The sequence below is a fragment of the Pseudomonas putida genome (assembly GCF_002906855.1).
GTDB classification, from domain to species: domain Bacteria; phylum Pseudomonadota; class Gammaproteobacteria; order Pseudomonadales; family Pseudomonadaceae; genus Aquipseudomonas; species Aquipseudomonas putida_N.
The window spans coordinates 499,894-614,964 of record NZ_MINI01000048.1 but is presented as its reverse complement, the minus strand read 5'-3'; the positions used below and the strand labels follow the sequence as shown (position 1 = coordinate 614,964).

Below are 115,071 nucleotides of genomic sequence, written 5' to 3'. Positions count from 1 at the left end.
GGTTGGTCGCGCATACAGCCAGCGGTGCGCCAGGGCAAAGCTCGGCGCCGGTACCACGCAGCCCACCAGTTCGGCGAATTCTCCCCTTAGTTGCTCGATCACTTCCTCCTTGGCCAAGTCGATGTGCTGCTTGCTCCAGTCGGACGTGGCGTGCAGTACCCAGGTATCGAGGTGTTCTTCACGGCCGGGTTTGCTGCGGTTACGGGCCAGCCAGCCGAGCGCGTTGTCTTGCACGAAGCAGCCTTGCATCGGCGTGTCCAGTGGTGCCTGGAAGGCCAGGGCGACGGCCCAGGTCGGCTCCATCTGCACACCGGCCGCCACGGCAGCGAGCTTGGGCGTGGCGGCCAGCAACTGGGTGGCCTGGGGCGCGGGCACGGCGATCACCACGCGGCTGAACGGGCCATGGCTGCAACCTTCGGTGTCCTGCAGGTGCCAGAATTGCTTGCCGCGGAACACCTCGGCGATACGGCAGCCGAAGTTCACCGTGACGTCCTTGAGCAGGCCGCGGGTGATGGCGCTCATGCGTGGCACGCCGACCCAGCGGGTTTGTTCGTCGGGGGAGGGGGTGAGTTCGCCATCGCGGTAGTTGTACAGCTGCGGCTTCCACTGCTCCGCCCAGCCGGCGGCGACCCACTGCTGCACCTGTTCGACGAAGCGCCGGTCACGAGCAGTGAAGTACTGCGCGCCAAGGTCGAGGGCGCCGGCTTCGCTGCGCTTGCTGGCCATGCGCCCGCCACTGCCGTGGCCCTTGTCGAACAAATGGACCGATTGCCCGGCCTTTTGCAGCGCCTGGGCGGCAGACAAACCGGCGATACCGGCACCGATGATGGCAATAGGTACTGTCATGATGGCCTCTTCGAACCTTGCTGTAGGCAGACTACGCTGTCAGTAAAACCTGTACAATAAAAAATCTTTGTATAAGATTATTCCGCTTCATAGGCATGTTGGCCTATGGTTATCCGATAGCGATGGGTCTGGAAAAGTGCCTTGTTGTTAAAAATAGACCATGGCAGCACGCTGCGAGGACACAGTCATGCATATATTGCTGACAGGTGGTACAGGGTTGATCGGCCAGCACCTTTGCCAGTACTGGCTTGGCAATGGCCATCGTCTGACCGTGTGGAGCCGGCGCCCTGATCAAGTGCCGCGATTGTGTGGCAGCGGGGTGCGGGGCATTGGTCGGTTGGAAGACCTGAGCGCCGATGAGCAAGTGGACGCAGTGGTCAATCTGGCCGGTGCGCCGATCGCTGATCGGCCCTGGTCGGCAGCGCGTCGCAACCTGTTGTGGGCCAGCCGCATCACGCTCACCGAGCAACTGTTGGCCTGGCTGGGCAGCCGTGAACAGCGCCCAGAAGTGCTGATTTCCGGTTCTGCCGTGGGCTGGTACGGCGATGGCGGTGAGCGCGAACTGACCGAAGCCTCGCCGCCGGTTCGCGAAGACTTCGCCAGTCAGCTGTGCATCGCCTGGGAAGAAACCGCCCAGCGTGCGCAGCACCTTGGTATTCGCGTGGTGCTGGTGCGTACCGGGTTGGTACTGGCGAGTGACGGCGGCTTCTTGTCGCGCCTGCGCCTGCCGTTCAAGCTGGGGCTGGGCGGGCCGTTGGGTGATGGCCGGCAATGGATGCCGTGGGTGCACATCGACGACCAGATCGGCCTGATTGATTTTCTCTTGCAGCACAAGGATGCCAGCGGTCCTTATAATGCCTGCGCGCCAGAGCCGGTACGCAACCGCGACTTCGCCAGGCAGCTGGGGCGTGCCCTGCACCGGCCAGCATTCGTACCCATGCCCGGCCTGCTGCTCAAGGCCGGCCTCGGCGAGTTGTCGACCTTGCTGCTTGGCGGCCAGCGAGCACGCCCGGTGCGCTTGCTGGCGGCAGGCTTCGCTTTCCGCTTCAACGATTTGCAATCGGCTCTGGGCAACCTGTCCAGCCGCCTCTGACATAGGACGCTGCATGACCGATCACGCTCTGCTGCTGGTCAATCTGGGTTCCCCGGCCTCCACCTCGGTGGCCGATGTGCGCCGCTACCTCAACCAGTTCCTCATGGACCCTTATGTGATCGACCTGCCATGGCCGGTGCGGCGTCTGTTGGTGTCGCTGATCCTGGTCAAACGGCCGGAGCAGTCGGCGCATGCCTACGCCTCGATCTGGTGGGATGAAGGCTCGCCGCTGGTAGTGCTGACCCGGCGCCTGCAGGCGGCGATGGTCGAGCACTGGCCACACGGGCCGGTGGAAGTTGCCATGCGCTACGGTGAGCCAGCGTTGCCCGAAGTGCTGGCGCGCCTGGCTGCACAAGGTGTGCGCAAGGTGACCCTGGCTCCGCTTTATCCACAGTTTGCCGACAGCACGGTGACCACGGTGGTGGCGCAGGCAAAACAGACTGTTGCCGAGCGGCACTTGCCGTTGGAGCTGCGGGTGCTGCAACCGTTCTACGATCATGCGGCGTATATCGATGCCCTGGTCGCCAGCGCCAAACCGTATCTGCAGCAGGATTACGACCACCTGCTGCTGAGCTTCCATGGCCTGCCTGAGCGCCATCTGAAGAAGCTCGACCCGACCGGCAAGCATGACTTCCAGGCGGCAGACTGCTGCAAGGATGCCAGCGCCGAGATGCGCGCGGTGTGCTACCGCGGGCAATGCCTGGCGACGGCCAAGGCCTTTGCGAGGAAGATGGGCATTGCGGACGGCAAGTTGTCGGTGTCGTTCCAGTCGCGACTGGGGCGGGCCAAATGGATCGAACCCTACACCGAGACGCGCCTGGATGAGCTGGCCAAGGCAGGGGTGAAGAAACTGCTGGTGATGTGCCCGGCGTTCGTTGCCGATTGCATCGAGACGCTGGAAGAGATCGGCATGCGTGGCAGCGAGCAGTTTGTCGAGGCGGGCGGCAAGGAGTTGGTGCTGGTGCCGTGCCTGAATGATCACCCCGAGTGGGTGAAGGTGCTGGCGGGGATGTGCGAGAAGGTCTGAATTGAGGGGGCCGCTTTGCGGCCCCTTCGCGACATAAGGCCGCTCCTACACATCCAGCTTCTTGTGCTTCCAGCCGTCATTGCCTGGCAGGATCAGGTTCAAGGCAATGGCCACGATGGCGCACAGGGCAATACCCTTCAGGCCCCAGTCGTCCGGGCCGTCGCCGCTACCGATCAGCACACCGCCGATACCGAACACCAGGGTCACCGAGACGATCACCAGGTTGCGCGCTTCGGCCAGGTCGATCTTGTGGCGGATCATGGTGTTCATGCCCACCGCCGCGATCGAACCGAACAGCAGGCACAGGATGCCCCCCATCACCGGTACCGGGATGCTCTGCAGCAGCGCGCCGAACTTGCCGATGAAGGCCAGGGTGATGGCAAAGACTGCCGCCCAGGTCATGATCTTCGGGTTGTAGTTCTTGGTCAGCATCACCGCGCCGGTCACTTCGGCGTAGGTGGTGTTGGGCGGGCCGCCGAACAGGCCGGCTGCGGTGGTGGCCAGGCCGTCACCCAGCAAGGTGCGGTGCAGGCCGGGCTTCTTCAGGTAGTCGCGGCCGGTCACGCTGCCGACTGCAATCACCCCGCCAATGTGCTCGATCGCTGGCGCCAGGGCGACCGGGACGATGAACAGGATGGCCTGCCAGTTGAAGGCCGGCGCGGTGAAGTTGGGGATTTCCAGCCACGGTGCGGCGGCGATCTTGGCGGTGTCGACCACGCCAAAGGCGAACGACAGGGCAAAGCCTACCAGCACGCCCGAGATGATCGGTACCAGGCGGAAAATACCTTTGCCGAACACGGCAACGATCAATGTCGTCAGCAGGGCCGGCATGGAGATCAGCATCGCAGTCTTGTATGGCATCAGCGCAGTGCCATCACCGGCCTTGCCCATCGCCATGTTGGCGGCGATCGGGGCCATGGCCAGGCCGATGGAAATGATCACCGGGCCGATCACCACGGGTGGCAGCATGCGGTCGATGAAGCCGGTCCCCTTGATCTTCACCATCAGGCCCATGAAGGTATACACGAAGCCTGCGGCCATTACGCCGCCCATGGTCTCGGCCAGGCCGAACTGGCCCTTGGCGAGGATGATCGGGGTGATGAAGGCAAAGCTCGAAGCCAGGAATACCGGAACCTGACGGCCGGTGACCAGCTGGAACAGCAGGGTGCCGATGCCGGCGGTGAACAGCGCCACGTTCGGGTCGAGGCCGGTGATCAGCGGCATCAGCACCAGCGCGCCGAATGCCACGAAGAGCATCTGCGCGCCCGAGACGACCTGGCGCCAGAGCGGGTCGTTGAAGCCGTCCTGCATGGTCAGGCGTCCTTCTGCTTGGTGCCGAAGATCTTGTCACCGGCATCGCCCAGGCCTGGGACGATGTAACCATGCTCGTTCAGGCGCTGGTCGATCGACGCGGTGTAGATCTGGACGTCCGGGTGGGCTTTTTCCACCACCTCGATGCCTTCTGGTGCGGCGACCAGCACCATGGCGCGGATCTCCTTGCAACCGGCCTTCTTCAGCAGGTCGATGGTGGCGACCATCGAGCCGCCGGTGGCGAGCATAGGGTCGATGATCAGGGCCAGGCGCTGGTTGATGTCCGGTGCGAGCTTTTCCAGGTAGGTGTGCGCTTCGAGGGTTTCCTCGTTGCGGGCAACGCCGACAGCGCTGACCTTGGCGCCCGGGATCAGGCTGAGCACGCCGTCGAGCATGCCGATACCGGCGCGCAGGATCGGGACCACGGTGATCTTCTTGCCGGCGATTTTTTCAACTTGCACCTTGCCGCACCAACCGTCGATCTCGTAGGTTTCGAGGGGCAGGTCCTGGGTGGCTTCGTAGGTCAGTAGCGCGCCGACTTCCTGGGCGAGTTCGCGAAAATTCTTGGTGCTGATGTCGGCACGGCGCATCAGGCCGAGCTTGTGGCGGATCAGCGGGTGGCGGATCTCACGAGTAGGCATAGGGGGCTCCGAAAGGCGGGCAAAAAAACCGCGCTAGATTAATCTATTCAGCCTTTGCTGTCGTGCAGTCCTTTTGCACGTTAGTCCATAAATGCTTGATCTGTGACGAGCGGATGCGTACCTTTGCCCGCTTTTCCAAAATGCCCCCTGGAGAGCGCCATGTCCGCCGATCTCGAGCACATCCGTCAAGTCATGCGCGAGGCAGACTGCCTATACAACGAAGCCGAAGTCGAAGCGGCCATCGCCAAGGTCGGCGAACAGATCTGCAAGGACCTGCACGACACCAACCCAGTGGTGTTCTGCGTGATGAACGGCGGCCTGATCTTTGCCGGCAAACTGCTGACCCACCTGCAGTTCCCGCTGGAGGTCTCGTACATTCATGCCACCCGTTATCGCAACCAGACCAGTGGTGGCGAGTTGTTCTGGAAGGCCAAGCCGGAAGTGTCGTTCATCGACCGCGACGTATTGATCGTCGATGACATCCTCGACGAAGGCCACACCCTCAGCGCCATCATCGAGTTCTGCAAGCATGCCGGCGCACGCGCTGTGCACACTGCCGTGCTGATCGACAAGGACCACGACCGCAAGGCCAGCCCAGGCCTGAAGGCCAGCTATGCCGGCCTGCCGTGCATTGATCGCTATATCTTTGGTTACGGAATGGACTATAAAGGCTACTGGCGTAACGCAAACGGCATCTTCGCAGTCAAGGGACTGTAACCATGATCCAGCCTGAGTTCATCGATCAAACGCTGTTTTCCGGGCTGGCAAAAAAAGCCGCCGACGCGCCGCGTTTGCGGCACCATCACAACTTCCATGACATGGAAGACCCTTGCCACCGCCTGGCGATCGGCATGCAGCCCTCGACCTATATCGCACCGCACCGGCACCTGAGTGACGACAAGGCCGAAACCTTGCTGGTGCTCAAGGGCCGCCTCGGCCTGTTGCTGTTCGATGAGCATGGCGCGTTGACCAGCACGCGTATCCTCGAAGCCGGTGGCGAGTGCATGGGCGTGGACCTGCCGCCGGGCGTCTACCATGGCCTGGTGGCGCTCGACGCCAACACCATCATGTTCGAGTGCAAGGCCGGCCCTTATCGCCAGTTGGTCGAGGGTGAGCATGCGACCTGGGCGCCACGCGAAGGTGAACCCGGCGTGGCTGAGTACCAAGCCTGGATGCTCGCTCAGTTCGATTGAAGCCTGCCGTTGCCTGCATGCTAGAGTGCTCCTTCATGCCAAGGAGCCTCACATGCGTGCGATTCTTCCCCTGCTGCTGGCGATGAGCCTGCCTCTCGCCGCCGCGCCGCTGCACAGCCAGTTCCTCCCGCCCGATGACCAGTCCCTGCGCCAGGACGCGCCGACCGGCCAGCAGTTGCTGCAAGTAACCGACTACTCGGTGGTGGTGGGAGCCCAGCGCCAGTCCGACCAGCAGCCGATTCCGATCACTGCTTCGCTGCAGATGCGCCTGAAGGGCAAGCCGCTGAGCAAGGGGGCGACAATCAGCCAAGTGTTGCTGAATTTCGACGGTGAGGCCGGCAAAAGCCTCAAGAAGCCGGTGTACGATGACAAGACCCGCACTCTGAGCCTCAATTACCCCGTCAGCGACTACCGGGTGATCATGGACCTGTTGCGCAACGAGACGGTCTATGTGCAGTTCCTGACCTACGCCAATGGCCACATCTGGGCCGACCTACACACCGGCACCGTACGTTCGCGTTGAGGCGTGCCGCCTGTGGGGGGTAAACTGCCGGCCTTCGAAATTCCATGATGGTCAGTTGGAGCCGGCAATGCGCAAAGACAAGAAGCAGGTGATTGGTGACGAAATCAGTGACGACTACATCAAGTCGTTCCTCCAGTTTGAGCCAGCCGATGGCGTGACCTCGCCTTCGCACCACAAGCTGATCAAAGGCTACCGCGGCCTGCGCATCGATGACTTCGAGCGCTTCGTGGGCTTCTTCGTCGAGGCTGGCCTGGACCTGGATGGCAAGGACGAGCACGGCAAGACCTTCGTCGAAGTCATCGCCGACCAGCGTAACGCGCCGGAGTACGTCGAGATCATCGCCAAGGCCCGCGGCTGATAAAGCCCAGGCACAAAAAAACGCCCCGAGGGGCGTTTTTTCGTTTCAGGCTGGCTCAGGCGTAGTGCTTGGCCGGGCTGTTTTCCACCAGTTCCAGTGCCACATCGTTGTCGGCACTGATCTTGCGGTACAGCGCTGCATCGGCGGCCAGGGCCTTCTCGCGGGCCGGGAAGATTTCCTTGAGCTTGGCAGCCCAGGCACCTTTGGCCTGCTCGGGGAAGCAGCGCTCGATCAGTTCAAGCATGATCGACACGGTTACCGAAGCACCTGGCGAGGCGCCGAGCAGTGCTGCCAGGCTGCCGTCCTGTGCCGAGACCAGCTCGGTACCGAACTGCAGGATGCCGCCTTTCTTCGGGTCCTTCTTGATGATCTGCACGCGTTGGCCAGCCACTTCCAGGCGCCAGTCTTCAGCTTTGGCCTGTGGGTAGAAGCGGCGCAAGGACTCCAGGCGCTGTTCCATCGACTGCATCACTTCGCTGACCAGGTACTTGGTCAGGTCCATGTTGTCGCGGGCCACAGCCAGCATCGGGCCGATATTGCCCATGCGCACCGACAGCGGCAGGTCCATCAGCGAGCCGTGCTTGAGGAACTTGGTGGTGAAACCGGCGTATGGGCCGAACAGCAACGAAGTCTTGCCGTCCACCACGCGGGTGTCCAGGTGAGGCACCGACATCGGCGGTGCGCCGACCGCAGCCTGGCTGTACACCTTGGCCTGGTGCTGCTTGACGATTTCCGGGTTGTCGCAACGCAGCCACTGGCCGCTCACAGGGAAGCCGCCGAAGCCTTTGCTTTCCGGGATGCCGGACAGTTGCAGCAGCGGCAGGGCCGCGCCGCCGGCGCCGAGGAACACGAAGCGGGCATCGACTTCGCGGGCGCCGCCGCTGTTGACGTCCTTGATGCTCACGGTCCAGCCGCTGCCGTTACGGCGCAGGCCGACGACTTTCTTGCTGTACTTGACCTGCGCGTCCGCGCTGTCGCCCAGCACCTTGAGCAGCTTGTTGGTCAGTGCCCCGAAGTTGACGTCGGTGCCTTTGGCCACACGTGTTGCGGCGATGTGCTGGTCGGCCGGGCGGCCTGGCATCATCAGCGGCATCCACTGGTTCATCACTGCCTTGTCTTCGGTGTATTCCATCTCGGCGAAGGCGTGATGCTGCTTGAGCATCTCGAAACGCTTCTTCAGGAAGGACACACCCTTGTCACCTTCGACGTAGCTCAGGTGCGGGACCGGGTTGATGAATGCACGTGCCGAGCCGAAGGTGCTCTTCTTGCTCAGGTAAGCCCAGAACTGGCGCGAGACCTCGAACTGGGTGTTGATGTGCACGGCCTTCTTGATGTCGATGCTGCCATCGGCGGCCTGGGGCGTGTAGTTAAGCTCGCATAGGCCGGCGTGGCCGGTGCCTGCGTTGTTCCAGGGGTTGGAGCTTTCCGCGGCTCCGGAGTCCATTGCCTCGACGACCTCAAGCTTCAGGGTCGGGTCAAGCTCCTTGAGCAGTACGGCCAGGGTGGCACTCATGATGCCCGCGCCTACCAATACCACATCAACCGATTCGTTCTGCGCCATTTAACGCGTCTCCACAATCTACAGCTACCTAATTGACAGCATAGGACCACTGGGGTTGCCAGGATCGCCATGTCCGACTCTTCGCAGTTCTTGCCACTTCCGCGGACACCGCCAATCAGTCTTTGGGTTGCGATATTGAACCCTGATTGCCACGGGTGCGGCAATTCGACTTATGGTCAAGGTGTCGTGCGTGCGCTATGGAACGACCTCAGGCACTCATCCGAAATGAGCGCATCAGCCGCCTGTTCAGGGCTGTTCGGGACACATCTGCCGCTTTTGCACATGCCAGACTGTTCATTTGCTCGCCACACTCTTGTGAAGTAGTGAAAACCGTTTTTTCACGCTCTTTTGGAGACGTGAACCTCAAAAGGGGACTGCGCGATGGCAACCCACAGGTTCATGCAGTGCGAAGGGCCGGAAAAGCAGGCACGACAGCCGATGCAAGACCTGAGTGGAAGGCTCTCTGTGGGCGAAGCGGGTGAAGGTGCCGGGGTCAATCGGCAAGTGCGGGGCCCGATCAGGAGACGTCCTTATAATCGGGGGGAGATTATAACGATGTCGCGGGCAGAAAGGTCGTAATTCGTGGTTTTTATTGCAGCGTTTGTCAGGCCGCGAGGATGCGCTGGTGCCAGCGGCGGCTTGCGCGGGCGCAAACCCGGGCTTCGGCGGGCAGTTCACGGCCCAGCCAGGCCAGCTGGATTTCGCCGATCTGCACCCATCCGCTACCGCTGGGTACCTGGCTGCATTGCTTGAAGGCCAGGCATTTGCCTTCGCCGTCGAGGCGAGCGTAGGCATTGTGGCGCGGGCGTTGGCAGAGCAGTGTCCAGAGCGAAGCCATGGCGGTGCGTCCTGTGCGTTTGGGCTTGGCGCAAGGATAAGGGCACGGCCATGAAACGATTGTGACAAGCGGGCGGGGCCGATGACTGGTCTGTGCCTGGCTGGGTATACTGTGGGCCTTTGCCGTATTTTCTGGAGAAACGCGCATGTTGCAACGTCTGTTGTTCGGTTTGATTGCCGTGGCCAGCCTCAGCCTGGTCGGTTGTGCCCACAGCCCGCAACAACTCAGCCCGCAACCCACGCTCAAGGCTCAGCTCGCACCGGTCGGCCACGGCCAGCCGGTAGTGGTCAAGGTGGTCGATGGGCGTGCTTCGCAGTCCCTGGGCACCCGTGGAGGCATGTACCCTGAAACCAGCACCATCAGCGTCAGTGGCAATGATGTCGTGCCCAAGCTGCAGGCCCAGGCCGAAGCCGCCGTGCGCCTGCTCGGCTTCACCCCGACGCCTAACGCCTACAACGCACCGCAGCTGACCGTGACCCTGGCTGAACTGAAATACCAGTCGCCGAAAGACAACCTGTACGTAACCGAGGCCACCATCGGCGCCACCTTCCGTGCCGATGTGCAGAATGCCAGCCGCCGTTACAGCGGCCGCTACGGTGCTTCGCTGGACCAACGCTTCGGCATGGCGCCGAATCAGGACACCAACACCCAGCTGGTGGGCGATGTACTGAGCGATGCGTTGACCCGCCTGTTCAAGGACCCGACTATCGGTCAGGTGCTGGGCGAGTAAGCCTCACGCTGCAAACGAAAAACCCGCTACCTGAGCGCCAGGCAGCGGGTTTTTTGTTGTCTGCACCCACCTAGGCGGCTTCGATGTGGAAATCCAGCAAGCTGACGCCGGTGCTTGCATCCACCTCGGGCAGATCCTCGTGCACATGTCCACCCAGCGCGCAGTAAACCAGCCACTGGCGGTCCTGGACATTGATGGCAAAACCATCGATCAACGCCTGCTGCTCATCGCTCTGAGCTACGAGATAGAGGCGGTCCTGGTTTTCGGCGTGCAGCATCAACAAGCTCCGGTACGGGAAAAGGCCGATAGAGTGGCCTGCCCTGATGACGAGCATGTTACAGATGAAATCAAGTGACACTTTGTCGCCCAGGCCGGGCGGACGGGTCGGACTCCGGTAGAATGCCGAGCTTCGCTGTGGCTATGACCGAGGTTGCGTGATGTCGTTGCAAGTGCTCTGGGGCTTTCTTTCCGCCCACCCTACCAAGCTGATCAATCTGCTGGCGCTGTTGCTGACCTGCCCTGGCGGGTTGCTGCTGCAGAATGCGCGGCGGCGTGAGGCGACCGGTCGGGAGAGCCTGGCAGTGGAAGAGGGGGCGGTGGATGCCTTCGACCAGCGAGTGCCGCGCTACTACTACATCCTCGGGTTTTCCTGCCTGGCCATGGCGTTGCTGCTGTCATGGTTCAGCACCTGGATCTGAAACGCTTGGGGCCGCATTGCGGCCCCAAGCGGATTGATCAGGCGACAGGCGCCTGCTGCTTGACCTGATACTGGTTGCGCACCGGCGTCGCATACTGCAACACCAGGTACGGCCGCTGTTCCTCGGGGCAGGCATCCAGGCGGCGCTGCCATTCTTCCCTGGCCTTGGCCAGCTCTTCGGCCGGGAACACCTTCTCGGCGCTAGGCACCTGCAGTGCCTCGTCCTTCTCGCTCCACATCGCATAGGCCAGGTAATGCACCGGGAACAGGCGGTAGCCGCCGAGGATCTGCCGGTCGGTTTCCTGTGCCAGCTGCTTGGTGTCCTCGTAGTACTCGGTCACTGGCGGGGCGAAGTTGATGTGCACCCGGCCTTTGTAGCCTGTGATGCCCTTGGCGATGCTGTTGTCGTCCTCGCCCGGTGCCTTCTTGTAGGTGCCGGTGGTGGCGCGGATATACAGCTCGCGGGCCTTGGCCTGGTCGCAGGGGTCGTATTCGTAGCTGATCGACACCGGGATCAGGTTCAGGCTCTGGATCACCGCGCCGAACGGCTCGTCCTTGCGGCTCATGTGGAACATCTTGAGGATTGCCGAGTCGGTACGGTCATCACCGTCCTTGGCGCGGCCTTCGGCCTGGGCGATCCAGATCGACGTGCCGTCATTGCGGATCGAGTGGTTGATGTAGGCCGAGAGCAACTGGTAGGCCGCGAGCTTTTCGCGGCGGCCGCTGATCGAGCGGTGCACGATGAAGCTTTTGTTCAGGCGCATCATGTCGCTGACGAACGGCTTCTGCAGCAGGTTGTCGCCGATGGCGATGCGCGGAGTCGGCAGGCCGGCGTGGTACACCGCGTAATTGACGAAGGCCGGGTCCATGACGATGTCGCGGTGGTTGGCCAGGAACAGATAGGCAGTGCCCGACTTGAGCTGTTCGACGCCGGAGTAGGTGACGCCGTCGGTGGCGCGCTCGATGGTCTGGTCGACGTAGTACTCGACTTTGTCCTGCAGGGTCGACACACAGGTGACACCGGCAAATTCCTTGCGCAGGCGCCGGGCGATCAGCGGCTTGAGCAGCCAGCCGAGGGCGCCGGCCGCGCGCGGGAACTTGAAGTGGGTGAGGATATCGAGGAATGCCGGGTCGCTGAGCAGGCGTGCCAGAACGGCAGGGACCTCAGCATCGTCGTACGGTCGGATGGCATCGAATTCGCCCATCATGCTCTCTTGTTGGAAACGGCTAGGGTAATAAGGTAAGGGGTGGGGCCCGAAAAACGGCTCGTGCACACGCAAGCCCTGTAAACAGACCGGCAATTATACGCACAAGTCACCTCGGAGGCCGCGATGCTCGAACAAGCGTTCTACGATTGCCCTTATTGTGGTGAAGAAGTTGAAACGACAGTGGACCTGTCCGGCGGCGACCAGGAGTACATCGAGGACTGCCAGGTGTGCTGCAAGCCTATTCGCTTCGTGCTGCAGGTTCATGGCGACGAATGGATGCTGGATGTCTACGGTGAGAACGACTGATGCGGCGGATCTACGAACCGGAAAACCTGCTGGAGGCCGAAATGCTGCTGGGCATGCTTGTCAGCGAGGGCATCGAAGTGCACCTGGTCGGCCGCGACCTGATCGGCGCTGCTGGTGAGTTGCCGTTGCAGGGGCTGCTCGGGCTGGCGGTGCCCGACCAACAGGCCGAATACGCACGGCAACTGATCGATGCGTACAATGGTGCCGAGCCGCTTGTCGGCGACGAGCCGGAGAGTCATCCCGGTACCTTGATCTGCTAGGTTCTGAAATCGCCCATGTGTGGACGTTACGCCCTGTTTCGCTGGCCCCAGGCGCTGGCCAGTCTGCCGGGCTTTCCTGCCGGCCAGCCAGCCCAATGGAATATCTCGCCCGGTGCTTCGGTGCTGATCCAGCGCCAGCTCGACGGCCAGCAGCAGCTGGCCAAGGCGCGTTGGGGGCTGACCCCCGCCTGGCTCACCGACCTTTCGCGCACTCCCGCCCATGCCCGGGCCGAGACCTTGGCCGAGCAGCCGATGTTCCGCGAAGCGTTTCGCCAGCGCCGTTGCCTGATGCCGGCCAACGGTTTCTATGAGTGGCGCGGCACGGTGCGTAAACGGCCTTACTGGCTGACGCCGGGGGAGGGCGCCTCGCTGTATTTTGCCGCCGTGTGGGAGGCCTACCCGGTGCAGGACCAGGTGTGGTTGAGCTGTGCAGTGGTGACCCAGGCCGCGATGAACCAGCGCCGGCCGCTGATTCTCGACGAAGCCGGCAAGGCCGCCTGGCTGGACCCAAGCACACCATTGCCGCGCTTGCACGAGTTGCTCGCCAGCCCGCCAGCGACGCTACGCGAGCGGGCCTTGGCGAACTTCGTCAATGACCCGAAACTGGACGCGCCAGAGTGCCTGACCCCCGTCTAGATAAAATCTTCCCTGCGGCTATGGCGGGTTACGGGCGACTCAGCCTAGGATACGGCGCATGTAAAAAGGGAGTGTTTTGATGCGTAAGTCTTTTGTTGTCAGCCTGTTGAGTGCTGGCATCCTGCTGGCCGGCTGCCAGGCGGTGAATACCACCAGTGGCGGTGCTGTCGGCGTCGAGCGCCAGCAGTACATGTTCAGCATGCTCTCGACCGACGAGGTCAACCAGATGTACGCCCAGTCGTACCAGCAGACCCTCGGCGAGGCGTCGAGCAAGGGCGTGCTGGACAAGTCCAGTGCCGATGCCAAGCGGGTGCAGGCCATCGCCAGCCGGCTGATCGCCCAGGCGCCCAAGTTCCGCCCTGATGCAGCGCAATGGAACTGGGAAGTCAACGTCATCAAGAGCGACGAGCTCAATGCCAACTGCGGGCCGGGTGGCAAGATCATCGTGTACACCGGGTTGATCGATCAGCTCAAGCTCACCGATGCGGAAATCGCCGCAGTGGTTGGCCACGAAATCGCCCACGCCTTGCGCGAGCACAGCCGTGAAGCCATGTCCAAGGCCTACGGCGTGCAGATGGCACGCCAGGGCGCAGGAGCATTGCTTGGCCTTGGCCAGGACAGCATGGCGCTGGCCGACGCCGTGGTGAACTACTCCATGACCCTGCCCAACAGCCGCGCCAACGAGAACGAAGCCGACTTGATTGGCCTGGAGCTTTCGGCGCGAGCCGGTTATGACCCGAATGCCGCGATCACCTTGTGGAACAAGATGAGCAAGGCTTCGGAAGGCGCACCGCCAGAGTTCATGAGCACTCACCCGGCGTCCAGCAGCCGGATCGCCTCGTTGCAGGCGGCGATTCCGAAGGTGATGCCGCTGTACGAAGCGGCCAAGCAGTAAAACCGATAGGGGGCCGCAAAGCGGCCCCAGCTTTTCAGGTCATCCCACCCAGCCACTGGTCTTCATCGCCGAGTACACGGCCACGATCGCCAGCACGAAGAACGCGGTCGCTGCCAGGCGACGAATCAGCGTCAGTGGCAGTTTCTCCGCGGCGAAGTTACCCGCCAGCACCACCGGCACGTTGGCAATCAGCATGCCCAAGGTAGTCCCGACGATGACCAGGATCAGGTGTGGATACTGGGCAGCCAACATCACCGTTGCGACCTGGGTCTTGTCACCGATTTCGGCCAGGAAGAAGGCGATCAGCGTGGTCAGGAACGGGCCGAAGCGGCGGGCCGGGTTCTCGTCATCGTCCATCTTGTCCGGTACCAGGGTCCACAGCGCGGTGGCGGTGAAGCTGGCGGCAAGAATCCAGTGCAACACCGACTCGGTGAAGAAGCTGCCGACCCAGGCACCCACGGCACCGGCCGCGGCATGGTTGGCCAAGGTGGCGGCAATGATGCCGGCGATGATTGGCCAAGGCTTGCGGAAGCGTGCGGCGAGGATGAGCGCGAGCAATTGCGTCTTGTCGCCGATTTCGGCCAAGGCAACGATTGCGGTGGGGACCAACAGAGATTCCAGCATCAGGATTCCTACGGGGGCGGGTCGACTCGGCTATGACACGTACAGCCTTCCCGCCCCGGGTAAGGTGTGCGTGTCATAGGTCTTGTCAAACCGAGGACCTGTCTGCGCAGGTCGCTGGGTCGCACGCGCCATGGCCTGTGGGCCAAGTATGTTGACGCGTACCGGGCGAGCAGGGCGCTCGCGGGAGACTACTCCCCTAGGACGGTGCGGATTCTGCCTAGCCGAAACCGTTTCGGCAAGCCCTGTTTTTATCCGCGTGTTGCGCGATAGATGCGGAAGCCATCGGCTTCGGCGCAGGTCTGGCAATTGCCCAGGGCACCTTCGATCAGTGGTTGATAGCGCAGGAAGCTATTCGCCACAAGGCGCATTTCGCCACCTTTTCGCAGATGTTGGCCGGATTTTTTCAGCAGGTTTTCCGATGCCTGGTAATTGGTGTGCACCCCGGTGTGGAACGGTGGGTTGCTCAGGATCAGGCTCAGGTCGGCGGGCGCGGCATCAATACCATCGCCGCTGATGACTTCGCCTTCCAGGCTGTTGGCTGCAAGGGTCAGGCGACTGGCTGCCACGGCGAAGGCATCGACATCCAGCAGGGTGACCCGGCTCTGTGGATAACGACGCTTGACCGTGGCACCGAGCACGCCAGCGCCGCAGCCGAAGTCAAGCACATGGCCGACCGGCAAGTTGTCCAGGTGCTTGAGCAGCAGGGCGGTGCCGCGGTCGAGGCGGCCATGGCTGAACACCCCCGGCAGGCTCACCACCTGCAGTGGGCCATCTTCGAGTTCGAGCGTGAAGCGCTCGGCCAGGCTATCCAGCGGTTTGGCTCGCGGGGCATTGTCCACGGTCACCTGCCACAGCTGGCAGTGCCGCGCGCTGTCGAGCTTGCGCGGCTTGCCGAAAGCTTGCAGCTGTTTGGCCGCGCCTTCGATGCCGCCACGCTTTTCGCCCACCAGGTACAGCTCGCGGCCCGCCAGGCCGGATGCCAGGGCATTGAGCAGGTAGGCCGCCAGCTCGCGGGACTTGGGCAGGAACAGCACGGCCGTCTCGAAATCGACCGGCGGTACATCGACGCCGTAGTGGCTGCGCCCGGTGAAGCGGCTGTCGAGCATGGCCTGGTCACCGGCATGCCAAGTCCAGCCATGGGCCTGGGGCAGTTGCCCGAGCAGGCCGTCGGCGGGGGCGCCGGCGAGCAGCAGCGGGCCCTGGAACAGCTCTGCCTGGCGGAGCAACACTTCACTGCGCGGGTCCATGGACGACGCCTCCTGAAAAAAGTGGCGCAGTGTAGCAGAGCCGGGCGCGCGACTGAGCGGGCGCTCAGCTGACCACGCGGCGTGGCTGGCCTTCGAAGAAGGCCTTGGCGTTTTCGCTGAGCTGGCCGACGATGCGTTGGCGCGATTCCACCGCGCCCCAGGCGCTATGTGGGGTGATCAGCAGCCGCGGGATGCCTTTTTCCAGCAGCGGGTTGCCATGGACCGGCGGCTCGACGCTCAACACATCGGTGGCCGCGCCGCCCAGGTGACCGCTGCGCAAGGCGTCGGCCAAGGCCTGTTCGTCGATCAGGCCGCCGCGGGCGGTGTTGACCACCAGTGCGCCTTTTTTCAGTAGTGCCAGTTCGTGGGCACCGATCATGTGCCGGGTATGCTCGTTGAGCGGGCAGTGCAGGGTCAGCGCGTCGACCTGCGGCAGCAGTTCATCCAGCGCCAGGCGATCGTCACGGGCCGGGCGGCCAGGGATCTGCCCGCTCAGCACGCGCATGCCGAAGGCTTCGGCCAGCCGTGCCACTGCACCACCCAGTTCGCCATGGCCGAGCAGGCCGAGGGTCTTGCCTTCCAGTTCGACGATCGGGAAATCCAGCAGGCAGAACTGGCTGGCCTTGGCCCACTCACCGTCTGCCACCGCCTGGTTGTAGTCGCACAGGCGCGTGGCCAGGGCCAGCAGCAGGGCGAGGGTGTGCTGGGCCACCGACGGCGTGCCATAGCCCTGGCAGTTGCAGACGGTGATGCCTTGGGCGCGGGCAGCGGCCAGGTCGACATTGTTGGTGCCGGTGGCGGCCACCAGGATCAATTTCAGCTGCGGGTTGGCGGCCAGCGCGGCGGCATCGAGCATGACCTTGTTGCTGACCACTGCGACAGCGCCCTGCAGGCGTTCGGCGACCTGTTCCGGGCGGGTGGCGGCAAACAGCTCGAATTCGTCGAACTGCTGCTGCAACGGCGACAGGTCAAGGTCGCCAAGGTCCAGGGATTGGTGGTCGAGAAACACGGCACGGCGCAAGCTGGGCATCAGGGAAGCTCCGGAGGCAGGGCAGGGGTTGATCCATCTCCCCGCACAATGCCACTCATACCTTGCGCCGCCAAATCATTCCTTCGGCTGATTTGACCGTCACATTGAGCTACTACAGTAGATCCAGACTTGTTCGGCATGCTTTTCAGAAAAGGGATCACCATGTTGCAGACCCGCATCATCAAGCCCGCCGAGGGCGCCTATAACTTCCCTCTGTTGATCAAGCGCCTGCTGATGTCTGGCAGCCGCTACGAAAAGACCCGCGAGATCGTCTATCGCGATCAGCTGCGCCTGACTTATCCACAGCTCGCCGAGCGTATCGCCCGCCTCGCCAACGTGCTGACCGCAGCCGGGGTCAAGGCCGGTGACACCGTGGCGGTGATGGACTGGGACAGCCACCGTTACCTGGAATGCATGTTCGCCATCCCGATGATCGGCGCGGTGGTGCACACCATCAACGTGCGCCTGTCGCCCGAGCAGATCCTCTACACCATGAACCACGCCGAAGACCGCTTCGTGCTGGTCAACAGTGATTTCGTCGGCCTCTATCAGGCCATCGCCGGGCAATTGACCACGGTCGACAAGACCCTGCTGATCACCGATGGCCCGGACAAGACCGCCGACCTGCCGAACCTGATCGGCGAATACGAGCAACTGCTCGCCGCCGCCAGCCCACGCTACGACTTCCCGGATTTCGACGAGAACTCAGTGGCCACCACCTTCTACACCACCGGCACCACGGGCAACCCCAAGGGCGTCTACTTCACCCACCGCCAGCTGGTGCTGCATACCCTGGCCGAAGCCGCAGTGACCGGCAGCATCGACAGCGTGCGCCTGCTCGGCAGCAACGACGTGTACATGCCCATCACGCCGATGTTCCACGTGCATGCCTGGGGCATCCCCTACGCGGCCACCATGCTCGGCATGAAGCAGGTCTACCCGGGCCGCTACGAGCCGGACATGCTGGTCAAGCTGTGGCGCGAAGAGAAGGTCACCTTCTCGCACTGTGTGCCGACCATCCTGCAGATGCTGCTCAACTGCCCGAATGCCCAGGGCCAGGACTTCGGCGGCTGGAAGATCATCATTGGCGGCAGTGCCTTGAACAGCTCGCTGTACAAGGCCGCGCTGGCCCGCGGCATCCAGTTGACCGCCGCCTACGGCATGTCCGAAACCTGCCCGCTGATTTCCGCCGCGCACCTGAATGACGAGCTGCAGGCCGGCAGCGAGGATGAGCGTGTTACCTACCGCATCAAGGCTGGCGTTCCGGTGCCATTGGTGGAAGCGGCGATCATCGATGGCGATGGCAACTTCCTCCCGGCCGATGGCGAGACCCAGGGCGAACTGGTGCTGCGTGCGCCGTGGCTGACCATGGGTTACTTCAAGGAGCCGGAAAAGAGCGAGGAGCTGTGGCACGGCGGCTGGCTGCACACCGGCGACGTCGCCACCCTCGACGGAATGGGTTACATCGATATCCGCGACCGTATCAAGGATGTGATCAAGACCGGCGGCGAGTGGATCTCCTCGCTCGACCTCGAGGACCTGATCAGCCGTCATCCGGCGGTGCGCGAAGTGGCGGTGGTCGGGGTGGCAGACCCGCAATGGGGCGAGCGCCCGTTCGCCTTGCTGGTGGTGCGTGAAGACAAGGCGATCGATGCCAAGGCGCTGAAGGAGCATCTCAAGCCTTTTGTCGAGGAAGGACACATCAACAAGTGGGCCATTCCCAGCCAGATTGCCGTTGTTACTGAAATTCCCAAGACCAGTGTCGGCAAGATCGACAAGAAGCGTATCCGCCAGGACATCGTCCAGTGGCAGGCCAGTAACAGCGCCTTCCTGTCTACGTTGTAACCCCGCTGCGGGGCGCGCACGACGGTGTGTGACCCGCATTCTAGACCGCTTTAGGCCTTGCCAAACGAAAAAAATCGGCCATGCTTCAGCACGGCCGATGCGCTACCCGGGAAACACCGGGGCGATTTGGCAGCGGGTGCGCAAATCACACTTTAGAGGGATCAAGCACCTGAGCCTGCTGGCTATAGTCGGGGCCAGGGGATCTTCAGGAATGGGGAGAGCGGTACGCGCAAGACGTGCCGCTGCAGGGCAAACCTGCACACCGGTCGCTCGGGCCGTTTCTGAAAGGACTCACTGCCATAACAATAAAGTACATGGAGTAGCGTCGATGAAATCTGCAAACCTGTTCTGGCGCCGGGCCAAGCTGCCCTTGGCCGTCAGCCTTGCTTCCACGCTCGCAAGTCCTGCTTTCGCTGTCAGTTTCAACATTGGTGAAATCGAAGGCCAGTTCGACTCGTCGCTCTCCGTCGGCGCCAGCTGGTCCACTGCCAACCCCAACCAGAACCTGATCGGGGTCAACAACGGTGGCAAGGGCCTGTCGCAAACCTCCGACGACGGCCACCTGAACTTCAAGAAGGGCGAGACCTTTTCGAAGATCTTCAAGGGTATCCACGACCTTGAGCTGAAGTACGGCGACACCGGGGTGTTCCTGCGTGGCAAGTACTGGTACGACTTCGAGCTGAAGGACGAAAGCCGCGAATTCAAGGACATCAGCGACTCGGGCCGCAAGGAAGGTGCCAAGTCGGCGGGTTCGCAACTGCTCGACGCCTTCGTCTACCACAACTACTCGATCGGTGATCAACCGGGGTCGGTACGTCTGGGCAAGCAGGTGGTGAGCTGGGGTGAGAGCACTTTCATCGGCGGCGGCATCAACTCGATCAACCCGATCGATGTGTCCGCGTTCCGTCGTCCGGGGGCGGAGATCAAGGAAGGCCTGATTCCGGTCAACATGTTCTACATCTCGCAGAGCCTGACCGACAACCTGTCGGCCGAGGCCTTCTACCAGATCGAGTGGGACCAGACCGTCGTCGACAACTGCGGCACTTTCTTCTCCCAGCCCGATATCATCGCCGACGGCTGCACCGACAACCTGCGCGTGCTCAACAGCAGCCGCACGGTGCCGGCTGCTGCCCAGCAATTCCTGGCCACTCAAGGCGTAAACATCAACCAGGAAGGTGTACTGGTAGCTCGCGGTGCCGACCGCGATGCGCGTGACAGTGGCCAGTTTGGCGTCGCCATGCGCTACATGTTCGAGCCGCTCGACACCGAGTTCGGCGCCTACTTCATGAATTACCACAGCCGCGCGCCGATTTTCAGCGCTACCGGCGCTTCGCCGTCGGTATTCGCCAACCTCAGCCGGTTGCCGGCGCAATTGCGTTCGCTGGCGCCGCTGATCGTGGCAGGCAATTCGAAGTACTTCGTCGAGTACCCCGAGGACATTCGCCTGTATGGCTTGAGCTTCTCCACCACACTGCCCACGGGTACCGCCTGGAGCGGTGAAGTCAGCTACCGGCCGAACGCACCGGTACAACTGAACACCACCGACATTCTGTTCTCTGGTGTACGCCCGATTGGTGGCGCGCTGAGCAATGCTTCCTTGCTCACCGGTACGCCAGGCGAAGACCTGCACGGCTATCGTCGCAAGGAAATCACCCAGTTCCAGACGACCCTGACGCACTTCTTCGACCAGGTGATGGGCGCCAGCCGCATGACCGTGGTCGGTGAACTGGGCGTCACCCATGTGGGTGGCCTGGAGAACGCGCACGATACCCGTTACGGTCGTGACCCGGTATTCGGCCCTGGCCCGCTGCCCGCAACCGGCGGCGCCGACACCTGCCAGGCGCTTAACGCCAGCACCATCGCTGGTGCCGGCGCCGGTGCTTCGACCGCCAACCTCAACCGCAAGTGCGAGAACGACGGCTACACCACCAGCACCTCCTGGGGTTACCGCGCCCGGGTCATCTGGGACTACAACGACGTGTTCGCCGGGGTCAACCTCAAGCCCAACGTGGCCTGGTCGCATGACGTCTCCGGTTACTCGCCGGGCCCTGGCGGCAACTTCGAGGAAGGGCGCAAGGCCGTCAGCCTGGGTCTGGATGCCGAGTATCAGAACACCTATACCGCCAGCCTGTCGTACACCAACTTCTTCGACGGCAAGTACAGCACCGTGGATGATCGCGACTTCGTCGCTCTCAGCTTCGGCGTGAACTTCTAAGAACACTGATCCAGGAAGACACAGATGAACAAGACCAGAAGTCTGCTGCAAGCCGGTGTACTGGGCCTGTCCCTGCTGGCGACCAGCGTCATGGCTGCGGTTTCCGCCGATGAAGCGGCAAAACTTGGCAGCACCCTGACCCCGATGGGCGCGGAAAAGGCCGGCAACGCCGATGGTTCGATCGGCCCCTGGGAGCCACTGTCGAAGACCGCAGGCAGCGTCGATGCCAAGGGCTTCCTTGCCGACCCCTATGGCAGTGACAAGCCGCTGTTGACCATCACCGCGCAGAACGCCGATCAGTACAAGGACAAGCTCTCGCCGGGCCAGCTGGCCATGCTCAAGCGCTACCCGGACACCTTCAAGATCCCGGTCTACAAGACCCACCGTGGCTCCACGGTGCCTGACGATGTGTTCGCCGCGATCAAGAAGAACGCCACCGCGACCACCTTGGTCGAAGGCGGCAACGGCCTGAACAACTTCCAGACTGCCGTGCCTTTCCCGATCCCGAAAAGCGGCCTGGAAGTGATCTGGAACCACATCACCCGCTACCGCGGCGGCAGCGTCACCCGCCTGGTTACCCAGGCCACGCCGCAGCAGAACGGGTCGTACAGCCTTGTGTACTTCCAGGACCAGTTCGTGTTCCGCGACCGGATGAAGGACTACGACCCGAACAACCCGGGCAACATCCTGTTCTACTTCAAGCAGGAGGTGACTGCTCCGGCTCGCCTGGCCGGTACCGTGCTGCTGGTGCACGAGACCCTCGACCAGGTCAAGGAACCGCGCAAGGCATGGATCTACAACGCCGGCCAGCGCCGTGTGCGCCAGGCCCCGCAGGTGTCGTACGACGGCCCGGGTACCGCAGCCGATGGCCTGCGCACTTCGGACAACCTGGATATGTACAACGGTGCGCCAGACCGCTACGACTGGAAGCTCGAAGGCAAGAAGGAGATGTACATCGCCTCCAACGCCTTCAAACTGGATGACCCCAAGCTCAAGTACGCCGACATCCTCAAGGCCGGGCACATCAACCAGGACCTGACCCGCTACGAGCTGCGCCGTGTCTGGCACGTGGTCGCGACGCTGAAGCCGGGCCAGCGGCATATCTACGCCAAGCGTGACTTCTACATCGACGAAGACACCTGGCAAGCTGCGGTGATCGACCAGTATGACGGCCGCGGCCAGCTGTGGCGCGTGTCCGAGGCCCATGCCCAGCCGTACTACAACGTGCAGGTGCCGTGGTACACCCTTGAAGCCATCTACGACCTGCAATCGGGCCGCTACCTGGCCCTGGGCATGAAGAACGAAGAGAAGCGTGCCTACGACTTCGGCTTCAGTGCCAGCAAGGCCGATTTCCAGCCAGCCGCCCTGCGCCAATCGGGTATCCGCTAAGCTGAAAACCTGCAACTCCGTGTGACCCTCCCAGAACGCCCCGGCTTGCCGGGGCGTTTCTGTCTGGCCTGCCGATAAGGCCGATGAATACCTCGCCAAAGCCCCGCATCAGCCGCTGTCCATCAGCCATGTTGCTTTTTGTCGCAGTCTTTTCCAGGCAAGTGGCGCCCATCATCTTCAAATGCGTTGCATTACCCGCTAGTCTCGCAAGCATCCGTACCGCCGTAGTCTTCCCAACAGAACGAGCCGGCCATGACAGATCTGTCCCGTACGCATGGATTCGCCAGCCAGGCCCTGGGCTTGCTGGACGGGCGCTTCTTCCGGCCGCCACAGCCGGAAGGCCACGTGCCGCGTGCTCATCTGTGTCAGCGACTGCAGAGTGGCCTTGGCGGGCGCCTGCTGTTGGTCAACGCCCCCGCAGGCTTTGGCAAAAGCTCCCTGGCCATCGAATTCTGCGAGTCGCTTCCGAGCCATTGGCGCAGCCTCTGGCTCGGCCTGAGCCAACGGGATGCCGACCCCGGCCGCTTCCTCGAACGCCTGCTCGAAGGGCTGCAGCAGTACTGCCCGGCTTTGGGGGGGCAAGCCATGGGCTTGCTGAAGATGCGCCAGCGCCATCAACCCTTTGCGTTCGAAGAGTGGATCGACAGCTTGCTCGACGAGTTGGCGCTCTACCTCCAGGCCGATACGCCTTTGCTGCTGGTGCTGGACGACTACCACTTGGCCCAGGGTCCGGTACTCGATCGCTGCCTGCAGTTCTTCCTCAATCACTTGCCCGCTGGCCTGGTACTGCTGGTGACCAGCCGCCAGCGCCCGGATTGGCACCTGGCGCGGCTGCGCCTGTCGCGCCAGTTGGTCGAGCTTGGCGAGCAGGATCTGCGCCTGACAGCGGACGAATCACTGGCGGTGATCGGCCGCCAGCCCACGGGGCTGCGCGGTCAGGCGCTGGATAACCTGATTCTACGCAGCGATGGCTGGGTGGCCGGGCTGCGCTTCTGGCAGTTGGCTGCCAGCGAATCCGGTGACGAGCATGCCTTGCCCCAGGCCCTGCACGGTGGTGAAGGGCTGATCCGTGATTACCTGCTGGAAGAAGTCATCGTGATGTTGCCGGCGGACGTGCAGGCGTTCCTGGTCGACACGGCTTGCCAGGAGCGCTTCTGCGCGGCGCTGTGCGATGCGTTGCGTGACCGTCACGACAGTGACGCGATCCTGCGTTACCTGCAGGCGCATCAGGTGTTTCTGGTGCCGCTGGACGAGCATGGCCACTGGTATCGCTACCATCACCTGTTTTCCGACTTGCTGCGCAGCCGCCAGTCCAGCGAACCGCTGGCGCGCCTGCACCTGCGTGCCTGCCGCTGGTTCCAGGCCCAGGGGTTGCTCGACGAGGCGGTGGAACAGGCGTTGCGTGCCGGCCATCTGGATGTTGCAGCCGACCTGGTGCAAAGCCTTTCCGAAGAACAACTGCTGGCTGAGCAGAACGTCGGCATGCTGTTGCGCTGGAAGATGGACCTGCCCGACAGCCTGCTGATCAGCACGCCGCGGTTGATCGTGCTGTACAGCTGGGCGTTGGGCCTGGCCTGCCAGCTGGATGCCGCAGAGGAGCTGGCCGGTTACCTCAGTCGTTTCTTGCCCGCCCCTTCAGCCACTGCCCAGAAGTCGATGCTGGCGCAGTGGCTGGCCCTGAGCGGGGTCATTGCCCGTGGCCGGGGCGACCGCGAACGGACCCTGGCCTATTGCGGCGAAGCGCTGCAGAGCCTGCCGAGCAAGCGCTATGGTCAACGCTTGGTGTGCCTGTCGACGCTGTCCAACCTGGCCATTGCCGACGGCGACTTCTGGCGTGCCCGTGGCTGGAACCGCGAAGCGCTGGAGTTGGCGCAACGTGTCGGCAACCCGTTGTTCGAGGCGCTGGCGCATTACGATCGTGCGCGGGTGCTGCATGCCCGCGGCGAGGTGTTGCGGGCGCTGGATGAAGTGCGCCAGGGGTTGCAACGCCTGCACGGGTTGTCGGCCCAGCGGCTGTACGCGGTGCGGGCTCGGCTGACCCTGTACGAGGGCTACCTGCTGGTGGCGCGCCTGCAACCCGCGCAAGGGCGCGCACGTTTGCGTGCAGGGCTGGGCGAGGCGCGCGCCTGTCGCGACATCAGCGTGCTGATCGGCCATTGCGTGATTGCTTCGCTCGATGGCCGTGAAGGCCAGTATGCCGAGGCGTTCGCCGAACTGGCCGAGGCGGAGCGGCTGATGCACATCTGGGATGTGCCACCGATCTTCTACCTGGCAATGATCACCCTGGTGAAGTGCGAGCTGTGGCTCGCGCAGGGACGTATCGACCTGGCCGAGTCCTGGTTGCTACGCCTGGGGCAGACCTACGGCGGCGAGCACCCTGCGGCGGCCCCAGAGTTTCACCCTTTGCTGCCGTTGCATATCGAGCTGCAGCAGGCCCTGCTTGAGCGTGTGCAGCAGCGCAGCGAAGACGCCGTGGCGCGTCTGTGCGCGTTGGCCGAACGCGGGCAGGCAAGTGGCGGCATGATGCTCACTCTGCACGCACTGTCGCAGTGGGTCGACCTGCTGTTGAGCGAGGGTCGTGAAACACAGGCAGCGCAGCTGTTACCCATGGCGTTGAGCGCAGCCCGGGGCGGGGTGGTGCAGCCTTTCCAGCGACTGATCGAATTGCACCCTTCGTGGTTGCGTGAGCAACTACTGGCGCAACCAGCCTGCCAGGCCCAGGCCGAACTGCTGGCGCGTCTGCCAGAGCCTGTGGCACTTACATGCAGTGCCACTGAAGCATTGAGTGGTCGCGAGCTGGCGGTGCTCGAGTTGATCGCCCAGGGCTGCTCCAACCAGCAGATCAGCGAGCGGCTGTTCATCTCCCTGCATACCGTCAAGACCCATGCCAGTCATATCAACAGCAAGCTGGGGGTGGAGCGTCGCACCCAGGCAGTGGCACGCGCCAAGTCGTTGGGCTTGCTGGCCTGAAGCTGGCCGCAAGGGGCATGGCACGGTAAAATGATGGCGCAAAGCCATGGTTCCGTTAGCGAGTGAGTGCGCTGCATTCTCCACCCTCATCTTTCCTGACCGGCTGCCGATACAAGTTTCGGCGGTATGCATCGCCTCGCGCCATCCACCCATCTTTCCAATACAGGTCGTGTTGATGCTGCAGTACGGGCAAAAGAGCTTTCTGATCGTCGACGACTTCACCGATTTTCGCACGTCGACCCGTTCCATGCTGCGCGAACTCGGCGTGCGCGATGTGGACACCGCAGACAGTGGCGAGCAGGCTTTGCGCATGTGCGGGCAGAAGCGCTACGACTATGTCCTCCAGGACTTCCACCTCGGCGACGGCAAGAAGAACGGCCAGCAGGTCCTTGAGGACCTGATCCTCGACAAGCTGATCAGCCATGAGTGCGTGTTCATCATGGTCACGGCCGAGAGCAGCCAGGCCATTGTGCTCAGTGCCCTTGAGCATGAGCCGGATGCCTACCTGACCAAGCCGTTCAACCGCGTGGGACTGGCCCAGCGCCTGGACAAACTGACCCAGCGCAAGACCCTGCTCAAGCCGATTCTGCAGGCACTCGACCGTGGTCGCCCGGCCGAAGTGCTGGCGGCGTGTGCCGAGCTGTGCAAGAAGGACCCGCGTTTCGCGCCGTTGTGCCTGCGCTATCGCGCCGACGCACTGCGTGACCTCAACCGCTTCGATGAGCTGGAAAAGTTTCTCAAGAGCATCCTCGCCAGTCGCCCGCAACCCTGGGTGTATTCGGCACTCGGCAGCCTGATGCACAAGCGCGGGCAGTACGCCCAGGCCCAGGGGGTCTACGAGCAGGCACTCAAGGCATTCCCGATCATGCCCGGGCTGTACGATGGCATGGCCGAAGTGCTGGTCGCTCAAGGCGAAACCAAGCGTGCGCAGGGCATGCTCGAAGAAGCGGTACGCTTGTCGCCCCTGGCAGTGCGCCGACAGGCCGCCCTGGGCAAGTTGGCGCTGGATAACGAAGACTTCGAAAGCGCCTCCAAGGCCTTCCGCCATGCGGTGAATCAGGGCCAGAGTTCGCGCTACAAGGATGCCGAAAGCAACCTTGGGCTGGTCCAGGCGTTGATGAGCAAGAACGCCGGCTTCGGCCTGGATGCCCGTGCCCGGGTCGAGATCAACACCGTGCTCAGCGAAGTGGCCAAAGACAACCTCGAAGACCAGGGCCTGCAAGTGCGTGCCCGGCTGATGAAGGCCGCCAGCCTGCAGCAGGCGGGCGACCCCGAAACCGCCGCCAAGCTCACCGAGCAGGCCATGCAGCGGCTGGAGAAGATGGACCAGTTTTTCTCGGTCGAAGCGGCCTTGACCGTGGCCAGGCAACTGCAATCGCTCGGCCAGGAAGCAGCTGGCGGCAGCATCCTCAAGGGCTGCGTGGAAACCTACGGCGACGACCCCAAGGTCATGCAGAGCGTGGCCAAGCTGACTAACGACCCAGCCGTACTGGGCGCGGTCACCGAAGCGGTCGACCTCAACCGCCAGGGTGTGCGCAGCTATCAGGCCGGGCAACTCAACGAGGCCTTGCAGATGTTCCGCAAGGCCCTGTCGCTGCAACCGAAAAACATCAGTATCGCGCTCAACACGGCGCAGGCCTTGCTGCGCATCGGTGGCGAGGTGACACCGCCGGCAATCCAGCAGGAATGCCGCGACTGCCTGGCCCGCGTAGCTGGCATCCCGGCCAGCGACAGCCGCTACGACCGCTACCGCAAACTGCACATCAAGGTCTTCGGCGCATGAGCCAGGATAACCAGGGGCTGGATTTTTCCACGGTGATCGCCTCCACCGTGCATGACCTGAAGAACTCGCTGTCGGCGCTGATCCAGTCCCATGACCAGTGGCTGGCACGGCTGCCTGAAGAGTGGCGTAGCGGTACTGAGCAGGGTGTGATCGAGCATGAGTTCCGTCATCTCAATGGCATGCTGGTGCAGTTGCTGGGGCTGTACAAACTGGGGGTGAACCAGTTGCCGGTATGCCCGGACTACCACGAGCTGGATGACTTCATCGAAGCGCAGCTGGCGGCCCACCAGGAAGTGCTGCAGCACAACGACATCCTCGCCACCTGGCGTGTCGAGACCGACAACCCGCTGGGCTTTTTCGACCGCGAACTGGTGGCCTCGGTGATCGCCAATGTGATCACCAACGCCACCCGCTATGCCGGCCATGCGCTGCTGGTCAGCATCGGCGAGAAAGACGAGCACCTGGTCATCAGCGTCAACGACGACGGCCCGGGTTACCCGGCGCGGATGCTCGAGCGCCAGCAGGATTACGTGCAGGGTATCGACTCGCAGAGCGGCAGCACCGGGCTCGGGCTGTATTTCGCGGCGCGGATTGCGGCATTGCATGAGCGAAACGGCGTGCGTGGGCGAATCGAGATTGCCAACGGTGGCGCGCTTGGGGGTGGGTTGTTCAGGTTGTATTTGCCATAGCATCAGGGCTGCAAGGTGCCTGCCACAACATCTGTAGCGCCTGTGAGCCCCCCCAAGACAGGCACCCCAGACCCACGCTACCATCCCGGCAGCCGCCAGGAGCCCCTCATGAACTCTGCCCCAACCACGCTGATCCGCGAAACTTTCCCCGTTGGCCCTTTGCAGTGCAACTGCACACTGATTGGCGACCCCGTCAGCAAGAAGGCCATTGTCGTCGACCCAGGCGGTGACCCGGACAAGATCCTCGCCCGCCTGCAGGCCCATGGCCTGACGCTGGTGAGCATCATCCACACCCACGCGCATTTCGACCATTTCCTCGCTTCGGGCAAGCTCAAGGAACTCACCGGCGCTACCTTGCACCTGCACAAGCAGGACCAGCCGCTGTGGGACAACCTGGAAATGCAATGCCAGATGTTCGGCGTGCCCTATACCCCAGTACCGTCGCCAGACCGTTGGCTGGGCGATGACGAGGAACTCGCCTGCGGTTGTGGCGTGGCCCTGCACACGCCTGGGCACACGCCAGGCTCGATGAGTTTCTGGTTCGCCGATGCCAAGCTGCTGATCGCCGGCGACACCCTGTTCCGTCGCGGCATCGGCCGTACCGACCTGTGGGGCGGTGACCAGCGCGCCATCGTTCGCTCGATCAAGGAGCGGCTGTATCGCCTGGACGAAGACGCTATCGTGGTCACCGGCCACGGGCCGGATACGCGCCTCGGCGACGAGATGCGCGAGAACCCCTTCGTACGGGTTTGAGCCTGGATGAAAAGCCTTTCATGGAATTTTTCCGTATCCTGGCGATCTATGCCTGGCATAGATCCCTTTGCGATCTGCCGAACACACGAATTTTTGTAGGAGCTTGTCCATGTTCACCATGCGTCGTCTGATTATCGTCGCAACCGTTGCAGCCCTGATGACTGGCTGCGCCGGGCAGAATCCTTATGACAGTCAAGGCCAGGCTCAGGGCGATTCCTCGGGCATGAGCAAGACCGCCAAGTACGGCGGCCTGGGCGCGCTGGCCGGTGCTGTTGCCGGTGCCGCCATCAACCACAACAACCGTGGCAAGGGCGCACTGATCGGCGCTGCCGCAGTCGGCGCCGCCGCTGCTGGTTACGGCTACTACGCCGACAAGCAGGAAGCCGAGCTGCGCGCGAAAATGGCCAACACGGGCGTCGAAGTTCAGCGCCAGGGCGACCAGATCAAGCTGATCATGCCGGGCAACATCACCTTCGCCACCGACTCGGCCAACATTTCGCCTAGCTTCTACAACCCGCTGAACAACCTGGCCAACTCGTTCAAGTCGTTCAACCAGAACACCATCGAAGTGGTGGGCTTCACCGACAGCACCGGCAGCCGCCAGCACAACATGGACCTGTCCCAGCGCCGTGCGCAGGCTGTCAGCACCTACCTGACCTCGCAGGGCGTGGATGCTTCGCGTGTAACGGTGCGCGGCATGGGCCCGGACCAGCCGATCGCCAGCAACGCCGACGCCAATGGTCGCGCACAGAACCGCCGCGTAGAGGTCAACCTGAAGCCTATTCCAGGTCAGCAGTATGACCAGCAGCAGGGTCAGGTTCAGCAGTACCCGTAAGCCGTTCAGTACGGCGCAATGAAAAAGGGCAGGCCGGTAACGGCCTGCCCTTTTTCATTTCAGCGGATGCTGCTGGCCTGAATCGCCGTCAAGGCGATGGTATGGACGATATCGTCCACCTGTGCCCCTCGCGGCAAGTCGTTCACCGGCTTGCGCAACCCCTGCAGCATCGGCCCCAGGCTGACCCCGTCGGTGCTGCGTTGCACCGCCTTGTGGGTGGTGTTGCCAGTGTTCAGGTCAGGGAACACGAACACCGTCGCCCGCCCGGCCACCTCGCTCTCAGGGGCCAGCTGGCGAGCGACCTGCGGGTTGGCAGCGGCGTCGTACTGCAGCGGCCCGTCGATCAGCAGCCCTTGCTCCGCCGCCTGTGCCAGGCGCGTGGCTTCGCGTACTTTCTCCACTTCCTCGTCACTGGCCGAATCGCTCGAGTAACTGATCATCGCCACCCGTGGTGCGATGCCGAAGGCCTGCGCCGACTCGGCGCTCTGCCGGGCGATCTCGGCCAGCTCGCTGGCGCTGGGGTGCGGGTTCATCACGCAGTCGCCGTACACCAGCACCTGCTCGGGGAACAGCATGAAGAACACCGACGACACCAGGCTGGCGCCGGGCGCGGTCTTGATCAGTTGCAGCGCCGGGCGGATGGTGTTGGCGGTGGAATGCACCAGGCCCGAGACCAGGCCATCGACCTCGTCCAGAGCCAGCATCATGGTGCCGATCACCACCGGGTCTTCCAGCTGCTGCTCGGCCATGGGCGCGTTGAGGTTCTTGCTCTTGCGCAGGTTGACCATCGGCTCGACATAGCGCCCGCGAATCAGTTCCGGGTCGAGGATCTCCAGGTCCGGCGGCAGGGTGATGCCCTGTGCACGGGCCACGGCTTCGACTGCCTCGGGCTTGGCCAACAGCACGCAACGGGCGATGCCACGCGCCTGGCAGATCGCTGCGGCCTGCACCAGCAGCGGCTCGGCACCTTCCGGCAGGACGATGCGCTTGTTGGCCTGTTGTGCCCGCTGGATCAGCTGGTAACGGAACACCGCCGGCGACAGGCGCATTTCCCGTGGCGTGCCGCAGCGCTGGTGCAACCAGGTGGCGTCCAGGTGGCTGGCGACGAAGTCGGTGATGAATTCGGCGCGGTCACGGTCATCCACCGGGATTTCGCGGTTCAGCGAGTTAAGCAGGTTGGCGGTGTCGTAGGAGCCGGTACTGACCGACAGAATCGGCAGGCCGGCCTGCAGGGCACCGCGGCACAGGCCGAGGATGCGAGCATCAGGCTTGCTGTCGCTGGTCAGCAGCAGGCCGGCCAGGGGCACGCCGTTGATTGCGGCCAGGCTCACGGCCAGGATGATGTCATCGCGATCGCCCGGGGTCACCACCAGGGTCCCCGGTGTCAGCAGCGGTACCGTATTGGCCACGGTGCGGGCGCAGATGATGATCTTGTTCATCCGCCGCTGCTCGTAGTCGCCGGCGTTGAGCACCTGGGCGCCGAGCAGTTCGGCCACGTCGCGGGTGCGCGGGGCGTTCAGCTCGGGCTGGTAGGGAATGCAGCCGAGCAGGCGGAAGTCGTTGCCGCGCAGCAGTGGCGAGTGCTCGCGCAGGCGGGTGGCGAAGTCGGCCATGCTCTCGTCGGTGCGCACCTTGTTGAGGATCACCCCCAGCACTTTCGGGTCGCGTGGGCCACCGAACAGCTGGGCCTGCAGTTCGACCCGCCCGGACAGCTCGCTGAGCACTTCGTTTTCCGGGGCGGAAACCAGGATCACTTCGGCATCCAGGCTTTTGGCCAGGTGCAGGTTGACCCGTGCGGCGTAACTGGCGTGGCGGGTCGGCACCATACCCTCGACCACCACCACGTCATTACCGACACAGGCTTGCTGGTACAGGCGGATGATTTCTTCGAGCAACTCGTCCAGCTGGCCATCGCCAAGCATGCGCTCGACTTGGGCCAGGCTCAGTGGCACCGGTGGCTTGATGCCGTGGGTGCGGGCGACCAGTTCGGTGGAACGCTCCGGGCCGGTGTCGCCGGGATGAGGCTGGGCGATCGGCTTGAAAAAACCGACCTTGAGCCCGGCGCGTTCCAGGGTGCGGAGCAGGCCCAGGCTGATGGAGGTCAGGCCGACACCAAAGTCGGTCGGCGCAATGAAAAATGTCTGCATGCGTGCTTCTCGAAATAAGCGGTGCAAGGAATCAACGGCCAAGGGTAGCGCTATCGGCCCCTTGTGCGCACCAGCCGCAAGCGAATGGCTGGCCGATGCGCTCGGCGCGCTGTTCGGCGTCGAGCACCCACGGGCGTGCCTGCCACGGTGGCTGGTGGCGCAGGTGCTGGGTGTGGCCGCAGGACAGCTCGACCACCCAGTGGCCTTCTTCGTCCTGCTGGAAGCCGGTGATCCGACTGATGGGTCGCCCCTCGTCCGCGCTGCGGTCGCATTCAGGCGATGCCTTGGTTACACTTGTCCGCTCTACATACTTTTGCAAAAGGTCTTGCCCCATGCTGATCGCCGCCAACAAGGCTGTCTCCATCGACTATACCCTGACCAACGACGCCGGGGAGACCATCGACAGCTCCGCCGGCGGTGCGCCGCTGGTTTACCTGCACGGTGCCGCCAACATCATCCCAGGCCTGGAAAAAGCCCTGGAAGGCAAGCAAGCCGGTGACGAGCTGGAAGTTGCCATCGAGCCGGAAGACGCCTACGGCGAATACCTGGCCGAGCTGGTCAGCACCCTGAATCGCAGCCTGTTCGAAGGCGTCGACCAACTGGAAGTCGGCATGCAGTTCCACGCATCGGCGCCAGACGGCCAGATGCAGATCGTCACCATCCGCGACATCGACGGCGACGACATCACCGTTGACGGCAACCACCCACTGGCTGGCCAGCGCCTGAACTTCAAGGTCAAGGTTGTCGACGTGCGTGACGCCAGCGAAGAAGAAATCGCTCACCGTCACATCCACGGTGAAGGCGGCCATCACCACTGATTTTCTGCGCTAAGCTCAGAAAGTCGCCAGGCGCTCGGACAAGCCGGCATGCCTCCCCAGCGGGAGGTGCGCGGCTTGGAAGAGCGCCTTTTTAGTGGGCGAAATTTGCCCCCTGCGGCAACCGGGAACCTGAGAGGGGATTCATCATGAGTGCATTTCATGACCTGACGTTGAAGGCGCTGAACGGCGAGGACCTGCCCCTGGCACCGTTCAAGGGCCAGGTGGTGCTGGTGGTCAATGTCGCCTCCAAGTGTGGCCTGACGCCGCAATACGCTTCGCTGGAAAAGCTCCATCAGCAATTCAAGGGCAAGGGCTTCAATGTTCTGGGCCTGCCCTGCAACCAGTTTGCCGGCCAGGAGCCGGGCAGCGAGAAGGAAATTCAGGAGTTCTGCCGCCTCAACTATGGCGTCAGCTTCCCGCTAGGGGCCAAGCTGGAGGTCAATGGCCATGAGCGTCACCAGCTGTACCGTCTGCTGGCGGGTGAGGGGGCGGAATTCCCTGGTGACATAACCTGGAACTTCGAAAAGTTCCTGGTGGGCAAGGACGGTCGGGTGCTGGCGCGCTTTGCCCCGCGTACCACTCCTGACGATCCAGTGGTGATCCAGGCCATCGAGAAAGCCCTGAATTGATCTTTTGCCGGGGCGCGAAGCGGCCCCGGCGATGTACCAGAATCACTCAAATCAATAATGCTGGGCCCAGCCTCTCGCACCCCCTAACCTCAGGCGCATTTCCTACCCCAGACGGAAGCGCCCCATGCCCAGCAACCCCCTGTTCCAGCCTTTCACCCTCGGCGCGCTCGAGCTGCCGACCCGCGTCGTCATGGCGCCCATGACCCGTACCTTCTGCCCGGGTGGCGTGCCACACGCCGGCGTGGTCGAGTACTACCGCCGCCGTGCTGCGGCAGGCGTGGGGCTGATCATCACCGAGGGCACCACGGTCGGGCACAAGGCAGCCAACGGCTACCCCAATGTGCCGCGCTTCCATGGTGAAGATGCCTTGGCTGGCTGGAAGCAGGTGGTCGACGCAGTGCATGCCGAAGGCGGCCGTATCGTGCCGCAGCTGTGGCACGTCGGCATGGTGCGCCGCCTGGGCACCGAGCCGGACGCCAGCGTGCCGGGTTACGGGCCGAGCGAGAAGGTCAAGGACGGCCAGGTGCTGGTGCATGGCATGACCCATGACGACATCCGCGACGTGATCGCCGCCTTTGCCCAAGCGGCCCGCGATGCCAAGGCCATCGGCATGGACGGCGTGGAGATCCATGGCGCCCACGGCTACCTGATCGACCAGTTCTTCTGGGAGGCCAGCAACCGTCGCAGCGACGAATATGGCGGTGACCTGGCCGGCCGCTCGCGCTTTGCCATCGAGCTGATCGAGGCCGTGCGCGCTGCCGTGGGGCCGGACTTCCCGATCATCTTCCGCTTCTCGCAGTGGAAGCAGCAGGACTACAGCGCACGTCTGGTGGAAACGCCGGAAGCACTGGCAGCTTTCCTCGAACCGCTGTCGGCGGCGGGTGTGGATATCTTCCACTGCTCGACCCGGCGCTTCTGGGAGCCTGAGTTCGAAGGTTGCGAGCTGAACCTGGCCGGCTGGACTCGCACACTCACCGGCAAGCCGACCATCACTGTCGGCAGCGTGGGGCTCGATGGCGAGTTCCTGCAGTTCATGGTCGCCACTGACAAGGTTGCCAAGCCGGCCAGCCTGGAAGGCTTGCTGCGCCGTCTGGGCGACGAAGAGTTCGACCTGGTGGCGGTTGGCCGTGCCCTGCTGGTGGACGCCGAGTGGGCGCAGAAGGTGCGCGAAGGGCGTGAAGCGGATGTGCTGCCGTTCAGCCGTGAGGCGTTGACGACTCTGGCTTGATCGCCAGCGCGGCGCCTGTCGGTTGGCTGCCGGCAGGTGCCGTGTGGCAAGCGTTGAACAAGTGCGACTCGAATTGCTCGACGATCGCCGGCCAGCCTTGGCGGCTGGCATGCTGGCGGGCGTTCAGGCGAACCCGGCGCAGGGTTTCGCTTTCTTCCAGCAGCCAGCAGGCGGCATCGATGAATGCGCACTGGTCGCCAGGCATCGCCAGCGCGCCGCTGTGGCCATGGCGGATGTGCTGGGCCGCGGCAGCTTCATCGTAGGCGACCACGGCCAGCCCCGAGGCCATGGCTTCGAGCACCACGTTGCCAAAGGTTTCGGTCAGGCTCGGGAACAGGAACAGGTCGCCGCTGGCGTAGTGTTCGGCCAGTGCTTCGCCGCGCTGGGCGCCGCAGAACACCGCATCCGGCATCTGCTGTTCGAGGGCTGCCCGCTGCGGGCCATCACCCACCACCACCAGGCGCAGGCGCCGCTGTGGATAAGTTTTCTGCAAGGCGTGCAGGCACGGCTGCAGCAGCGTCAGGTTCTTTTCCGCGGCCAGGCGCCCGACGTGGAGCACGGCGATGTCGTCTGCGCCGAGCCCCCAGCTTTCGCGTAACGCCTGGCTGCGTCGGGCCGGGTTGAACAGGCTGGCATCGACGCCCCTGGCCATCAAGGCCAGGCGCTCGAACCCGCGGCGTTCCAGTTCCAGGCGCTGGCTGACGCTGGGCACCAAGGTGGCGGCGGTGCGCCGATGGAACCAGCGCAGGTAATGGGTGAGCAGGCGTGCGAGCAAGCCGAGGCCGTACTGGCCGGAGTATTGCGGGAAATTGGTGTGAAAGCCGCTGACCACGGCCACCCCCAGGCGCCGGGCAGCGCGCAGGGCACTCAAGCCCAATGGCCCTTCGGTGGCGATATACAGCACGTCCGGGCGCTGCCGGCGCCAGCGGCGCAACAGCTTGTGCATCGACACCTCGCCCCACTGCAGGCCGGGGTAGCCGGGTAGTGCCCAGCCACGGCAGAGCAACAGGCCCTGGTCATCGTCCGCCGGTGCCTCGTTGGCTTGCCGTGGGCGAACGATTTCCACCTGGTGGCCACGCTGTCGCAAACCTTCGCTGAGGCGGCCAAGGGTATTGGCCACACCGTTTATTTCGGGTGGGAAGGTTTCGCTGACAAGGCAGATACGTAGGGCAGATGTATTCATGACAAAAAGTGTCCACCTGCCGCGTTGCGCTCACATGACAACCTTGTGACGCGCAAGTGACGCCTGATTTCCGGCAGTTTCGCCTGTGTGAATATTTCTTTGCAGGGTGCTCAAGCGGCACGCGGCGCAGCCGATGAAGATGCATTCGAATCGGTTTGATGCGCTCCGGGAGTGCGGTGATGTTCAACAGCAAGCTCAAGAAAGAAATCCAGCAACTGCGCGAAGAGCTGATGGCCGTCGAGCAGGTCAAGAGCAGCCTCGACAGCGAGATGCTGGTGCTGCAGCTCGACCCCCAGGGGCGCATCAAGCAGGTCAACGGCAATTTCGAGAGTGAAATGCTCTACCGCGCCGAGCAACTCATTGGCCGCAACATCGAAGAAATCGTGCCAGCGCATGTGAAGACGCTCGACTTCTACCAGCGCATGAAGAACGCCATCAGCCGTGGCGAGCACCTCAACGGTGCCTTCCGCCTGTTGCGCGGAAATGGCCAGGAGGCGTGGCTGCGTTCGATCCTCCAGCCGGTGAAGGGCGCGGATGGCCGGATCAGGCATTTTTCCATGCACTCCAGCGACCTGACCCGGACCATTGAAGCCTCGCGTGAGCACGAGAGCCTGATCAAGGCACTGATGCGCTCCACCGCCGTGATCGAATTCAGCCTCAACGGCGAGGTGCTGACTGCCAACGACCGCTTCCTGCAGACGGTGGGCTACAGCTTGGAACAGGTGCGTGGCAAGCATCACCGCATGTTCTGCGAACCGGAGGAAGCCAACTCGGCGGGTTACCAGGCATTCTGGGACAAACTGCGCCGTGGCGAGTACGTGGCCGATCGTTTCAAGCGAATCGACGCCCATGGGCGCACGATCTGGCTGGAGGCGTCCTACAACCCGATCTTCGATGCCCATGACGTGCTGTACAAGGTGGTCAAGTTCGCCACCGTGATCACCGACCAGGTCAATCAGGAGCAGGCGGTGGCGCAGGCTGCCGACATTGCCTACAACACCTCCCTGGAGACCGACAGCAGCGCTCGCAAGGCCACCGATGTGGTGACCCAGACCGTGGACGTGATGCGTGGGCTGGAAGGCTCCATGCAGGAGGCTGCCGAGGGTATCCAGGCGCTGGACAGGCAGTCCAAGGTGATTGGCGCAATCATCAAGACCATCAGCGACATCGCCGGGCAGACCAATCTGCTGGCGCTCAACGCCGCCATCGAAGCCGCCCGCGCCGGCGAGCAGGGGCGGGGCTTCGCCGTGGTCGCCGACGAAGTGCGGCAGCTGGCCTCGCGTACCAGCAGCGCCACCGAGGAGATTGCCAAGGTGGTGCAGCAGAACGAGCAGCTGGCCCAGGCGGCGGTGGACATCATCGACACCAGCAAGCGCCAGGCCGAACAAGGGCTGGCGCTGGCTGCGGATACCGGTGGGGTGATTGTCGAGATCCAGGAAGGGGCGAAGAAGGTGGTGGATGCGGTGGGGCAGTTTTCCAGCCAGTTGAGCCACTGATAACGGCTCAAGAGGGCAAAGGGCTCAGGCTGGCCCCTTTGCTCAGGGTGTAGGTCAATCGGCCTGTTCGGTTTGCTTGATGTGCCGGTAGACGGTCGAGACGGCGTCGTGAACAGCTGCCAGATCGACAGCTACATGAAACTCCTCCCCATTCACACCAAGAGCGGTGAAGATGCCTCCGGCTGGCCCGATAGTGGGGGCTTCACTTTGCAGTACTGCATCGACCAGCAACTCCACCAGGGGTTGGCTGTAGTTGACCGCGCCGCTGTTGGAGTCCCAGGTGGTGTAGTGCAAGCGCTCGATTGGCTCATGGATGTCATTGGCTTGCAGAGCCTCGTGCAGCCGCCACTTTACTCGCTGCTCGGCGATGACCTTGCCCTGAAGATGTTCTGGGATTCCCGCAAGCTCAATGAAGTCTTTCGATTTGACGTCTGTGAATTCCATCTTTGATCTCCAGTGGTTAGAAGGCCACGACGGTGCGGCCTTGAGCGCATTGAAGATCGAACAGAGCCGAGGCAGGTGCCACATATCTACTACGTGCGCTCACGCACCCAGAACAGCGTGGCCCCCGCCACTGCCGCCGGCATCATCAACACGTTCACGCCCGGAATGAGCAAGGCCAGGTAGGTAATCCCGCCAAACCCCATCGACTGCCAGCGCTTCTGCCGCAGCCAGGCGAGCATGTCTTGCCAGCTCATCTTGTTGTTGTCCGCCGGGTAGTCGATGTACTGGATGGCCATCATCCACACGCCGAACACCAACCACAGCGGTGCGGCGATCACGTTGACCACCGGGATCAGCGACAGGATGAACAGGCCGATGGCCCGTGGCAGGAAGTAGCCGAGCTTGCGCATCTCGCGGCTGAAGGTGCGTGGCACCATGGCCACCAGTTCGCCCCAGCTGAACGCCGGGAACGGGTCCTGGCCGCGTACCACCACTTCTACCTTTTCCGCGAGAAAGCCGTTGAACGGCGCGGCAATGACGTTGGCCACCAGGGTGAAGGTGAAGAACACCATCAGCACCAGCAAGGCGACGAACAGTGGCCAGAGAATGTAGGAAAGGAAGCTCAGCCAGCTGGGCAGGGTCGGCATCAGCGCGTCGAGCCACAGGCTGAACTCGTGGCCGGCGAAGTAGATCAGGCCGCCGAACAGCAGCAGGTTGATCGCCAGCGGCAACAGCACGAACATCCGCAGGTTGGGGCTCAGCACCAGTTTCAGGCCTTCGCGCAGGTACTGGGGGCCGGAGAGGACAGGGGCTTGCATCGGGACACTCCGCAGAGAAGGGAAAACGCGCTGACCTTACCGAGTTTGCCGCGCCGACGAAAGGCAGGCGGACATGAAGAAACCGGCTGTAACAAATGCGCCAGGGCCGTTTGCCCAGGTGAAATTCGCAGATAGAGGATGCCTATGAGGTGGATTGTCGAAGGATATTTCCTTAATCTCTGCCACCTCGCTACAGTGCGCTCAACTTTCCGCTTTCAGGGCCTGTGCGTTGTAGCACTTCCCCAAGTGCTGCGCAGGTCCTTTTTAATTTCCAGCTGGCGGCCCCGTTGGGCCCGCTCGACAGGAGTTCGACATGTCTGAAGTACGTCATTCGCGCGTCATCATCCTTGGTTCCGGCCCTGCCGGTTACAGCGCCGCGGTCTACGCCGCCCGCGCCAACCTCAAGCCACTGCTGATCACCGGCATGCAGGCGGGTGGCCAGCTGACCACCACCACCGAAGTCGACAACTGGCCGGGCGACCCCCACGGCTTGACCGGCCCGGCCCTGATGCAGCGCATGCAGGAGCACGCCGAGCGTTTCGAGACCGAAATCGTCTTCGACCACATCAATGCCGTCGACCTGGCCAACAAGCCGTTCACCCTGCAGGGTGACAGCGGCAAGTACACCTGCGACGCGCTGATCATCGCCACCGGCGCCAGCGCCCGTTACCTGGGCCTGCCGTCGGAAGAAGCGTTCATGGGCAAGGGCGTGTCGGCCTGCGCCACCTGCGACGGCTTCTTCTACCGCAACAAGCCGGTCGCCGTGGTCGGCGGCGGCAACACTGCCGTGGAAGAAGCGCTGTACCTGGCCAACATCGCCAGCAAGGTGACCCTGGTGCACCGCCGTGAAACCTTCCGCGCCGAGAAGATCCTGGTCGACAAGCTCAACGCCCGAGTTGCCGAAGGCAAGATCGAGCTCAAGCTCAACGCCACCCTGGACGAAGTGCTGGGTGACAACATGGGCGTGACCGGTGCGCGCCTGAAGAACAACGATGGCAGCAGCGACGAAATCAAGGTCGACGGCGTGTTCATCGCCATCGGCCACACCCCGAACACCTCGCTGTTCGAAGGCCAGCTGACCCTCAAGGACGGCTACCTGGTGGTTGCCGGCGGCCGTGAAGGCAACGCCACCGCCACCAACGTCGAAGGTGTGTTCGCTGCGGGCGATGTGGCTGACCACGTTTACCGTCAGGCCATCACCTCGGCCGGTGCCGGCTGCATGGCAGCACTGGACGTCGAGCGTTACCTGGACGGCCTGGCCAACGCCTCGTTCTGATTCAGGAAATAAAAAACCGGCCATCTGGCCGGTTTTTTCATGCCTGCGATTCGCTCACAGGCTCAGTCGCATCGACAGGTCCACGGCCTTCACATCCTTGGTCATGGCGCCAATCGAGATATAGTCGACGCCGGTCTCGGCAATCACGCGCAGGGTGGTTTCGTTGACCCCGCCACTGGCTTCCAGCTTGGCCTTGCCAGCGTTGATGCGCACCGCTTCGCGCATTTCATCCAGGGTCAGCTCGTCGAGCATGATGATGTCGGCGCCCGCATTTAGCGCCTGACGCAGTTCATCCAGGCTTTCCACTTCGATTTCCACCGGCTTGCCCGGGGCAATGCGGTGCGCAGCCGCCACGGCCTCGGCCACGCCACCGCTGGCGGCAATGTGGTTTTCCTTGATCAGGAAGGCGTCATACAGGCCGATGCGGTGGTTGTGGCAACCGCCGCAGGTGACTGCGTACTTCTGCGCCAGGCGCAGGCCCGGCAGGGTCTTGCGGGTGTCGAGCAGCTGCACCTGGGTGCCTTCGACCAGGTCGGCCAGGAAGCGCGCACGGGTGGCCACACCCGACAGCATCTGCAGGAAGTTCAGTGCGCTGCGCTCACCGCTGAGCAGCGAACGCGCCGGGCCTTCGAGGTGGAACAGCGGCTGATTGGCGGTGGCGCGCTCGCCATCGGCCACCTGCCAGTGCACGGCCACGCGCGGGTCAAGCTGACGGAACACGGCATCGACCCAGGCGGTGCCGGCAATCACGCAGTCTTCGCGGGTGATGATGGTGGCCTTGGCCAGGCGCTCGGCCGGGATCAGCTGCGCGGTGATGTCGCCGCTGCCGATGTCCTCCAGCAGTGCACGGCGCACATTGGCTTCGATCTCGGCGGTCAGGTCGGCAAGGCGTAGGTTCGGCATGGTCGGCTCCACAAGCTAGATGCCGGCGATTATAGGGCAGGGGGGCTACGCCGTGTACAGCTTGCCTTGCAGGTGACCACTGGTCAGATCAAATGAGCATTTTCCCGAAAACAGAGTCACTTGCCGGCCAGTGAAGAGTGCTGGCAGCTGTCGGCATTTTTACCGATAATGGCGCCTAACAATTGGCGTCATAGCTTTGACGATTTTTCGCGCTGTCGAATACATTACCCAGCAAGGAGTCCGGGATGCATAAAGAAGGCAAGGTGGTGCCCCTGGCGGCTGCCATCGATCGAGGCGCACGCACGCCCTTGCCTTGCCTCCCGGTGTTGCTTCTGCAAGTGCGTGACAAGGCTGCCCTGCAACTGCGCCAGGGCCTGCAGGCGCTGTTCGACAATGCCGACGACACGCTTTTCGAAATGGCCGATCGGGCAGCCGACCGCTTCGACCAGAACCTGTACTTCGAGGCCATGCGGGACCTGCGCCTGAAGCGCAAGCACATCGAACGCGGCTTTCTCGATATCTTCTACGACACCTTCGCCCGGATCGGCCAGTTCGACCCGCTGGGCCAGCAGGCGTCGAAAAATCAGGCGTACAGGGAGCGTGCCGTCGCCGTCGACGGCATGGTTGCCCGGGTGCTGTCGCGTGATGGCCTCGCCCTCGAGCAACTGGGCATGCGTTTGCAGTGCCTGCTTGCGCGCAGCTTCGACGAACTACAGAACCCGTTCGGGCCTGCTGCGCTGTGTGGCTATTTCCTCGATGCCGGGCGCAACCTGGGCGTGGGCCTGCGGGTCAAGCTGATCCTGCTCAAGCTGTTCGAGCGCTATGTGCTGCGTGACATCGACGTGCTTTATGCTGAAGCCAACCAGTTGCTGGCCGCTGCGGGCGTGATGCCGGAGCTGCAGCCAGCACCGCGTCGGCGCGCCGAAGACCGCCGCCTGAGTGCGCGGCGCGTGCCGGCCAACCGCGAGCCTGATGCCATGGGGGCAGACAGTGCCGGGCAGGCCTTCATGCGTTCGCTGGAAGGCCTGCTGGCGCCTTGCCGAGGGCACATCGCCCCGCGCCTGCAAGCCGCTGCCAGTGCAGAGCCGATCAGCACCGCCGACTTGCTGCGCCTGCTTACGCACCTGCAGCATTATGTGCCGGCCACGATTGACGATGACGACTTCGACCTGGGGCAGCAACTTGAACAACTGCTGCTGCGGGTCAGCGTGCGCAGCGGTACGCGCCGGCGCATCGCCTGTGCCGACGAGGACATGATCAACCTGGTCGGCCTGCTGTTCGCCTACATCGCCGCCGATGACAACCTGCCGCTGAGCCTGCGTGCCCTGATCGTTCGCCTGCACATTCCGCTGCTTAAGGTAGCGCTGCTGGACAAAGGCCTGTTCAGCCGTACCAGCCACCCGGCACGGCGCCTGCTCAATGAGATTGCCGCTGCCGCGATCGGCTGGGAAACCGGCAGCGAAGGCCTGCGCGACAGCCTGCATCTGCGCGTGGAGCGCATCGTCCAGCGGCTGCTCAACGATTTCACCGAAGATGCCTCGCTGTTCGCCGAACTGCTGGAGGAATTTCTCGCCTTCAGCCAGGACGAGCGCCGGCGCAACGAACTGCTGGAACAGCGTACGCGCGATGCCGAGGAAGGGCGTGCCCGTGCCTTGCAGGCCCGCCAGCAGGTGCAGCAGGCGCTCAACCAGCGCTTGCGTGGGCGCACCTTACCGCAGGCGGTCGTGCACATGCTGGTGCAGGCCTGGAGCCAGGTGCTGTTGCTGGCCTGGCTGAAGCAGGGCGAAGCGTCCCCAGCCTGGGAGCAGGCGCTGGCGACCATGGATACCTTGCTAGCCAGTGTCGCCCCGCATCAACCGCCGCAGGTGTTACTGCAACAAGTGCCAGGCCTGCTCAAGTCACTGCGTAACGGCCTGGCCAGTGTGGCGCTGGACTCGGCGGCCACCCGCGAATTCTTCCTGCAACTGGAACAACTGCACTTGCGTGCGTGTGCGGGGGCCGAACAGCCAGATGGCAGCCATGAACTGGTCGAAGTCCTGGTGGCCGAAGACATCGTGCTGGCCATCGCCGAAGAGTCCGCCTGCGCGCCACTGCGTCAATTCGATGAGCACGCGGCGGAGCTGCGCCAGGTGCAGCGCTTGCGGATCGGCACCTGGGTAGAAGTGCTCGATGACGACGAGCCGCTGCGCTGCAAGCTGGTCGCGCGCATCGACAGCAGCGATCGCCTGGTCTTCGCCAACCGTACCGGGATGAAGGTGCGCGAATGGAACTCGGCCGGTCTGGCGCAGGCCCTGCGCCGAGGCGAGGCGCGCTTGCTGGATGATGGCCTGCTGTTCGAGCGGGCACTGGAAGCCGTGCTCGGAGGCCTGCGCCAGCAACAGGTGCACTGAGCCGACGACATTACAATCATTCACATGCACTGCCGCCCGCGTGCAAGGCATACTGCAGCTCTGTACCGGTGTTTTTCAGGATCTGCCTCATGCAATTGGACCGTGCCACTGGCTGGTTCCACGGAAACGGAATCACCCACTGCCCCTCGCCGAACTTCAACGCCCGCCCGGAGGGTGAAGCGATTTCCCTGCTGGTGATCCACAACATCAGCCTGCCGCCGTCCTGCTTCGGCAACGGCAAGGTCCAGCAGTTCTTCCAGAACCGGCTGGACCCGAACGAACATCCTTACTTCGCCAGCATCAGCCACCTGACCGTCTCGGCGCATCTGTTCATCGAGCGTGACGGGGCGGTGACCCAGTTCGTGTCGTTGCTCGACCGTGCCTGGCATGCCGGCGTGTCTTGTTTCGACGGGCGTGAGGGTTGCAACGACTTTTCCATCGGGATCGAGCTGGAAGGCACCGACGATCTGCCCTATACCGATGTCCAGTACGCCGTGCTGGAGCAACTGACCCGGCAGATCCAGGCCGCCTGGCCGGTGATCGACCTTGACCGTATTCAGGGCCACAGCGACATTGCTCCGCTGCGCAAAACCGATCCCGGCCCGGCCTTCGACTGGGCGCGTTACCGCAAGGCCGTGAGGGACAACGAGGACAAAGCATGAGTTTTCTGGTGCTGTTACTGGCGCTGTGGGTAGAGAAGTTCTCTGCGCTGCGCCATCAGGTACAACGAGACGGCTTCTTCCTGGGCGAGCTGGTGCGACTGGAGCGCAGCGGCAAAGTGCATCCCTGGTGGACACTGGCGATCCTGGTGCTGGCGCCGGTGGCGGTACTGGTTTTGTTGCTGCACGTGCTGGACCCGGTGGCCTACGGTTTGCTGGCTCTGCCGGTGCACTTGCTGGTGCTGATCTACAGCTTGGGGCGCGGTGATGCCAAGGCTTCCCTCGGGCCATTCCGCGATGCCTGGCGGCGTGGCGACGACCAGGCCGCGCTGCATGTGGCCGAGCGCGACCTGGGCCTGGCGGCCGACGAGCCCCACAGCCTGCTGGTGCGTGTGCAAGGTTACCTGTTGTGGCAGGCCTACCAGAGCTTCTTCGCGGTGATCTTCTGGTACTTCGTGCTCGGCCCTGGCGCGGCGCTGGCCTACCGTCTGCTGGCACTGACGGGTGAGCATAGCCGCCAGCCTGCGCTCAAGGCCCGTGCCGAACAGCTGCGGCATGTCATGGACTGGCTGCCAGTGCGGATGCTCGCCCTGAGCTTCGCGCTGGTCGGCAATTTTGTCGCGGTGATGCGGGTGATGCTGCACGAGCTGCTCAACTGGCATATCAGCGCCGGGCACCTGGTGGCCAGGGTCGGGCGCATTGCCGATGATATCCCCGAGGAAGAAGACCCCCAGCGCGGGCTGGGGCGTCTGGACAGCCTGTGGGAGCTGCTGCTGCGTTGTGCGGTGTTGTGGTATGCAGGGTTTGCCCTGTGGACAGTGCTGGTGTGAGCGCCTTCGCGGGCAGCGGTTAACCTTAAGTTACAAACCTCCGATTCGATCTGCGTTATACAAGTGGCCTAGTGCTATCTCTGCATAACAACAAGAATCCATGGAGGTGCCCCGTGAAGCGTCTGCTCTACCCGGCCATCGCATTGATGAATCGGCTGAGCTTCGGCCAGAAGTTCAGCCTCGTCAGCGTCCTGTTCTTCCTGCCCATGCTGGCCACCAGTTTTTATCTGGTGCGCGATGCCTACCAGCAGTTCCATGCCACCCGCGCCGAGTTGCAGGGCATTGCCCCGCTGGCGGACAGCCTGACCCTGCGCGCCGACCTGGAGGCGCTTGGTAACCTGTTGCAGGTTAATGCCGTGCTTGGCCAGTCTGGCCAGGCGGGGGACCTTGAGACGCGTATCGCTGCCTTGCAGGACAAGGTCCAGGCGCAGTTGCGCACGCTGCAAGGGGATGAGGCGGTACCCCAAGGCAAACTCGAGGAATTGGCCACTGCATTTGCCAGTGCCCGGGCGGAATCCTCTCTGCAGAACAAGGCCGCGCTGTTCGACAAACTGCTGGCCCAGGCCCAGATACTGGGCAAGCAGGTGGTCAGCCAGTCCGGACTGAGCCAGGACCGCCAGGCTTCGGTGCGCCAGTTTAGCGAACTGCTCGGGGTTGCCACGGCGCAAGTCACCCAGGCTCTGGGTGAAGGCCGGGCCATGGGCGCCGTTGCTCTGGGGCGGGGGTTTATCGACTCTGCCGGCAGTGCCCGTTTCGAAGACCTGCTGCAACGCCTTGATCGCCTTGGCGCCGACTATGCCTTGCGGCTGGATGATGCCCTGGCCACGGACCGGACCGCCAAGACCAGTCTGGAGGCCGCGGCAGCAACCAGCCAGGCGACGGTCAGGCAGGCTGCGTCTTTGTTCGAGGAGCAGGTGGTGGTGGCGGATACGCTCGATACCCCTTGGCCGTCGTTCTATCAGCAGGTCAGCGAACTGATGGCGCAGACCTATCGCTTTAACGAGGCCGTGCTCGCGCACCTGCAGGGGCAGTTGCAGGAACGCCTGGCCGAGCAGCGCCTGCGCATGCTCGCCCTGGGCACGCTGCTGGCCGGTGTCTTCGTGCTGATCCTGTACTTGTATGGCGGCTTCTATGTCTCGACCCGGGCCACCTTGCGCCGGCTGGGCGGTGCCATGGACAAAGTGGCCGCAGGCGACATGACGGTCAGCTTCCAGGCCCATAGCCGTGATGAATTGGGTGAGCTGGGCCAGGGCTTCAGCGAAACCGTGCGCCGTATCCGCAGCCTGATCGACCAGGTCGGGCGCACCGTGGTCGCGGTCGAGGAGCAGGCCGGGCAGGTGCTGGCCGTGTCAGCGCGGAGCAATCAGGCGGTCAGTGGCCAGCGTGAGCAGATCGAGCAGGTGGCCACGGCGATGAACCAGATGAGTGCCACCGCGCAGGAGGTGGCGCGCAGTGCCGCGCTGGCGGCCAACGGTGCACAGCAGGTCAACCTGGAAAGCGCCAACGGCCGTACCCTGGTGGCCAGCCAGCAACACAGCATCGGTCGCCTCGCCGAGGAAATCGACCAGACCGTCGTGGCGATCAATCGGCTGGCCGATGACAGCCAGGCCATTGGCCAGGTGCTGGAGGTGATTCGCAGCATTGCCGAGCAGACCAATCTGCTGGCGTTGAATGCGGCCATCGAAGCGGCGCGGGCCGGTGAGCAGGGCCGAGGGTTTGCCGTGGTGGCCGATGAAGTGCGTACCCTGGCCCGGCGTACCCAGGACTCCACCGCGCAGATCGCGCAGATGATCCAGCGCCTGCGCGACGGCGTGGAGCAGGCGGTGCGGGCAATGGGCAGCAGCCATCAGATGGCCGCGGGCACTGTCGATGAAGCACGCCAGGTGCAGCAGGCGCTGGGCAATATCCTTGGCGCGGTGGCTGGCATCGTCGAGCAGAACCAGCAGATCGCCGCAGCGGTCGAGCAGCAGACGGCGGTGGCCCATGACATCGACCGCAATATCGTCGCGATCAACCGGGCGGCGCAGGATACGACCCAAGGCGCTTGCCAGACCGAGGATGCCAGCCGGGTGTTGTCGACGCAGGTGGTGGAGTTGAAGCGCTTGATCGGGGCGTTCAGAGTCTAATGCCGGCCTTGTGTAGCCTGTATCGGCCTCTTCGCGGGTACTACCAGCCAAAAAGCTCACAGGCATTACGGCTGCTGGCCTCAGCCAGTCTCTCAGCCTCGAGGCCCATCAGTTCCGCCAGCGCTGCGGCAATCTCCGGCAAATGCTCCGGGCTGTTGCGCTCCCCGGCAAACATCACCGGGGCCATGTCTGGCGAGTCGGTCTCCAGCACGATGCTTTCCAGTGGCAGGCGCGGCAGGGTCTTGCGCAGGCGCAACGCCTGCGGCCAGGTCGCTGCACCGCCCAGGCCGAGCCGGAAGCCCAGCTTGATGTACTCGCGCGCCTCTTCGTAACTGCCGGCAAAGGCATGGATCACCCCCGCCCGCGCCGGCTTGTAGCGCTTGAGCGTGGCAATCACCTGAGCGTGGCTGCGACGCACGTGCAACAGGGCAGGCAGCGCGAAGTCGCAGGCCATTTGCAGCTGTGCTTCGAACAATGCCTGCTGGCGTTGCTTGTCCAGCGTTTCGAGGTAGTAGTCCAGGCCGAACTCGCCCACCGCGCACAGCCGAGGGTCACCCTGCAGGCGCTCCAGCCAGTCGCGCAGTTGCGTCAGATGTTCCGGCCGGTGCTGCTCCAGGTAGATCGGGTGCAGCCCCAGCGCCGCATGCACGTTGCCTTCGGCGCAGGCGAGGTCCCACACCCGCTGGAAATTCGCCTGGTACACCCCCAGCACCACCAAGCGCTCCACCCCACGCGCCGCCGCGTTGGCCAGCAGGCGCGGGCGGTCGGCGTCGAAGTCGGGGAAGTCCAGGTGGGTGTGGGTGTCGATCAGGCGCATGGTCAGGCCGCGCTGATGCGTTGCTTGAAGGTCCGGCCAATGGCGTGCACGCCGGGCTCGTAGCGCTTTTCCTCGATGGCGGCGAGGGCCAGTTCCAGCGCGGTGGCGGCGATCAGGCCGTGCTGCTGGGCCATGGCGTTGACCGGCAGTGGCAGGAAGTCGAGCAGCTGGTTGTCACCGAAGGTACCCAGGTGCAGCTGACGCGAATCGGCCGGGCGCGCCTGCAAGGTATCGAATACCCCCTGCAGTAGCACGTAAGAGGTGGTCACCAGGGCATCTGGCAAGCCGCCTTGTTCGTCGATCAGCTGCTGCATCAGGCGTTGGCCGCATTCACGGCTGAAGCCTTCGCCCTGATAGCGGCGGACCACGCCGCCGAAACCTTGCATGGCTTCGTCGAAACCACCGGCGCGGGCCTGGCTGACCGACAGCTCCGGGCGGGCACCGATCAGCGCGATGCTGTTGGGCGCGGTGGCCAGCAGGCTGTGGGCCAGCTGGCGGCTGGCATCGCGGTCGTCACTGATCACCGAGCAGAAGTGTGCTGGGTCCAGGCGCCGGTCGATGGCGATCACCGGCAGGCCCTTGTCCTGCAGCTCACGGTAACTGTCGTCCTCCGGCGGCAGGCAGCTGGCGACGAACAGGGCATCGCAACGGCGGGCGCGGAACAGCTGCTGCAACTGGCGCTCACTGTCGGGCTGGTCGTCGCTGCTGGCGATCAGCAGTTGGTAGCCACGGGCGCGGGCGCCTTGCTCGAGCTGTTTGGCGATGCGGGCATAGCTGGGGTTCTCCAGATCCGGGAGAATGAAGCCCAAGGTGCGGGTGTGCCGGCTGCGCAGGCCGGCTGCTTGCGGGTTGGGGGTGAAGCCATGGGCCTCGACTACCGCGCGCACCCGCTCGACAGTGCTGTTGCTGATGCGCTGCTGTTCGGCCTTGCCATTGATGACATAACTGGCAGTGGTTACTGACACACCGGCCAGACGGGCGATATCGCTGAGTTTCACCGAATTTTCCTTGTTATTACCGGGACTGGCTACGGAACCAGGACCGGGTAGTTTGACCCGTGTTGGCCGCCACGCGCAGGCGACCATTGTCGCAATTGTCCGACAGGATGGGGCTTTTTCCTCGGAAGATTATCGAGTAACGTGGCCGCTTGGTCAGATTAAACGTTTCAGCTATAAATTTTTCTGCCTCGGCTGCCTGCCGTGCAAGGCTGTCGAACTGGCTGATTCTGTGAATATCACAACAATACCTCAGTACCCGGCATCAAAACCAAGCTGGGGCTGCAAAAGGAGAAGGTCATGCTCGAGCTCGCCAAAGAGCAGATAGCCATGGGCCAGACGGCCGCCGACAAGGCCGGGGCGTTGCGCCTGCTGGCGGATCAGCTGGTGGCCGACGGCCTGGTTGCCGAAGGTTATCTCGAAGGCCTGCAGGCGCGCGAAGCGCAAGGCTCGACGTTCCTTGGCCAGGGCATCGCCATCCCTCACGGCACCCCGCAGACCCGCGAGCTGGTATTCGCCACCGGCGTGCGCCTGCTGCAGTTCCCCGAAGGCGTGGACTGGGGCGATGGCCAGATCGTCTACCTGGCCATCGGCATCGCCGCCCGTTCCGACGAACACCTGCGCCTGCTGCAACTGCTGACCCGCGCCCTCGGCGAAACCGACCTGGCCGAGGCATTGCGCCGGGCCAGCTCAGCCGAGGCATTGCTCAAGCTGCTGCAAGGCGCGCCGCAGGAACTGGCGCTGGACGCGCAACTGGTCGGCCTGAACCTGCCAGCTGAAGATTTTGATGAGCTGGCCTGGCGGGGTGCGCGTCTGCTGCAGCGCGCCGGTTGCGTCGATAGCGGCTTCGCGGGCGTGTTGCAACAGGCCGACCCCCTGCCACTGGGCGAGGGCCTGTGGTGGCTGCACAGCGAGCGTCAGGTGCGCCAACCCGGCCTTGCCTTTATCACCCCGCAGCAGCCCCTGCGATATCGCGACCAGCCGCTCAATGGCCTGTTCTGCCTGGCCAGCCTCGGTGCAGCCCACCAGGCGCTGCTCGAGCGCCTGTGTGAAGTGCTGATCGAAGGCCGTGGGCAAACGCTCTACCAGGCCACCAGCAGTCGTGCGGTGCTCGAAGTGCTGGGCGGTGAGGCACCGCTTGACTGGCCCACTGCGCGTATCGTGCTGGCCAACCCGCATGGGCTGCATGCCCGGCCGGCGAAGGTGCTGGCGCAACTGGCCAAGGGTTTCGAGGGCGAAATTCGCCTGCGTGTGCTCGACAGCGCGCAGCCGGCGGTGTCGATCAAGAGCTTGAGCAAGTTGCTCAGCCTCGGCGCCCGCCGTGGTCAGGAGCTTGAGCTAAGCGCTGAACCGTCGATTGCCGGCGATGCCTTGCCCGTGCTGCTGGCCGCCATTGAGCAAGGCCTGGGCGAAGAGGTTGAGCCGCTGGTGCAAACCACCGCCTCGGTCGTTGCCAGCGCAGCCTCAACACTCCAGGCCCCAACTGCGGGCAGCCGCGTCCAGGGCGTCAGTGCCTCCCCCGGTATTGCCAGCGGCCCGGCGCATGTCTGCGTCGAGCGCGATATCGATTATCCACTGCGCGGCGACTCGCCCGCCCAGGAGCGCCTGAAGCTGCGCGACGCGCTTAATGCCGTGAATGGCGAACTGCAGGCGCTGGTGCAGCGCAGCGACAAGTCGATTGGCGAGATTTTCGTCACCCATCAGGAAATGCTCGCCGACCCGGCCCTGAGCGACGATGTCGACGCCCGCCTGGCCCAAGGCGAAAGTGCGGCGGCGGCCTGGATGGCGGTGATCGAAGCCGCAGCGCGCCAGCAGGAAGCCCTGCACGATGCCCTGCTGGCCGAGCGCGCTGCCGACCTGCGCGACATTGGTCGCCGGGTACTGGCCCAGTTGTGCGGCGTGCAGGCCCAGGCCGAGCCGGAACAACCCTATGTGCTGGTCATGGGCGAGGTCGGCCCTTCCGATGTCGCTCGTCTGGACCCGGCCCGAGTCGCCGGCATCGTCACCGCTCATGGCGGTGCCACCGCGCACAGCGCGATCGTCGCCCGTGCCCTGGGCATCCCGGCGGTGGTCGGTGCGGGCCCGGCGATCCTGCTGCTCGCTTCCGGCACGCCGCTGCTGCTCGACGGCCAGCGCGGCGTGGTCAGCGTCGCGCCGCCCGCCGAAGAGCTGCAACGCGCCCTGGCCGAGCGCGACCTGCGCGAACAACGCCTGCAAGCCGCCTGGGCCCAGCGCCATGAACCGGCAGTAACCCGCGATGGCCACGCCATCGAAGTGTTCGCCAACATCGGCGAGAGCAGCGGTATCGACAAGGTGGTGGAACAGGGGGCCGAAGGCGTTGGCCTGCTGCGCACCGAACTGATCTTCATGGCCCACGCCCAGGCGCCCGATGTCGCTACCCAGGAAGCGGAGTACCGCCGCGTACTCGACGGCCTGGGCGGCCGGCCACTGGTAGTGCGCACCCTCGATGTGGGGGGCGACAAGCCGTTGTCCTACTGGCCGATCGCCGCCGAAGAAAACCCGTTCCTTGGCGTGCGCGGTGTGCGCCTGACCCTGCAGCGCCCGCAGATCATGGAAGAGCAGCTGCGTGCCCTGCTGCGTGCCGCCGATCAGCGGCCCCTGCGCATCATGTTCCCCATGGTCGGGCAAATTCACGAATGGCGTGAGGCGCGGGCCATGGTCGAGCGCCTGCGCCTGGAAACCCCGGTCGCCGACCTGCAGGTCGGGATCATGGTCGAGGTGCCGTCCGCCGCCTTGCTGGCGCCGCAGCTGGCCCGCGAAGTGGACTTCTTTAGCATCGGTACCAACGACCTGACCCAGTACACCCTGGCCATCGACCGTGGTCACCCGAGCCTGTCTGCCCAGGCCGACGGCCTGCACCCGGCGGTGCTGAGCCTGATCGACATGACCGTGCGCGCGGCCCACGCCGAGGGCAAGTGGGTAGGCGTGTGCGGCGAACTGGCCGCCGACCCGCAGGCGGTGGCCGTGCTGCTAGGCCTGGATGTGGACGAGCTGAGCGTGGCCGCTCGCAGCATTGCCGAAGTCAAAGCCCTGGTGCGCCAGGCTGATCACCAAACGGCCCGCGCCCTGGCGCGCGAGGCCTTGCAACAGGACAGCGCTGCGGCGGTTCGCGCGTTGGTGGAGCGTTACTGAATGGCCAAGATCCTCACCCTGACCCTGAACCCGGCGCTGGACATCACCGTCAGCCTCGACGCCTTGCGCCCAGGGCACGTCAACCGTGCCCACGACCAGCAAAGCCACGCGGCGGGCAAAGGCCTGAACGTGGCCCAGGTGCTGGCCGACCTGGGCCACAGCGTCACTGTCGGGGGCTTCCTGGGCCGCGACAACCTGCAACCGTTTGAGGCGCTGATCGCCCGGCGCGGTTTTGCCGACTGCTTCGTGCGGGTGGCCGGTGAAACCCGCAGCAACCTCAAGCTGGTCGAGGCCGATGGTCGGGTCACCGACATCAACGGCTTGGGGCCAGAGGTCGACGCCGCCGCCTGCGCCGAGCTGCTGCACCGCCTGCAGCAAGTGGCGTCCGGGCACGACGCGGTGGTGGTCGCGGGCAGCCTGCCGCGTGGCATCAGCCCCGAATGGTTCCGCCAACTGCTCGAGCAGTTGCAGGCACACGGGCTCAAGGTGGCCCTCGACAGTAGCGGTGACGCGCTGCGTGCCGGCCTGCAGAGCGCCCCCTGGCTGGTCAAACCTAATACCGAAGAACTGGGCGAAGTGCTGGGCCTGGCCGTGCATACCGCCGCCGAGCAGCGCGCCGCTGCCGGGCAACTGCTGGCCAGTGGTGTCGAGCATGTGGTGGTGTCGGCGGGCGAGCAGGGTGTCAGCTGGTTTACCGCTGGCCTGGCGCTGCAGGCGCGCCCGCCCCAGGTGCGGGTGGCGAGTACCGTAGGCGCGGGTGATTCGCTGGTCGCCGGCATGGTCCACGGCCTGCTGGCAGCGGAATGCCCACAGCAGACCTTGCGCCGTGCCACGGCCATCGCCGCGCAGGCCGTGACCCAGGTCGGCTTCGGCATCTGCGACCGCGAGCAACTCGCGCAGCTGGAGGCCGCCGTGCAACTGACAGAACAACAAGAGGGTTGCCGATGAACATCGCCATTGTCACCGCTTGCCCCAACGGGCAGGTGTCCAGCGTGCTCAGCGCCCGCCTGCTGGCGGCTGCCGCCCAGCGCCGGGGCTGGAGCAGCAGTGTCGAGGTACAGGATGCCGAACATCCAGAGCGCCAGCTGACGCCTGCGCAGATCGCCGAGGCCGATTGGGTGCTGGTGGTCGCCACCGGGGCAGTGGACCTTGCGCGCTTCGCCGGCAAGCGCCTGTACCAGAGCACCCCGGCACAGGCCCTGGCCGACCGTGAGGGCTTCCTCGACGAGGCCGCGGGCAAGGCCGAAGTGCTGGTTGCCCAACCGGTCAGCGCGGTGCCTTCAGCGGCTGTACGGATTGTCGCGGTCACCGCCTGCCCAACGGGCGTGGCGCATACCTTCATGGCGGCCGAAGCCTTGCAACAGGCGGCGCAACAGCTGGATTACCAGCTCACCGTCGAGACCCAGGGCTCGGTCGGCGCGCGCAACCCGCTATCGGCCCAGGCCATTGCCGATGCCGATGTGGTGCTGCTGGCCGCTGACATCGAGGTGCCAACGGCTCGCTTTGCCGGCAAGCGTATCTACCGCTGCGGCACCGGTATCGCCCTCAAGCAGGCGCGTGCGACCCTGGAAAAGGCCCTGGCCGAGGGCAGGGTCGAAAGTGCCACGGATGCTGCATCGGCAGCATCTGCCAAGGCTGAGAAAACCGGCGTCTACAAGCATTTGCTGACCGGTGTTTCGTTCATGCTGCCGATGGTGGTGGCCGGCGGCTTGCTGATCGCCCTGTCGTTCGTCTTCGGCATCGAAGCCTACAAGGAGCCGGGCACCCTGCCCGCCGCGCTGATGCAGATCGGCGGCGAGGCGGCGTTCAAGCTGATGGTGCCGCTGCTCGCCGGTTACATCGCCTGGTCAATCGCCGACCGCCCGGGCCTGGCGCCGGGCATGATCGGCGGCCTGCTGGCCAGCACCTTGGGTGCCGGCTTCATCGGTGGCATCGTCGCCGGCTTTCTCGCTGGCTACAGCGCCAAGGCGATCGCCCGTTGGGCGCGCCTGCCGAGCAGCCTGGATGCGCTCAAGCCGATCCTGATCATCCCGCTGCTGGCCAGCCTGTTCACCGGCCTGGTGATGATCTACGTGGTCGGTCAGCCGGTGGCGGCCATGCTCGAAGGGCTGACGCACTTCCTCGACAGCATGGGCACCACCAACGCCATCCTGCTCGGGCTGCTGCTGGGCGGAATGATGTGTGTCGACCTCGGCGGGCCTATCAACAAGGCCGCCTATGCCTTCTCGGTGGGGCTGTTGGCGTCCTCCAGCTATGCGCCGATGGCGGCGACCATGGCTGCCGGCATGGTGCCGCCGATCGGCCTGGGCATCGCCACCTTCCTCGCCCGGCGCAAGTTCGCCCAGAGCGAGCGCGAGGCGGGCAAGGCGGCGCTGGCGCTGGGGTTGTGCTTCATTTCCGAAGGGGCGATCCCGTTCGCGGCCAAGGACCCCCTGCGAGTGATCCCGGCGAGCATTGCCGGTGGCGCCTTGACCGGTGCGCTGTCGATGTACTTTGGCTGCAAGCTGATGGCGCCCCATGGCGGGCTGTTCGTGTTGCTGATCCCCAATGCGATCAACCATGCGCTGTTGTATCTGCTGGCGATTGTCGCGGGAAGCCTGGTGACGGCAGTGGTGTATGCGGTGATCAAGAAGAGCGAGCGGGTGGAGTTGGCCGTTGTGCCTGTGAAAGGTTGAAGCCTTCTGTTGGCATTGCCGGCCCTTTCGCGGGACAAGCCCGCTCCTACAGGGATAGCATGATTGCTTGTAGGAGCGGGCTTGTCCCGTAAAAGGGCCGGTACAGCTTAGCGCCGGTGCTTCTGCCGCAACGGCACCAGCAGATCGCCAAGGCCGTTGTGGTCGACCTCGTGCATCAAGGCCAGTAACCCACCCAGTTCCCCCGCCGGAAACCCTTTGCGTGCGAACCAGGCCAGGTAATCCCCCGGCAGGTCGGCAATGATCCGCCCCTGGTATTTGCCAAAGGGCATGGTGCGGGTAACCAGCAGTTCGAGCATTTCCGGTTTCATCGACGAAGCCTGGCAGTGAATGAGCGGCGACCATACTGCAATCTGCACGAGCGCCCAAGCGGCAATCATGCATAACGCCGTTTTCAGGCTTCGCTTCATATAGCGTAACTTTATGATTTAAAAGGATTTATTTTTAGATCATGGCTTGGCACGAAGGCTGCTCCGGTACTGATGACTATCACCTGCGAAGGAGTTCGTACCATGAGCAACCCCAACAAAGACGTGATCGACGTACTTAACGACCTGGTCGAATACAGCAAGGATGGCGAAAAAGGCTTCAAGTCCTCGGCCGATGACGTGAAAAACCCCGAACTGAAAGCCTTCTTCGTCCAGCGTGCCGGTGAATGCGCCAGTGCGGCGGCTGAGCTGCAGAGCGAAGTGCGCCGCCTGGGCGGTGACCCGGAAACCTCCACCAGCATCAGCGGCGACCTGCACCGTGGTTGGGTCAACCTCAAGTCGATGGTCACCGGCAAGGATGAGGAAGCGGTGCTCAATGAAGTGGAGCGCGGTGAAGACCATGCTCTCAAGGCCTACAAGGAAGCACGCGAGAAACTGGTCAAGCTTGGCCGCATGGCCAGTGATCCGAGCTATGCGTTGGTAGAGAAGCAACTGCAGGGCGTACAGCGTAACCACGACCAGGTGAAAGCGCTGCGCAACGCCGCCCGCGCCCGTTCCTAGTCCAACGGCCCCTCGACCCGGTTGCGGCCATTGGCCTTGGCCCGGTAGAGCGCTTCGTCCGCGGCACCCAGCACTTGTGTGAGATCTTGCTGGGTGCCGGGGGTATAGACCCCGACGCCAATGCTCACCGTCACCGCGTGATGATCGTCAGCAAATGGCGCCAGTGATTCGACCTGCGCGCGGATGCGCTCAGCCAGTACCAATGCGCCGGCCAGCTCTGTCTCCGGCAAGAGCACCTGAAACTCTTCGCCGCCATACCGTGCAGCCAGGTCGGCCGGACGGCGAATGCAAAGTTGCAGCGTGCTGGCGACCTCACGCAACGCATGGTCACCCCCTGCATGGCCATGGCGCTGGTTGAATGCCCTGAAGTGATCCACATCCACCATCAGTACTGCCAACGGCTTGCGGTTGCGCTGCGCGCGCGACCATTCCTGGCGCAGTACCTGGTCCAGCCGGCGGCGGTTGGCCAGGCCGGTCAGGCTGTCGGTGGCGGCCAGGGTCGCCAGCCCTTGTTCGGCTTCGTGGCGGCGGCGCAGTTCGCGACTCAGCAGCAGGGTCAGCCAGAGAATGCCGATGCACAGCACCCCGGTTGCGACGCTGACGACGATGGCGGTACGTCGCCACGATTGGAAGACTTCCTCGGCCGAATGCGCCACGAGCACGATCAAGGGAAGGTCGGCAACCCGGGCAAAGGTATAGATACGCTGGGTGCCGTACACGCTGGATCTGGCGGTGAAGCTGCCGCTGCGTTCTCCCAGGATGCGTTTGAAGTTGGGCCGGTCGCCGAAGTTGGTGCCGATCAGCGGATCCTTGTCCCGGGTTGGCTGGCGGGCGAGCAACTGGCCGTCGGTATTGAGCAGGTTGATGCTGCTCTCATCACCGATGTCCAGGCGTTGGAACAGCTGATTGAAATAGGACAGGCGCAACGCGCCTGCGGCCAGCCCTGCAAAGGAGCCGTCAACTGCAGAGATGCGCCGGCTGAAACTGATGCACCAGTCGAGGTCGCCCAGCCTTGCCTTGAAGGGTGGGCTGATGAACAAGCCGAGGTGCGGGTTGTCGCGATGAGCCTGGAACGCCGGGGTGTCGGCGAAGTTGGCCTGGCGTGGTTTGATGCTGATCGAGTCACCGACCACATCGCCTTTGGCATTCAGCCAGAGGATGTCACCTCGCACCGGGGCGGCGAAGGTCTGATTGAACAGGATCTGTTGGCGCAGTTCGGGGGCAACCTTCAATACCTCCGGGTGCCGCACGGCCCAGATCAGTCCGCGCAGGGACTGATCGTAGAGTTCGACATTGCGCAGGATATCGCTTTCGATCAACTGCACGATGTTGCTGGAGGAGCGCATGGCCGATTGCTCGACGTTTTCGCGCTCGCGGGCCAGCAGGTAGCTGACGATGGCCACGATGGCGAGCACGGCAAGGCAACTGCCCAGGTTGAGGATCAGCTCGGGGTGCGACCTGTAGAGTGCGAAACGCGGTGATCGAGTGGGCATGCGCGCTACTGCTGAGGCAGGGCCATTTGCGGCGGGCGACATTCTAGGGAAGTGCGGATTGTCGGACAACATTTGTCCGACGGAAATGCGTGTGGGGCTGTTTTGCAGCCCAATCCGACCGGTCCGGCGCCCCGGCAAAGCCGCTCCTGCAGGATTTCTGTAGGGGCGGCCTTGTGTCGCGAAACGAGGGCAAAGCCCTCGCCAGCGGTCTCAGGTCAGAAGATGTTCAGTGGGTAATCGACGATCACCCGCACTTCATCGTTGTCGCTGTTGCTGTCGATCGAGGCATAGCCTTGGCTGCCACGGTGGGTGGCATAGCGCAGCTGCACCGCCAGATCCTTCAGGTCACCTTCCTGGAACACATACTTCACGTCCAGGTCCCGCTCCCAGTGCATGGCGTTCTTGCCATCGGCGCGGTAGTAGTCGTAGTGGCTGGTGTCCTGGGTGGCCTTGGTCAGATCCGCCTCACCGCGCGAGTACGACAGTGACGTGCTCAAGCCCGGGATGCCGATACCGGCGAAGTTGTAGTCGTACTGCAGCTTCCACGAACGCTCGTTCGGGGCGTTGAAGTCCGAGTACATGCGTGAGTTGTCCAGGTACACACTGTCGCCCAGGTTGATGTAGTCGAACGGCGTGTTGCCGTTGACCCGCTGGTAGGCGGCGGTGACGCTGTGGTAACCGGCGTTGACCGTGAAGTGCAGGCTGTAGGTGTTGTTGTCGATCTTGCCCAGCAGCGCCTGGCCGGTGTCCTGGGTGTGGTAGAAGTGCACGCCCGGGTTGAGGCTGACCAGGTCGTTGACCACGTAGGTGTAGTCGAAGTCAGCGTAGTACTGGTTCCAGATGTCCTTCAGCTCGGCGGCGTACAGGTTGGTGGTGATGTTCTCGGTACCGCTCCACGACGCGCCCGCCCAGTTCAGGTGCTTGCTCTTGTCGTGCTCATCCAGCGAACCGTAGTAGGTGTCGATACGACGGTGACCGCTCTGGTTGTACGGGTGGGTGAAGCTGACCTGGCCGCCTTCGAGCAGCAGGCCGTAGACGCTGTGGTTGGTCAGGCTCACACCGCGGAAGGTCTGCGGCAGCATGCGGGTTTCACCGCCAGCGATCACCGGGTTGGTGATGAACAGGTCACCGGCTTTCAACTCGGTGTCGAACGCCTTGAGCTTGACCGCTGCACCGGCCGTGGAGAACGAGTGCGGGGCGGCGCCCAGTTCACCGTTGTCCTTGATGTGCTCGGGCAGGATGCTGGTGCCGGCATGGCCGCCACCGCCGTCGAGCTTCAGGCCCAGCATGGCGTGGGCGTCGAGGCCGAAGCCGACCACACCCGGGGTGTAGCCGGATTCGAATCGGGCGACCGCACCCTGGCCCCACTCGCGGGTGTCGCGCACGCCGGCGTTGTGGTTGTCGCGGTTGAAGTAGGCATTACGAAAATGCAGGTTGAAGGACGAGCCTTCGATGAAGCCATCAGCCTTGTCTTCATCTGCCTGGGCGGCGAAGGGGATCGTTGCAGTCAACGCAATGAACAGCGGGGTAAAACGAAACGCGGAAGGCACCGGTACTAGCTCCTTTGGTCTGACGGTGGGGCAGTTTTTATTTTTGAATGTGCGTCTTTTTATAGGTGTACGTTACGGCGGGGCTGAGAGTTAGAGCACATAAAAAAAGCCGCTGATCGGCAGCGGCTTTAAAAGGCTAACATATCGGCACCAACGGTGCCCATGGCGTAGCCAAGGGAAAACAGGAGCGGGTGCGACGCGCGATCAGCTATCGGCATTGGCGTCGCTGGAAACTTTCGAAGCTGTCTGTTCTGCGTCTTTGCCGGCGTCAGCCTTGTGTGCCAGGGCTTCGCGGGAGTCTTGGTGAACAGCGGCAAGTTCTGCAGTACGCGCTACGAAAGCCGGGGATTCTTCGGCCATGGCCAGGGGCGACAACAACAGGGACGACAGAACGAAAACGCTGGCAATACCCATACTGTTGGACATGTTTAAAACTACCTTCTTGCGGGGCAAGTGCTATGAGGACGGGGGTAAAGTTAGTCCGTTTAATGCCCTGGAAACAGCGTCTTTAGTGATAAGCACTGTTGCGCAAAAGGTAATTATCGCTCGGAAAGCAATTGGACTTTAGCCTGAAAGCCCCGTGCTAGACAGCTTGTGCGGTCAATGATGGAAGCAGCCTTGCTCCACGGAACTATCATTTTTGCCAGGTGACATGTGGCGTGTCAGGTCAGATGCTTGTGGCATGGCTTCCGATCACTTCTCGAACCGCGAGGCAGGCACGACATGGCAGCGCGTTCGACCAGGCAAATGCGAGCACAGGCAGCTGCGCTGCATGCAGGCACGCCGACAGTCACCAGCCCTTTCCGTACATTGACGCTTTACCGTGCGGCGCGTACCCCGGGCGTTTTGCCGCGCCTGTTGATCGAACGTACAGTCAAGGATCCGTCAACCCGGGCAACACGGATATTCGGTGCGCGAGCCTTGCTCAACGAGGCGACCGCAAACGCCGACGCGGTTACGGTCACTGCCCTTGACGGTCGACCCTTGTCATTGCATACCGCAGACGGCGATCTCTCCCTGCGTTTACTGGACAGTGCCGGGCGCCCGTTCTGGTCGCTCAATGCTCAACAGACGGCGACTGCAATGACCTACGAAGCAGCCTCGCTCAGTGGGCGGCCACTGTCGTTGACGGAAACGGCTGCCGGTGCCGCAGGTCGTGTACGTGAACGCTATAGCTATGCACCTGCGGGAAAAGCGTACTGGAAGGCCCACAATCTCGCTGGACGTTTGTGGGAATCCTGCAACAACGCAGGCATCGACCGATCTCTCGGCCTGTCATTGACGGGCCAATCCTTGGCGTTCGAGCAATGCCTTTTGAAGGTTGCAATAGAACAGCCGGATTGGTCTCGTACCACAGAAGAAGATGTTGAGGCTCCCCTGAAAGTTTTGAATCAGCTCGACGCCACCGGCGCCCTGCTGAGTACCACTCATGCCGCCGGTGTCACTACCTTCGAGCGTTACGGCATCAGCGGCGCACGCGAGCAGACGCGGGTCCGTTACATGAAGGGTGGCAAGGTCGAGGAAGCCGTCACCTTGCGCGAGTCTCGTTATGCCGCGGATTCCAGATTGCTGGAGCAGATGACTGGTAACGGCGTCGTCGACCGATATGAATATGACGCTCGAATCCCTCGCCTCAAGCGACACCTGACCGCTCGCCCTGCAGGCCATCCTCTGGGTAGCCTGCTGATCAGTGATCTGCATTACGAACACGATCCAGCCGGCAATATCCTGAGCCTCGATGATCAGGGTGCGGATCCGGAATGGCATAACAATTTGGAGACCACGGGGCTTCGGCGATACGCCTATGACACGCTGAACCGTCTGGTTTTTGCATCGGGTCGAGAGCGGGTACCTGCGGCCCGGCATCATCCCTTATCAGGCGCCCGTGCTGACCCGAGCGCTGGCCAAGTTTGGGCGCCCTACACGGAAGAGTATTCCTATGATGACGGGAACAATCTCTGGCTGATTCGGCATAACGCAGGAGAAGGTCAGCGCACGGTCGAACTGGAAGTTGCCCGGAGCAGCAATCGTGCTGTTGTGAAAGGCCAAGGCTTGGCATTCGGGACGGGATTCTTGCCTGGAGGTCTGCAGAAACAGCTAGCCGATGGCAATACTCTGCACTGGCATACGGACAACCAACTCAAGGCTGTCAGCCTGGTCAGGCGCAAGTATGAAGATGATGACGGTGAACGCTATCACTACGCTGAGGGTGGGAGCCGGACTCGCAAAGTTCACTCGGTAAAAGTCGGTAACGGCAGGCAGACCAGCTTGACCACGTATTCCCACGCTTTCGAAGTGCGCCAGCGGTTGCTGGCCGGTGCGTCCGAACTCCAGCGTCATCTGGTCATCACAACGGTGGGTACCGCTCGTTTGGTGATGAACGAGCTCAAGAGTGAGGTGCAATTGCGCTTTGCCTTCAGCGATCACCTGAACAGTTCGGGCGGTGAGACGGACGCCGCTGGCAAGGTCATCGCTCGTGAGGAATATGCGCCTTATGGCGGGACTGTTGGCGCGGATGAACCTGCGACTGAAGTCGACAGCATGACGCAACGAGCGCTGCGCCATGCGGGCAAGGAACGGGATGCGACGGGGTTGTATTGCTACGGTTGGCGCTATTACCAACCGGAAATCGGACGTTGGTTGAGTGCTGATCCTGGAGGTACGCTGGATGGAATAAATTTGTTTCGAATGGCAAAGAACTCACCCGTGAGTTTCCTTGATGCCGATGGCCAGAACTCAATCGATCTCAATGAGCTTGTTGACCAGGAACTGCCTGGGTATCCGTCTACTCCTGATGTGGTCGCGCGCCTGAATGAGAGATCCGATAACGACGATGTGATGGATTCTGAAATTGACCATATTGTGCACGCTGAGAAGTACACAGTGCATTCTCAGTACAAGAATGTGGACGACTGGGTTGGGTTTCGAAATGAGTTCAGGCCTCATGTGTGGGTGTTTAGAAGTAACTTCAGAATGCCGGAGACACTCACGCACGCCTCAACAGTGGTCCTTGAGCAATACAGAAGAATATCAAAATTCCATGGTTTCTACGGACAGCTGCCAAAAACTTTGTTGCGGTGGGATGTGATCAATAAAGATGCGATTTCAGCTGTGACCCTTACTCCAGAGGAAGGGCTTTTATCACCTGAAGAGCGTAAGCGTATAATTACCGAGCGTTTTTTGGCAAGCCGTGGGAACGGCCGGCATACTCAAAGGATAGTGGAGGCACTTGGCATGGAAGTTACTGGCGTTGAGTTGCATTCAGTGTTGCACATGGAATTTTTGTACGACGTTGAAGTCATAGCCATTCACATCAAGCCGTCGGCGAATGATAACTTCAGAGCGGATTTGGAGAGGGGAGAGGAGCGAGACCATCGCCAGAGTAATAAAAATTGGTTTTCGAAAAAATACCATTTAATTCGTTACTATGTCAGTGACCGACTGCGGCAGTTGAGGGCGTGTGGGGGGAGAGCAGCGGCAATGTAGCTCAATCAAATTGTGCATCTGGTATGCCTGCCAGGCAGACGTATGCCAAAAGTGTTTGAACCCGCCACGCTACGCACAAAAACGTCCCCACCATGCATCAACGCGATCGCCTTGACGATTGCTAGACCCAAACCATGGTTACCGCCGCCACTGTTGCTGCGCGCCGCATCCACCCGGTAGAACCGCTCGAACAATAACGGCAGGTGCGCATCGTCGATGGCCGGCCCCGGGTTGCTCACGGCAATGCAGACCTGCTCCGGCCCCGCTTCAATCTGCACCTCGATCACCTGGTGCGGCGCCGTATGCTGCACGGCGTTGTTCAGCAGATTGATCAACGCCCGACGCAGCTGAGCTTTTTCGATGGGCGCCTGGGCATCGCCGCTGACGGTCACGCTGACCTGCGCGTCTTCGAGGATGTAGTCCAGGTAATCGAGGGTGGTGGCCACTTCCTCGGCCAGCGAGGCCTGGGTCAGGGCGGTGGCCTTGCTGCCCTGGTCGGCGCTGGCGAGGAACAGCATGTCGTTGATGATGCTGCGCAGGCGCTCCAGCTCTTCCAGGTTCGACTGCAGCACTTCGAAGTAATGCTCGGCGCTGCGCCCGCGGGTGAGGGCGACCTGGGTCTGGCCGATCAGGTTGGTCAGCGGCGAGCGCAGTTCGTGGGCAACGTCGGCGTTGAAGGCTTCGAGCTGCGAATAGGCCTGGCTGACCCGGTCCAGCGCGGCATTGAAGGCACCGGCGAACTGCGCCAGTTCCGGCGCCAGGTTCTGCGTCTGCAAGCGCCCATCCAGGCGCGGCGGTGCCAGGGCCTGGGCCTCGATGGACAGCGCCAGCAGCGGTCGCAGGCCGATGCGCGCCACCCAGTAACCCAGCACCGAAGCCAGCAGTACACCGAGTACCGCCAGGCCGACAATGGCCACCAGCAGGCTGTGCTGCGCCTGCCAGAAGGTCTCGGTGTCGATGCCGATCAGAAAGCGCAGCGGCGGGCGCTCGCCCAAAGCCGGCAGTTCGCTGACCAGCACCTTGTACGGGTAGAGGTGGTCGGGCAGGTGCAGGTCGCGCATGCCTTGCGGGCCCTCGGCGAAGGCGCGGACCAGCTCGCTGGGCTGGCCGTACTCGTAGGCGGGGTTGCTGCTGACCACCCAGAAGCGGATGCGCTTGTCTTCTTCGCTGAGCAGGTTGAGCTTGTTGTTGATCTTGGCCCAGTGCTCGGGTGTGCCGAAGCGGTTGAGGGTGGATTCGAGCACGCTGAAGCGCGCATCCAGTTCCGCCGCCGGCAACAGGTCGAGGCTGCGGTCGACCTGGCGGTACAGCGCCGAGCCGATCAGCACGAATACCCCCAGCGCCACCAGGATGAACAGTGCCGACAGGCGCAGGGCGATGGAGTTAAGCGGCGCGGTTTTCCAGGACATAGCCCATGCCTCGGATGGTGTGCAGCAACTTGTTGTCGAACGGCCCGTCGAGCTTGGCACGCAGGCGCTTGATGGCCACTTCGACGACATTGGCATCACTGTCGAAGTTGATGTCCCAGACCAGCTCGGCGATGGCGGTCTTGGAGAGGATTTCGCCCTGGCGCCGGGCCAGCACGCTGAGCAGCGAGAATTCCTTGGCGGTCAGCTCCAGGCGCTGGCCGGCGCGGCTGGCCTTGCGCGCCATCAGGTCGATCCACAGATCGCCGACCTGGATCTGCAACGGCTCGTGAGTGCTACTGCGGCGGGTCAGGGCCTGCAGCCGGGCGACCAGTTCGAGGAACGAGAACGGCTTGCCCAGGTAATCGTCGGCGCCTTCGCGCAGGCCGTGGATGCGGTCTTCGACGCGCTCGCGGGCGGTGAGCATGATCACCGGCGTCTGCTTGCGCGCGCGCAGTGCGCGCAGCACGCCGTAGCCGTCCAGGCCGGGCAGCATCACATCGAGCACGATCACTGCGTAGTCGCCCTCCAGGGCTAGGTGCAGGCCGTCGATGCCGTCCCGTGCAAGGTCGACGGTAAAGCCCTGCTCGGTCAGGCCGCGATGCAGGTAGTCGGCAGTTTTTTCTTCGTCTTCGATGATCAGCACACGCATGGTCTTGTCCTAGCTGGCACTTGGCGCCGCCGCACGGGCGGCCTGGCGGCGGTGGAACAGGCGCTCCAGGGCCAAGTATATGACCGGGGTGGTGAACAGCGTCAGCGCCTGGCTCACCAGTAGCCCGCCGACCACCGCAATGCCCAGCGGCTGGCGCAGCTCGGCGCCGGCACCAAAGCCGAACATCAGCGGCACCGCGCCCAGCAGGGCGGCAAGTGTGGTCATGATGATCGGCCGGAAGCGCGTCAGGCACGCCTGGTGAATCGCCTGCTCGGGTGTCATGCCGTGGTGGCGCTGGGCTTCCAGGGCGAAGTCGATGAGCAGAATGCCGTTCTTCTTGACGATGCCGATCAGCAGCACCACGCCGATCAGGCCCATGATGCTGAAGTCCTGGCCCATCGCCCAGAGCAAGATCAACGCACCCAGGCCGGCCGAGGGCAGGGTGGAAATGATGGTCAGTGGGTGGACGAAGCTCTCGTAGAGCACGCCGAGGATGATGTACACCGCCACCAGTGCGGCGAGGATCAGCCATGGCTGGCTCGACAGCGAACTCTGGAAGGCCTGGGCCGCCCCCTGGAAGTTGCCGCTGATCGAGTCGGGCATGCCCAGTTCACGCTGGGTGCGTTCGAGGATCTTCACCGCATCGCCCAGGGCCACGCCGGGGGCCAGGTTGAACGACAGGTTGGCCGCCGGGAACAGGCCGTCGTGGCTGATCGACAGTGGGCCGGTGCTCGGCGGCGCGACATGCGCCAGGGCCGACAGTGGCACCATCTCGTTGGTCAGCGGCGAGCGCAGGTAGAAGAAGTTCAGGCTCTCGGCCTTGCCGCGCTGCTTCGCGTCCAGCTCGAGGATTACCTTGTACTGGTTGGTCTCGGTCTGGAACTCGCTGATCTGCCGCTGGCCGAAGGCGTCGTACAGCGCCTGGTCGACATCGGTGGTGGTCAGGCCGAAGCGCGCCGCGGCCTGGCGGTCGATGTCGATGCGGGTAACGCTGGCGCCCAGTTGCAGGTCGTTGGACAGGTCGCGGAACACCGGGTGTTCCCGCAGGCGGTCGGTCAGGCGCTGGGTCCACAGGTTCAGCGCCACGCCGTCGTTGCTCTTGAGCACGTACTGGTACTGGGTGCGCGAGGGGCCGGAGCTGAGGTTGATGTCCTGGCCGGCACGCATGTACAGGACGATGCCCGGCACCTGGGCCAGCTTCGGTCGCAGCCGGTCGATCAGCTCGCTGGCCGACACGTCGCGCTCACCACGCGGCTTGAGGGCGATCCAGAAGCGGCCGTTGGCGATGGTCTGGTTGCTGCCGGTGACCCCCACCGAATGGGAGTAGGCCTGCACTGCCGGGTCTTCACCGATGACCTTCGCCAGCGCCAGATGCTTCTCGACCATCGACGGGTACGACACGTCCGCCGCCGCCTCGGTGGTGCCGAGGATGAAACCGGTGTCCTGCAGCGGGAAGAAGCCCTTGGGGATGCCGATGTAACCGACCACAGCCAGGGCCAGGGTCACGCCGAACACGCCGAGGGTCAGGCGTTGGTGGGCGAGGGCACGGTTCAGGCCTTTTTCGTACCACTTCACCAGGCGCTCGCCAAAGCCACCATGCTGCTCGCCGGGCGGGCGGCGCATGAACAATGCGCACAAGGTGGGTGCCAGGGTCAGCGACACCATCACCGAAATCAGGATGGTCGAGGTGGCGGTCAGGGCAAACTCCTTGAACAGCCGGCCGACCACCCCGCCCATGAACAGCAGCGGGATGAACGCGGCGATCAGCGAGAAACTGATCGACACCACGGTGAAGCCGATCTCGCCCGCGCCTTTGAGCGCCGCCGTACGGCTGTCGTCGCCGGCCTCCAGGTGACGGTGGATGTTCTCGACCACGACGATGGCGTCGTCGACCACGAAGCCCACCGAGATGACGATGGCCACCAATGTGAGGTTGTTCAGGCTGAAGCCCAATACATACATCAATGCGCAACTGGCGATCAGCGACACTCCGAGCACGCTGGACACCACCAGGGTCGCCGACCACTGGCGCAGGAACAGCGCCATCACCCCGATCACCAAGGCCACGGCGATCATCAGGGTCAGCTCCACTTCGTGCAAAGAGGCGCGGATGGTCTGGGTACGGTCCTGCAGTACCGACACTTCGATCGACGCCGGGAGCATTTCCTGCAGCTTGGGCAGGGCCGCCAGCACCCGGTCGACTGTGTCGACGATGTTCGCCCCGGGCTGGCGGAACACCACCAGGTTGAGCCCCGGTTGGTCGCCGGACCAGGCTTTGACGTAGGCGTTCTCGGCGCCGTTGATGACCTTGGCCACGTCCTTGAGGTGCACTGGCGCGCCGTTACGGTACGAGACGATCAGCTGGGCGTAGTCCTCGGGGTGGAACAGCTGGTCGTTGGCGGCGATGGTCGAGACGCTGTGTTCGCCGTACAGCGCGCCCTTGGCCAGGTTCAGGCTGGTCTGCTGAATGGCCTGGCGCACATCGGCCAGGGTCAGACCGATGGCGGCGAGCTTTTCCGGCTGGGCCTGCACGCGAATGGCCGGGCGCAGTTGGCCGGTGATGTTGATCAGGCCGACCCCTTCGATCTGGCTGAGCTGGCGCGCCAGCAAGGTCTCGGCGTAGTCGCTGAGGTCATTGCCGGGCATCTGTGCGGAGCTGACGGTGAGCACCAGCACCGGGCTGTCGGCCGGGTTGACCTTGCGCCAGGTCGGCGGGTTGGGCAGGTCCTGGGGCAGACGCGCAGTGGCGGTGTTGATCGCCGCCTGGACTTCCTGGGCGGCGGTGTCGATGTTCTTGTCGAGGGTGAATTGCAGGATCAGCGTGGTCGAGCCCAGCGCACTGCTGCTGGTCATCTGGGTCATGCCGGGGATGGCACTGAACTGCACCTCCAGCGGCGTGGCCACCGACGATGCCATGGTTTCCGGGCTGGCACCGGGCAGCTGGGTGGTGACCTGGATGGTCGGGAAATCCGCTTCGGGCAGCGGTGCCACCGGCAGCCGCGGGAAGGCGATGGCGCCCAGCAGCACCAGGGCGAAGGTCAGCAGCAGGGTGGCGATCGGGTGGTCGATGCACCAGGCCGAAACGCCGTTGCGGGTATTCATGGCTGGCTCCTGCGCTCAGCCATTTGCGCCGGCGGCGGGGCGTCCGGGGTGACCTCGACCCGCGAACCGGGCTTGAGCCGTGACTGGCCGTCGAGCACCAGGCGCTCGCCCGGCTTGACCCCGGCGATGATGTTCAGGCCACTGTCCTGATACAGCACCTTGACCGGCACGGCGGTGACCTTGTCACCGTCCAGGCGGTAGACGAAGTGCCCGTCGACACCCCGCTGCACCACCGGGGGCGGCACCACCAGTGCGTTCTCCTCGACCGCAGTACGCAGGCGGATGGTGACCAGCTGCCCCGGCCACAGGCGACCGTCTTTGTTGTCGAATTCGGCCTTGACCCTCACCGTGCCAGTATTGGCCGAGATCTGGTTGTCGATCAGCGCCAGATGCCCTTCGCCGAGCAGGTTGCGTTCGCCGTCGGCGTCCATGTACGCCTCGACCAGCGCCGGGGTTGGCGCCTTGAGCAGGGCCTGCAGGGTCGGCAGCATCTGTTGCGGCAGGGCGAACTCGACGGCGATCGGGTCGATCTGGGTGACGCTGAACAGGCCTTGGGTATCCGTGGTGCGCACCAGGTTGCCGGGGTCGACATTGCGGATGCCGACACGCCCGGTCACCGGCGAGCGGATCTGCGTGTACGACAGCTGCACCTCGGCATTGGCGATGGCTGCCTGGTTGCCCTTGACCGTGGCCTGCAGCTGGTTGACCAGCGCCTGCTGCTGGTCGAGGGTCTGCTTGGACACGCCATCGTCGGTGCTGAGCAGGCGGTAGCGCTTGAGGTCGACACCGGCCACCTGGATCTGTGCCTGGCTCTGGCCAAGCTGGGCGCGGGCCTGGTCGAGCGTGGCGCGGATTGCGCGGTCATCCAGGGTGGCGAGCAGGTCGCCTTCCTTCACCCACTGGCCTTCCTTGACCAGTACCTGGGTCAGCACGCCTTCGACCTGTGGTCGCACTTCGACGCTGTGCAGTGAAAGCACCGAGCCGATGGCGCTGGCGTAACGCGGCACGTCCTGCTGGGCGACGCTGACCACGCGCACCGGGATCGCCGCTTGCGCATGGGGCGCGGTGGCTTGCTGGCGTTGGCTATACCAGCTACCCAGGGCCACCACGGCGAGCAGCGCCAACGCGGCGAGAACAGCGGAACGGGAAGGACGTCGCATCGGCGCGGGCACCTTGGCCAAGGGGTGGGGAACGGAGGTGTGTATTGGAGTTTATAGCGCTGTGACCGGGTCGGCAGCGTGACAGCCGGCTGACAGCGGTGACAGGTTGGGGGAGGTTGGATTTTGGGGTGTCCGTCTTGAGTCTTGTGGTGATGCGCAAATCCCAGCTGCAGGGATATTCCGAATCTGAAACCAAATACTTCAAGAGCGCAGGGGTGACTAACTATCCTACGCGCTCTGTCGGATGGCGTCTGATAGGCGGGGAACTGCTTCAGCGATAACCGAAGAGGTCGAACTTGCTTACCTAGAACCCGATAAAGGCATAGTAGACCGGTGCTTCAGCAGTGGTCTGCAATCCTCGACCCTGCAACTCATTCACCAGTTCAGGCTGCTCCACATGCAGCATCCACTCAGCCCCGTTCCCTGAGGACGCCTGCGCTAGCGCCCCGGCAAAGGCCGCCATGTCCGGTAGCCAAGCGGTAAACCCATTGCCCTTGAGCGCGCTGGTGGTCATCCCCAGTGCCTCGCAGATAGCCACCTTGGCCGCGATGTCGTCGCGATCCGCCTGCCGCGAAGCCTGCACCAGCGCCAGCAGCGTCGGGTCCACCGGCAGTGTGCCGTGGATCAGCACGGGCCCTTGCTCCCAGGCCTCGGGAGGGCAATCCTTGTTCTCTGGCCGCAGCGGAATATGCGGATTGATCTCCACCGGGTAGATGCGACAGACCAGCGGTCGGTTTTCATAAATGGTGCACAGGTCATTGTCGTCGAGGTTGCGACAGCGCCCCGGGTTGAATGCGGCAAAGGTCACCGAAACGCGCACTTCGCTGCCGCCGCAAGGCACCGGATACGAGCGACGCAGCACATGCTCGCGCTGATCTACCGGCATCCCCGGCCCATCGGTCACGAAGCCTTCGATCAAGACCACCACCTGGCCACCGCCTGCAGTCCACTGACGCGCCTCGTCCAAGGTCAGCGGTACGTGGTGGCCGGTGCAGCACTTGCCACAACCGGTACAGGCAAAACGCAGGCTGTCGTTCACTTGTCGTCCGGGTTCCATTCGCTGATGTAGGCCTGCTGCTGCTTGCGGTCATACAGGCACAACTCGGTGCCGGTGCGTTGCTGCATATGGTTCTGTGGATAGACCCCTTCGATCAGCAGGGCGCTGAAACCAATCTGGTCATCGAACTCCGCTGGTTTGCCGCGGGCGTGGGCATCCTTGAACTGGCTGGCCTTGAGGCAGGCTTTGAGCATCTGCTGGCGTTGCTCGTTCCAGGCCTGGCTGCTGGAGGCCTGGGCAACACCGCTGAACAGGGCGCAGGCGATCAGGAGAGAGCTGAAAAACTTCATACGCGGTTCCGGGAGTTGATCCGAGGGGCGCGAATTATGCCCGAGTCACCCCTGGCGGCAAGCCTGGGAGTTTGTCGCTGAATATAACAACACGAGCTTCAGCGCTCGGCAAACACCACGGTCCGTGCCGCCGTCACCAGGCAGTCGGTCAGGTCGGGCGAAGAGAACTTGGTGAGGATGGCATTGGCCCCGGCCAGCTTGGCTTTCTCGCTGCTCATGGCGCTGTCCAGCGAGGTGTGCAGCAACACGTAGAGGTGCTGGAAGTCCGGGGTCTCGCGCAGGGTACGGGTGAAGGCGTAGCCATCCATCTCGGACATTTCGATGTCCGAGACGATGATGTTGATCTCTTGCGCGGTGCCTTGCAGCTCCAGCAGCACGTTCATCGCATCCTTGGCGCTGCGTGCGGTGTGGCAGTCGATGCCGAGGTTGCGCAGGGTGTGCACCGACTGTTGCAGCGCCACCTGGCTGTCGTCGACCACCAGGATGTTGGCGGCGGCCAGCAGGCTGGCGTCTTCCTCGCTCAATTCACCTGGCTGTGGCTCCGGCTCGGGCGGGGCGATGCCGTGGATGACCTTCTCGATGTCCAACACCTGAACGAGCGTGTTGTCGACCCGGGTCACGCCAGTGATGAACGATCGGTTGCCCGAGCCGAACGGCGGCGGCTTGATGTCGGTGCTCAGGCAATGGACGATGCGGCTCACCGCCTGCACGTGCAGGCCTTGGCGCGAGCGGCTGATCTCGGTGACGATCAGGCAGCCACCGTGCGGGTCGGCAAGCGGGCGTTCGCCGATGGCCCGGGACAGGTCGATCACCGACAGCGAGTTGCCGCGCAGGGTCGCCACGCCTTTCACGTGCGGGTGCGACTCGGGCAGCTTGGTCAGTGGCGGGCAGGGGATGATCTCGCTGACCTTGAGCAGGTTGATTGCCATCAGCTTCCCGCTGCGCAGGGTGAACAGCAGCAGCGACAGCGAGTCCGCGCGGGCATTTTGCGTGGCCATGGTGACCTTCGTGGGAGACAGGGGATACCGGGTTATCGGCCCAGGTCGTCCGGGCTTTAGTCCACCGTTCAGTTAACAGGGCCGAGATCTTGTAGGAGCGGGCTTGACCCGCGAAGCAAGCGACGCGGTGGATGGCACGGGCTTCGCCCGTGTTCGCGGGGCAAGCCCGCTCTTACAAGGGGCTGTGTTGCTTTGCGGTCAGCGTTCGCGCAGGGCCTCGCGGGCGCGGTTCAGTGGTTTGATCAGGTAATCGAGGATGGTCTTCTCGCCGGTACGGATATCCACCGTGGCAATCATCCCCGGCACGATCGCGAAGTGCTTGCCGGCCTTGTTGGTCAGGCTGTCCTGCTCGGTGCGGATGAACACCCGGTAGTAGTAGATCTCCGGTTTCACTTCGTCCTGCAGGGTGTCTGGCGATATCCCCACCACTTTGCCATCCAGCCCGCCATACACCGAGTAGTCATAGGCACTGATCTTGACCTTGGCCGCCTGGTCGGGGTGGATGAAGGCGATGTCCCGTGGGGCGATGCGCGTTTCGATCAGCAGGCGCTCGTCCATCGGCACGATCTTCATCACCTGCCCGCCAGGCTGCACCACGCCGCCCAAGGTGTTGACCTCGATGTCCTTGACGATGCCGCGTACCGGCGAACGCAGGGTCAGGCGGGTCAGCGAATCGCTGCGCCCGCGGATCACTTCCGACAGGCTGTCGGCTTCGGCACTGGCCTTGGCCAGCTCTTCACGCGCGCGCACCAGGTACTCGGAGCGGGCCTCATTGGCCTTGAGCTCCAGCTCCGAGCGCTGGCGGTTCAGGCGGATCACTTCGACCCGGCTGGAGGCGCCCATCTTGGCCAGGTTCTCGGTGATCTTCAGTTCCGCGCGCACCAGCCGCAGCGAATCCTCGATGCCGGCCAGGGTCTGCTCCAGGCCACGGCGGCGGGTTTCGTACAGCGCCGTCTCGGCATCGATCAGGTCGGGCGAATCGTGCAGGCTTTCAGGGAAGCTCAGCGGCTTGCCGGTGACCTCGGCTCGCAGGCGCGCCACGCTGGCCTTGGCCGCACGGTACTTGGCTTCGCTTTCGCCAACGCTGGACGCGGTCTTGGTCGGGTCAAGCTGGGCAAGCACCTGGCCGCGCTCGACCAGGTCACCTTCGGCCACGTTCATCTCGGCGACGATGCCGCCTTCGAACGACTGGATCACCTGCTCGCGTGAACTGGGGATCACCTTGCCGGTGCCGGTGGACACCTCGGTTACCTCGAACCAGGCGGCCCAGGCCAGGAACGCGGCGAGCATGATTGCGCAGATTGTGATGATGCGGCCGGCGCGCAGCACGGCCTGGTCGTCCTGGCCGTCCAGGTAGGAGGCGGGGAGTTCGTGGTTGCTCATGCCTGCGCTCCTTGCAGCTTGGCCAGGGCGGCGTCGCGTTTGTCGTCGATGACGATGCGCCCGCCGTCCAGCACGATGATGCGATCCACACGCTGTAGCACGCTGAGGCGGTGGGTAGCGATCACCAGAGTACGGCCCTGGCAGAAGCGATCGAGGTTATCCAGCAGCTTGCGCTCGGTGACGTCGTCGAGCGAGGCGGTGGGCTCGTCGAGCAGCAGCACCTGCGGTTGGCGAACCAGCAAACGTGCCAGCACCAAGGCCTGGCGCTGCCCGCCGGACAGGCCCACGCCGCCTTCGAGAATCAGATGGTCGAGGCCCTTGGGCAGGTGCCGGACGAAATCCAGAGCCCCGGTGGCGGCCAGCGCGGCTACCAGTTCCTGATCGCTGGCCTGGCCGGCGCCGAGGGTGAGGTTTTCCCGCAGGGTGCCGTGGAACAGCCGTGCGTACTGGGCCAGCAGGCCGACGTCACGGCGCAGGTCGGCCGGGTCGAGGTGGGCCATGGCAATGCCGTCGAGGCTGACTTCGCCCTGGCTCAGGTCCATGGCGCCGCCCAGTGCCTGCAGCAGGGTCGATTTGCCAGCACCGTTGCGCCCGAGCACAGCGATGCGCTCGCCGGGCTGGATGTCGAGCTGGCCGATGCTCAGCACCGGTTGCGCTTCCGGGCTGTAGCGGAAGTGGGCCTGGCGCAGCGCATATTCGCCACGGATCGCCGGCAGGTGCACGCGGGCCTCGCCTTCGGGGTGGTCGACCGGCGCCTGCATCAGTTTGTCCAGGCCTTGCAGGGCCACCTTGGCCTGCTGCCAGCGGGTCAGTACGTGGGTCAGTTGAGCCAGCGGTGCCATCATCCGTGACGACAGCATCGAGGCCGCCACCAGGCTACCGGTGGTGAGGTCGCCGGCAATCACCATCGGCGCGCCGATCACGATGACCACGGCAAACACCGCACCCTGCACGTTCTGGGTCCAGGTCACCAGGCCGTTGGTCAGGGTGCGCAGGCGCAGGCTGGTGTGCGCGCAGGCGGCGTTGTACTGGTTCCACTGGCGCTCGAAGCGCGCCTCGGCCTGCAGCGCCTTGATCTCGTCCAGGCCCTGGATGCTCTCCACCAGCATGGCGTTGCGCAGCGACGACTCGCGCATCGAGGCATTGGCCAGTGCCGCCAGACGTCGCTGCGCCAACAGCCCCGGGATGACCATGGCCAGCAGCGCCACCAGCGGGATGAACACCAGCACCCCGCCGATCAGCCAGAACACCAGCAGGAACAGCAGGAAAAACGGCAGGTCGGCTAAGGCCGTGGCGGTACTCGAAGTGATCAGGTCACGGATCGACTCCAGCTCGCGCAGCTGCGAAATGAACGACCCGGTGGATTTCGGCCGTGCCGAATTGCGCAGGCGCAGCGCGTGGCCGTAGACCAGGTCAGACACCCGCAGGTCGGCACGCTTGCCCAGCAGGTCGGTGACCTTCAGCCGCAGCAGGCGCATGCTGAAGTCGAACACCAGCGCCAGCACCACGCCGCCGAACAGCACGTACAGGGTCGGCAGGGACTCGGCGGGGATCACCCGGTCATACACCTGCATCGAAAACAGCACCCCGGCCAGGGCCAGCACGTTGGCCACCAAGGATGCGACCATCACCTGGCCATACGGGCGCAGGTCGCGCAGCACGATACGGGTGAACCAGTGGCGATCGTAGGGCGCGGTGTAGTCGTCGGTGCGCACATCGCGCAGCGGCCGTGCCGGGCGCATCAAGGCCACGCGGTTGATGCGCCCTTCGAGCGCTTCGCGAGGCAGGCGTGAGGTCAGGCGCTGGTCGCCGGCAAATACCACGGCCAGCTCGTTTTCCTCGGTCACCGCCTCGACGGTAGCCAACTGGCCATCGTCCAGTTCCAGCACCAGCGGCGTGCGCCACTGGCGCAGGGCCTTGGCGTCGTAGCGCACGAAGCGCAAGGTCAGCCCTGCCTGGCGCGCCATGTGCCGGAGGATTTCATCCAGCGGTCGCGCATCTTCGACTGCCGCCAGGCGAATGCGCTGGGGCGAAACATCCAGACGATAGTGGTGGGCGACCTGCAGCATCACTTCCAGCCAGGGGCCGAGATCAGGGCGGTGCACCACAGCCGGCTCCGGGTTCTGCGCCTGACCGGCCTGGGTCAGCTTGACGGTATCGTTCATGGCTCGATTTCCACCCCTTGCAGGTTGCGCCCTTCCAGCCCGAAGGCGGTACGCAGGGCGCCGGAGTTGTACAGGCAGTCGACATCCAGGCGCAGCAGGTCGGAGCGGGTGCCGGCGAGTTCGAAGCGTGACTGGTAGATCTCTTGCTCGGCGTTGAGCAGGTCGAGCAAGGGCCGGGTGCCCAGGTCCAGGTATTGCCTGCCATACAGTTCGCGGGCTTCCTGGATGCTGGCCTGGCGCGCTTCCAGCGAATTCAGGCGCCGGCCCAGCCCGGACGTCTGCGCCATGGCTTCGGCCAGGCCGCGGCGGGCCTGCAGGCGCGCGGCGTCTTCGGCGGAGTCGGCGGCGCTCAGTGCATGGCCGGCGGCGCGGCTGCGGGCGCTGATGGCGCCACCTTGGTAGATGGGCACCTCGACATTCAGATAGATGCCCGCCTGGGTACGGTCCAGGCTGCGGTTGTCGCGGTTGTAGTCGTTATCCAAGTAGTGATTGACCTGGGGTTGCAGCGACAGCGTGGGGTAGGCTTCGGCCTTGGCCTGGGCCAATTCGGCCTGAGACTGGGCGCGCAAGGCCAGGGCCATCAGCACGGCTGGCAAGCGGTCGCTGCCGCCTGAAGAGCGCTTGCACGCCTGGTTCAGCTCCGGTGGTGATGCCTCGGCCAGGGCCGGCGGTGCCACTCGGCCAAGCAGTTCGGCCAGGGTCGAACGCCAGCGTTCGTACTGCGACTGGTATTCCTCGAGGGTGGCGCGGGCGCCTTCCACCCGCGACTCGGCCTGGACCACATCGGAGCGGGTGCTGGCGCCCATGTCGCTGCGCTGGCGGGCCATGCCGGCGATGTCGCCGACGCCGCGGATCTGGTCGCGGGCGATGACCATCAGCTGTTCATAGCGACGGGTTTCGATCCAGGCGTAGGCGGTGTCGCGGGCGAGGTCGTCGACCACCAGCAGGATGTTGGCCTGGGCCCGGGTAGCGGCGGCCTGCGCGGCACTGACGGCATTGTCGACCTTGCCGAAGTCGTAGAGCATCTGCTTCAACGACAGATTCAGCGCCTGGCTGTTGCGGTCGCCGCCATAGCCGGTGTCATAACCGGTGCGCAGACCGCCGGAAATCTGTGGGTAGTAACCGGCACGGGCGACGTTGATGCCTTCGCCCTGCTTGTAGAGGTTGCCGACGGCTTCGGCGATGCTCGGGTGCCACTGCGCGGCGGTCAGCACCGCCTCGGCCAGCCCCAGGCGGTCGCCATTGTTGTTGGACTGCCCGGAAGGCGGGCGAGCGGGGATGGCGTCGGGCGCGTCGCGCATCAATGACGGCCCAATGGTGCGCAGTCTGGGGTCTATGTCATCGGCTGCCTGGGCAACCGGATTCAGGTTCAATACCAGGAGCCCGAAGGCTCCCAGCCACAGCGGTGACAGCGGACTGCTTCGCTTCACGAAATTCCCTTACTGCTGATCGTCCTTGCCGCCAGGCAGTGTGCCCGGCGGGTTGCAGCGGCCTCAGACGACATGGATGCTGTTCTGCACCCAGAGGTGGTGGCTTGGGTCTTCCTGGGCCGTGTACTGGTTATAGTCGATGCCGTCGACGCTCTGGTTCCCGACCAGGGTCCAGTTGTCCGTCATGTGCACCGAGTCTTTGTCATCCCCTTTGATGATCAGCGTGTCGTTGCCGGTTTCGGTGATCTTCACCACGTCCGCCAGGTTGAGGGTCAGTGCTACCGCACTGGTGTCGTTGAGGTCGATCACCTCGATATTGTGGATACGGTCAGCCAGGGTGCCCAGGTCGATGCTGGCATCGCCGCCGCCCCACAGCAGGGTGTCGGTACCGGTGCCGCCATTGACGCTGGCGAAGTTCTGGTCGACCACTTCGAGGGTGTCGTTGCCCGCGCCGCCTTCCAGGCTGATGTGCCCGCCCTGGCTGCCGATCAGGTGGTCGTTGCCGTCGGTGCCGGCGATAACCTCGCTGGAGGCTGAAGCTGCGACGCTGGCCACGGCCACGCTGTCGTCGCTGGTGTTGGCCACCAGCGCGGAGAAGGTGGTGAGGCCGGCGGCGTTATCCAGGTTGACGGTCAGCGTGGCGGTGTCGGTGGTGCCGTTAGGGTGGGTCAGCTCATAGGTGAAGGTATCGTGCTGGCCGATCACTGCCGAGGTCAGCCCGCTGTTGAGGGTGTAGGTGTAGCTGCCGTCTGCATGCACCAGCAGTGTGCCGTAGGTGCCGGCCACGCTGACCCCGTTGTGGCCGGGGATGGTGAAGGTGTTGGCGGCCGTCAGCACGCTCAGCACGGTCAATGCCGAACCCAAGGTGTCGGAGCCCGACGGGTCGGTGATCAGGTTGCCGCTGGCCACCGTGGCGCTGCTGACCACGTACTCGGTGAGGTACGTGGTGGTGGTGTTGAGGCTGGTGGTGATCGAGCTTGCCAGGCCGATGCCGCCGGCGCTGACCACGATGTGATAGGTGCCCGCGCCCTGATTCTGGAAGGTGTAGCCGGAGCCGCCACCGAGCAGGCTGACCAGCGAGCTGCCCGTGACCGACTGCACCAACACGTACTGGCCGGTGCTGGTGTTGAGCTTGAGCAGCTGGATGGTGGTGCCGTTGAGCAGGCTCAGCAGGTTGGCCGAGTTGACCACCACCTGCAGGTTGGCCGTGGTATCGGTGGCCACCGTGGTGGTGTAGGTGGCCGAGCGCGAGCCGATCAGCGGCAGGGTCAGCGAACCCAGGGTGGCGCTGCTGCTGTCGACCCGGTTGGCCAGGGTGATGTGGCTGCTGTCGATGTCGTTGACGGCATCCACCACCGTGGCCGGTGCGCTGAGGTTGCTGTCGTTCCAGACCTCCGTGGCCTGTGGGCTGTCGATGCGTACGTAGAGGTTGGCTGTGGCGGTCAGCCCGTTCGGGTGCACCAGCTCGTAGCTGAACACATCCACCTTGCCGACGCTCGACGGGCTGCCGCTTGGAGTGTAGGTGTAGCTGCCGTCGGCATGGATCACCAGGGTGCCGTACTGGCCCTGCACCGTGGTGCCCGGGCCACTGGCAGCGGTCACGTAGCTGCCGTTGACCAGTATCTTCAGCACGGCGCCGCTGTCCGGGCCGAGGGAGTCGACCACGCCATTGGTGCCGGGGTCGGTGATGACGTTGCCCGAGGCGGCAGTGCCGGTGCCGGTGAACTGGGTCAGGCTGGTGGCTTCGATGTCCAGGCTGGTGGTGACTTGGGTCACCAGGCCGATGCCGCCACTGGCCACGGTCAGGCGATAGTCACCGGCCTGCAGCTTGCCGATGTCCACCTGCAGCCCCAGCGGCAGCACGATCAGGTCGAGTAGCCCTTGGGTGTTGCCGGTGGCGATGGTAACCCAGGCGCCGGAGGCATCCTTCACCTGCAGGGTAAAGGTTGAGTTGTTAAGCAACGCCAGCACGCTGTTGGTAGTCAGCGTCAGGGTCGGGTCGACCGTGGTGCCAGGCGCCACCGTCCAGGTGTAGGTCTTGCTGAAGCCCGACAACAGGGTGGTGAAGCTGTCGGTGTAGGTGGTGCTGGCGGTGACCGGCGCCAGGTTGACGGTGGCGGTGGCCAGGTTGTTGCTGGCAATGACTGGGGCGTTGGCATCGACGTCGGGGGCGGTGATGTTGACGTTGCCGGAGACGTTGCTGCGTGGGTCGGTCAAGGTTACCGACAGCACCTGGCCGTTGTCCTGGGCCGGGCTCAGGGTGACGGTGAAGGTGCCATTGGGTTGCACGGTCGCGGTTTGCAGCACGGTGCCGCTGGCGCTGCGTACCGTGACCGTGGCGCCGGCCTCGCCGGTGCCGGTGAGGGTGGTACCGTCGGCGCTGATCACCAGGTTGGCCGCGTTGGCCGGAGGGGTGAGGTCCGGCGCGTTCAGCGCGGTGGCGGTGGAGGTGTTGCCGGCGGCATCAGTGAGAGTGACGCTCAATGCCTGGAAGTTGATTTGCGCCGCACTCAGGCTGACCACATATAGGCCGTTGCTGCCTACCGTGGCGGTGCCGAGCACGGTGCCCAGGCTGTTGCGCACGGTCACCGTGCTGCCGATTTCGCCAGAGCCGCTGACCGTGGTGCCGTTGGCGTTGATGTTGGCCACCGGCGCGGCAGGTGGGGTGGTGTCCGGGGCGGTGATGCCGGTACTGGCCGAAACATTGTTGCCGGCATCGGTCTGGCGCACCACCAGGGCCTGGCCGTTGTTCTGGGTGGCGGTCAGGTTGACGCTGAAGGTGCCGTTGGCCAGCACCACTGCCGTGCCGAGCGATGTGCCACCCGCGTTGGTCACGGTAACGGTCGCGCCCGGTTCGCCTACGCCGGTCAGTACCGTCCCGGCACCGTTGATCGCCAGGTTGGTCGGTGCCAGCGGGGCTTGAACGTCCGGTGCGGTGTAGCTGGTGGCGCCGGAAATGTTCAGGGCGGCGTCGGCCTGTGTCAGGCTCAGTACCTGGCCGTTGAGCTGAGCGCTGGCCAGGTTGATGCTGAATATCCCACCACCATTGACCAGGCCGGTGCCGAGCAGGTTGCCGCTGGCATCGCGCACGGTCACCGTGGCGCCGGCTTCACCGGTACCGGAGAGCACCAGGCCGTTGGCCGACAGCCCGGTGACCACCGGGTTGGCCGGTGGCGTGATGTCGGCTGCTGTCAGGAACACTGGCTGCGACTCACCGCCCAACAGCGAAACCGAGGTCACGGACAAGTGCTGGCCGTTGAGTTGGGCGGCGCTCAAGGTGATGCTGAAACCGCCGTTGCCAATGTTGGCCAAGCCACTGCCGATCAGGTTGCCGGCGGCGTCGTAGACGCGAATCGACGTGCCGCTGGCGGCGGTACCAGTGAGGGTCAGGCCGTTGGCGGCCAGCGCCACGTTGACGGGTGGCTCGGGTGGCGGAATCAGTGGCGTGATAAAGGTCGCCACCGCCGAGGTGTTGTTGGCAGCGTCGGTTTGCGTGACGGCCAGGGATGCGGCCGAACCCGGTGCTGGCGACAGGTTGATTGAGAAGTTGCCGCCACTGTCGACTCGGCCCGTGCCGATCACCACGCCGCCGAAGCTGACCGTCACGTTCGCGCCGGCTTCGCCGCGTCCGGTGAGGATGTTGTAGGTGTTGTTGACGGCGAGGTTGGTGACCGCCGTGGGTGGCACGGTGTCGATGGTCTGATAGGTGGCCGGCAGCGAGGCGTTGCCAGCGGCATCGGTCGACACCACAGTCAACAGCTGGCCAGTGCTCTGCGAACTTGCGAAGGTGACGGTGAAGATGCCGCCAGCCGGCACCGTGACAGTGCCCAGTACAGAGTTGTCCGGGGCGCGTACGGTGATGGTGCTGCCCACCTCGCCCGTACCGGTGAGCAATGTGCCGCCGGTGAGGACCAGGTTGCCGGGCTGCACGGGTGGAGTCAGGTCCGGTGCGGTCAGTTGCAAAGGTATGGACGGGTTGCCGGTAGCGTCCTGGGCGATGACGCTCAACACTTGGCCGTTGACCTGCGCAGTTGTGAGGGTGATCACGAAGCTGCCATCGGCGGCAATGGTGCCCTGGCCGACCTGGTTGCCCAGGTTGTTCATCACCGTGACGTGCGCGCCGGCCTCGCCAGTGCCGCTGATCTGCGTGCCACTGGCGTTGAGGGCGGCGAGCACCGTAGCCGGTGGGGTGATGTCGACGGCGGTGAGGGCGCTGATTGGTGAGATGTTCTGGCTTGCGTCCGTCAGGGTGACCTGCAGCAGCTGGCCGTTGAGCTGTGCCGAGCTGAGGTTGACCACGAAGGTGCCATTGGCCGCGACCGTGGCTGTACCGAGCTCGGTGGTGCCGACGTAGACGCGCACCGTGGTGCCGGCTTCGCCGGTACCGCTGAGCTGGTCGCCGGCGGCATTGAGGTGCAGCGAGGCCGCCGCAGCTGGCGGGGTCAGGTCCGGTGCGTTGACCGAGACCGGTTCGCTGATGTTGCCGGGCGGGTCGGCCTGCTGTACCGACAGCACCTGCTGGTTGATCTGCGCGGGGGCCAGGGTGACGCGGAAGCTGCCGTCGGCGAGCACCAGGGTGGTGCCCAGCAGTACGCCTGCGGCGTTGGTCACGGTAACGGTCGCACCCGGTTCGCCGGAACCTGTGACCACGCTGCCGTCGGCGTTGATGGCGACGTTGGTGAGCAGGTCCGGTGGGGTGAAGTCCGGTGTCTGCAGGGTAGCGACGGCCGATACGTTGCCGGCGCCGTCGGTCTGGGTAAAGCTGAGCAGTTCGGCATTGCCCAATGCCGGGCTGAGGGTGATGGTGAAGTGACCGCTGGCATCGACCAGCGTCGTGCCGATCGTTTGGCCGAGCGGGTTGAGGACCGTGACCGATGCCCCCGCTTCGCCCCGGCCGGTGATGGTCACGCCATCACTGGAAATGGCCAATTCGCTGGGCGCATTCGGTGGCGTGGTATCCGGCGCGGTGATGGCGGCGGCGGTGGACTGGTTGCCGGCGGCATCGGTCAGCACCACCTGCACTTGCTGGCCGTTGGCCTGCGGCGTGAGCAGGGCGACCTGGAAGGTGCCGTTGGCCAGGACCACGCCAGTGCCCAGCACGCTGCCGTCGAGCGCGACGACCTTGACCAGGGCATTGGCTTCGCCGGTACCGTTGAGCAGTGTGCCGCCCCCGGCGAATGCCAGGTTGGCCGCTGCATCCGGTGCCACCCGGTCTGGCGCGGTGAGGCTGATGCTGTTGGACTCGTTGCCGGCGGCGTCGGTTTGCGCGGCGCTGAGCAGTTGCCCGTTGATCTGAGCGGCACTGAGGTTGAGGGTGAAGTTGCCGTTGGCGTCGACCACTGCGGTGCCCAGCGCGAGCCCGCCGAGGCCGGTGAGCGCAACGGTGGCGCCGGCTTCCCCGTGGCCGGTCAGTACCAGGCCATTGGCGGACAGCACCAGGTTGCTCAGCGGTTGCGGCGCGGTGGTATCCGGTGCCTGCAGGGTGGTTGGCAGCGAAACGCCACCGTCGGTGCCCACCGCACTCACATGCAGTATTTCGCCGTTGGCCTGGGCACTGCCGAGGGTGACGGTGAAGGTGCCATCGTTGCCCACCGGTGCGCTGCCGAGCAACGCGCCTGAGGGACCATAGACGTTGACCGTGGTACCCGGCGTGGCCGTGCCGGTGACGGCCAGGCCATTGGCCGACAACACCAGGTTGCCGGGTATGTCCGGCGCGGTGATCCCGGGTGCGGTGACCGTCAATGCAGGGGAAGTGTTCAGTGCGGCATCAGCCTGGGTCACGCTGAGGATTTCGCCGGTACCGGCGGCAGGGATCAAGGTCACGCTGAAGTGGCCATCGGCACCGACGACCGCGGTGCCCAGGATCGTGCCGTCCGGTGCGCGCACGGTGACCGTGGCGCCGACCTCGCCGGTCCCCGCCAGCGTCGCACCATTGGCAGCGACGGCGAGGCTGGCGACTGCGGCAGGCGGCGTGGTGTCGGCGGCCGTGTAGGATGCGGCAGTCGAGACATTGCCCGCGGCATCGGTGGCGGTCACCTGCAGGGTCTGGCCGTTGTTCTGCGCGCTGTTCAAGCTCAGCTGGAAGGTGCCGTTGCTGGTGGCCACGGCGTTGCCCAGCACATTGCCCGCAGCATCGCGCACGGTCACGGTGCTGCCTGCTTCGGCGTTACCGCTCAGCTGCAGGCCGCCACTGGACAGGGCCAGTGCGCTCGGCGCTGCGGGTGGCGTGTGGTCAGGGGCTATGACGCTGACGGCGATGGAGGTGTTGTTGCTGGCGTCGGTCTGGGTCACGCTCAAGTGCTGGGCATTGAGCTGGGCACTGGTGAGGGTGAGGATGAAACTGCCATTGGCTGCTACCAGGCCGGTGCCGATGATGGTGCCATCCGCGCCGCGCACGGTCACGCTGGCACCGGCTTCGCCGAGGCCTGTGAGGGTGAGCCCGTTGTTGTTGAGCACCACGTTGGTCAACGCGGTTGGCGCGGTCAGGTCTGGAGTCACCAGGCTGATGGCGGGCGACACGTTGCCAGCGGCGTCCACCTGGCTCACGCCAATCGCCTGGCCGCTGATCTGCGGCGTGTCGAATGTCACAGTGAAGCGCCCGTCGGCGCCCACGATGGCACTCCCCAGCACGGTGCCGGCGGCATTGCGCACCTGCACGGTGGCACCTACTTCGCCGCTGCCGGACAACTGCTTGCCGTCGGCACTGAGTACCGGGTTGCCAACTGCGGCGGGTGGCGTGCGGTCCGGCGTCGCCAGGCTGGCAGGGCCGGACACGTTGCCCGCAGCATCGGTCAGGGTCACCTGCAGCGGGCTGCCGGTGGTCTGCGCGCTGGGCAGGGTGATCTGGAACTGCCCGCTCAGGTTTACCGTGCCGGTGGCCAGAATGGCGCCGTTGGCGTCACGCACGGTCACGGTCGCACCGGCTTCGCCCTGGCCACTGACCACGGTGGCGGCGCTGTTCAGGCTCAGGCCAGTGGCGGCGTTCGGCGCCTGCAGGTCGGCCGCTTGCAGCGTGGCCGCCAATGAAACGTTGCCGGCGGCGTCGGCCTGGGTGATGGTGAGGTTTTGGCCATTGGCCTGGGGCGGCACCAGGCTAACGCTGAACAGCCCGTTGCTGGCCACGGTCGCCGTGCCTAGCACGGTGCCCTGGGCATCGACCACGCGTACCGTGGCGCCCACTTCACCGTGGCCGGTCAAGGTGTTGCCGGTGCGGTCGAGGGCCAGTAGGTTCGGCGCATCCGGTGCAGTGGCGTCGGCAGCGACAATGATCGCCGGCACCGACGGTTTGCCGCCAACCGACAGGCGTGCGGTGACCTGCAGGGTCTGGGCATTGAGCAGGGCACTGGCGAAGAAAATATGGAAGACGCCATCGGTGCCGACCGTGCCAGTGCCCAGGGTGGTGCCGCCGGAGGTAACGGTGATCAGTGAGCCGACCGTGCCTTCGCCGGTCAGCAGGAAACCGTCGGCACTCAGCGACAGGGCGGATGGCGTGGCCACTTCGGTACCGTCAGGCCCGCTGACGTTGATCGAGGTTTCGTTGCCACCGCCATCGCGTACCACCACTTGCACCGTGTCGCCGGTGACCAGGGGCGGGTTGACCGGTATCACGAAGGTGCCATCCGGCCCGGCGGTGCCGGTGCCCAGCTCGGTGTTGCCATCGCGCACGATGACCGTTGTGCCAGGCTCGGCGCTGCCGCTGATGGTGCCGCCGTCGGGGCTGACCGTGACGTCGGCGGCCGGGGCGGGCGGGGTGGTGTCGGGCGCGGTGACGGTGGATGGCGCGGTTGCGTTGCCGGCTGCATCGCTGACCACCACGCTCAGGGTCTCACCGTTGGTGAGCTGCCGTTGGCATCACGGACCTCCACCAGGCTGCCGGCCGGCGCGCTGCCGCTGATCGATGTGCCATCGCCGGCGACCACCAATCCGCTAGGGCTTTCCGGCACTTCGGTGGCCGGGACGATGACCGTCAGGGCCACTGACGGGTTGCCGGCAGCGTCGGTCTGCATCAGCACCAGCACCTCGCCCGCAGTGACCGGGTTATCGAGGTTGACCAGGAACGTGCCGTTGGCCGCGACCACACCGGTGCCGAGGACGTTGCCATTGCCATCGCGGATTTCCACGGTCGCGCCGGGTTCACCGCGGCCGGAAACCGTCAGGCTGCCGTCACCGACCACCACATTGTTGATGATTGCCGGCGGGGTGGTATCCGGTGCGGTGTAGCTCAGCGGCGCAGAGGCGTTGCCGGCCGCGTCGGTGGCGGTGATGGACAGCTGTTCACCATTGGCCTGGGCTGGGGCGAGGACCAGGCTGAAGCTGCCATCTGCGGCGACGATGCCGCTGCCGATCAGGTTGCCATCGGCATCACGCACATCGATTCGGGTTCCCGGCTCGGCGGTACCGGCCAGGGTGATGCCATCGGTCAGGCTGAGCCCGATCGGTTGCGCAGGCGCCAGGTGGTCCGGCGAGGTCAGCGGGCTGGGTGTCGAGACGTTGCCAGCGGCGTCGGTGAGGGTGACCTGCAGCGACGAGCCATCGAGCACCGGTGCCGTCAATTGCAAGGTGAAGGTGCCATCGGCTTGCACGGTACCGGTACCGATCACTTGGCCCTGGTCATTCAGCACATTGACCGTGGCATTGATTTCGCCACGGCCAGAAACCGTGCGGCCATCGGCACTGATGATCAGGTCGGTGGCGGGCTGCGGAGGAGTGGTGTCACCACCGCCATCGACATCCGGCGCGGTGACGTTGCCTGCCGTGGAGGTGTTGCCTGCAGCGTCGGTGGCAGTGACCTGCAATTGCTCGCCGTCGACTTGCGCGGGCGAGACGGTGACGCTGAAGGTGCCTGAAGCGCCGGCCACGGCGGTGCCGAGCACGGTAGTACCGTCGGTGGCCAATACCCGTACGGTGCTGCCAGGCTCCGCGCGGCCGGTGACCGTGCTGCCATCGGCGCTGACGGTAAGGTTGCCGGGTGCGGATGGGGCGGTGATGTCCGGGGCGCTGATCTGAGTGGGCAGGGAGACGCCGCCGGCGGTGTCGACGGCTGTCACATCCAGCAGTTCGCCATTGGCCTGTGCCGGGTTGAGCACGACGGTGAAGGTGCCATCGGCGCCAACCACCACGCTGCCCACCACGGTGCCGTCGGCATCGCGCACATCCACCCGGGTGCCGGCCAGGGCGTTGCCGCTGAGGCTGCTGCCATCGGCCGCGATGACCAGGGCGCTCGGGCTGTCCGGTACCTGAGCCAGCGGCACGTCGTATTGCAGCGCCGGAGAAGCATTCCCGGCAGCATCGGTCTGCACCAGGCTCAGGCGCTCGCCAGGCTGAGCGGCGGGGTCGAGGTCGATCAGGAAACTGCCGTTGGCGGCGACCGTGCCGGTACCTAGCAGGTTGTTGTTGCTATCGCGCACCTCGACGGTGGCGCCGGCTTCACCGCGCCCGCTCAGGGCCAGGCCACCACTGCCGACCACAATGTTGCTGACTTCGGCAGGTGGGGTGATATCCGGCACCGTGTAATCGAGTGGTACGGAGGTGTTGCCCGCCGCGTCGGTCAGGCGCACGTCCAGCGTTTCGCCGTTGGCCTGGGCCGGGGAGAGAGTGATGCTGAAGTTGCCATCGGCACCTACCGTGCCGCTGCCGATCAGGTTGCCGCCGCCATCGCGCACTTGCACGATGCTGTTGGCTTCACCTTTACCACTCAAGGTCACGCCATCGACCAAGGCCAGGTCGGTGGGTTGTGCCGGTGGTTGCAGATCGGTCGAGGTCACCGAGCCTGGTTGCGACACGTTGCCGGCCGCGTCGGTGAGGGTCACCTGTACGCTGCTGCCATCGTTCACGGGCGGGTTCAGGGTAACCAGGAAGTTGCCATCGCCGGCGACGGTGCCACTGGCGATCAGGTTGCCCTGGGCATCACGTACCTGCACGCTGGCGCCGACTTCGCCGCGGCCACTGAGCTGCTGCCCGGCCAGGCCGATCACCAGGTTGGTGGGCGCATCGGGTGGCGTGGTGTCGCCGCCATCGATGTCGGGGGCGGTGACGTTGCCTGCGGTGGAGAGGTTGCCGGCGGCGTCGGTGGCGGTGACTTGCAGTACTTCTCCGTCGACCTGTGCTGGCGTGAGGGTAATGGAGAAGACACCCGTTGCATCGACCACGGCGGTGCCGAGCACGGTGGTGCCATCGGCAGCCAGCACACGCACGGTGCTGCCGACTTCGGCACGGCCGGTGACGGTGCTGCCATCGGCGCTCACGGCCAGGTCGGCAGGTGCGCTTGGCGCGGTGATGTCCGGGGCGCTGACCTGCGCAGGCAGCGACGAGGTGCCGTCGGCATCGACGGCGGTAACGTTCAGCAGTTCGCCATTGGCTTGTGCCGGGGAGAGGGCGACGGTAAACGTGCCGTCGCCACCGACCACCACGTTGCCCAGCAGCGTGCCGTCCGCACCGCGCACGTCTATGCGGGTACCAGGCTGGGCGCTGCCGCTGACGCTGCTGCCATCGGCGGCCACGGTCAGGTCAGTCGGGCTGGTCGGTACGGTGGTGCTGGGCACTGCGTAATCGACGGCGCTGGAGGCATTGCCGGCGGCGTCGGTCTGCACGATGCTCAGCTGCTCGCCCGGCTGGGCAGCCGGGGCGAGGTCGATGATGAAGGTGCCATTGGCACTGACAATGCTTTGCCCAAGCAGGTTACCACTGGCATCGCGCACCTCGACGGTGGCACCGGCTTCACCGCTGCCTGCCAGTTGCAGGCCGCCTGGGCCCACGGCAATGCCGCTGACCGGGTTGGGTGCGGTGATGTCAGGGGCGTCGAACTGCAACGGCGCAGAGGTATTGCCAGCGGCATCCAGCAGGCGCACGTCCAGCGCTTCGCCATTGGCCTGGGCCGGGGAGAGGGTGATGCTGAAATTGCCATCAGCACCCACCGTGCCAGTACCGATCAGGTTGCCGCCGGCATCGCGCACTTGCACGATGCTGTTGGCTTCACCTTTACCGCTGAAGGTCACGCCATCGACCAAGGCCAGGTCGGTGGGCTGTGCCGGTGCTTGCAGGTCGGGCGAGGTCACCGAGCCCGGTTGCGACACGTTGCCGGCTGCGTCGGTAAGGGTCACCTGGACACTGCTGCCATCGTTCACTGCCGGGCTCAGGGTGATCAGGAAGCTACCGTCGGCGCCGACGGTGCCGCTGGCGATCAGGTTGCCCTGGGCATCTCGCACCTGCACGCTGGCACCAGCTTCACCGCGGCCGCTGAGCTGCTGACCGGCCTGACTGATCACCAGGCCGGCCGGGGCGTCTGGGGGCGTGGTGTCGGGCGGATTGCCGATGCCATCGTCCGGTGCGCTGATGGTGGTGGCGCTGGAGACGTTGCCGGCTGGGTCGGTGACCGTGACTTGCAAGGGTTGGCCGTCAGTCTGTGGCGGCTGCAAGGTGACGCTGAACTGGCCGTCGGCACCGGCCACCGCACTTCCTAGAACAGCGCCATCGGCACCGAGTACCTGCACGGTCGAGCCGGGTTCAGCGCTGCCGGTGAGGGTGTTGCCTTGTGCGTTGATTGCCAGCTCCGTCGGTGCTGCTGGCGCGGTGGTGTCCGGTGCGGTTACCGCACCAGGCTGCGATGCGTTACCCGCAGGATCGGTCAGGGTGACGCCGAGGTTTTCACCGCTGGCCTGAGGGGTGTTCAAGGCGACATTGAAACTGCCGTCGGCATTCACCGTGCCACTGCCGATCAGGTTGCCGGCGGCGTCGAACACCTTCACCGTCGCGCCCGCTTCACCGCGCCCGCTCAGGCGCAGGCCGTCAGGCGAAACCAGCAGGTCGATGGGCGTGGCGGGCGGTGTGGTGTCGCTGGGGGCGCTACCGCCCCCTCCGCCACCACTGCTATTGTTGGCCGCTGCGGCCACGCCGCCGACACCAAGCAGGCTGAGGCCGGCGATGGCGAAGGTCGAGGTGCCGTCACCAGCGACACCGATACCGGCCACCAGTTCGTCAAGCGAGGCTACTTCGTCGAAGGTGAAGCCAGTGAACGCCGTTGTGTCATAGTTGGCGTGCCACAAAGTGCCGTCTTCGCTAACGAACACCATGTCGCTGCCAACACCTGCCTGGTCTACGGCAAAGAAATTGCCGACAGTGACCTTTTCTCCGGATTTGAGCGTGACGATCAGGTCCTGGCCGCGCCGGGTGACGGTGGCCACCTGGTCGGGAGCGATGGGCATCTGCACCACAGCTGGGCTGTTGAGGGTGATATTGCCCCAGGCATTCTGGGTGGCTACGGCGGATTGCTTGTCGGCGACGACGATGTTGTCCATGAGTGCTCCCTGCTGGAATTCGGTACACAGGGCCGCCTGCGCGACCCATGGCCGTGTAACCGGAGATTAGGGAGATATAGCAGTCCAGTAGATTGCCACCAGATGGCTTTGCGGATAGTTCTTTAGTGAGTGTTGACTCAGCGAAGCCCCAGGCGGCGCGCCAGGCGGCTCAGGTTGGCACGGTCCAGGCCAAGTTCGCGGGCTGCTGCGGCCCAGTTGTCCTGATGACGTTGCAGGCAGGCATCGATCACCTGGCGCTGGTAATCATCCAGTGCTTCGCGCAGGCCGCCGACGGGTACCGCCAGGGCTGCAGGCGTGGCATGGGCAAGGGGCGCTGTCGGGGCTGGCTGGGGGGCTCGCAGGTCGAGGTCGCTGGCATCCAGGGTGAGGATGCGTGGGCGCTCCGGGTGTTGGCCCATGGCCTTGAGGGCCGAACGACCGATCAGGTGTTCGAGTTCGCGCACGTTGCCCGGCCAGTCATACGCCAGCAGTGCTGCTTGCGCTTCACTGCTCAGCCGAAGGCTGTTCAAGCCAAGGCGCGATCGATTCTGTTCGAGGAAATAGCCAGCAATAAGCAGTACGTCGCGACCACGTTCGCGTAACGGCGGCACCTGTAGCGGATACACGCTGAGGCGGTGGTAGAAGTCGGCGCGGTAGTTGCCTGCGCGCACCTCGGCGGCCAGGTCGCGGTTGGTGGCGGCGATCAGGCGTACATCGACGCGATGTTCGTGGTCCGAGCCCAGGCGTTGCAGTTGGCCACTCTGCAGCACGCGCAATAGCTTGGCTTGCACGGTCAACGGCAATTCGCCCACTTCATCGAGGAACAGCGTACCACCGTTGGCCAGCTCGAACTTACCGCGGCGTTCGCCGTGGGCGCCCGTGAAGGCGCCACGCACATGGCCGAACAGTTCGCTTTCCACCAGGGTGTCGGGGAGGGCTGCACAGTTGAGGCTGACCAGGGGTTTGTCGGCGCGGTTGCTGGCCTGGTGCAGGGCCATGGCCACCAGTTCCTTGCCCACGCCGGTTTCGCCGGTGATCAGCACGGTCAGCTCGCTGCCGCCTACCAGGCGGATTTCTTCGAGCAAGCGCTTGTGCGCCGGGCTCTGGCCGATCAGCTCCTTGTCCTGGCCGCTGGCCTGGCGGTAGATCTCGGCGCGGTGGTGCTCGTCCTCGGCGCGCAGGGCCAGGTGCTCGATGCGCTCGGCCACGGTCACGGTGGCGGCGGCCAGGCTGGCGAAGGCCTGCAGGGCTTCCAGTTCCAGGCTCTGGAACTGGCCTGGGGTCAGGGCGTCGAGGGTAACCAGGCCCCACGGGCGCTCGTCGACCATCAGCGGGCAACCCATGCAGTCGTGTACCTCGAGGGCGGCGTCATGAGCGTTGACCAGGCCATCGTAAGGGTCGGGCAGCTCGGAGTCGCTGGCAAAGCGTGTCGGCTCCGGGCGGCTGAGCAGGATCTGGAAGCGCGGGTGCTCACTGACTTTGAAGCGACGGCCCAGGGTATCGGGCGAAAGCCCATCGACGGCCAGCGGCACCAGCCATTCGCCATCCAGGCGCAGCAGCGCGGCGGCATCGCAGGGCAACAGCCCGCGCATCGCCTGCAGCAGCCGGCGGTAGCGTTCCTGGTCGGGCAAGTCGCGGGACAGGTCACTGACCAGGGGCAGCAAAGTGGTGAGCAACGGCTTTGTAGTCATATGGACTCCTGTAAGTCGTTTTGACTATACGCCCGGGTAGGTCTATTTGACATGATCGGCGTCAATGCCCTGATTTTATTGGCGAAAAAAGTTGGCACGATTGCTGTAACAGCAGTGGCAACCATTTGAAGCCTCAGGCTCAGGAGTTGTCGCAAATGCTCAATGCCGAACAACGTGCAATCATCAAAGCCACTGTCCCTCTGCTGGAAACCGGTGGTGAGGCGCTGACCACCCACTTCTACAAGATGATGCTCAGCGAATACCCAGAGGTCCGTCCGCTGTTCAACCAGGCCCACCAGGCCAGCGGCGAGCAGCCGCGCGCCCTGGCCAATGGCGTGCTGATGTATGCCCGTCACATCGACCAGCTGGAGCAGTTGGGTGGCCTGGTCGGCCAGATCATCAACAAACACGTTGCCCTGCAGATTCTGCCGGAGCACTACCCGATCGTCGGCCGCTGCCTGCTGCGCGCCATCGAAGAAGTGCTGGGCAAGGAAATCGCCACCCCTGAGGTCATCGCTGCCTGGGCCGCTGCCTACGGCCAACTGGCCGACATCCTGATCGGTGCCGAGGAAAGCCTCTACAAACAGAAGGAAGAGGCTGCGGGCGGCTGGCGCGGTACTCGTGAATTCCGCCTGGTGCGTCGCGAGCAGGAAAGTAGCGAGATTACTTCGTTCTACTTCGCCCCGGTGGACGGCCAGCCGGTACTCAAGGCTGAGCCAGGCCAGTACATCGGCCTGCAGCTGTTCATCGACGGTGCCGAGCAGCGCCGCAACTACTCCCTGTCGGCCCTGTGCGACGGCCGCCAATACCGCATCAGCGTCAAGCGCGAGGAGGGCGGCAAGGTCTCCAACTACCTGCACGATGAGCTGGTGGTGGGCGACACGCTGCAGCTGTTCCCGCCAGCGGGTGACTTCACTCTGGCGGCCAGCGACAAACCGCTGGTGCTGATCAGCGGTGGTGTGGGCATTACCCCAACCCTGGCGATGCTCGAAGCCGCACTGCAAACCCCGCGTGAGGTGCACTTCATCCACTGTGCGCGTAACGGTGCCGTGCATGCCTTCCGCGACTGGGTCGACGGCCTGGCCGAGCGCCATCCGCAGCTCAAGCGCTTCTACTGCTATGCCGAACTGGACGGTGGTGCTGCCGCCGATGCCGTGGGCCTGCTGAGCGAGGACCTGTTGGCCGAGTGGCTGCCGCACGGGCGTGACGTGGATGCCTACTTCCTTGGGCCCAAGGGCTTCATGACGGCGGTCAAGCGCCAGTTGAAGGGCCTGGGTGTGCCGGAGCAGCAGAGCCGCTACGAGTTCTTCGGGCCGGCGGCTGCCCTGTAGGAGCGGGCTTGCCCCGCCAAAGGGCCGGTACCGGCGAATATTTCCTGCCTATATATAAAGAAAGATGAAAGGTGCCTCGGGCACCTTTCATCTTTAATCCTCCTTTAATCACTGTATCCTTCACTCCCGGGTGTCGAGGGGCTTGCCCCTGCGCGGCACCCGGGCAGCCGCTTTTTTACCGGCCGATGTTGAACCGACGTTGCTGCAGCCGGTCACAGAGTCTCCGGATAGCCCTGCGCAGTGCTGTCTCGCCGCCCCCTCGCACGCTAAAGGGCCATGCCTGCGTGTAGAATTGCACTCAGGCGGGCGGACCACGCTGCCACCTATCCATCGAAGGAATCGGCAATGAACGAACAAACATCGCGCCTGAATCGCGAACGGCGCTTTCTGGTGCTGCTGGGGGTGATCTGCCTCGCCCTGATCGGCGGAGCGCTGTACATGCAGGTGGTACTGGGCGAGGCACCTTGCCCACTGTGCATCCTGCAACGCTATGCCTTGCTCTTTATTGCCATCTTTGCGTTCATTGCCGCTGCCATGCCCGGGCGCCGCAGCCTGACCCTGTTCGAGGGTCTGGTAGTGCTTAGTGCCATTGGCGGAATCGTTGCGGCTGGCAACCATGTGTATATACTCGCCAACCCCATGGTCAGTTGCGGCATCGATACGCTGCAGCCGATCGTCGACGACCTGCCCCTGGCCAAGCTCTGGCCACTGGCGTTCCAGGTCGACGGCTTCTGCAGCACGCCGTACCCGCCGATCCTCGGTTTGTCACTGGCGCAGTGGGCGCTGGTGGCGTTCGTCCTGACGGCCATCCTGGTACCGTTCGGCATCTACCGCAACCGGCGCCAGCCTTAGACATAAGTCCCGATTTCGGTGTGGTCTTTTGCACCGGATGAGAAGAGCGAAAAGTCTTCCCCCGCTTGATCCAGATCAACCTCAAAGCCTTGCGAAATGCGGGTTCGAGGGCTATTAAGCGGGGTGCGACAAACTGTCGCGAAGTTGATTTATCGAGCTGGATTGTTACGGATTCTGTAAAGGACTGTTGCTCAATAAGTCATAGTCAAGGGTTGGCGACCTATCTACAATCGCCCCCAATTTCCGTTCGGCACTGCTTGCGAGTCGCAGGATTGAAGGAAGCCCCAGCGCTCCTTTTTGCTGACTTCGTCAAGTTTCGCCCAACGGCGATACCGGGCGGACCCCCCTCCGCGTTTTCCCGCACCAAATGGACTTGGTCTGAAGTACAGGCCTGTTGCCTACGAAACCATAAGCACCGCTAACACGCTTTGCGCCAAGGTCCTGCAGTCGGGCCCGGGCAGGAGCGAGTACGGGCGCGAAATGCCGCACTTGGCAGGACGAAGTGTTGGCTACCAAAACACAAATTGCATTGAAGCAAGCTGATCTAGAGGTCGTGAGATGAGTAAAAAGCGTTACCCCAGACTGTTTGGCATATTGCCCTTTTTAGGCATGCTTTTACTCAGTGGGTGCAACTGGACCCTGCTCGACCCGAAAGGTCAGGTCGGCATTGAGCAAAAGAACCTGATCCTGATCGCGACCGGCCTGATGCTGCTGGTGGTGATTCCGGTCATCATCATGACCGTGGCATTCGCCTGGAAGTACCGTGCTTCCAACAAGGCAGCCACCTACACCCCCGACTGGTCGCACTCGACCAAGATCGAACTCGCGGTGTGGATCATCCCGATCATCATCATCATCGCCCTGGGTTACGTCACCTACAAGTCGACCCACAAGCTGGACCCATACCGTCCGCTCGATTCCGACGTGAAACCGATCCAGATCGACGTGGTCGCGCTGGACTGGAAATGGCTGTTCATCTACCCGGAACAGGGCATCGCCACCGTCAACCAGATCAACTTCCCGGCTAATGTCCCGGTGAACTTCCGCGTCACCTCCGACGCCGTGATGAACTCGTTCTTCATCCCGGGCCTGGGTGGCCAGATCTACGCGATGGCGGGCATGACCACCAAGCTGCACCTGATCGCCAACGAAAATGGCGTCTTCGACGGTATCAGCGCCAACTACAGCGGTGCTGGCTTCACCGGCATGAAATTCAAGGCTAATGCGACCTCTCAGGAAGACTTCGACAAGTGGGTCGCCGAGGTCAAGCAGTCGCCACTGAAACTGGGCAAGGCCGAGTACGAAGCACTGGCCAAACCTAGCGAATACAACCCAGTCGCGCTGTACAGCGAGGCACCTGCTGAACTGTTCCAGACCATCGTCGACAAGTACGAAGGTATGAACCGCGGCAAGCCGGTCCACGAAGAAGCAGGCAGCAAAGATCTGGCCACCACCGAGTCGAGTGTGCAACCAGCTGCCGGTGCAGAGGAGTAAGAGATGTTCGGTAAATTAACCCTGGAGGCGATACCCTTCCACGAGCCGATAGTCATGGTGACGCTTGCCATGATCGCGCTCGGGGGTATTGCTGTCGTTGGTGCTATCACCTATTTCCGCAAGTGGACCTACTTGTGGACCGAGTGGCTGACTACTGTCGACCACAAAAAGATCGGCGTGATGTACATCGTCGTCGCGATGGTCATGCTGCTGCGCGGCTTTGCCGACGCCATCATGATGCGTACCCAGCTGGCTGCCGCTACCGGTGGCTCCGAAGGCTACCTGCCGCCTGAACACTATGACCAGATCTTCACCGCTCACGGTGTGATCATGATCATCTTCATGGCGATGCCGTTCTTCACCGGCCTGATGAACCTCGCGGTTCCTCTGCAGATCGGTGCACGTGACGTTGCCTTCCCGTTCCTGAACTCCCTGAGCTTCTACCTGCTGCTGGCAGGCGTGCTGCTGGTCAACATCTCGCTGGGCGTTGGTGAATTCGCCAAGACCGGCTGGGTTGCCTATCCGCCGCTCGCGGGCATTCAGTACAGCCCTGGGGTGGGTGTCGACTACTACATCTGGGCGCTACAGCTCTCAGGCTTGGGTACGACACTGACCGGCGTGAACTTCCTCGTCACCGTGATGAAGATGCGCGCACCTGGCATGAAGCTGATGGACATGCCGATCTTCACCTGGACCTGCACCTGGGCCAACGTGCTGATCGTGGCTTCGTTCCCGATCCTGACTGCTGCACTCGCACTGCTGACTGTTGACCGTTATCTGGACTTCCACATTTTCACCAACGAGCTTGGTGGGAACCCGATGATGTACGTCAACCTGTTCTGGGCGTGGGGTCACCCTGAGGTTTACATCCTGATCCTGCCGGCCTTCGGCGTGTTCTCGGAAGTGACTTCGACCTTCTCCGGCAAGCGTCTGTTCGGCCACCACTCGATGATCTACGCATCGGGCGCCATCGCCGTCCTGGGCTTCGCTGTATGGCTGCACCACTTCTTCACCATGGGTGCCGGCGCCAGCGTCAACACCTTCTTCGGCCTGGCGACGATGCTGATCTCCATCCCGACCGGTGTGAAACTGTTCAACTGGCTGTTCACCATGTACCAGGGCCGTGTGCGCTTCACCGCACCGATGCTGTGGACCCTGGGCTTCATGATCACCTTCTCGATCGGTGGCATGACTGGCGTTCTGCTGGCTGTTCCAGGTGCTGACTTCGTGCTGCACAACAGCCTGTTCGTAATCGCTCACTTCCACAACGTGATCATTGGTGGTGCGGTATTCGGCTACATCGCCGGCTTCGCCTACTGGTGGCCAAAAGCGTTCGGCTTCAAGCTGAACGAGAAGTGGGGCAAAGCTGCCTTCTGGTTCTGGATCTCCGGCTTCTACGTAGCGTTCATGCCGTTGTACGCCCTGGGCTTCATGGGCATGACCCGTCGTCTGAACCACTCCGACAACCCACTGTGGGAACCCTACCTGTACGTAGCCGTTGTCGGCGCCGTGCTGATCCTGTTCGGTATCGCCTGCCAGCTGATCCAGATCGTCGTTTCGATCCGCGATCGCGAGCAGAACCTGGACGTGACCGGCGACCCATGGGGCGGCCGTACCCTGGAATGGTCGACCTCGTCGCCACCTCCGTTCTACAACTTCGCCCACATGCCAGAGAAAGTTGGCCTGGACTGCTGGAACGAAGCCAAGGAAGCCGGTGTTGCCTACAAGGTGCCGGGCAAGTACGAAGCGATCCACATGCCGAACAACACCGCTACCGGTCTGTTCATGGGTATGTTCCTGACTGTCTTCGGCTTCGCTTTCATCTGGCACATCTGGTGGCTGGTTGGCGCGAGCCTGCTGGCAACCATCGCGGTCTTCGTTCGCCACGCTGCGCGTGACGACCAGGGCTACATGGTTCCGGCCGAAGAAGTGGCGCGCATCGAAGGCGAGCGTCTCAAGGCGCTGGCCAAAGCAGGTGCTCTGCCTGCCGGCGCACGTGTCGAATCGTTTGAACGGGTGTAATCAATGTCCAGTCAAGTAATCCACGGTGGCGCGCATGGTCATGACCATGCTCACGATGACCACCACCACGACTCGGGCCAGATGACCGTCCTCGGTTTCTGGCTGTACCTGATGACCGACTGCATCCTGTTTGCGTCGCTCTTCGCCACCTACGCGGTGCTGTCCGGCAGTTTTGCCGGCGGCCCGTCGGGTCACGACATCTTCCAGCTCGACTTCGTAGCTGTTGAAACGCTGTTCCTGCTGCTGTCCTCGATCACCTTCGGCTTCGCCATGCTGAAGATGTTCGACGGCAAGAAAGCGGGCGTACTGGGCTGGTTGGCTGTGACCTTCCTGTTCGGTGCAGGCTTCATCGCGATGGAAATCTATGAATTCCATCACCTGATCGGCGAGGGCTTCGGCCCAACCCGCAGTGGCTTCCTGTCGGGCTTCTTCGCCCTGGTAGGTACCCACGGTCTGCACGTGACCGCCGGCCTGATCTGGATGGCAATCATGATGTACCAGATCAACAAGCACGGCATCACGCCGACCGCCAAGACCCGCATGAGCTGCCTGAGCCTGTTCTGGCACTTCCTGGACGTGGTCTGGATCTGCGTATTCACCGTCGTCTACCTGCTGGGAGTTCTGTAATGGCTAACGCACACGACACTCATCACGAAGGTAACCACGGCAGCGTCAAGTCGTACATGATCGGCTTCATCCTGTCGATCATCCTGACCGCGATCCCGTTCGGCCTGGCCATGTCGCCAAGCCTGCCGAAGAACCTGACCGTTCTGATCATCGTGGCCATGGCTGTGATTCAGGTAGTGGTACACCTCGTGTACTTCCTGCACATGGACCGCTCGAAAGAGCAGCGTTCCAATGTGTCGACGTTCCTGTTCACCGCGATGGTAATCGCTCTGCTGGTCGGCCTGTCGCTGTGGATCATGTTCAGCATCCACTTCGAAATGATGGCCAAGTGAGGTAAGACTGCATGTCCGTAAAGCACTTTATCCAAATCACCAAACCGGGGATCATTTTCGGTAACGTGCTTTCCGTGGCAGGCGGTTTCTTCCTTGCCTCGAAGGGCCATGTGGACTTCGCCCTGTTCCTGGCGGTGGTGATCGGTACTTCGCTGGTGGTGGCGTCCGGATGCGTGTTCAACAACTGCATCGACCGTGACATCGACCACAAGATGGAGCGCACCAAGAACCGCGTCATGGTCCAGGGCGGCATGTCGCTGACCCTCGCGCTGGTCTACGCCACCCTGCTTGGGGTGGCGGGCTTCAGCCTGCTGTATGTGCAGGCCAACCCGCTGTCGGCGTTCTGTGCGCTGATCGGCTTCATCGTCTACGTCGGTTTCTACAGCCTCTGGCTGAAGCGCAAATCGGTGCACGGCACCTTGGTCGGCAGCCTGTCCGGTGCCATGCCTCCGGTGATCGGCTACTGCGCCGTGAGCAACAGCTTCGACCTGGCTGCTGTCACCCTGCTGGTGATGTTCAGCCTGTGGCAGATGCCGCACAGTTTTGCCATCGCGATCTTCCGCTTCAAGGATTACAGCGCTGCCAACATTCCGGTCCTGCCGGTGGCGCGCGGCATCCTCGCGGCGAAGAAGCAGATCGTGCTGTACGTGCTGGCGTTCCTGCTCGCCACCTTGATGCTCACCCTCGGCGGTTACGCCGGCCTCGGCTACCTGGCCGTGGCGGCAGCCATGGGCCTCTACTGGCTGTACATGGCCTGGGGTGGCTACAAGGCCGAGGATGACAGCAAGTGGGCTCGCAAGGTGTTCGGCTTCTCCATCCTCACCGTCACTGCCCTGAGCGTGATGATGGGTGTGGACAGCCAGACCGCTGCAGACGTGCTGATGACCTACGCGCGCTGATCGAGGCAAGTGCTTCACTAAAACCCGGCCACTGTGCCGGGTTTTTTCATGCCTGTTTTTCCTGTTTTGGCGTGAAAACATAAATTCTTTATTTTCAAAAAATACATCTGAAAAATTCTAAGGAAACAGGAAATTATCCTTTACAGATATCCTGTTTCGGCACTATCTTCTGATTCAGGCCGCCGCAGCGGCCAGCGTCGCTCGGACGGTTCCGGGCGCTTACGTCTGCAGAGGAAACCATGGCCAATCCAGGTTCGCCGCGCCGCTTCGCGCGCATCGATCGTCTCCCCCCTTACGTCTTCAACATCACTGCCGAACTCAAGATGGCTGCCCGCCGCCGTGGCGAGGACATCATCGACCTGAGCATGGGCAACCCCGATGGCGCGACCCCGCCGCACATCGTCGAGAAGCTGGTGCAGGTCGCCCAACGTGATGACACCCATGGTTATTCCACGTCCCGCGGCATTCCACGCCTGCGCCGGGCCATCTCCAACTGGTACAAGGAGCGATACGAGGTCGATATCGACCCGGAAAGCGAAGCCATTGTCACCATCGGCTCGAAAGAGGGCCTGGCGCACCTGATGCTCGGCACCCTGGATCACGGCGACACCGTGCTGGTGCCCAACCCGAGCTACCCGATCCACATCTACGGTGCCGTGATCGCGGGTGCCCAGGTGCGCTCGGTGCCGCTGGTGCCGGGGGTGGACTTCTTCAACGAGCTGGAGCGGGCGATCCGCGAATCGATCCCCAAGCCGAAGATGATGATCCTCGGCTTCCCGTCCAATCCGACTGCCCAGTGCGTTGAGCTGGACTTCTTCGAGCGCGTGGTGGCCCTGGCCAAGCAGTATGACGTGCTGGTGGTGCACGACCTGGCCTACGCCGACATCGTCTACGACGGCTGGAAGGCGCCCTCGATCATGCAGGTACCGGGCGCCAAGGACATCGCGGTAGAGTTCTTCACCCTGTCCAAGAGCTACAACATGGCCGGTTGGCGGATCGGCTTCATGGTCGGCAACCCCGAGCTGGTCAGCGCCCTGGCGCGGATCAAGAGCTACCACGACTACGGCACATTCACTCCGCTGCAGGTGGCTGCCATCGCCGCGCTGGAAGGCGACCAGCAATGCGTGCGGGATATCGCCGAGCAGTACCGCCAGCGTCGCAACCTGCTGGTCAAGGGCCTGCACGAGCTGGGCTGGATGGTCGAGAACCCCAAGGCGTCGATGTACGTGTGGGCGAAGATTCCCGAGCAGTACGCGCACCTCGGTTCACTGGAGTTTTCCAAGAAACTGCTGGCCGAAGCCAAAGTCTGCGTGTCGCCGGGCATCGGTTTCGGTGACTACGGCGACGACCATGTGCGCTTCGCCCTGATCGAGAACCAGGACCGTATTCGGCAGGCGATCCGCGGTATCCGCCAGATGTTCCGGGCCGATGGCCTGACCCAGAAATAACGCTTCACCCGGGCCCGCTTCGGCGGGCTCGGGCCTGCCGGATCAACGGCAAACTATTTTTGCATTGCCCCTCTTCTCAGCCGACCTGGCTTCGATTACAAATGGCGCGCGGGCCAGCCCGATAACAACAACCTTCCCTCCGTGCCATCATGTCCGAAAACAATCCTTGCCTTGACTGCGGCGCCTGCTGCGGGTACTTCCGTGTGTCCTTCTTCTGGGGCGAATGCCAGTCCGCCGGTGGCCTTGTGCCGGATGACCTGGTGGTACAGATCAACCCCACCCGTGTTGCCATGATCGGCACCGACGCCAAGCCTTGCCGCTGCGTGAGCCTGCAGGGCGAGATCGGTACCGAGGTGGCGTGCACCATCTACGCCAACCGTTCCAGCCCATGCCGTGAGTTCGAGGCGTCGTGGGAAGGTGGGGTGCATAACCCCAGCTGTGACGATGCGCGGGCGGCCTATGGGCTGCCGCCACTGACCCCGCCCGGTGCCAACGAGCCGCATTGGCCGGATGATGGGGCTGAGGTGGCCTGAGCCATTTTCGCTGCCAGCGGCGCCTGAAGGGTGTTCGCCGATAGAGTTGCAGCGCTGTTGAGATTGGGCGCCGCCCGCGCGGCGCTCGATATCCGCCCCACCGCAAACCCCAAGACATACACCCGCAGCCCCACATAACGTTAAACTGTCATCTCCCCAGCAATGGACAGGAGATCCGGCGTGACCCCACCCCGCAGTTTCCCGACTGACCTCTGCCTCGACAGCCCGCGCCTGCAGCTGCGCCCGATGCGCCATGCCGACGCTGAGCAATGGCTGACGATCATGGCCGACCCCGAGGTCATGCGTTACTGGCACCATGCACCTTGGCAAGACCTGGCCGAAGCCGAAAGCGCCCTGGCCGCCGACCGCGAAGCCTATACCAATGGCGACCAGCTCAAGCTGGGCATGTATCGCCGCGACAATGGCGAACTGATCGGCATGGTCCAATTGTTCAACATCGATGATGTCTCGCGCCGCGGCGAGATCGGCTACTGCCTGGCCAGCGCCGTGCAGGGCAGGGGCTACATGGACGAAGCGCTGACCTGCTTCATCGACTACATCGCCCACACCCTGCACATGCGCCGCCTCGAAGGCGAGATCGACCCACGCAACCAGGGCTCGGCCCGCACCCTCGAACGCCAAGGCTTTGTGCTAGAAGGCACGCTGCGGGCGCGCTGGTGCGTGGCGGGCGAGCTGACCGACTCGGGCATCTACGGCCTGCTGCTGGAGCCGCCAGTCGCATGACCTTGGGCGCCCGCTTACCGGCCTTCTACCTGACGCTGAGCCTTGGCCTCTACCTGCTCAGCCTGGCCTTCGACGGCGCCCTGATGAATGCCGGCCGGCACATGTCCGCACTGCAGATGTTCCTGTACGGCCCCTGGGGCATCCCCTTCGGGATGTTCCAGTGGTTCGCCAACCCGCTGCTGGCGGTCGCCATCCTTTGCCATCGACGCTTCCGTCGGCTTGCGTTGCTGCTTGGGATGGGGGCCTTGTACCTCGCTGCCAGCAGCTTTGGTATAGAGCGCCTGCCGGACAACAGCAGCTATGAATTCACCAACCGTACCGGCTTCGGCGCGGGCTTCTACCTGTGGCTGGCAGCGATCGCTGTGTTTTGTCTGGGCCAGGCCTGGCAGTGTTGGGCCGCGCGCAGCAGTGACGATGTGCCGGGCTGGAGCTGGCTGGATGTCACCCTGATCGCAGCGCTGGCTGTGACCGCCTACGCGGCGACCCAGATGCCAGCGCTGCAATTCGAGCCAGGCAAGGTGTTGATGCCGCCGCCGCCGGTTCAAACGCTATGAAGGGCTTTGCGATGAACAAGCGATACCTGATGCTGTTGGCCTTTGTTGCGCCGATGGCGCTGGCCGATGACAACTCGCCGGCCTACAACCAGTGCATGGACAAAGCCCCCAGCACGCTGGCCATGAGCAGTTGCATCCAGGCAGAGACGCAACATCAGGACCAGCGCCTGAATCGGGTTTACAAGCAACTGACGAGCAAGCTTGAGTCGGGGCCGCAGAAGAGCCTGCGCGATGTGCAGCGGCAGTGGATCGCCTACCGCGATGCCAACTGCAAGTTCCATGTACAGGCCAGTGGCGGGACCATGGCGCAGCTGGAAGGTGGCATGTGCATGCTGGACATGACCCGCGAGCGGGCGGCGGAGCTGGAGCGGGTGCTCAGCCCCGGACGGTGACTTTGCCTGAGGCTAGCTCCCACAGGAGGAGCGCGCCTCGATCAACGTTGGGCGCGGGCCTTGAGGTATTCGCGCACTTCCACGCCATCCCCGGCAAACTCGATCCGCTCGGCCTTGGCTTCACGCTGGTAGGCGTACATCGGGTCGTAGTATTCCTTGAGCAACCCTTCGATCCAACCCCGATGCAGGTCCACCTCGCCACTGCGCAGTTGCTCGTCCAGCGCCTCATTCAAGATCGCAGACAAGCGCTGGAAGCGCTCTCCGCCAAGACGCTTGTGGATGTTGCTCATGCTTTGCGACATGCGTTCGGCAAACAGCCGGCGACCGTCTTCTTCGCCATGCACATCAACGAACTCGGCGCACAGGTTGATCACGTAATCGCGCAGGATGCGCTCCACGCGATTCTCGAAACTGTCCTCCAGCCACACCACCGGGTAGTGCTGCATGCCTTGGTACAGCTCCAACGGCACCGAGCAGCTGCCGACAATGCGGCCCTCATCTTCCAGCACGAACTGTTCGATGCCACGGGCGCGCTTCTTCAGCACGTCGACGGCCAGCTTGTTCTCGAAGTCGATCTGCGCCGGTTGGCCGGTGGCGCGTTTGCCGAAGCTGGAGCCACGGTGATTGGCATGGCCTTCAAGGTCGAGCACGTTGTTCAGCTGGTGCAGCACGTCGGTCTTGCCGGTGCCGGTGAGGCCGCCAACCAGCACGAAGTCGCACTGCTCCACGGCCCGCTGGGTGGTTTCCAGCAGGAAGGTACGCATGGCCTTGTAGCCGCCCTTGATGCGCGGGTAGTCGATGCCGGCCTCGTCGCGCAGCCACTGCTGCACGATCAGCGAGCGCAGGCCGCCACGGGCGCAGTACAGGTAGCCATCAGGGTGGGCCTTGGCGAAGCTGGCCCAGGCATGCAGGCGCTCGCGCTTGGTCGCGCCGCTGACCAGCTGGTGGCCGAGGGTGATGGCAGCGGCCTGGCCCTGCTGCTTATAGCAGGTCCCGACCTTCTGCCGCTCCTGGTCGTTCATCAGCGGCAGGTTGACGGTGCCGGGGAAGGCACCTTTGACGAATTCGATCGGCGCGCGCATGTCCATCATCGGCGCGTCGTCGAGGAACAATTGGCGGAAGTCGGTGCAGTCGGGGCGCATCAGTTCACCTCGACCGCATGGCTCTGTCGCTCGACCAGCAGGCCGATTGGCGACAGGTTCAACCCCAGTTCGCCTGCCACTGCCAGGAACTCGGCTTCGCCTTCAGGGGTAACGGCGACCAGCAGGCCACCGCTGGTCTGCGGGTCGCACAGCAGGTGCTTCTGCTCGTCGGTCAGCGCGCCGAGTTTGTGCCCGTAACTGTCGTAGTTGCGCAGTGTGCCGCCAGGAATGCAGCCTTCGGCCAGGTAATGGTCGACGCTCGGCAGGCGTGGGACGGCGGCGTAATCCAACTCTGCCGTCAGGCCGCTGCCTTCTGCCAGCTCCACCAGGTGGCCGAGCAGGCCGAAGCCGGTGACGTCGGTCATCGCCTTGACTCCATCGAGCTTGCCGAAGCGGCTGCCCGGGGTGTTCAGCGTGCACATCCAGTCGCGCGCCAGGCCCTGGTCCTGCTCGCGCAGCTTGGCCTTCTTCTCGGCGGTGGTGAGGATGCCGATGCCCAGTGGTTTGGTCAGGTACAGGCGGCAGCCGGCGGTGGCGGTGTCGTTGCGCTTGAGGTGGCGCTTGCTGACCACGCCGGTGACCGCCAGGCCGAAGATCGGCTCCGGCGCGTCGATGGAGTGGCCGCCGGCCAGCGGGATGCCGGCTTCGGCGCACACGGCGCGGCCGCCGCGGATCACTTCGCGGGCAACTTCCGGTGGCAGTACGTTGACCGGCCAGCCGAGGATGGCGATGGCCATCAGCGGGTCGCCGCCCATGGCGTAGATGTCGCTGATCGCGTTGGTGGCGGCGATGCGCCCGAAGTCGTACGGGTCATCGACGATCGGCATGAAGAAGTCGGTGGTCGATACCACCCCGCGCTGGTCATCCAGGGCATACACGGCGGCGTCGTCACGCGAGGCATTGCCGACCCACAACTTCGGGTCCAGGGCCTGGGCGCCGCTTTCGGCGAGGATCACATCCAGCACCTTGGGGGAGATCTTGCAGCCACAGCCGGCACCGTGGCTGTACTGGGTCAGGCGAATCGGCTCGCTCATGTGCACCTCAGGGGATCAATTTGTTGCGCGATTGTAGCAAAGCTGGCCTTTGCGCCTGCGACTCTTATAATTCCCAGCGTCGGCGTGTTGCCGGCACTTTCCCCGCTATTGAACCGGAGAACTCCCATGCTCAAACGCCCCCTGGCGCTTGCCGCCGGCCTCGTGCTGTCCTGCTGCGCCGTAGTCGCCCAGGCTGCCGACACCTTGCGGGTCAGTGCCATCCCCGACGAAGCACCGACCGAACTGCTGCGCAAGTTCGAGCCACTGGGCAAGTACCTGTCCAAGCAACTGGGCATGGACGTGAAGTTCGTTCCGGTCGCCGACTACCCGGCGGTGGTCGAATCGCTGGCCAGCAACCGCCTGGACATGGCCTGGCTGGGTGGTTTCACCTTCGTCCAGGTGCACCTGAAAGACCCAACCGCCACGCCGCTGGTGCAGCGTGAACAGGACGCCCAGTTCACCTCCAAGTTCATCACTGCCAACCCGGCCGTGAAGAGCCTGGCTGACCTCAAGGGCAAGTCGTTCGCGTTCGGTTCGATCTCGTCCACTTCGGGCAGCCTGATGCCGCGCTACTTCATGCTCAAGGAAGACAACATCAAGCCTGAGAGCTACTTCAGCCGTGTGGCCTATTCCGGTGCCCACGACGCCACCGTGGCCTGGGTGCAAGCGGGCAAGGTCGATGGCGGCGTGCTCAATGCCAGCGTCTGGCAGAAGCTGGTCGATGCCGGCAAGGTCGATACCAGCAAGGTCAAGGTGTTCGCTACCACGCCGACCTACTACGACTACAACTGGACCGTGCGCGGCAACATGGACCCGGCGCTGAAAGAGAAAATCAAGAAGGCCTTCCTCGACCTCGACCCGGCCAATCCGGAGCACAAGGCGATCCTCGACCTGCAGGCGGCCAGCCGCTTCATCGAGACCAAGCCTGAAAACTACGCGGGCACCGAGCAAGCCGCACGTGAGGCCGGCCTGCTCAAGTGACTATTCATGTACACGGCGCCGGCCTGCGCCACGGCCAGGTCCGCGCGCTCGATGCTGTCAGCCTGAGCATCGCCAAGGGTGAGCGGGTGGCGATCATCGGCCCTTCGGGGGCCGGCAAGTCCAGCCTGCTGCACCTGATGGCCACCGCCGTGCAGCCCAGCAGCGGGCACCTGGAACTGTTCGGTGAGCAGCCCTGGGCGCTGTCTGCCGGGGCGCGCCAGCGCCTGCGGGCACGGATTGGGCTGGTGCACCAGGCTCCGCCGCTTCCTCCGCGCCAGCGTGTGGTAACAGCCGTGCTGGCGGGGCGCCTGGGGCAGTGGGGCTTGTTGCGAGGCCTGCTCAACCTGGTGTATCCGACCGATGTGCCGGGGGCGCGCCAGGCCTTGGCCGAGTTGGGCCTGGCCGACAAGCTGTTCGTCCAGTGTGGACAGCTGTCCGGTGGGCAATTGCAGCGGGTCGGCATCGCCCGGGCGTTGTATCAGCGGCCGGAAGTGCTGCTGACCGACGAGCCAGTGTCGGCCATGGACCCAGTGCTGGCCGATCACAGCCTGGCATTGCTCAATCGCCATGCGCAAGCCAATGGCGTGACCCTGGTGGCCAGCCTGCATGCAGTGGACCTGGCGCTGGCGCATTTCCCACGGGTGATCGGCATTCGCGAAGGGCAAGTGGCGTTCGACTGCCCGGCCGAGTCGGTGACCACGCAATTGCTGGATGCGCTGTACGCCAACGAGCAACTGGGCTCGCCAGCGCAAGCACAGGGGCCGACCCTGACCGTGCAGATTCCACGATGCTGAAGGCCGATGCCCGCGACCCGGCTGCGTTGCCGCGTTTGTTACTGACTCTGCTGGCATTGGCCGTGCTGTGGCCTGGGCTGCAATTGAGCGAACTGAACCCTGGCGTCTTGCTGCAGGCGGAGAACCGGCAGCAGATCGCCAGTTTCACCAGCGCCTTCTGGCCGCCGGCGCACAGTGCCGAATTCCTCAAGTTACTGTACGAGTCCACCTTGCAGACTTTGGCCGTGGCGACAGCCGGCATGGCCCTGGCGCTGGTGCTGGCAGTCCCGACCAGCCTGTTGGCCAGTCGTGCGCTGTCACTGCGCGCTGCCTCCCGGGGTGGCCGGGCAGGACTGTGGTCGCGCTTGTTGCGCCTGCCTGTGCGCGGCTTGCTGATTTTTCTGCGTAGCGTGCCGGAGATCGTCTGGGCGCTGCTGTTCGTGCGGGCCGTGGGCCTGGGGCCGACGGCCGGTGTGCTGGCCATCGCCATTACCTACAGCGGCATGCTCGGCAAGGTCTACGCGGAAATCTTCGAATCGGTCGACCAGCGCCCGGCGCATGCCTTGCTGCAGGCCGGCAGCGGCCGATTGACGGCGTTCTTCTACGGCATTTTGCCCAGTGCGTCGGCGGAAGTGGTGTCCTACACCGTCTACCGCTGGGAATGTGCCGTGCGCGCCTCGGTGGTGATGGGCTTTGTCGGTGCCGGTGGGCTGGGGCAGCAGATCGACCTGTCGATGCGCATGTTTGCCGGGGGCGAAGTGGCGAGCATGCTGCTGGCGTTCCTCGGTCTGGTGCTGCTGGCCGACCTGCTTAGCCGCTTCCTGCGCGGGAGGCTGGCATGAACCGGGTGATCAACCTGCTGGTGATCGTTGCCATCGTCGCGGCAGTGGTGGCGTCGTTCGGTTATCTGCAACTGGACCTGCATGCCTTGGTGGGTGATGGCGGGTTGGGGCAGATGGGCGAGTACGCAGCTCGCTTCCTGCATCCGGATCTGTCCGGCGAGCACCTGCAGGCGGTAGGGCGGGGTGCCATGGAAACCCTGGCCATGTCCGGGCTGGGCACCTTGCTGGCGATGTTCCTCGGCATGCTGTTGGCCTTGCCGGCGGCGGGGCGCTTCGGTTGGCCGCTGCAATCGCTGGCGCGGTTGCTGCTCAATGCCTTGAGGGCCATTCCGGAGTTGGTGTGGGCGGCGTTGACGGTGCTGGCGGCGGGCCTTGGGCCCAATGCCGGTACCTTGGCCCTGGCGCTGCACACGTCCGGGGTGTTGGGGCGGCTGTTCGCCGAAGCGCTGGAGAATGCGCCGGCAGAGCCCGCCGCAGCCATTCGCCTGCAGGGCGGCGGGCAGGTGGCAGCGTTCTGTTTCGGGACCTTGCCGAACCTGTGGCCCCAGTTGCTCGCATACAGCCTGTACCGCTGGGAGAACAACATTCGCATGGCCAGTGTGCTGGGGTTTGTCGGGGCAGGGGGGTTGGGGCCGATGCTCTATACCACCCTGAGCCTGTTCCAGGAGGCCCAGGCCAGTACGGTGATCATGGCGATGTTGCTGCTGGTGCTGCTGGTGGATGCCTTCAGCGATGTGTTGCGCCAGCGGTATGTGCGGGCCTGACAGATAGCAGGGGCTGCAACGCAGCCCCATTCACGACACCAACTCCTCACACTGCGCTTCCCGCTGCATCGATTCCAGATTCCGCTCGATGGTCTCGCAGATGGTATCCATCTGAATCTGATGCTCACTTAAGCGAAACGGACTCTGCAGATCCGTCCCGATCCGCTCGATCGCCAGCAGCATGAACCCGACCACCGTCGATGCCAGCGGCGTGAACCAGCCCAGCGATTCCACCAGCCCCACCGGCACGATCAGGCAGAACAGGGTGATGAACAGCCGCGGAAAATACACGTAAGGGTAGGGCAGCGGCGTATTGGCGATCCGTTCCATGCCACCCTGGGCGTTGGACAGGTCCACCAACGTCGACTCCAGCCGCGCCAGGCGAATGCTGTCCAACCGCCCGGCCTGGTATTCCCGTGCCAGCAACGCCGCCGAGCCGCTGAGAATATCGTTGGCGAAGTTGTTCGATCGGTTACGCCGCTCGAACTCGCCCGGCGGGATAAATGCCATCAGTTCGTCCGGGCAGGCCTCACCCTTCAGGTGCGCCGCCAGGCAGTTCACATAGGCGATGTGCCGACGCAGCAAGGTCGCCTTGACCGGGTTCAACCCATCTTCGGTGTCATCGATCAACGTCAGCGTCTGCCGGGCGAAGCTGCGCGAACCGTTCACCAACGCTCCCCATAAAGTTCGCGCTTCCCACCAGCGGTTGTAGGCGCTGCTGTTGCGAAAGCTCACCAGCACCACCAGCGCCGAACCCAGCAAGGTCAGCGGAATCAGCGGCAGGGTGAACTTGCTGTTGAAGAACAGCATGAAGTCGATGGTGACCAGCACGTCCCAGAGCAGCAGCCAGAACAGCGACCAGCCAATGTAGCCGAAGGTCTTGACGATCAGGCGGTATTTGCGGGCGATGACGTCTTTCACACGAGCTGCCTCGAAAAGCCGGGGATGCAGGATGGGACGTCGAGGGGCGGGTATGGTTCGGTGCTGTTCGTCCTGGCGATGTTACTGGACGTGTTGTTTAAAAAGCGCGAAGCGGACTACACAGCTTTCGGAGGCCGCTGACTAGGGTGTCGAAAAAAGAACTGGCATTGTCGGTGCCTCTTTATTTCGCGCATTTATGCGGGGGCTCTGATGAAGCCGAATCTGATTCCTTTCGACATGGCAAGCCTCCTGGATTGCGAAGAGGCAATCGAGGAATACCTGATGCAGGTGATGAGCGATGGCAACTCTGCCGAACTTGCCCGGGCGCGGCTTCACGTTGACAGAGCGCGGGCGCGCAATGCCGTGATCAACGCAGTTGCTGTTTCATCTGTACCAACGCCACCCGCTTGCCATCCTGAGCCTGCCGCTCCTCAATGCCAAACGGTACGAACTGGGTTGGACGGGGCGGTTGGCAAAGTGCATGGCAGGTCCTTTTGCGTGAATGTGCTGGCCAAATCATCAGGCCGACCGCAACCGTATCATGTTGGCCCACAGCGGTGGATCAAGGCTTGCTGGCAACCACATAGCCCTTCACCGGGGCAGGCGCGCCGTTCGGTTTGCCCTTGTGCGCCAGGTACTGGAAGCGCCGCCATTCCTTGTCGATCTCGCTGTACGACATGAACACACTGACGCGTGCCTTGCCGGCCAGGTCCGGGCGGTTGCGGGCATCGATTCCGTCCTTGGCGATGAAGGCGACGTTCATCCCGACCACCCTGCCGTCATCGGCGAACACCGGGCCACCGGACATGCCCTTGACCAGCGGGCCGTCATGCACCGAGTAGAAGACACTGCCCGGTGTGCCTTCCAGGCGCACCAGCGAGTCGAGCGTATGGCCCTTGCCTTGCACCGGCATCATCAAGCTGTTGAAGCCGACCGCCGTCACCGACTCGCCCGGGACGAACTGGCGCCACTGCGGCACCTTGCTGGCCTTGTGCCTGAAGAACACCACATCACCCAGCCCTTCATGCACCACGTTGCGCAGGAACGGGGTGTGCTTGGCAGTGACGGCGTAGTCTTCATTCCACTGAATGGCGCTGGCCATCAGCAGCATCGGCAGGGGGGCACCGGAGGTGACGACAAAAGCCTGGTCGTAGACGGGGTCTGAAACGTATGCGGTTGGCATTCCATTGCACCCACTCAGCAGCATCATTGCTGCCAGACAGGGCGCGGTTTTGTTCATGGGTCACGCAGTCATCATGGGTAAGGGGGCGCAACTATGGCTAAGTGATATTACGGCATCAATACTTTCGGCATATAACCGACGAATGACAGCTTATGGCCAGCACTGCCGTGGCGGCCAATAGATTCGCTGGATGCCTGTAAAGCACGTGGTCGTTGGGGTGGCGTCAAAAGGCGGGGGTTCTGGCTTGTAAGGATGAATGAGCTGGGTTGAGCTCGATTGAGCTCGATTGAGCTGCATTGAGCTGCATTGAGCTGGATAGGGCATTTGACGTATGCGAGGGGAAGCCAACTCCCGCAGAGGCGCTAAAGACTAAATTGCAGGCACAAAAAAACCGACCATAAGGTCGGTTTCTTCTGGATCTTGGTGCCCCGAGGGAGACTCGAACTCCCACTCCTTTCGAAAACGGATTTTGAATCCGCCGCGTCTACCAATTCCGCCATCAGGGCTTGTGGCGCGCAGTATAGAGAGCTGCCCTTGGTCGGTCAATCGGCTTTCATGGTCAATTTTCACGCATTGGGCTAAACTTCCCGGCCCTGTCGAACCCGAACATCATCATGCGCGTCGCCGATTTTTCCTTCGAACTCCCCGATTCCCTGATCGCCCGCCACCCTCTGGCCGAGCGCCATGGCAGCCGTCTGCTGGTCCTCGATGGGCCGAGCGGGGCGTTGGCGCACAAGCAATTCCCCGATCTGCTCGACTATCTGCGGCCGGGCGACCTGATGGTGTTCAACAACACCCGGGTGATTCCGGCCCGGCTGTTTGGCCAGAAAGCCTCTGGCGGCAAGCTGGAAGTGCTGGTCGAGCGTGTGCTCGACAGCCACCGCGTGCTGGCCCATGTGCGGGCCAGCAAGGCGCCGAAAGAGGGTGCAGTGATCCTCATCGATGGCGGTGGCGAGGCTGAAATGGTTGCCCGCCACGACACGCTGTTCGAGCTGCGCTTCACCGAAGAGGTGCTGCCACTGCTCGATCGCGTCGGCCACATGCCGTTGCCGCCGTACATCGACCGCCCCGACGAAGGCGCCGACCGTGAGCGCTACCAGACCGTGTACGCCGAACGCGCCGGTGCGGTGGCCGCGCCGACTGCCGGCCTGCACTTCGACGAAGCGCTGCTGGAGAAGATCGCCGCCAAGGGCGTCGAGCGCGCCTTCGTCACCCTGCATGTGGGGGCTGGCACCTTCCAGCCGGTGCGGGTCGACAAGATCGAAGATCACCATATGCACAAAGAGTGGCTCGAAGTGAGCCAGGATGTGGTCGACGCCATCGAGGCCTGCCGCGCCCGTGGCGGCCGGGTGATCGCGGTCGGTACCACCAGCGTCCGCTCGCTGGAGAGTGCGGCGCGCGACGGCGTGCTCAAGGCCTTCAGCGGCGACACCGACATCTTCATCTACCCGGGCCGGCCATTCCATGTGGTCGATTGCCTGGTCACCAACTTCCATCTGCCGGAGTCCACGCTGCTGATGCTGGTCTCGGCCTTCGCCGGTTACCCCGAGACCATGGCTGCCTACGCGGCGGCGGTCGACAACGGTTACCGCTTCTTCAGTTACGGTGATGCCATGTTCATTACCCGCAATCCGGCGCCACGCGGCCCAGAGGATCAAGCATGAGTCGCACCTGTCGAATGTCGTTCGAACTGCTGGCCACCGACGGCAAGGCCCGTCGTGGTCGGCTGACCTTCCCCCGTGGCACGGTCGAGACGCCGGCGTTCATGCCGGTGGGCACCTATGGCACGGTCAAGGGCATGCTGCCGCGTGACATCGAGGCCATCGGCGCCGAGATCATCCTCGGCAACACCTTCCACCTGTGGCTGCGCCCGGGTACCGAGGTGATCAAGAAGCACAATGGCCTGCATGACTTCATGCAGTGGAAAGGCCCTATCCTCACCGATTCCGGTGGTTTCCAGGTGTTCAGCCTGGGCGCCATGCGCAAGATCAAGGAGGAAGGCGTGACCTTCGCCTCGCCAGTCGACGGCTCCAAGGTGTTCATGGGCCCGGAAGAGTCCATGCAGGTGCAGCGCGACCTTGGCTCGGACATCGTGATGATCTTCGACGAGTGCACGCCGTACCCGGCCGAGCACGACGTGGCGCGCACCTCCATGGAGCTGTCGCTGCGCTGGGCCCAGCGCTCGAAAAATGCCCACGGCGACAGCACCGCAGCGCTGTTCGGTATCGTCCAGGGTGGCATGTACCAGGACTTGCGTATGCGCTCGCTGGAAGCGCTGGTCAATATCGACTTCGACGGCCTGGCCATCGGCGGCCTGTCGGTCGGCGAGCCAAAGCACGAAATGATCAAGGTGCTCGACTACCTGCCGGACCAGATGCCGGCTGACAAACCTCGTTACCTTATGGGGGTAGGCAAACCGGAAGATCTGGTTGAGGGTGTGCGCCGCGGCGTCGACATGTTCGACTGCGTGATGCCCACGCGCAACGCGCGCAACGGCCACCTGTTCGTCGATACAGGGGTGATCAAGATCCGCAACGCGTTCCATCGCCACGATGATTCGCCGCTGGATCCGACCTGTGACTGCTACACCTGCACCAACTTCTCCCGCGCTTATCTGCACCATCTGGACAAGTGCGGCGAAATGCTGAGCAGCATGCTGAATACCATCCACAACTTGCGCCATTACCAGCGCTTGATGGCCGGTTTACGCGAGGCTATTCAACAGGGTAAATTGGCCGCCTTTGTCGACGCCTTCTACGCCAAACGCGGGCTGCCTGTGCCGCCTTTGGACTGACTGTTCGCATCCATTATTAGAAAATTACATTAGGAGTGCCCAATGAGCTTCTTGATCCCCGCCGCATACGCGGACGCTGCAGCACCCGCCGCTGGCCCAGCCGGTACCGGTTTCGAGTGGATTTTCCTGGTCGGTTTCCTGGTCATCTTCTACCTGATGATCTGGCGCCCGCAGTCCAAGCGCGCCAAAGAGCAGAAGAACCTGCTGAGCAACTTGCAGAAAGGTGACGAAGTTGTCACCAACGGCGGCATCGCCGGCAAGATCGTCAAGGTTTCCGATGACTTCGTGGTCCTGGAAGTTTCCGACACCGTCGAGCTGAAGTTCCAGAAGGGTGCCATCGCGGCCACCCTGCCAAAAGGTACGCTCAAGGCTATCTGAGTTACCGGTTTCATTTTTCCAGTCGGGGCGCGCAAAGCGCCCCGCGTCTTGAACGGGCGGCGTGATGCTGAACAAATACCCTCTGTGGAAATACGCACTGATCCTGGTGGTACTGGCGATCGGTTTCATTTATTCCGCTCCCAACCTCTACCCGGATGATCCGGCGGTACAGATCAGCGGTGCCAGCTCGGCGCTGCAGGTCAACCAGGCCGACCTCGACCGTGTCAGCAAGGCGCTGGTCGATGCTGGTATCACCGTCAAGGGCGCAAGTCTGGGTGAGAAGGGCAGTGGGCTGATTCGCCTGACCAACCAGGAAGCTCAATTGCCAGCCAAGGATGTAGTGCGCAAGGCACTGGGCGATGATTACGTCGTGGCCCTGAACCTGGCCCAGACTACCCCGCAATGGCTGCGCAACCTGGGTGCAAGCCCGATGAAGCTGGGCCTGGACCTGTCCGGTGGTGTGCACTTCCTGCTGGAAGTGGACATGGACAAGGCCATGAGCGCCCGCATGAAAGTCTACGAAGGCGAGGTCAAGACCTTGCTGCGCAAAGAGCGCATCCGCTACCGCAGCCTGCCGCAGCAGGATGGCGGTGTAATGCTGGGCTTCGCTGACGATGCTACCCGCGAACAGGCACGTGCCCTGATCCGCAAGAATTTCAATGATTTCGACCTGACCACCACCGAGCGCAACGAGCTCGCCGTGCTGCGTCTGGCGCTGACCCAGGCGAAAGTCGCCGAGATCCGCGAATACTCGATCAAGCAGAACCTGACCACCGTCCGCAACCGTGTGAACGAGCTGGGCGTGGCCGAGCCGCTGGTACAGCGCCAGGGCGCCAACCGCATCGTGGTCGAGCTGCCGGGCGTACAGGACACTGCCGAAGCCAAGCGTATCCTCGGCAAGACTGCCAACCTGGAGTTCCGCTTCGGTGCCGAGCCGGGCGCTTCCAAGGCTACTACCGAGGTCTTCGAGTTCCGTGAGGGCAACCGTTCCGCTGCTGTCGAGCGCGGCCTGATCATCACGGGTGACCAGGTTACCGACGCCCAGGCCAGCTTCGACGAGCACGGCCGGCCACAGGTGAACATCCGCCTGGATGGCCATGGTGGCGAGCTGATGAGTCGCGCCACCCGCAGCAACGTTGGCCGTAGCATGGCGGTGATCTTCATCGAGCAGAAGCCGGTCACCCGCTACGTCAAGCAGACTGTCGATGGCGTCGAGAAGGACGTTGCCGTGCAGAGCTTCCAGGAAGAGAAGAAGATCATCAGCCTGGCGACCATCCAGTCGCCACTGGGCAGCCAGTTCCGCATCACCGGCCTGAACGGCCAGGGTGAATCGTCGGAACTGGCCCTGCTGTTGCGTGCCGGTGGTCTGGCTGCGCCGATGTACTTCGCCGAAGAACGTACCATCGGTCCAAGCCTGGGTGCTGACAACATCACCAAGGGTATCGATGCGTCGCTGTGGGGCATGCTGTTCGTCTCGCTGTTCATCATCGCCATCTACCGCGGCTTTGGCGTGCTCGCTACCATCGCCCTGGCGGGCAACATGGTGCTGCTGTTGGCGCTGATGTCGCTGCTGGGTGCCACGCTGACCCTTCCGGGTATTGCCGGTATCGTGTTGACCATGGGTATGGCGGTGGACGCCAACGTGCTGATCTTCTCGCGTATTCGGGAAGAAATTGCCGCTGGCATGTCGGTGCAGCGCGCGATCCATGAAGGTTTCAACCGTGCCTACTCGGCAATCGTCGACGCCAACCTGACCACCTTGCTGGTCGGCGGCATCCTGTTCGCCATGGGTACCGGCCCGGTCAAGGGCTTCGCGGTGACCATGTCCCTCGGGATTTTCACCTCGATGTTCACTGCCGTCATGGTGACCCGTGCACTGGTCAACCTGACCTGTGGCGGGCGTGACATCAAGAAGCTGTGGGTTTGAGGGAGCTGCGATGAAAACCATCAATTTCATGGGCGTACGCAAGATTGCGTTCGCCGCCACCATGCTCCTGACGGTGCTGGCGTTGTTCAGCTGGTTCCACAAGGGTTTGAACTTCGGCCTCGACTTCACGGGCGGCACACTGATCGAGCTGACCTATGAGCGGCCGGCCGACCTCAAGGCAGTACGTGCCGAGTTGCAAGACTCCGGCTTCCACGAGGCCGTGGTGCAGAGCTTTGGCGCCACCACCGACCTGCTGGTGCGCATGCCGGGCGATGACCCACAGCTGGGTGCCAAGGTTGGCGCGGCCCTGCAGAAGGCTGGCGGCGACAACCCGGCCACCCTCAAGCGCGTCGAGTTCGTCGGCCCGCAGGTAGGAGAAGAGTTGCGCGACCAGGGCGGCCTCGGCATGCTCCTGGCGCTGGGCGGCATCCTCATCTACCTGGCTTTCCGCTTCCAGTGGAAGTTCGCCGTGGGCGCGATCGTCTCGCTGATCCACGACGTGGTGGTGACCCTGGGTATCCTGTCGTTCTTCCAGATCACCTTCGACCTGACGGTGCTGGCAGCGGTACTCGCGATCATCGGCTACTCGCTGAACGACACCATCGTCGTGTTCGACCGGGTGCGTGAGAATTTCCGCGTGATGCGCAAGGCCTCGCTGATCGAGAACATCAACGTCTCGACCACCCAGACCCTGCTGCGCACCATCGCCACCTCGGTGTCGACCTTGCTGGCGATCGGTGCGTTGCTGATCTTCGGTGGCGACAACCTGTTTGGCTTCTCGCTGGCGCTGTTCATCGGTGTCCTGGCCGGTACCTACTCGTCGATCTACATCGCCAACGTGGTGCTGATCTGGCTGAACCTGAACAGTGAAGACCTGATTCCTCCTGCGAAAAACGAAGGTGCGGATGACCGTCCTTAAGGGCTAGTCCTACGCCGTTCGGCGATGAAAAAGGCGTGAGTGTTGAACTCACGCCTTTTTTTTTGCTCCAAGGCTGGGAGAAAGCAGGTTAGCCCCTGCAGGTACAACAGGAGGTTCATGTGAACAAATCAATGCTCGTAGGCGCTGTGCTGGGTGCTGTCGGTGTTACTGCCGGAGGTGCTGTTGCCACCTACAGCTTGGTGAACAAGGGGCCTGAGTACGCCCAGGTCACCGACGTGCAACCGATCAAGCAACAGGTCAAAACTCCGCGCGAGGTCTGCAAGGACGTCGCCGTTACGCGTCAGGCGCCGGTCAAGGACCAGCACCAGATCGCCGGTACCGTGGTCGGTGCCCTTGCTGGCGGCCTGCTGGGTAACCAGATCGGCGGCGGCACCGGCAAGAAGATCGCCACCGTGGCCGGTGCGGTCGGTGGTGGTTATGCCGGCAACAAGGTGCAGGAAGGCATGCAGCAGCGTGATACCTACACCACCACACAAACCCGCTGCAACACGGTCAACGACATCAGCGAGAAGGTAGTTGGTTACAACGTGACCTATTCCATTGGTGATCAGGTGGGCAAGGTGAAGATGGACCGCGAGCCGGGTTCGACCATTCCGCTGGACAAGAATGGCAAGCTGATCCTCAGCGAAGCTGGGCAGTAAGCGACAGGCATAAAAAAAGCACCCCCAGGGGTGCTTTTTTTGCCTGCAATCCGCGCTTAGCGCTTCATGTGCTCTGGCAGGTGTGGCTGGATAGCGGTCAGTACGGCCTTGAAGCACTTGATGTTGCCTGCAACGATGTGGCCCTTGTCGAGGAAATCGTGGCCACCGTTGAAGTCGCTCACCAGGCCACCGGCTTCCTGGATCAGCAGCACGCCTGCAGCCATGTCCCATTCGGACAGGCCCGACTCCCAGAAGGCATCGAAACGGCCG

General features: G+C 63.6%; 94 protein-coding genes, 1 tRNA gene, 5 pseudogenes and 1 riboswitch (2 of these 101 cut by a window edge). Of the genes and pseudogenes, 59 read left to right on the top strand and 41 right to left on the bottom strand.

The features are described 5' to 3' along the window. Window positions 1-846, bottom strand: partial view of an NAD(P)/FAD-dependent oxidoreductase gene (locus BGP85_RS25565; protein WP_103445703.1) — the 5' portion only. The gene continues 141 nt to the left of window position 1, outside the view; the window shows 846 of its 987 coding nt (coding positions 1-846); the start codon lies at window positions 844-846; its stop codon lies off the left edge, out of view. Window positions 847-1,033: 187 nt separating this feature from the next. On the opposite strand from BGP85_RS25565, the gene BGP85_RS25560 reads away from it, so the two are divergent. After that, on the top strand, window positions 1,034-1,939 hold the full coding sequence (locus tag BGP85_RS25560; RefSeq protein WP_103445702.1) for a TIGR01777 family oxidoreductase: 906 nt from the start codon (window positions 1,034-1,036) through the stop codon (window positions 1,937-1,939). 13 nt (window positions 1,940-1,952) lie between these two features. Beyond that, window positions 1,953-2,966 (top strand): ferrochelatase, encoded by a 1,014-nt coding sequence (gene hemH, locus BGP85_RS25555; RefSeq protein ID WP_103445701.1) that lies wholly within the window; start codon window positions 1,953-1,955, stop codon window positions 2,964-2,966. Window positions 2,967-3,011: 45 nt separating this feature from the next. Here the strand turns inward: hemH and BGP85_RS25550 are convergent, their stop codons facing one another. Together BGP85_RS25550 and upp are read right to left on the bottom strand one after the other, a co-directional pair. Next, window positions 3,012-4,277 (bottom strand): uracil-xanthine permease family protein, encoded by a 1,266-nt coding sequence (locus tag BGP85_RS25550; RefSeq protein WP_103445700.1) that lies wholly within the window; start codon window positions 4,275-4,277, stop codon window positions 3,012-3,014. Window positions 4,278-4,279: 2 nt separating this feature from the next. Then, window positions 4,280-4,918 (bottom strand): uracil phosphoribosyltransferase, encoded by a 639-nt coding sequence (gene upp, locus BGP85_RS25545; RefSeq protein ID WP_011532223.1) that lies wholly within the window; start codon window positions 4,916-4,918, stop codon window positions 4,280-4,282. A 159-nt stretch (window positions 4,919-5,077) separates the two neighbouring features. Between upp and BGP85_RS25540 the strand changes: the two genes are divergently transcribed. The 4 genes from BGP85_RS25540 to BGP85_RS25525 all read left to right on the top strand — a co-directional run bounded on the left by BGP85_RS25540 (window position 5,078) and on the right by BGP85_RS25525 (window position 6,992). Continuing rightward, the gene (locus BGP85_RS25540) at window positions 5,078-5,635 is read left to right on the top strand and encodes a hypoxanthine-guanine phosphoribosyltransferase (protein ID WP_054887476.1); all 558 of its coding nucleotides are present in this window, start codon (window positions 5,078-5,080) and stop codon (window positions 5,633-5,635) included. A 2-nt stretch (window positions 5,636-5,637) separates the two neighbouring features. Beyond that, a complete protein-coding gene (locus BGP85_RS25535; protein ID WP_103445699.1) occupies window positions 5,638-6,111 on the top strand; it encodes a WbuC family cupin fold metalloprotein in 474 nt (157 codons plus the stop codon). A 52-nt stretch (window positions 6,112-6,163) separates the two neighbouring features. Beyond that, on the top strand, window positions 6,164-6,634 hold the full coding sequence (locus BGP85_RS25530; RefSeq protein WP_103445698.1) for a hypothetical protein: 471 nt from the start codon (window positions 6,164-6,166) through the stop codon (window positions 6,632-6,634). Window positions 6,635-6,701: 67 nt separating this feature from the next. Continuing rightward, window positions 6,702-6,992, top strand: coding sequence for a PA4642 family protein (locus BGP85_RS25525; protein ID WP_103445697.1), 291 nt, complete (start codon window positions 6,702-6,704; stop codon window positions 6,990-6,992). Between the two features lie 55 nt (window positions 6,993-7,047). Here the strand turns inward: BGP85_RS25525 and mqo are convergent, their stop codons facing one another. Beyond that, a complete protein-coding gene (mqo, locus tag BGP85_RS25520) occupies window positions 7,048-8,553 on the bottom strand; it encodes a malate dehydrogenase (quinone) (RefSeq protein ID WP_103445696.1) in 1,506 nt (501 codons plus the stop codon). Between the two features lie 604 nt (window positions 8,554-9,157). Continuing rightward, window positions 9,158-9,391, bottom strand: a complete 234-nt coding sequence (locus tag BGP85_RS25515; RefSeq protein ID WP_103445695.1) for a hypothetical protein — start codon at window positions 9,389-9,391, stop codon at window positions 9,158-9,160. A 145-nt stretch (window positions 9,392-9,536) separates the two neighbouring features. On the opposite strand from BGP85_RS25515, the gene BGP85_RS25510 reads away from it, so the two are divergent. After that, complete coding sequence (locus tag BGP85_RS25510) at window positions 9,537-10,121, top strand: YajG family lipoprotein (RefSeq protein ID WP_054887481.1); 585 nt, start codon at window positions 9,537-9,539, stop codon at window positions 10,119-10,121. 70 nt (window positions 10,122-10,191) lie between these two features. Here the strand turns inward: BGP85_RS25510 and BGP85_RS25505 are convergent, their stop codons facing one another. Beyond that, entirely contained in the window at window positions 10,192-10,398 is a 207-nt protein-coding gene (locus BGP85_RS25505; protein WP_060484531.1) for a hypothetical protein, read from the bottom strand. 160 nt (window positions 10,399-10,558) lie between these two features. Between BGP85_RS25505 and BGP85_RS25500 the strand changes: the two genes are divergently transcribed. Next, window positions 10,559-10,819 (top strand): hypothetical protein, encoded by a 261-nt coding sequence (locus tag BGP85_RS25500; RefSeq protein ID WP_103445694.1) that lies wholly within the window; start codon window positions 10,559-10,561, stop codon window positions 10,817-10,819. A gap of 37 nt (window positions 10,820-10,856) precedes the next feature. Here the strand turns inward: BGP85_RS25500 and BGP85_RS25495 are convergent, their stop codons facing one another. Then, window positions 10,857-12,026 carry a 1-acyl-sn-glycerol-3-phosphate acyltransferase gene (locus BGP85_RS25495; protein ID WP_082433693.1) on the bottom strand — a complete coding sequence of 390 codons (1,170 nt, stop codon included), beginning with the start codon at window positions 12,024-12,026 and terminating at the stop codon, window positions 10,857-10,859. Between the two features lie 123 nt (window positions 12,027-12,149). Here BGP85_RS25495 and BGP85_RS25490 point away from each other — a divergent pair, with 123 nt between their 5' ends. The 4 genes from BGP85_RS25490 (at window position 12,150) to BGP85_RS25475 (ending at window position 14,123) form a co-directional block, all read left to right on the top strand. Then, the gene (locus BGP85_RS25490; RefSeq protein WP_027918329.1) at window positions 12,150-12,332 is read left to right on the top strand and encodes a CPXCG motif-containing cysteine-rich protein; all 183 of its coding nucleotides are present in this window, start codon (window positions 12,150-12,152) and stop codon (window positions 12,330-12,332) included. After that, the gene (locus BGP85_RS25485; protein ID WP_103445693.1) at window positions 12,332-12,592 is read left to right on the top strand and encodes a putative signal transducing protein; all 261 of its coding nucleotides are present in this window, start codon (window positions 12,332-12,334) and stop codon (window positions 12,590-12,592) included. The genes BGP85_RS25490 and BGP85_RS25485 overlap by 1 nt, the downstream gene beginning before the upstream one ends. A gap of 15 nt (window positions 12,593-12,607) precedes the next feature. Beyond that, entirely contained in the window at window positions 12,608-13,228 is a 621-nt protein-coding gene (locus BGP85_RS25480) for an SOS response-associated peptidase (RefSeq protein WP_103445692.1), read from the top strand. Between the two features lie 79 nt (window positions 13,229-13,307). Beyond that, window positions 13,308-14,123, top strand: coding sequence for a M48 family metallopeptidase (locus BGP85_RS25475; RefSeq protein WP_103445691.1), 816 nt, complete (start codon window positions 13,308-13,310; stop codon window positions 14,121-14,123). 39 nt (window positions 14,124-14,162) lie between these two features. Here BGP85_RS25475 and BGP85_RS25470 read toward each other — a convergent pair whose 3' ends face one another. From BGP85_RS25470 to BGP85_RS25460, 3 genes are all read right to left on the bottom strand, one after another. Next, window positions 14,163-14,744: a TMEM165/GDT1 family protein gene (locus tag BGP85_RS25470; protein ID WP_181004450.1), complete on the bottom strand. Its 582-nt coding sequence runs from the start codon at window positions 14,742-14,744 to the stop codon at window positions 14,163-14,165. A gap of 90 nt (window positions 14,745-14,834) precedes the next feature. After that, window positions 14,835-14,956: riboswitch (yybP-ykoY riboswitch) on the bottom strand. Between the two features lie 39 nt (window positions 14,957-14,995). Continuing rightward, window positions 14,996-15,994: a class I SAM-dependent methyltransferase gene (locus tag BGP85_RS25465; RefSeq protein WP_103445689.1), complete on the bottom strand. Its 999-nt coding sequence runs from the start codon at window positions 15,992-15,994 to the stop codon at window positions 14,996-14,998. Between the two features lie 64 nt (window positions 15,995-16,058). Continuing rightward, entirely contained in the window at window positions 16,059-17,024 is a 966-nt protein-coding gene (locus BGP85_RS25460; RefSeq protein WP_103445688.1) for a 2-hydroxyacid dehydrogenase, read from the bottom strand. Between the two features lie 162 nt (window positions 17,025-17,186). Between BGP85_RS25460 and BGP85_RS25455 the strand changes: the two genes are divergently transcribed. From BGP85_RS25455 to BGP85_RS25410, 8 genes are all read left to right on the top strand, one after another. Further along, on the top strand, window positions 17,187-18,869 hold the full coding sequence (locus BGP85_RS25455) for a fatty acid--CoA ligase (protein WP_103445687.1): 1,683 nt from the start codon (window positions 17,187-17,189) through the stop codon (window positions 18,867-18,869). Window positions 18,870-19,197: 328 nt separating this feature from the next. Next, window positions 19,198-21,084 (top strand): DUF1302 domain-containing protein, encoded by a 1,887-nt coding sequence (locus BGP85_RS25445; protein ID WP_103445686.1) that lies wholly within the window; start codon window positions 19,198-19,200, stop codon window positions 21,082-21,084. A gap of 24 nt (window positions 21,085-21,108) precedes the next feature. Further along, window positions 21,109-22,473, top strand: a complete 1,365-nt coding sequence (locus BGP85_RS25440; protein WP_103445685.1) for a DUF1329 domain-containing protein — start codon at window positions 21,109-21,111, stop codon at window positions 22,471-22,473. Between the two features lie 252 nt (window positions 22,474-22,725). Beyond that, the gene (locus tag BGP85_RS25430) at window positions 22,726-25,443 is read left to right on the top strand and encodes a LuxR C-terminal-related transcriptional regulator (RefSeq protein ID WP_103445683.1); all 2,718 of its coding nucleotides are present in this window, start codon (window positions 22,726-22,728) and stop codon (window positions 25,441-25,443) included. A gap of 175 nt (window positions 25,444-25,618) precedes the next feature. Continuing rightward, a complete protein-coding gene (locus BGP85_RS25425; protein WP_103445682.1) occupies window positions 25,619-27,226 on the top strand; it encodes a tetratricopeptide repeat-containing response regulator in 1,608 nt (535 codons plus the stop codon). Further along, window positions 27,223-27,915, top strand: a complete 693-nt coding sequence (locus BGP85_RS25420) for a sensor histidine kinase (RefSeq protein WP_103445681.1) — start codon at window positions 27,223-27,225, stop codon at window positions 27,913-27,915. The genes BGP85_RS25425 and BGP85_RS25420 overlap by 4 nt, the downstream gene beginning before the upstream one ends. Window positions 27,916-28,023: 108 nt before the next feature. Further along, window positions 28,024-28,668, top strand: coding sequence for an MBL fold metallo-hydrolase (locus BGP85_RS25415; protein ID WP_103445680.1), 645 nt, complete (start codon window positions 28,024-28,026; stop codon window positions 28,666-28,668). 109 nt (window positions 28,669-28,777) lie between these two features. Next, on the top strand, window positions 28,778-29,503 hold the full coding sequence (locus tag BGP85_RS25410) for an OmpA family protein (protein WP_103445679.1): 726 nt from the start codon (window positions 28,778-28,780) through the stop codon (window positions 29,501-29,503). A 59-nt stretch (window positions 29,504-29,562) separates the two neighbouring features. Here the strand turns inward: BGP85_RS25410 and pta are convergent, their stop codons facing one another. Both pta and BGP85_RS25400 read right to left on the bottom strand, forming a co-directional pair. Beyond that, on the bottom strand, window positions 29,563-31,650 hold the full coding sequence (gene pta / locus BGP85_RS25405) for a phosphate acetyltransferase (RefSeq protein ID WP_103445678.1): 2,088 nt from the start codon (window positions 31,648-31,650) through the stop codon (window positions 29,563-29,565). 31 nt (window positions 31,651-31,681) lie between these two features. After that, a complete protein-coding gene (locus tag BGP85_RS25400; protein ID WP_103445677.1) occupies window positions 31,682-31,984 on the bottom strand; it encodes a DUF3565 domain-containing protein in 303 nt (100 codons plus the stop codon). Here BGP85_RS25400 and BGP85_RS25395 point away from each other — a divergent pair. From BGP85_RS25395 to BGP85_RS25385, 3 genes are all read left to right on the top strand, one after another. Beyond that, window positions 31,983-32,468 (top strand): FKBP-type peptidyl-prolyl cis-trans isomerase, encoded by a 486-nt coding sequence (locus tag BGP85_RS25395; protein WP_027918346.1) that lies wholly within the window; start codon window positions 31,983-31,985, stop codon window positions 32,466-32,468. The genes BGP85_RS25400 and BGP85_RS25395 overlap by 2 nt on opposite strands. A gap of 146 nt (window positions 32,469-32,614) precedes the next feature. Beyond that, the gene (locus tag BGP85_RS25390) at window positions 32,615-33,097 is read left to right on the top strand and encodes a glutathione peroxidase (RefSeq protein ID WP_103445676.1); all 483 of its coding nucleotides are present in this window, start codon (window positions 32,615-32,617) and stop codon (window positions 33,095-33,097) included. A 124-nt stretch (window positions 33,098-33,221) separates the two neighbouring features. Then, window positions 33,222-34,325, top strand: coding sequence for an NADH:flavin oxidoreductase (locus BGP85_RS25385; RefSeq protein ID WP_103445675.1), 1,104 nt, complete (start codon window positions 33,222-33,224; stop codon window positions 34,323-34,325). On the opposite strand, the gene BGP85_RS25380 is transcribed toward BGP85_RS25385, so the two are convergent. Beyond that, window positions 34,294-35,508 carry a glycosyltransferase family 4 protein gene (locus BGP85_RS25380; protein WP_103445674.1) on the bottom strand — a complete coding sequence of 405 codons (1,215 nt, stop codon included), beginning with the start codon at window positions 35,506-35,508 and terminating at the stop codon, window positions 34,294-34,296. The two genes, BGP85_RS25385 and BGP85_RS25380, sit on opposite strands and share 32 nt — an antisense overlap. Before the next feature lie 158 nt (window positions 35,509-35,666). Between BGP85_RS25380 and BGP85_RS29720 the strand changes: the two are divergent. After that, window positions 35,667-36,416: pseudogene (locus BGP85_RS29720) on the top strand (PAS domain-containing protein); the annotation flags it as partial. Between the two features lie 156 nt (window positions 36,417-36,572). Further along, the gene (locus BGP85_RS29715; RefSeq protein ID WP_374755346.1) at window positions 36,573-37,004 is read left to right on the top strand and encodes a methyl-accepting chemotaxis protein; all 432 of its coding nucleotides are present in this window, start codon (window positions 36,573-36,575) and stop codon (window positions 37,002-37,004) included. A 54-nt stretch (window positions 37,005-37,058) separates the two neighbouring features. Here the strand turns inward: BGP85_RS29715 and BGP85_RS25370 are convergent, their stop codons facing one another. Next, complete coding sequence (locus BGP85_RS25370; RefSeq protein WP_103445672.1) at window positions 37,059-37,448, bottom strand: hypothetical protein; 390 nt, start codon at window positions 37,446-37,448, stop codon at window positions 37,059-37,061. A gap of 89 nt (window positions 37,449-37,537) precedes the next feature. Further along, complete coding sequence (gene cysZ / locus BGP85_RS25365; protein WP_103445671.1) at window positions 37,538-38,266, bottom strand: sulfate transporter CysZ; 729 nt, start codon at window positions 38,264-38,266, stop codon at window positions 37,538-37,540. 313 nt (window positions 38,267-38,579) lie between these two features. On the opposite strand from cysZ, the gene trxB reads away from it, so the two are divergent. Next, window positions 38,580-39,542: a thioredoxin-disulfide reductase gene (gene trxB / locus BGP85_RS25360; RefSeq protein ID WP_085673809.1), complete on the top strand. Its 963-nt coding sequence runs from the start codon at window positions 38,580-38,582 to the stop codon at window positions 39,540-39,542. Between the two features lie 54 nt (window positions 39,543-39,596). Here trxB and nadC read toward each other — a convergent pair whose 3' ends face one another. Then, a complete protein-coding gene (gene nadC / locus BGP85_RS25355) occupies window positions 39,597-40,445 on the bottom strand; it encodes a carboxylating nicotinate-nucleotide diphosphorylase (protein WP_103445670.1) in 849 nt (282 codons plus the stop codon). A 245-nt stretch (window positions 40,446-40,690) separates the two neighbouring features. Here nadC and BGP85_RS25350 point away from each other — a divergent pair, with 245 nt between their 5' ends. The 5 genes and pseudogenes from BGP85_RS25350 (at window position 40,691) to BGP85_RS29705 (ending at window position 46,450) form a co-directional block, all read left to right on the top strand. After that, complete coding sequence (locus tag BGP85_RS25350) at window positions 40,691-42,835, top strand: DUF1631 domain-containing protein (protein ID WP_103445669.1); 2,145 nt, start codon at window positions 40,691-40,693, stop codon at window positions 42,833-42,835. A gap of 89 nt (window positions 42,836-42,924) precedes the next feature. Then, window positions 42,925-43,497 (top strand): 1,6-anhydro-N-acetylmuramyl-L-alanine amidase AmpD, encoded by a 573-nt coding sequence (gene ampD, locus BGP85_RS25345; RefSeq protein ID WP_103445668.1) that lies wholly within the window; start codon window positions 42,925-42,927, stop codon window positions 43,495-43,497. Then, on the top strand, window positions 43,494-44,324 hold the full coding sequence (gene ampE / locus BGP85_RS25340) for a regulatory signaling modulator protein AmpE (protein WP_103445667.1): 831 nt from the start codon (window positions 43,494-43,496) through the stop codon (window positions 44,322-44,324). The genes ampD and ampE overlap by 4 nt, the downstream gene beginning before the upstream one ends. A 146-nt stretch (window positions 44,325-44,470) precedes the next feature. Next, a pseudogene (locus tag BGP85_RS29710) lies at window positions 44,471-45,592 on the top strand (HAMP domain-containing protein); the annotation flags it as partial. 144 nt (window positions 45,593-45,736) lie between these two features. Continuing rightward, complete coding sequence (locus BGP85_RS29705) at window positions 45,737-46,450, top strand: methyl-accepting chemotaxis protein (RefSeq protein WP_374755345.1); 714 nt, start codon at window positions 45,737-45,739, stop codon at window positions 46,448-46,450. A gap of 40 nt (window positions 46,451-46,490) precedes the next feature. Here BGP85_RS29705 and BGP85_RS25330 read toward each other — a convergent pair whose 3' ends face one another. Continuing rightward, entirely contained in the window at window positions 46,491-47,267 is a 777-nt protein-coding gene (locus BGP85_RS25330) for a TatD family hydrolase (protein WP_103445665.1), read from the bottom strand. 2 nt (window positions 47,268-47,269) lie between these two features. Next, window positions 47,270-48,265: a catabolite repressor/activator gene (gene cra / locus BGP85_RS25325; protein WP_103445664.1), complete on the bottom strand. Its 996-nt coding sequence runs from the start codon at window positions 48,263-48,265 to the stop codon at window positions 47,270-47,272. Between the two features lie 297 nt (window positions 48,266-48,562). Here cra and ptsP point away from each other — a divergent pair, with 297 nt between their 5' ends. From ptsP to BGP85_RS25310, 3 genes are read left to right on the top strand one after another with little or no spacing between them, the layout of a single operon-like run. Then, complete coding sequence (gene ptsP, locus BGP85_RS25320; RefSeq protein WP_103445663.1) at window positions 48,563-51,415, top strand: phosphoenolpyruvate--protein phosphotransferase; 2,853 nt, start codon at window positions 48,563-48,565, stop codon at window positions 51,413-51,415. Continuing rightward, on the top strand, window positions 51,416-52,363 hold the full coding sequence (pfkB, locus tag BGP85_RS25315) for a 1-phosphofructokinase (RefSeq protein ID WP_103445662.1): 948 nt from the start codon (window positions 51,416-51,418) through the stop codon (window positions 52,361-52,363). Beyond that, on the top strand, window positions 52,360-54,090 hold the full coding sequence (locus BGP85_RS25310) for a PTS fructose-like transporter subunit IIB (RefSeq protein WP_103445661.1): 1,731 nt from the start codon (window positions 52,360-52,362) through the stop codon (window positions 54,088-54,090). The genes pfkB and BGP85_RS25310 overlap by 4 nt, the downstream gene beginning before the upstream one ends. Before the next feature lie 107 nt (window positions 54,091-54,197). On the opposite strand, the gene BGP85_RS25305 is transcribed toward BGP85_RS25310, so the two are convergent. Then, window positions 54,198-54,419, bottom strand: a complete 222-nt coding sequence (locus tag BGP85_RS25305; protein WP_079229690.1) for a DUF3820 family protein — start codon at window positions 54,417-54,419, stop codon at window positions 54,198-54,200. A gap of 201 nt (window positions 54,420-54,620) precedes the next feature. Between BGP85_RS25305 and BGP85_RS25300 the strand changes: the two genes are divergently transcribed. Further along, window positions 54,621-55,097 (top strand): ferritin-like domain-containing protein, encoded by a 477-nt coding sequence (locus tag BGP85_RS25300; protein WP_103445660.1) that lies wholly within the window; start codon window positions 54,621-54,623, stop codon window positions 55,095-55,097. On the opposite strand, the gene BGP85_RS25295 is transcribed toward BGP85_RS25300, so the two are convergent. From BGP85_RS25295 to BGP85_RS25285, 3 genes are all read right to left on the bottom strand, one after another. Then, the gene (locus BGP85_RS25295; protein ID WP_103445659.1) at window positions 55,094-56,590 is read right to left on the bottom strand and encodes a GGDEF domain-containing protein; all 1,497 of its coding nucleotides are present in this window, start codon (window positions 56,588-56,590) and stop codon (window positions 55,094-55,096) included. The two genes, BGP85_RS25300 and BGP85_RS25295, sit on opposite strands and share 4 nt — an antisense overlap. A 215-nt stretch (window positions 56,591-56,805) precedes the next feature. Next, entirely contained in the window at window positions 56,806-58,140 is a 1,335-nt protein-coding gene (locus BGP85_RS25290) for an OprD family porin (RefSeq protein ID WP_103445658.1), read from the bottom strand. A gap of 204 nt (window positions 58,141-58,344) precedes the next feature. Further along, a complete protein-coding gene (locus tag BGP85_RS25285; RefSeq protein ID WP_060512429.1) occupies window positions 58,345-58,566 on the bottom strand; it encodes a hypothetical protein in 222 nt (73 codons plus the stop codon). A 297-nt stretch (window positions 58,567-58,863) separates the two neighbouring features. Between BGP85_RS25285 and BGP85_RS25280 the strand changes: the two genes are divergently transcribed. After that, on the top strand, window positions 58,864-61,626 hold the full coding sequence (locus BGP85_RS25280; RefSeq protein ID WP_103445657.1) for an RHS repeat-associated core domain-containing protein: 2,763 nt from the start codon (window positions 58,864-58,866) through the stop codon (window positions 61,624-61,626). 5 nt (window positions 61,627-61,631) lie between these two features. Here BGP85_RS25280 and BGP85_RS25275 read toward each other — a convergent pair whose 3' ends face one another. From BGP85_RS25275 to norR, 12 genes and pseudogenes are all read right to left on the bottom strand, one after another. Then, a complete protein-coding gene (locus tag BGP85_RS25275) occupies window positions 61,632-63,035 on the bottom strand; it encodes a heavy metal sensor histidine kinase (protein ID WP_103445656.1) in 1,404 nt (467 codons plus the stop codon). After that, window positions 63,010-63,684 carry a heavy metal response regulator transcription factor gene (locus BGP85_RS25270; RefSeq protein WP_099814267.1) on the bottom strand — a complete coding sequence of 225 codons (675 nt, stop codon included), beginning with the start codon at window positions 63,682-63,684 and terminating at the stop codon, window positions 63,010-63,012. Before BGP85_RS25270 ends, BGP85_RS25275 begins: the two co-directional genes overlap by 26 nt. Window positions 63,685-63,693: 9 nt before the next feature. Then, window positions 63,694-66,786 carry a multidrug efflux RND transporter permease subunit gene (locus tag BGP85_RS25265; RefSeq protein WP_103445655.1) on the bottom strand — a complete coding sequence of 1,031 codons (3,093 nt, stop codon included), beginning with the start codon at window positions 66,784-66,786 and terminating at the stop codon, window positions 63,694-63,696. Then, complete coding sequence (locus BGP85_RS25260) at window positions 66,783-67,946, bottom strand: efflux RND transporter periplasmic adaptor subunit (RefSeq protein WP_103445654.1); 1,164 nt, start codon at window positions 67,944-67,946, stop codon at window positions 66,783-66,785. The genes BGP85_RS25265 and BGP85_RS25260 overlap by 4 nt, the downstream gene beginning before the upstream one ends. A 304-nt stretch (window positions 67,947-68,250) precedes the next feature. Further along, entirely contained in the window at window positions 68,251-68,985 is a 735-nt protein-coding gene (locus BGP85_RS25255; RefSeq protein ID WP_103445653.1) for a YkgJ family cysteine cluster protein, read from the bottom strand. Beyond that, on the bottom strand, window positions 68,982-69,293 hold the full coding sequence (locus BGP85_RS25250) for a hypothetical protein (protein ID WP_103445652.1): 312 nt from the start codon (window positions 69,291-69,293) through the stop codon (window positions 68,982-68,984). Before BGP85_RS25250 ends, BGP85_RS25255 begins: the two co-directional genes overlap by 4 nt. A 98-nt stretch (window positions 69,294-69,391) precedes the next feature. Beyond that, on the bottom strand, window positions 69,392-70,291 hold the full coding sequence (locus BGP85_RS25245) for a chemotaxis protein (protein ID WP_103445651.1): 900 nt from the start codon (window positions 70,289-70,291) through the stop codon (window positions 69,392-69,394). 198 nt (window positions 70,292-70,489) lie between these two features. Continuing rightward, window positions 70,490-71,674 (bottom strand): HlyD family type I secretion periplasmic adaptor subunit, encoded by a 1,185-nt coding sequence (locus BGP85_RS25240; RefSeq protein ID WP_103445650.1) that lies wholly within the window; start codon window positions 71,672-71,674, stop codon window positions 70,490-70,492. Then, window positions 71,671-73,839 carry a type I secretion system permease/ATPase gene (locus BGP85_RS25235; protein ID WP_103445649.1) on the bottom strand — a complete coding sequence of 723 codons (2,169 nt, stop codon included), beginning with the start codon at window positions 73,837-73,839 and terminating at the stop codon, window positions 71,671-71,673. The genes BGP85_RS25240 and BGP85_RS25235 overlap by 4 nt, the downstream gene beginning before the upstream one ends. After that, window positions 73,836-75,269 (bottom strand): TolC family outer membrane protein, encoded by a 1,434-nt coding sequence (locus tag BGP85_RS25230; RefSeq protein ID WP_103445648.1) that lies wholly within the window; start codon window positions 75,267-75,269, stop codon window positions 73,836-73,838. The genes BGP85_RS25235 and BGP85_RS25230 overlap by 4 nt, the downstream gene beginning before the upstream one ends. Window positions 75,270-75,332: 63 nt before the next feature. Further along, a pseudogene (locus tag BGP85_RS25225) lies at window positions 75,333-87,562 on the bottom strand (BapA/Bap/LapF family large adhesin). A gap of 137 nt (window positions 87,563-87,699) precedes the next feature. Continuing rightward, window positions 87,700-89,253, bottom strand: a complete 1,554-nt coding sequence (gene norR / locus BGP85_RS25220; RefSeq protein WP_103445646.1) for a nitric oxide reductase transcriptional regulator NorR — start codon at window positions 89,251-89,253, stop codon at window positions 87,700-87,702. A 155-nt stretch (window positions 89,254-89,408) separates the two neighbouring features. On the opposite strand from norR, the gene hmpA reads away from it, so the two are divergent. The 12 genes from hmpA to BGP85_RS25155 all read left to right on the top strand — a co-directional run bounded on the left by hmpA (window position 89,409) and on the right by BGP85_RS25155 (window position 100,481). Then, window positions 89,409-90,584, top strand: a complete 1,176-nt coding sequence (hmpA, locus tag BGP85_RS25215) for an NO-inducible flavohemoprotein (protein ID WP_103445645.1) — start codon at window positions 89,409-89,411, stop codon at window positions 90,582-90,584. 345 nt (window positions 90,585-90,929) lie between these two features. Next, window positions 90,930-91,436, top strand: a complete 507-nt coding sequence (locus tag BGP85_RS25210; RefSeq protein WP_103445644.1) for a disulfide bond formation protein B — start codon at window positions 90,930-90,932, stop codon at window positions 91,434-91,436. A 558-nt stretch (window positions 91,437-91,994) separates the two neighbouring features. After that, window positions 91,995-92,930, top strand: a complete 936-nt coding sequence (cyoA, locus tag BGP85_RS25200) for a ubiquinol oxidase subunit II (RefSeq protein WP_103445643.1) — start codon at window positions 91,995-91,997, stop codon at window positions 92,928-92,930. Between the two features lie 3 nt (window positions 92,931-92,933). Beyond that, window positions 92,934-94,952, top strand: a complete 2,019-nt coding sequence (gene cyoB / locus BGP85_RS25195; protein WP_027920309.1) for a cytochrome o ubiquinol oxidase subunit I — start codon at window positions 92,934-92,936, stop codon at window positions 94,950-94,952. 3 nt (window positions 94,953-94,955) lie between these two features. Further along, on the top strand, window positions 94,956-95,579 hold the full coding sequence (gene cyoC, locus BGP85_RS25190) for a cytochrome o ubiquinol oxidase subunit III (protein WP_027920308.1): 624 nt from the start codon (window positions 94,956-94,958) through the stop codon (window positions 95,577-95,579). Continuing rightward, window positions 95,579-95,911 carry a cytochrome o ubiquinol oxidase subunit IV gene (gene cyoD, locus BGP85_RS25185; protein WP_103445642.1) on the top strand — a complete coding sequence of 111 codons (333 nt, stop codon included), beginning with the start codon at window positions 95,579-95,581 and terminating at the stop codon, window positions 95,909-95,911. The genes cyoC and cyoD overlap by 1 nt, the downstream gene beginning before the upstream one ends. 11 nt (window positions 95,912-95,922) lie before the next feature. After that, window positions 95,923-96,810 (top strand): heme o synthase, encoded by an 888-nt coding sequence (gene cyoE, locus BGP85_RS25180; protein ID WP_054887539.1) that lies wholly within the window; start codon window positions 95,923-95,925, stop codon window positions 96,808-96,810. Window positions 96,811-97,049: 239 nt separating this feature from the next. Next, complete coding sequence (gene alaC / locus BGP85_RS25175; protein WP_103445641.1) at window positions 97,050-98,258, top strand: alanine transaminase; 1,209 nt, start codon at window positions 97,050-97,052, stop codon at window positions 98,256-98,258. A 149-nt stretch (window positions 98,259-98,407) separates the two neighbouring features. Further along, window positions 98,408-98,791, top strand: a complete 384-nt coding sequence (locus BGP85_RS25170; protein WP_103445640.1) for a YkgJ family cysteine cluster protein — start codon at window positions 98,408-98,410, stop codon at window positions 98,789-98,791. 180 nt (window positions 98,792-98,971) lie between these two features. Next, entirely contained in the window at window positions 98,972-99,535 is a 564-nt protein-coding gene (locus tag BGP85_RS25165) for a GNAT family N-acetyltransferase (protein WP_103445639.1), read from the top strand. After that, a complete protein-coding gene (locus tag BGP85_RS25160) occupies window positions 99,532-100,089 on the top strand; it encodes a hypothetical protein (protein ID WP_103445638.1) in 558 nt (185 codons plus the stop codon). Before BGP85_RS25165 ends, BGP85_RS25160 begins: the two co-directional genes overlap by 4 nt. An 11-nt stretch (window positions 100,090-100,100) precedes the next feature. Then, window positions 100,101-100,481, top strand: a complete 381-nt coding sequence (locus tag BGP85_RS25155; RefSeq protein WP_103446231.1) for a lysozyme inhibitor LprI family protein — start codon at window positions 100,101-100,103, stop codon at window positions 100,479-100,481. Window positions 100,482-100,522: 41 nt separating this feature from the next. Here BGP85_RS25155 and mnmH read toward each other — a convergent pair whose 3' ends face one another. Both mnmH and selD read right to left on the bottom strand, forming a co-directional pair. Then, complete coding sequence (mnmH, locus tag BGP85_RS25150) at window positions 100,523-101,623, bottom strand: tRNA 2-selenouridine(34) synthase MnmH (RefSeq protein WP_103445637.1); 1,101 nt, start codon at window positions 101,621-101,623, stop codon at window positions 100,523-100,525. Then, the gene (selD, locus tag BGP85_RS25145; protein ID WP_103445636.1) at window positions 101,623-102,657 is read right to left on the bottom strand and encodes a selenide, water dikinase SelD; all 1,035 of its coding nucleotides are present in this window, start codon (window positions 102,655-102,657) and stop codon (window positions 101,623-101,625) included. Before selD ends, mnmH begins: the two co-directional genes overlap by 1 nt. Before the next feature lie 126 nt (window positions 102,658-102,783). Here selD and BGP85_RS25140 point away from each other — a divergent pair, with 126 nt between their 5' ends. The 4 genes from BGP85_RS25140 to phnE are packed head-to-tail and all read left to right on the top strand — an operon-like array spanning window position 102,784 to window position 106,017. Next, window positions 102,784-103,638, top strand: a complete 855-nt coding sequence (locus BGP85_RS25140; RefSeq protein WP_103445635.1) for a putative selenate ABC transporter substrate-binding protein — start codon at window positions 102,784-102,786, stop codon at window positions 103,636-103,638. Then, the gene (locus BGP85_RS25135) at window positions 103,635-104,432 is read left to right on the top strand and encodes a phosphonate ABC transporter ATP-binding protein (protein ID WP_103445634.1); all 798 of its coding nucleotides are present in this window, start codon (window positions 103,635-103,637) and stop codon (window positions 104,430-104,432) included. Before BGP85_RS25140 ends, BGP85_RS25135 begins: the two co-directional genes overlap by 4 nt. Next, window positions 104,426-105,253, top strand: coding sequence for a PhnE/PtxC family ABC transporter permease (locus BGP85_RS25130; RefSeq protein WP_103445633.1), 828 nt, complete (start codon window positions 104,426-104,428; stop codon window positions 105,251-105,253). Before BGP85_RS25135 ends, BGP85_RS25130 begins: the two co-directional genes overlap by 7 nt. Continuing rightward, window positions 105,250-106,017, top strand: coding sequence for a phosphonate ABC transporter, permease protein PhnE (gene phnE, locus BGP85_RS25125; RefSeq protein ID WP_103466612.1), 768 nt, complete (start codon window positions 105,250-105,252; stop codon window positions 106,015-106,017). Before BGP85_RS25130 ends, phnE begins: the two co-directional genes overlap by 4 nt. A gap of 30 nt (window positions 106,018-106,047) precedes the next feature. On the opposite strand, the gene BGP85_RS25120 is transcribed toward phnE, so the two are convergent. Further along, window positions 106,048-106,938 (bottom strand): bestrophin family protein, encoded by an 891-nt coding sequence (locus BGP85_RS25120; protein WP_103445631.1) that lies wholly within the window; start codon window positions 106,936-106,938, stop codon window positions 106,048-106,050. 210 nt (window positions 106,939-107,148) lie between these two features. Here BGP85_RS25120 and BGP85_RS29700 point away from each other — a divergent pair. Next, window positions 107,149-107,292, top strand: a pseudogene (locus BGP85_RS29700) (addiction module antidote protein); the annotation flags it as partial. A gap of 13 nt (window positions 107,293-107,305) precedes the next feature. Here the strand turns inward: BGP85_RS29700 and BGP85_RS29395 are convergent. The 3 genes and pseudogenes from BGP85_RS29395 to BGP85_RS25100 all read right to left on the bottom strand — a co-directional run. Continuing rightward, window positions 107,306-107,389, bottom strand: a pseudogene (locus tag BGP85_RS29395) (GNAT family N-acetyltransferase); the annotation flags it as partial. Between the two features lie 111 nt (window positions 107,390-107,500). Next, window positions 107,501-108,145, bottom strand: coding sequence for a trypsin-like peptidase domain-containing protein (locus BGP85_RS25105; protein ID WP_103446230.1), 645 nt, complete (start codon window positions 108,143-108,145; stop codon window positions 107,501-107,503). 397 nt (window positions 108,146-108,542) lie between these two features. After that, window positions 108,543-108,627: transfer RNA gene (locus BGP85_RS25100), tRNA-Leu, on the bottom strand. Window positions 108,628-108,735: 108 nt separating this feature from the next. On the opposite strand from BGP85_RS25100, the gene queA reads away from it, so the two are divergent. The 6 genes from queA to BGP85_RS25070 all read left to right on the top strand — a co-directional run bounded on the left by queA (window position 108,736) and on the right by BGP85_RS25070 (window position 114,801). Continuing rightward, window positions 108,736-109,785 (top strand): tRNA preQ1(34) S-adenosylmethionine ribosyltransferase-isomerase QueA, encoded by a 1,050-nt coding sequence (gene queA, locus BGP85_RS25095; RefSeq protein WP_103445630.1) that lies wholly within the window; start codon window positions 108,736-108,738, stop codon window positions 109,783-109,785. Between the two features lie 14 nt (window positions 109,786-109,799). Next, window positions 109,800-110,915, top strand: a complete 1,116-nt coding sequence (gene tgt, locus BGP85_RS25090) for a tRNA guanosine(34) transglycosylase Tgt (RefSeq protein WP_163986015.1) — start codon at window positions 109,800-109,802, stop codon at window positions 110,913-110,915. Window positions 110,916-110,957: 42 nt separating this feature from the next. Next, window positions 110,958-111,293, top strand: coding sequence for a preprotein translocase subunit YajC (gene yajC, locus BGP85_RS25085; protein ID WP_027920288.1), 336 nt, complete (start codon window positions 110,958-110,960; stop codon window positions 111,291-111,293). A gap of 64 nt (window positions 111,294-111,357) precedes the next feature. Further along, on the top strand, window positions 111,358-113,220 hold the full coding sequence (gene secD, locus BGP85_RS25080; protein WP_103445628.1) for a protein translocase subunit SecD: 1,863 nt from the start codon (window positions 111,358-111,360) through the stop codon (window positions 113,218-113,220). A 10-nt stretch (window positions 113,221-113,230) separates the two neighbouring features. Beyond that, window positions 113,231-114,139: a protein translocase subunit SecF gene (gene secF, locus BGP85_RS25075; RefSeq protein WP_103445627.1), complete on the top strand. Its 909-nt coding sequence runs from the start codon at window positions 113,231-113,233 to the stop codon at window positions 114,137-114,139. Window positions 114,140-114,258: 119 nt separating this feature from the next. Further along, window positions 114,259-114,801 (top strand): glycine zipper 2TM domain-containing protein, encoded by a 543-nt coding sequence (locus BGP85_RS25070; RefSeq protein WP_103445626.1) that lies wholly within the window; start codon window positions 114,259-114,261, stop codon window positions 114,799-114,801. 56 nt (window positions 114,802-114,857) lie between these two features. Here the strand turns inward: BGP85_RS25070 and suhB are convergent, their stop codons facing one another. Further along, a protein-coding gene (gene suhB / locus BGP85_RS25065; RefSeq protein WP_103445625.1) for a type III secretion system regulator SuhB crosses the window boundary here: on the bottom strand, window positions 114,858-115,071 show its final stretch. 605 nt of this gene lie beyond the right edge of the window; the window shows 214 of its 819 coding nt (coding positions 606-819); its start codon lies off the right edge, out of view — the gene reads right to left on this strand; it ends in the stop codon at window positions 114,858-114,860.

Bases quoted from the DNA above. Each gene is read 5' to 3' on its own strand.
- secD (WP_103445628.1), top strand. From the start codon at position 111,358: ATGCTGAACAAATACCCTCTGTGGAAATACGCACTGATCCTGGTGGTA.
- nadC (WP_103445670.1), bottom strand. From the start codon at position 40,445: ATGCCGAACCTACGCCTTGCCGACCTGACCGCCGAGATCGAAGCCAAT.
- ampD (WP_103445668.1), top strand. From the start codon at position 42,925: ATGCAATTGGACCGTGCCACTGGCTGGTTCCACGGAAACGGAATCACC.
- upp (WP_011532223.1), bottom strand. From the start codon at position 4,918: ATGCCTACTCGTGAGATCCGCCACCCGCTGATCCGCCACAAGCTCGGC.
- BGP85_RS25495 (WP_082433693.1), bottom strand. From the start codon at position 12,026: ATGATGGGCGAATTCGATGCCATCCGACCGTACGACGATGCTGAGGTC.
- BGP85_RS25420 (WP_103445681.1), top strand. From the start codon at position 27,223: ATGAGCCAGGATAACCAGGGGCTGGATTTTTCCACGGTGATCGCCTCC.
- cyoC (WP_027920308.1), top strand. From the start codon at position 94,956: ATGTCCAGTCAAGTAATCCACGGTGGCGCGCATGGTCATGACCATGCT.
- BGP85_RS29705 (WP_374755345.1), top strand. From the start codon at position 45,737: ATGAACCAGATGAGTGCCACCGCGCAGGAGGTGGCGCGCAGTGCCGCG.
- ampE (WP_103445667.1), top strand. From the start codon at position 43,494: ATGAGTTTTCTGGTGCTGTTACTGGCGCTGTGGGTAGAGAAGTTCTCT.
- BGP85_RS25540 (WP_054887476.1), top strand. From the start codon at position 5,078: ATGTCCGCCGATCTCGAGCACATCCGTCAAGTCATGCGCGAGGCAGAC.
- BGP85_RS25390 (WP_103445676.1), top strand. From the start codon at position 32,615: ATGAGTGCATTTCATGACCTGACGTTGAAGGCGCTGAACGGCGAGGAC.
- mqo (WP_103445696.1), bottom strand. From the start codon at position 8,553: ATGGCGCAGAACGAATCGGTTGATGTGGTATTGGTAGGCGCGGGCATC.
- BGP85_RS25260 (WP_103445654.1), bottom strand. From the start codon at position 67,946: ATGCGACGTCCTTCCCGTTCCGCTGTTCTCGCCGCGTTGGCGCTGCTC.
- BGP85_RS25400 (WP_103445677.1), bottom strand. From the start codon at position 31,984: ATGGGGCAAGACCTTTTGCAAAAGTATGTAGAGCGGACAAGTGTAACC.
- BGP85_RS25240 (WP_103445650.1), bottom strand. From the start codon at position 71,674: ATGAGCAACCACGAACTCCCCGCCTCCTACCTGGACGGCCAGGACGAC.
- hemH (WP_103445701.1), top strand. From the start codon at position 1,953: ATGACCGATCACGCTCTGCTGCTGGTCAATCTGGGTTCCCCGGCCTCC.
- cysZ (WP_103445671.1), bottom strand. From the start codon at position 38,266: ATGCAAGCCCCTGTCCTCTCCGGCCCCCAGTACCTGCGCGAAGGCCTG.
- BGP85_RS25275 (WP_103445656.1), bottom strand. From the start codon at position 63,035: ATGTCCTGGAAAACCGCGCCGCTTAACTCCATCGCCCTGCGCCTGTCG.
- BGP85_RS25380 (WP_103445674.1), bottom strand. From the start codon at position 35,508: ATGAATACATCTGCCCTACGTATCTGCCTTGTCAGCGAAACCTTCCCA.
- alaC (WP_103445641.1), top strand. From the start codon at position 97,050: ATGGCCAATCCAGGTTCGCCGCGCCGCTTCGCGCGCATCGATCGTCTC.
- BGP85_RS25235 (WP_103445649.1), bottom strand. From the start codon at position 73,839: ATGAACGATACCGTCAAGCTGACCCAGGCCGGTCAGGCGCAGAACCCG.
- mnmH (WP_103445637.1), bottom strand. From the start codon at position 101,623: ATGCGCCCCGACTGCACCGACTTCCGCCAATTGTTCCTCGACGACGCG.
- BGP85_RS25430 (WP_103445683.1), top strand. From the start codon at position 22,726: ATGACAGATCTGTCCCGTACGCATGGATTCGCCAGCCAGGCCCTGGGC.
- BGP85_RS25550 (WP_103445700.1), bottom strand. From the start codon at position 4,277: ATGCAGGACGGCTTCAACGACCCGCTCTGGCGCCAGGTCGTCTCGGGC.
- phnE (WP_103466612.1), top strand. From the start codon at position 105,250: ATGAACCGGGTGATCAACCTGCTGGTGATCGTTGCCATCGTCGCGGCA.
- pta (WP_103445678.1), bottom strand. From the start codon at position 31,650: ATGCAGACATTTTTCATTGCGCCGACCGACTTTGGTGTCGGCCTGACC.
- BGP85_RS25500 (WP_103445694.1), top strand. From the start codon at position 10,559: ATGTCGTTGCAAGTGCTCTGGGGCTTTCTTTCCGCCCACCCTACCAAG.
- BGP85_RS29715 (WP_374755346.1), top strand. From the start codon at position 36,573: ATGCGTGGGCTGGAAGGCTCCATGCAGGAGGCTGCCGAGGGTATCCAG.
- BGP85_RS25445 (WP_103445686.1), top strand. From the start codon at position 19,198: ATGAAATCTGCAAACCTGTTCTGGCGCCGGGCCAAGCTGCCCTTGGCC.
- BGP85_RS25475 (WP_103445691.1), top strand. From the start codon at position 13,308: ATGCGTAAGTCTTTTGTTGTCAGCCTGTTGAGTGCTGGCATCCTGCTG.
- BGP85_RS25285 (WP_060512429.1), bottom strand. From the start codon at position 58,566: ATGTCCAACAGTATGGGTATTGCCAGCGTTTTCGTTCTGTCGTCCCTG.
- BGP85_RS25170 (WP_103445640.1), top strand. From the start codon at position 98,408: ATGTCCGAAAACAATCCTTGCCTTGACTGCGGCGCCTGCTGCGGGTAC.
- selD (WP_103445636.1), bottom strand. From the start codon at position 102,657: ATGAGCGAGCCGATTCGCCTGACCCAGTACAGCCACGGTGCCGGCTGT.
- yajC (WP_027920288.1), top strand. From the start codon at position 110,958: ATGAGCTTCTTGATCCCCGCCGCATACGCGGACGCTGCAGCACCCGCC.
- BGP85_RS25265 (WP_103445655.1), bottom strand. From the start codon at position 66,786: ATGAATACCCGCAACGGCGTTTCGGCCTGGTGCATCGACCACCCGATC.
- BGP85_RS25105 (WP_103446230.1), bottom strand. From the start codon at position 108,145: ATGCTGCTGAGTGGGTGCAATGGAATGCCAACCGCATACGTTTCAGAC.
- BGP85_RS25160 (WP_103445638.1), top strand. From the start codon at position 99,532: ATGACCTTGGGCGCCCGCTTACCGGCCTTCTACCTGACGCTGAGCCTT.
- BGP85_RS25480 (WP_103445692.1), top strand. From the start codon at position 12,608: ATGTGTGGACGTTACGCCCTGTTTCGCTGGCCCCAGGCGCTGGCCAGT.
- BGP85_RS25310 (WP_103445661.1), top strand. From the start codon at position 52,360: ATGAACATCGCCATTGTCACCGCTTGCCCCAACGGGCAGGTGTCCAGC.
- ptsP (WP_103445663.1), top strand. From the start codon at position 48,563: ATGCTCGAGCTCGCCAAAGAGCAGATAGCCATGGGCCAGACGGCCGCC.
- BGP85_RS25465 (WP_103445689.1), bottom strand. From the start codon at position 15,994: ATGGACCCGCGCAGTGAAGTGTTGCTCCGCCAGGCAGAGCTGTTCCAG.
- BGP85_RS25295 (WP_103445659.1), bottom strand. From the start codon at position 56,590: ATGCCCACTCGATCACCGCGTTTCGCACTCTACAGGTCGCACCCCGAG.
- BGP85_RS25525 (WP_103445697.1), top strand. From the start codon at position 6,702: ATGCGCAAAGACAAGAAGCAGGTGATTGGTGACGAAATCAGTGACGAC.
- tgt (WP_163986015.1), top strand. From the start codon at position 109,800: ATGTCGTTCGAACTGCTGGCCACCGACGGCAAGGCCCGTCGTGGTCGG.
- BGP85_RS25410 (WP_103445679.1), top strand. From the start codon at position 28,778: ATGTTCACCATGCGTCGTCTGATTATCGTCGCAACCGTTGCAGCCCTG.
- BGP85_RS25385 (WP_103445675.1), top strand. From the start codon at position 33,222: ATGCCCAGCAACCCCCTGTTCCAGCCTTTCACCCTCGGCGCGCTCGAG.
- BGP85_RS25250 (WP_103445652.1), bottom strand. From the start codon at position 69,293: ATGAAGTTTTTCAGCTCTCTCCTGATCGCCTGCGCCCTGTTCAGCGGT.
- BGP85_RS25270 (WP_099814267.1), bottom strand. From the start codon at position 63,684: ATGCGTGTGCTGATCATCGAAGACGAAGAAAAAACTGCCGACTACCTG.
- BGP85_RS25460 (WP_103445688.1), bottom strand. From the start codon at position 17,024: ATGCCCAGCTTGCGCCGTGCCGTGTTTCTCGACCACCAATCCCTGGAC.
- BGP85_RS25440 (WP_103445685.1), top strand. From the start codon at position 21,109: ATGAACAAGACCAGAAGTCTGCTGCAAGCCGGTGTACTGGGCCTGTCC.
- BGP85_RS25510 (WP_054887481.1), top strand. From the start codon at position 9,537: ATGTTGCAACGTCTGTTGTTCGGTTTGATTGCCGTGGCCAGCCTCAGC.
- BGP85_RS25350 (WP_103445669.1), top strand. From the start codon at position 40,691: ATGCATAAAGAAGGCAAGGTGGTGCCCCTGGCGGCTGCCATCGATCGA.
- BGP85_RS25395 (WP_027918346.1), top strand. From the start codon at position 31,983: ATGCTGATCGCCGCCAACAAGGCTGTCTCCATCGACTATACCCTGACC.
- BGP85_RS25305 (WP_079229690.1), bottom strand. From the start codon at position 54,419: ATGAAACCGGAAATGCTCGAACTGCTGGTTACCCGCACCATGCCCTTT.
- cyoD (WP_103445642.1), top strand. From the start codon at position 95,579: ATGGCTAACGCACACGACACTCATCACGAAGGTAACCACGGCAGCGTC.
- BGP85_RS25535 (WP_103445699.1), top strand. From the start codon at position 5,638: ATGATCCAGCCTGAGTTCATCGATCAAACGCTGTTTTCCGGGCTGGCA.
- BGP85_RS25245 (WP_103445651.1), bottom strand. From the start codon at position 70,291: ATGGCCACGCAAAATGCCCGCGCGGACTCGCTGTCGCTGCTGCTGTTC.
- BGP85_RS25140 (WP_103445635.1), top strand. From the start codon at position 102,784: ATGCTCAAACGCCCCCTGGCGCTTGCCGCCGGCCTCGTGCTGTCCTGC.
- BGP85_RS25130 (WP_103445633.1), top strand. From the start codon at position 104,426: ATGCTGAAGGCCGATGCCCGCGACCCGGCTGCGTTGCCGCGTTTGTTA.
- BGP85_RS25330 (WP_103445665.1), bottom strand. From the start codon at position 47,267: ATGCGCCTGATCGACACCCACACCCACCTGGACTTCCCCGACTTCGAC.
- cyoB (WP_027920309.1), top strand. From the start codon at position 92,934: ATGTTCGGTAAATTAACCCTGGAGGCGATACCCTTCCACGAGCCGATA.
- BGP85_RS25415 (WP_103445680.1), top strand. From the start codon at position 28,024: ATGAACTCTGCCCCAACCACGCTGATCCGCGAAACTTTCCCCGTTGGC.
- BGP85_RS25280 (WP_103445657.1), top strand. From the start codon at position 58,864: ATGGCAGCGCGTTCGACCAGGCAAATGCGAGCACAGGCAGCTGCGCTG.
- BGP85_RS25515 (WP_103445695.1), bottom strand. From the start codon at position 9,391: ATGGCTTCGCTCTGGACACTGCTCTGCCAACGCCCGCGCCACAATGCC.
- BGP85_RS25370 (WP_103445672.1), bottom strand. From the start codon at position 37,448: ATGGAATTCACAGACGTCAAATCGAAAGACTTCATTGAGCTTGCGGGA.
- BGP85_RS25455 (WP_103445687.1), top strand. From the start codon at position 17,187: ATGTTGCAGACCCGCATCATCAAGCCCGCCGAGGGCGCCTATAACTTC.
- BGP85_RS25505 (WP_060484531.1), bottom strand. From the start codon at position 10,398: ATGCTGCACGCCGAAAACCAGGACCGCCTCTATCTCGTAGCTCAGAGC.
- hmpA (WP_103445645.1), top strand. From the start codon at position 89,409: ATGCTCAATGCCGAACAACGTGCAATCATCAAAGCCACTGTCCCTCTG.
- cyoA (WP_103445643.1), top strand. From the start codon at position 91,995: ATGAGTAAAAAGCGTTACCCCAGACTGTTTGGCATATTGCCCTTTTTA.
- BGP85_RS25530 (WP_103445698.1), top strand. From the start codon at position 6,164: ATGCGTGCGATTCTTCCCCTGCTGCTGGCGATGAGCCTGCCTCTCGCC.
- BGP85_RS25300 (WP_103445660.1), top strand. From the start codon at position 54,621: ATGAGCAACCCCAACAAAGACGTGATCGACGTACTTAACGACCTGGTC.
- BGP85_RS25210 (WP_103445644.1), top strand. From the start codon at position 90,930: ATGAACGAACAAACATCGCGCCTGAATCGCGAACGGCGCTTTCTGGTG.
- secF (WP_103445627.1), top strand. From the start codon at position 113,231: ATGAAAACCATCAATTTCATGGGCGTACGCAAGATTGCGTTCGCCGCC.
- BGP85_RS25560 (WP_103445702.1), top strand. From the start codon at position 1,034: ATGCATATATTGCTGACAGGTGGTACAGGGTTGATCGGCCAGCACCTT.
- BGP85_RS25425 (WP_103445682.1), top strand. From the start codon at position 25,619: ATGCTGCAGTACGGGCAAAAGAGCTTTCTGATCGTCGACGACTTCACC.
- pfkB (WP_103445662.1), top strand. From the start codon at position 51,416: ATGGCCAAGATCCTCACCCTGACCCTGAACCCGGCGCTGGACATCACC.
- BGP85_RS25485 (WP_103445693.1), top strand. From the start codon at position 12,332: ATGCGGCGGATCTACGAACCGGAAAACCTGCTGGAGGCCGAAATGCTG.
- BGP85_RS25155 (WP_103446231.1), top strand. From the start codon at position 100,101: ATGAACAAGCGATACCTGATGCTGTTGGCCTTTGTTGCGCCGATGGCG.
- trxB (WP_085673809.1), top strand. From the start codon at position 38,580: ATGTCTGAAGTACGTCATTCGCGCGTCATCATCCTTGGTTCCGGCCCT.
- BGP85_RS25490 (WP_027918329.1), top strand. From the start codon at position 12,150: ATGCTCGAACAAGCGTTCTACGATTGCCCTTATTGTGGTGAAGAAGTT.
- queA (WP_103445630.1), top strand. From the start codon at position 108,736: ATGCGCGTCGCCGATTTTTCCTTCGAACTCCCCGATTCCCTGATCGCC.
- norR (WP_103445646.1), bottom strand. From the start codon at position 89,253: ATGACTACAAAGCCGTTGCTCACCACTTTGCTGCCCCTGGTCAGTGAC.
- cyoE (WP_054887539.1), top strand. From the start codon at position 95,923: ATGTCCGTAAAGCACTTTATCCAAATCACCAAACCGGGGATCATTTTC.